Source organism: Pseudomonas sp. NA-150 (assembly GCF_044336365.1).
In the GTDB taxonomy this organism is placed as follows: domain Bacteria; phylum Pseudomonadota; class Gammaproteobacteria; order Pseudomonadales; family Pseudomonadaceae; genus Aquipseudomonas.
This window is the reverse complement of the sequence record NZ_CP172305.1, coordinates 978,442-1,093,784: the sequence shown is the minus strand read 5'-3', so window position 1 is coordinate 1,093,784 and position 115,343 is coordinate 978,442. Positions and strand designations below refer to the sequence as shown.

Annotated in this window: 105 protein-coding genes and 5 pseudogenes (2 of these 110 only partly in view); 65 read left to right on the top strand and 45 right to left on the bottom strand. The window is 58.1% G+C overall.

The features are described from left to right. Positions 1-1,194 carry the 3' portion of a putative bifunctional diguanylate cyclase/phosphodiesterase gene (locus ACF0H7_RS05275; protein ID WP_397451740.1) on the top strand. The gene continues 1,086 nt to the left of window position 1, outside the view, so 1,194 of the gene's 2,280 nt are visible here — the last part of the coding sequence; its start codon lies beyond the left edge, outside the window; its stop codon occupies positions 1,192-1,194. 230 nt (positions 1,195-1,424) lie between these two features. Further along, positions 1,425-3,596 carry a hypothetical protein gene (locus tag ACF0H7_RS05270; RefSeq protein WP_397451739.1) on the top strand — a complete coding sequence of 724 codons (2,172 nt, stop codon included), beginning with the start codon at positions 1,425-1,427 and terminating at the stop codon, positions 3,594-3,596. Between the two features lie 211 nt (positions 3,597-3,807). Here the strand turns inward: ACF0H7_RS05270 and ACF0H7_RS05265 are convergent. Then, positions 3,808-4,111 (bottom strand): annotated as a pseudogene (locus ACF0H7_RS05265) (DUF2288 domain-containing protein). A gap of 341 nt (positions 4,112-4,452) precedes the next feature. Here ACF0H7_RS05265 and ACF0H7_RS05260 point away from each other — a divergent pair. The 6 genes and pseudogenes from ACF0H7_RS05260 to ACF0H7_RS05235 all read left to right on the top strand — a co-directional run bounded on the left by ACF0H7_RS05260 (position 4,453) and on the right by ACF0H7_RS05235 (position 10,108). Next, entirely contained in the window at positions 4,453-5,580 is a 1,128-nt protein-coding gene (locus tag ACF0H7_RS05260) for a branched-chain amino acid ABC transporter substrate-binding protein (protein WP_397451738.1), read from the top strand. A gap of 227 nt (positions 5,581-5,807) precedes the next feature. Continuing rightward, a pseudogene (gene livH / locus ACF0H7_RS05255) lies at positions 5,808-6,738 on the top strand (high-affinity branched-chain amino acid ABC transporter permease LivH). Next, positions 6,735-8,000: a high-affinity branched-chain amino acid ABC transporter permease LivM gene (locus ACF0H7_RS05250; protein WP_397451737.1), complete on the top strand. Its 1,266-nt coding sequence runs from the start codon at positions 6,735-6,737 to the stop codon at positions 7,998-8,000. The pseudogene livH and the gene ACF0H7_RS05250 overlap by 4 nt, the downstream one beginning before the upstream one ends. After that, complete coding sequence (livG, locus tag ACF0H7_RS05245; protein ID WP_397451736.1) at positions 8,000-8,767, top strand: high-affinity branched-chain amino acid ABC transporter ATP-binding protein LivG; 768 nt, start codon at positions 8,000-8,002, stop codon at positions 8,765-8,767. Before ACF0H7_RS05250 ends, livG begins: the two co-directional genes overlap by 1 nt. Beyond that, on the top strand, positions 8,768-9,469 hold the full coding sequence (locus ACF0H7_RS05240; RefSeq protein ID WP_397451735.1) for an ABC transporter ATP-binding protein: 702 nt from the start codon (positions 8,768-8,770) through the stop codon (positions 9,467-9,469). A 135-nt stretch (positions 9,470-9,604) separates the two neighbouring features. Next, positions 9,605-10,108, top strand: a complete 504-nt coding sequence (locus tag ACF0H7_RS05235) for a DoxX family protein (protein WP_397451734.1) — start codon at positions 9,605-9,607, stop codon at positions 10,106-10,108. 6 nt (positions 10,109-10,114) lie between these two features. Here the strand turns inward: ACF0H7_RS05235 and ACF0H7_RS05230 are convergent, their stop codons facing one another. Next, the gene (locus tag ACF0H7_RS05230) at positions 10,115-11,023 is read right to left on the bottom strand and encodes a LysR family transcriptional regulator (protein WP_397451733.1); all 909 of its coding nucleotides are present in this window, start codon (positions 11,021-11,023) and stop codon (positions 10,115-10,117) included. Between the two features lie 105 nt (positions 11,024-11,128). Between ACF0H7_RS05230 and ACF0H7_RS05225 the strand changes: the two genes are divergently transcribed. The 3 genes from ACF0H7_RS05225 to ACF0H7_RS05215 all read left to right on the top strand — a co-directional run bounded on the left by ACF0H7_RS05225 (position 11,129) and on the right by ACF0H7_RS05215 (position 14,160). Further along, positions 11,129-11,728: a short chain dehydrogenase gene (locus ACF0H7_RS05225; RefSeq protein ID WP_397451732.1), complete on the top strand. Its 600-nt coding sequence runs from the start codon at positions 11,129-11,131 to the stop codon at positions 11,726-11,728. 64 nt (positions 11,729-11,792) lie between these two features. Continuing rightward, complete coding sequence (locus ACF0H7_RS05220) at positions 11,793-12,458, top strand: COG3650 family protein (RefSeq protein WP_397451731.1); 666 nt, start codon at positions 11,793-11,795, stop codon at positions 12,456-12,458. Positions 12,459-12,555: 97 nt separating this feature from the next. Beyond that, complete coding sequence (locus ACF0H7_RS05215) at positions 12,556-14,160, top strand: NAD(P)/FAD-dependent oxidoreductase (RefSeq protein ID WP_397451730.1); 1,605 nt, start codon at positions 12,556-12,558, stop codon at positions 14,158-14,160. Positions 14,161-14,261: 101 nt separating this feature from the next. Here ACF0H7_RS05215 and ACF0H7_RS05210 read toward each other — a convergent pair whose 3' ends face one another. Beyond that, positions 14,262-15,356, bottom strand: coding sequence for a PLP-dependent cysteine synthase family protein (locus ACF0H7_RS05210; protein WP_397451729.1), 1,095 nt, complete (start codon positions 15,354-15,356; stop codon positions 14,262-14,264). Positions 15,357-15,577: 221 nt separating this feature from the next. On the opposite strand from ACF0H7_RS05210, the gene nhaA reads away from it, so the two are divergent. Then, on the top strand, positions 15,578-16,759 hold the full coding sequence (gene nhaA / locus ACF0H7_RS05205) for a Na+/H+ antiporter NhaA (protein WP_397451728.1): 1,182 nt from the start codon (positions 15,578-15,580) through the stop codon (positions 16,757-16,759). A 70-nt stretch (positions 16,760-16,829) separates the two neighbouring features. Here the strand turns inward: nhaA and ACF0H7_RS05200 are convergent, their stop codons facing one another. From ACF0H7_RS05200 to dinG, 6 genes are all read right to left on the bottom strand, one after another. Further along, complete coding sequence (locus tag ACF0H7_RS05200; RefSeq protein ID WP_397451727.1) at positions 16,830-17,294, bottom strand: glycine zipper 2TM domain-containing protein; 465 nt, start codon at positions 17,292-17,294, stop codon at positions 16,830-16,832. A 238-nt stretch (positions 17,295-17,532) separates the two neighbouring features. Continuing rightward, the gene (gene pdxH / locus ACF0H7_RS05195; RefSeq protein ID WP_397451726.1) at positions 17,533-18,180 is read right to left on the bottom strand and encodes a pyridoxamine 5'-phosphate oxidase; all 648 of its coding nucleotides are present in this window, start codon (positions 18,178-18,180) and stop codon (positions 17,533-17,535) included. Positions 18,181-18,210: 30 nt separating this feature from the next. Then, entirely contained in the window at positions 18,211-19,305 is a 1,095-nt protein-coding gene (locus ACF0H7_RS05190; RefSeq protein ID WP_397451725.1) for an OmpA family protein, read from the bottom strand. A gap of 115 nt (positions 19,306-19,420) precedes the next feature. Continuing rightward, entirely contained in the window at positions 19,421-20,566 is a 1,146-nt protein-coding gene (locus ACF0H7_RS05185) for a serine hydrolase domain-containing protein (protein ID WP_397451724.1), read from the bottom strand. Between the two features lie 95 nt (positions 20,567-20,661). After that, on the bottom strand, positions 20,662-22,893 hold the full coding sequence (locus tag ACF0H7_RS05180) for a beta-galactosidase (RefSeq protein WP_397451723.1): 2,232 nt from the start codon (positions 22,891-22,893) through the stop codon (positions 20,662-20,664). Between the two features lie 127 nt (positions 22,894-23,020). Next, positions 23,021-25,165, bottom strand: a complete 2,145-nt coding sequence (dinG, locus tag ACF0H7_RS05175) for an ATP-dependent DNA helicase DinG (protein ID WP_397451722.1) — start codon at positions 25,163-25,165, stop codon at positions 23,021-23,023. 98 nt (positions 25,166-25,263) lie between these two features. Between dinG and ACF0H7_RS05170 the strand changes: the two genes are divergently transcribed. Continuing rightward, on the top strand, positions 25,264-25,728 hold the full coding sequence (locus tag ACF0H7_RS05170) for a CopD family protein (protein WP_397451721.1): 465 nt from the start codon (positions 25,264-25,266) through the stop codon (positions 25,726-25,728). Between the two features lie 140 nt (positions 25,729-25,868). On the opposite strand, the gene ACF0H7_RS05165 is transcribed toward ACF0H7_RS05170, so the two are convergent. The 4 genes from ACF0H7_RS05165 to ACF0H7_RS05150 form a co-directional block, all read right to left on the bottom strand. After that, positions 25,869-26,627, bottom strand: a complete 759-nt coding sequence (locus tag ACF0H7_RS05165; RefSeq protein ID WP_397451720.1) for a collagen-like protein — start codon at positions 26,625-26,627, stop codon at positions 25,869-25,871. Further along, positions 26,620-26,895, bottom strand: a complete 276-nt coding sequence (locus ACF0H7_RS05160; protein WP_397451719.1) for a DUF1145 domain-containing protein — start codon at positions 26,893-26,895, stop codon at positions 26,620-26,622. The genes ACF0H7_RS05165 and ACF0H7_RS05160 overlap by 8 nt, the downstream gene beginning before the upstream one ends. A gap of 161 nt (positions 26,896-27,056) precedes the next feature. Then, positions 27,057-27,785, bottom strand: coding sequence for an OmpA family protein (locus ACF0H7_RS05155; protein WP_397451718.1), 729 nt, complete (start codon positions 27,783-27,785; stop codon positions 27,057-27,059). A gap of 90 nt (positions 27,786-27,875) precedes the next feature. Beyond that, positions 27,876-28,580: an OmpA family protein gene (locus ACF0H7_RS05150; RefSeq protein ID WP_397451717.1), complete on the bottom strand. Its 705-nt coding sequence runs from the start codon at positions 28,578-28,580 to the stop codon at positions 27,876-27,878. A gap of 167 nt (positions 28,581-28,747) precedes the next feature. On the opposite strand from ACF0H7_RS05150, the gene ACF0H7_RS05145 reads away from it, so the two are divergent. Together ACF0H7_RS05145 and ACF0H7_RS05140 are read left to right on the top strand one after the other, a co-directional pair. Next, entirely contained in the window at positions 28,748-29,245 is a 498-nt protein-coding gene (locus ACF0H7_RS05145; RefSeq protein WP_397451716.1) for a DUF6231 family protein, read from the top strand. A gap of 3 nt (positions 29,246-29,248) precedes the next feature. After that, positions 29,249-29,723 (top strand): annotated as a pseudogene (locus ACF0H7_RS05140) (YchJ family protein). 2 nt (positions 29,724-29,725) lie between these two features. Here the strand turns inward: ACF0H7_RS05140 and ACF0H7_RS05135 are convergent. Then, positions 29,726-30,268, bottom strand: a complete 543-nt coding sequence (locus ACF0H7_RS05135; protein WP_397451715.1) for a hypothetical protein — start codon at positions 30,266-30,268, stop codon at positions 29,726-29,728. Between the two features lie 127 nt (positions 30,269-30,395). Here ACF0H7_RS05135 and ACF0H7_RS05130 point away from each other — a divergent pair, with 127 nt between their 5' ends. From ACF0H7_RS05130 to pdeM, 11 genes are all read left to right on the top strand, one after another. After that, positions 30,396-30,608 carry an SEC-C metal-binding domain-containing protein gene (locus ACF0H7_RS05130; protein ID WP_397451714.1) on the top strand — a complete coding sequence of 71 codons (213 nt, stop codon included), beginning with the start codon at positions 30,396-30,398 and terminating at the stop codon, positions 30,606-30,608. 261 nt (positions 30,609-30,869) lie between these two features. After that, the gene (locus ACF0H7_RS05125; RefSeq protein ID WP_397451713.1) at positions 30,870-33,344 is read left to right on the top strand and encodes a penicillin acylase family protein; all 2,475 of its coding nucleotides are present in this window, start codon (positions 30,870-30,872) and stop codon (positions 33,342-33,344) included. A gap of 172 nt (positions 33,345-33,516) precedes the next feature. Then, positions 33,517-34,548, top strand: a complete 1,032-nt coding sequence (locus ACF0H7_RS05120; protein WP_397451712.1) for a ligase-associated DNA damage response exonuclease — start codon at positions 33,517-33,519, stop codon at positions 34,546-34,548. After that, on the top strand, positions 34,545-36,203 hold the full coding sequence (locus ACF0H7_RS05115) for an ATP-dependent DNA ligase (protein WP_397451711.1): 1,659 nt from the start codon (positions 34,545-34,547) through the stop codon (positions 36,201-36,203). The genes ACF0H7_RS05120 and ACF0H7_RS05115 overlap by 4 nt, the downstream gene beginning before the upstream one ends. 326 nt (positions 36,204-36,529) lie before the next feature. Continuing rightward, the gene (locus ACF0H7_RS05110; protein WP_397451710.1) at positions 36,530-37,309 is read left to right on the top strand and encodes a transporter substrate-binding domain-containing protein; all 780 of its coding nucleotides are present in this window, start codon (positions 36,530-36,532) and stop codon (positions 37,307-37,309) included. Between the two features lie 79 nt (positions 37,310-37,388). Further along, a complete protein-coding gene (locus ACF0H7_RS05105; protein WP_397451709.1) occupies positions 37,389-38,117 on the top strand; it encodes an ABC transporter permease in 729 nt (242 codons plus the stop codon). Beyond that, the gene (locus tag ACF0H7_RS05100; protein ID WP_397451708.1) at positions 38,114-38,824 is read left to right on the top strand and encodes an ABC transporter permease; all 711 of its coding nucleotides are present in this window, start codon (positions 38,114-38,116) and stop codon (positions 38,822-38,824) included. The genes ACF0H7_RS05105 and ACF0H7_RS05100 overlap by 4 nt, the downstream gene beginning before the upstream one ends. A gap of 11 nt (positions 38,825-38,835) precedes the next feature. Then, entirely contained in the window at positions 38,836-39,954 is a 1,119-nt protein-coding gene (locus ACF0H7_RS05095; RefSeq protein ID WP_397451707.1) for a succinylglutamate desuccinylase/aspartoacylase family protein, read from the top strand. A 12-nt stretch (positions 39,955-39,966) separates the two neighbouring features. After that, the gene (locus ACF0H7_RS05090) at positions 39,967-40,731 is read left to right on the top strand and encodes an ABC transporter ATP-binding protein (RefSeq protein WP_397451706.1); all 765 of its coding nucleotides are present in this window, start codon (positions 39,967-39,969) and stop codon (positions 40,729-40,731) included. Between the two features lie 217 nt (positions 40,732-40,948). Next, on the top strand, positions 40,949-43,405 hold the full coding sequence (locus tag ACF0H7_RS05085; RefSeq protein ID WP_397451705.1) for a ligase-associated DNA damage response DEXH box helicase: 2,457 nt from the start codon (positions 40,949-40,951) through the stop codon (positions 43,403-43,405). Continuing rightward, positions 43,402-44,058 (top strand): ligase-associated DNA damage response endonuclease PdeM, encoded by a 657-nt coding sequence (gene pdeM / locus ACF0H7_RS05080; protein WP_397451704.1) that lies wholly within the window; start codon positions 43,402-43,404, stop codon positions 44,056-44,058. Before ACF0H7_RS05085 ends, pdeM begins: the two co-directional genes overlap by 4 nt. 12 nt (positions 44,059-44,070) lie before the next feature. On the opposite strand, the gene ACF0H7_RS05075 is transcribed toward pdeM, so the two are convergent. After that, a complete protein-coding gene (locus tag ACF0H7_RS05075; protein WP_397451703.1) occupies positions 44,071-44,280 on the bottom strand; it encodes a hypothetical protein in 210 nt (69 codons plus the stop codon). Positions 44,281-44,388: 108 nt separating this feature from the next. Further along, positions 44,389-44,955, bottom strand: coding sequence for a dCTP deaminase (gene dcd, locus ACF0H7_RS05070; RefSeq protein ID WP_397451702.1), 567 nt, complete (start codon positions 44,953-44,955; stop codon positions 44,389-44,391). A gap of 426 nt (positions 44,956-45,381) precedes the next feature. Between dcd and ACF0H7_RS05065 the strand changes: the two genes are divergently transcribed. After that, positions 45,382-45,591, top strand: coding sequence for a cold-shock protein (locus tag ACF0H7_RS05065; protein ID WP_002554837.1), 210 nt, complete (start codon positions 45,382-45,384; stop codon positions 45,589-45,591). Between the two features lie 173 nt (positions 45,592-45,764). Here the strand turns inward: ACF0H7_RS05065 and apbC are convergent, their stop codons facing one another. Then, positions 45,765-46,859, bottom strand: coding sequence for an iron-sulfur cluster carrier protein ApbC (gene apbC, locus ACF0H7_RS05060; RefSeq protein ID WP_397451701.1), 1,095 nt, complete (start codon positions 46,857-46,859; stop codon positions 45,765-45,767). Between the two features lie 342 nt (positions 46,860-47,201). Between apbC and metG the strand changes: the two genes are divergently transcribed. The 8 genes from metG to ACF0H7_RS05020 all read left to right on the top strand — a co-directional run bounded on the left by metG (position 47,202) and on the right by ACF0H7_RS05020 (position 53,993). Continuing rightward, a complete protein-coding gene (gene metG, locus ACF0H7_RS05055) occupies positions 47,202-49,244 on the top strand; it encodes a methionine--tRNA ligase (RefSeq protein ID WP_397451700.1) in 2,043 nt (680 codons plus the stop codon). A gap of 117 nt (positions 49,245-49,361) precedes the next feature. Further along, entirely contained in the window at positions 49,362-49,943 is a 582-nt protein-coding gene (locus ACF0H7_RS05050; RefSeq protein ID WP_397451699.1) for an Rnf-Nqr domain containing protein, read from the top strand. Beyond that, on the top strand, positions 49,940-50,806 hold the full coding sequence (gene rsxB, locus ACF0H7_RS05045) for an electron transport complex subunit RsxB (RefSeq protein ID WP_397451698.1): 867 nt from the start codon (positions 49,940-49,942) through the stop codon (positions 50,804-50,806). Before ACF0H7_RS05050 ends, rsxB begins: the two co-directional genes overlap by 4 nt. Then, entirely contained in the window at positions 50,787-51,800 is a 1,014-nt protein-coding gene (locus ACF0H7_RS05040; protein WP_397451697.1) for an RnfABCDGE type electron transport complex subunit D, read from the top strand. Before rsxB ends, ACF0H7_RS05040 begins: the two co-directional genes overlap by 20 nt. After that, complete coding sequence (locus ACF0H7_RS05035) at positions 51,797-52,426, top strand: RnfABCDGE type electron transport complex subunit G (RefSeq protein ID WP_397451696.1); 630 nt, start codon at positions 51,797-51,799, stop codon at positions 52,424-52,426. The genes ACF0H7_RS05040 and ACF0H7_RS05035 overlap by 4 nt, the downstream gene beginning before the upstream one ends. Then, positions 52,423-53,076, top strand: coding sequence for an Rnf-Nqr domain containing protein (locus ACF0H7_RS05030; protein ID WP_397451695.1), 654 nt, complete (start codon positions 52,423-52,425; stop codon positions 53,074-53,076). Before ACF0H7_RS05035 ends, ACF0H7_RS05030 begins: the two co-directional genes overlap by 4 nt. Continuing rightward, positions 53,073-53,711, top strand: a complete 639-nt coding sequence (nth, locus tag ACF0H7_RS05025; protein WP_397451694.1) for an endonuclease III — start codon at positions 53,073-53,075, stop codon at positions 53,709-53,711. Before ACF0H7_RS05030 ends, nth begins: the two co-directional genes overlap by 4 nt. A 105-nt stretch (positions 53,712-53,816) precedes the next feature. Beyond that, positions 53,817-53,993 carry a PA3496 family putative envelope integrity protein gene (locus ACF0H7_RS05020; RefSeq protein ID WP_397451693.1) on the top strand — a complete coding sequence of 59 codons (177 nt, stop codon included), beginning with the start codon at positions 53,817-53,819 and terminating at the stop codon, positions 53,991-53,993. A gap of 166 nt (positions 53,994-54,159) precedes the next feature. Here the strand turns inward: ACF0H7_RS05020 and ACF0H7_RS05015 are convergent, their stop codons facing one another. Then, complete coding sequence (locus ACF0H7_RS05015) at positions 54,160-54,786, bottom strand: response regulator (protein WP_397451692.1); 627 nt, start codon at positions 54,784-54,786, stop codon at positions 54,160-54,162. Between the two features lie 1,226 nt (positions 54,787-56,012). Here ACF0H7_RS05015 and ACF0H7_RS05010 point away from each other — a divergent pair. From ACF0H7_RS05010 to ACF0H7_RS05000, 3 genes are all read left to right on the top strand, one after another. Next, on the top strand, positions 56,013-56,555 hold the full coding sequence (locus ACF0H7_RS05010) for a hypothetical protein (protein WP_397451691.1): 543 nt from the start codon (positions 56,013-56,015) through the stop codon (positions 56,553-56,555). A 284-nt stretch (positions 56,556-56,839) separates the two neighbouring features. Beyond that, positions 56,840-57,451, top strand: coding sequence for a hypothetical protein (locus tag ACF0H7_RS05005; protein ID WP_397451690.1), 612 nt, complete (start codon positions 56,840-56,842; stop codon positions 57,449-57,451). Positions 57,452-57,662: 211 nt separating this feature from the next. After that, positions 57,663-58,004, top strand: a complete 342-nt coding sequence (locus tag ACF0H7_RS05000; RefSeq protein WP_397451689.1) for a hypothetical protein — start codon at positions 57,663-57,665, stop codon at positions 58,002-58,004. A 62-nt stretch (positions 58,005-58,066) separates the two neighbouring features. Here the strand turns inward: ACF0H7_RS05000 and ACF0H7_RS04995 are convergent, their stop codons facing one another. Both ACF0H7_RS04995 and ACF0H7_RS04990 read right to left on the bottom strand, forming a co-directional pair. Next, positions 58,067-59,284 (bottom strand): argininosuccinate synthase, encoded by a 1,218-nt coding sequence (locus tag ACF0H7_RS04995; protein ID WP_397451688.1) that lies wholly within the window; start codon positions 59,282-59,284, stop codon positions 58,067-58,069. Between the two features lie 129 nt (positions 59,285-59,413). Next, positions 59,414-60,322, bottom strand: a complete 909-nt coding sequence (locus ACF0H7_RS04990; protein WP_397451687.1) for an OmpA family protein — start codon at positions 60,320-60,322, stop codon at positions 59,414-59,416. 126 nt (positions 60,323-60,448) lie between these two features. Between ACF0H7_RS04990 and pyrC the strand changes: the two genes are divergently transcribed. The 4 genes from pyrC to bfr all read left to right on the top strand — a co-directional run bounded on the left by pyrC (position 60,449) and on the right by bfr (position 63,339). Then, positions 60,449-61,495, top strand: a complete 1,047-nt coding sequence (pyrC, locus tag ACF0H7_RS04985) for a dihydroorotase (RefSeq protein ID WP_397451686.1) — start codon at positions 60,449-60,451, stop codon at positions 61,493-61,495. Beyond that, positions 61,492-62,169 (top strand): ribonuclease T, encoded by a 678-nt coding sequence (rnt, locus tag ACF0H7_RS04980; protein WP_397451685.1) that lies wholly within the window; start codon positions 61,492-61,494, stop codon positions 62,167-62,169. Before pyrC ends, rnt begins: the two co-directional genes overlap by 4 nt. Positions 62,170-62,451: 282 nt before the next feature. Next, complete coding sequence (locus tag ACF0H7_RS04975) at positions 62,452-62,670, top strand: bacterioferritin-associated ferredoxin (RefSeq protein WP_397451684.1); 219 nt, start codon at positions 62,452-62,454, stop codon at positions 62,668-62,670. A 198-nt stretch (positions 62,671-62,868) separates the two neighbouring features. Next, entirely contained in the window at positions 62,869-63,339 is a 471-nt protein-coding gene (gene bfr, locus ACF0H7_RS04970; RefSeq protein WP_397451683.1) for a bacterioferritin, read from the top strand. Positions 63,340-63,428: 89 nt separating this feature from the next. On the opposite strand, the gene grxD is transcribed toward bfr, so the two are convergent. The 3 genes and pseudogenes from grxD to ACF0H7_RS04955 all read right to left on the bottom strand — a co-directional run bounded on the left by grxD (position 63,429) and on the right by ACF0H7_RS04955 (position 66,442). Next, a complete protein-coding gene (gene grxD, locus ACF0H7_RS04965) occupies positions 63,429-63,770 on the bottom strand; it encodes a Grx4 family monothiol glutaredoxin (protein WP_397451682.1) in 342 nt (113 codons plus the stop codon). 114 nt (positions 63,771-63,884) lie between these two features. Next, positions 63,885-65,991, bottom strand: a pseudogene (locus ACF0H7_RS04960) (molybdopterin oxidoreductase family protein). Between the two features lie 169 nt (positions 65,992-66,160). Continuing rightward, positions 66,161-66,442: a hypothetical protein gene (locus tag ACF0H7_RS04955; protein ID WP_397451681.1), complete on the bottom strand. Its 282-nt coding sequence runs from the start codon at positions 66,440-66,442 to the stop codon at positions 66,161-66,163. A gap of 344 nt (positions 66,443-66,786) precedes the next feature. Here ACF0H7_RS04955 and argF point away from each other — a divergent pair, with 344 nt between their 5' ends. Continuing rightward, positions 66,787-67,707: an ornithine carbamoyltransferase gene (argF, locus tag ACF0H7_RS04950; RefSeq protein WP_397451680.1), complete on the top strand. Its 921-nt coding sequence runs from the start codon at positions 66,787-66,789 to the stop codon at positions 67,705-67,707. Then, the gene (locus ACF0H7_RS04945) at positions 67,704-68,750 is read left to right on the top strand and encodes an ABC transporter ATP-binding protein (protein ID WP_397451679.1); all 1,047 of its coding nucleotides are present in this window, start codon (positions 67,704-67,706) and stop codon (positions 68,748-68,750) included. The genes argF and ACF0H7_RS04945 overlap by 4 nt, the downstream gene beginning before the upstream one ends. An 81-nt stretch (positions 68,751-68,831) precedes the next feature. Here the strand turns inward: ACF0H7_RS04945 and ACF0H7_RS04940 are convergent, their stop codons facing one another. Both ACF0H7_RS04940 and ybaK read right to left on the bottom strand, forming a co-directional pair. After that, positions 68,832-69,614: a PhzF family phenazine biosynthesis protein gene (locus tag ACF0H7_RS04940; protein ID WP_397451678.1), complete on the bottom strand. Its 783-nt coding sequence runs from the start codon at positions 69,612-69,614 to the stop codon at positions 68,832-68,834. Positions 69,615-69,720: 106 nt separating this feature from the next. Continuing rightward, positions 69,721-70,191 (bottom strand): Cys-tRNA(Pro) deacylase, encoded by a 471-nt coding sequence (gene ybaK / locus ACF0H7_RS04935; protein ID WP_397451677.1) that lies wholly within the window; start codon positions 70,189-70,191, stop codon positions 69,721-69,723. A 291-nt stretch (positions 70,192-70,482) separates the two neighbouring features. Here ybaK and glpK point away from each other — a divergent pair, with 291 nt between their 5' ends. The 12 genes from glpK to ACF0H7_RS04875 all read left to right on the top strand — a co-directional run bounded on the left by glpK (position 70,483) and on the right by ACF0H7_RS04875 (position 82,829). Continuing rightward, positions 70,483-71,988, top strand: coding sequence for a glycerol kinase GlpK (gene glpK, locus ACF0H7_RS04930; RefSeq protein ID WP_397451676.1), 1,506 nt, complete (start codon positions 70,483-70,485; stop codon positions 71,986-71,988). A gap of 122 nt (positions 71,989-72,110) precedes the next feature. Next, positions 72,111-72,866 (top strand): DeoR/GlpR family transcriptional regulator, encoded by a 756-nt coding sequence (locus ACF0H7_RS04925; RefSeq protein WP_397451675.1) that lies wholly within the window; start codon positions 72,111-72,113, stop codon positions 72,864-72,866. A 260-nt stretch (positions 72,867-73,126) separates the two neighbouring features. After that, positions 73,127-74,665: a glycerol-3-phosphate dehydrogenase gene (gene glpD / locus ACF0H7_RS04920; RefSeq protein WP_397451674.1), complete on the top strand. Its 1,539-nt coding sequence runs from the start codon at positions 73,127-73,129 to the stop codon at positions 74,663-74,665. Positions 74,666-75,051: 386 nt separating this feature from the next. Further along, positions 75,052-75,966: a glutamate/aspartate ABC transporter substrate-binding protein gene (locus ACF0H7_RS04915; RefSeq protein WP_397451673.1), complete on the top strand. Its 915-nt coding sequence runs from the start codon at positions 75,052-75,054 to the stop codon at positions 75,964-75,966. Between the two features lie 90 nt (positions 75,967-76,056). After that, entirely contained in the window at positions 76,057-76,803 is a 747-nt protein-coding gene (locus tag ACF0H7_RS04910) for an amino acid ABC transporter permease (protein WP_397451672.1), read from the top strand. Further along, positions 76,800-77,468 carry an amino acid ABC transporter permease gene (locus tag ACF0H7_RS04905; protein WP_397453832.1) on the top strand — a complete coding sequence of 223 codons (669 nt, stop codon included), beginning with the start codon at positions 76,800-76,802 and terminating at the stop codon, positions 77,466-77,468. Before ACF0H7_RS04910 ends, ACF0H7_RS04905 begins: the two co-directional genes overlap by 4 nt. After that, complete coding sequence (locus tag ACF0H7_RS04900; protein ID WP_397451671.1) at positions 77,465-78,199, top strand: amino acid ABC transporter ATP-binding protein; 735 nt, start codon at positions 77,465-77,467, stop codon at positions 78,197-78,199. The genes ACF0H7_RS04905 and ACF0H7_RS04900 overlap by 4 nt, the downstream gene beginning before the upstream one ends. A gap of 66 nt (positions 78,200-78,265) precedes the next feature. Continuing rightward, positions 78,266-80,176, top strand: coding sequence for an ATP-binding protein (locus ACF0H7_RS04895; RefSeq protein ID WP_397451670.1), 1,911 nt, complete (start codon positions 78,266-78,268; stop codon positions 80,174-80,176). Positions 80,177-80,190: 14 nt separating this feature from the next. Next, entirely contained in the window at positions 80,191-81,516 is a 1,326-nt protein-coding gene (locus tag ACF0H7_RS04890; protein WP_397451669.1) for a sigma-54-dependent transcriptional regulator, read from the top strand. A gap of 47 nt (positions 81,517-81,563) precedes the next feature. Continuing rightward, the gene (locus tag ACF0H7_RS04885) at positions 81,564-81,893 is read left to right on the top strand and encodes a GlpM family protein (protein WP_397453830.1); all 330 of its coding nucleotides are present in this window, start codon (positions 81,564-81,566) and stop codon (positions 81,891-81,893) included. Positions 81,894-82,051: 158 nt separating this feature from the next. Further along, complete coding sequence (locus ACF0H7_RS04880; RefSeq protein WP_397451668.1) at positions 82,052-82,426, top strand: EamA family transporter; 375 nt, start codon at positions 82,052-82,054, stop codon at positions 82,424-82,426. Positions 82,427-82,433: 7 nt separating this feature from the next. Continuing rightward, positions 82,434-82,829, top strand: a complete 396-nt coding sequence (locus ACF0H7_RS04875) for a transporter (RefSeq protein WP_397451667.1) — start codon at positions 82,434-82,436, stop codon at positions 82,827-82,829. A gap of 22 nt (positions 82,830-82,851) precedes the next feature. On the opposite strand, the gene ACF0H7_RS04870 is transcribed toward ACF0H7_RS04875, so the two are convergent. Continuing rightward, a complete protein-coding gene (locus tag ACF0H7_RS04870) occupies positions 82,852-83,652 on the bottom strand; it encodes a MipA/OmpV family protein (protein WP_397451666.1) in 801 nt (266 codons plus the stop codon). A gap of 242 nt (positions 83,653-83,894) precedes the next feature. Between ACF0H7_RS04870 and ACF0H7_RS04865 the strand changes: the two genes are divergently transcribed. From ACF0H7_RS04865 to ACF0H7_RS04845, 5 genes are all read left to right on the top strand, one after another. Continuing rightward, complete coding sequence (locus tag ACF0H7_RS04865; protein ID WP_397451665.1) at positions 83,895-84,593, top strand: haloacid dehalogenase-like hydrolase; 699 nt, start codon at positions 83,895-83,897, stop codon at positions 84,591-84,593. Further along, on the top strand, positions 84,586-85,980 hold the full coding sequence (locus ACF0H7_RS04860) for an aspartate aminotransferase family protein (protein ID WP_397451664.1): 1,395 nt from the start codon (positions 84,586-84,588) through the stop codon (positions 85,978-85,980). The genes ACF0H7_RS04865 and ACF0H7_RS04860 overlap by 8 nt, the downstream gene beginning before the upstream one ends. Further along, positions 85,977-86,852, top strand: coding sequence for an alpha/beta hydrolase (locus ACF0H7_RS04855; protein ID WP_397451663.1), 876 nt, complete (start codon positions 85,977-85,979; stop codon positions 86,850-86,852). The genes ACF0H7_RS04860 and ACF0H7_RS04855 overlap by 4 nt, the downstream gene beginning before the upstream one ends. A gap of 167 nt (positions 86,853-87,019) precedes the next feature. Continuing rightward, a complete protein-coding gene (locus ACF0H7_RS04850) occupies positions 87,020-88,771 on the top strand; it encodes an ATP-binding protein (protein ID WP_397451662.1) in 1,752 nt (583 codons plus the stop codon). Beyond that, a complete protein-coding gene (locus ACF0H7_RS04845; protein WP_397451661.1) occupies positions 88,768-90,165 on the top strand; it encodes a sigma-54-dependent transcriptional regulator in 1,398 nt (465 codons plus the stop codon). The genes ACF0H7_RS04850 and ACF0H7_RS04845 overlap by 4 nt, the downstream gene beginning before the upstream one ends. 117 nt (positions 90,166-90,282) lie before the next feature. On the opposite strand, the gene ACF0H7_RS04840 is transcribed toward ACF0H7_RS04845, so the two are convergent. From ACF0H7_RS04840 to metE, 7 genes and pseudogenes are all read right to left on the bottom strand, one after another. Beyond that, complete coding sequence (locus ACF0H7_RS04840) at positions 90,283-91,200, bottom strand: PfkB family carbohydrate kinase (protein ID WP_397451660.1); 918 nt, start codon at positions 91,198-91,200, stop codon at positions 90,283-90,285. Then, the gene (locus tag ACF0H7_RS04835) at positions 91,190-92,659 is read right to left on the bottom strand and encodes a purine-cytosine permease family protein (RefSeq protein WP_397451659.1); all 1,470 of its coding nucleotides are present in this window, start codon (positions 92,657-92,659) and stop codon (positions 91,190-91,192) included. Before ACF0H7_RS04835 ends, ACF0H7_RS04840 begins: the two co-directional genes overlap by 11 nt. Positions 92,660-92,804: 145 nt before the next feature. Continuing rightward, the gene (locus tag ACF0H7_RS04830) at positions 92,805-93,809 is read right to left on the bottom strand and encodes an ADP-ribosylglycohydrolase family protein (RefSeq protein ID WP_397451658.1); all 1,005 of its coding nucleotides are present in this window, start codon (positions 93,807-93,809) and stop codon (positions 92,805-92,807) included. Next, a pseudogene (locus tag ACF0H7_RS04825) lies at positions 93,806-94,520 on the bottom strand (GntR family transcriptional regulator). The gene ACF0H7_RS04830 and the pseudogene ACF0H7_RS04825 overlap by 4 nt, the downstream one beginning before the upstream one ends. Positions 94,521-94,660: 140 nt before the next feature. Further along, positions 94,661-95,314 carry a DsbA family oxidoreductase gene (locus ACF0H7_RS04820; protein ID WP_397451657.1) on the bottom strand — a complete coding sequence of 218 codons (654 nt, stop codon included), beginning with the start codon at positions 95,312-95,314 and terminating at the stop codon, positions 94,661-94,663. 70 nt (positions 95,315-95,384) lie between these two features. Beyond that, entirely contained in the window at positions 95,385-96,377 is a 993-nt protein-coding gene (locus tag ACF0H7_RS04815) for an alpha/beta fold hydrolase (protein WP_397451656.1), read from the bottom strand. A gap of 243 nt (positions 96,378-96,620) precedes the next feature. Further along, positions 96,621-98,939, bottom strand: a complete 2,319-nt coding sequence (gene metE / locus ACF0H7_RS04810) for a 5-methyltetrahydropteroyltriglutamate--homocysteine S-methyltransferase (RefSeq protein WP_397451655.1) — start codon at positions 98,937-98,939, stop codon at positions 96,621-96,623. A gap of 121 nt (positions 98,940-99,060) precedes the next feature. On the opposite strand from metE, the gene metR reads away from it, so the two are divergent. Next, positions 99,061-99,978, top strand: a complete 918-nt coding sequence (gene metR / locus ACF0H7_RS04805) for a transcriptional regulator MetR (RefSeq protein ID WP_397451654.1) — start codon at positions 99,061-99,063, stop codon at positions 99,976-99,978. 106 nt (positions 99,979-100,084) lie between these two features. Here the strand turns inward: metR and ddlA are convergent, their stop codons facing one another. The 3 genes from ddlA to ACF0H7_RS04790 all read right to left on the bottom strand — a co-directional run bounded on the left by ddlA (position 100,085) and on the right by ACF0H7_RS04790 (position 103,631). Beyond that, positions 100,085-101,173 (bottom strand): D-alanine--D-alanine ligase, encoded by a 1,089-nt coding sequence (gene ddlA / locus ACF0H7_RS04800; protein WP_397451653.1) that lies wholly within the window; start codon positions 101,171-101,173, stop codon positions 100,085-100,087. A 175-nt stretch (positions 101,174-101,348) separates the two neighbouring features. Then, positions 101,349-102,674 carry an APC family permease gene (locus tag ACF0H7_RS04795; protein ID WP_397451652.1) on the bottom strand — a complete coding sequence of 442 codons (1,326 nt, stop codon included), beginning with the start codon at positions 102,672-102,674 and terminating at the stop codon, positions 101,349-101,351. A 138-nt stretch (positions 102,675-102,812) separates the two neighbouring features. Further along, complete coding sequence (locus ACF0H7_RS04790; protein WP_397451651.1) at positions 102,813-103,631, bottom strand: carbon-nitrogen hydrolase family protein; 819 nt, start codon at positions 103,629-103,631, stop codon at positions 102,813-102,815. Between the two features lie 132 nt (positions 103,632-103,763). Here ACF0H7_RS04790 and ACF0H7_RS04785 point away from each other — a divergent pair, with 132 nt between their 5' ends. Both ACF0H7_RS04785 and ACF0H7_RS04780 read left to right on the top strand, forming a co-directional pair. After that, the gene (locus ACF0H7_RS04785) at positions 103,764-104,591 is read left to right on the top strand and encodes a response regulator transcription factor (protein WP_397451650.1); all 828 of its coding nucleotides are present in this window, start codon (positions 103,764-103,766) and stop codon (positions 104,589-104,591) included. Between the two features lie 97 nt (positions 104,592-104,688). Next, entirely contained in the window at positions 104,689-106,299 is a 1,611-nt protein-coding gene (locus ACF0H7_RS04780; protein WP_397451649.1) for an FMN-binding glutamate synthase family protein, read from the top strand. A gap of 200 nt (positions 106,300-106,499) precedes the next feature. Here ACF0H7_RS04780 and ACF0H7_RS04775 read toward each other — a convergent pair whose 3' ends face one another. The 9 genes from ACF0H7_RS04775 to ACF0H7_RS04735 form a co-directional block, all read right to left on the bottom strand. After that, on the bottom strand, positions 106,500-107,267 hold the full coding sequence (locus ACF0H7_RS04775; RefSeq protein WP_397451648.1) for an autoinducer binding domain-containing protein: 768 nt from the start codon (positions 107,265-107,267) through the stop codon (positions 106,500-106,502). An 85-nt stretch (positions 107,268-107,352) separates the two neighbouring features. Then, positions 107,353-107,946 carry an anthranilate synthase component II gene (locus ACF0H7_RS04770; RefSeq protein ID WP_397451647.1) on the bottom strand — a complete coding sequence of 198 codons (594 nt, stop codon included), beginning with the start codon at positions 107,944-107,946 and terminating at the stop codon, positions 107,353-107,355. Continuing rightward, a complete protein-coding gene (locus ACF0H7_RS04765) occupies positions 107,943-109,418 on the bottom strand; it encodes an anthranilate synthase component I family protein (RefSeq protein ID WP_397451646.1) in 1,476 nt (491 codons plus the stop codon). Before ACF0H7_RS04765 ends, ACF0H7_RS04770 begins: the two co-directional genes overlap by 4 nt. A 582-nt stretch (positions 109,419-110,000) precedes the next feature. Beyond that, on the bottom strand, positions 110,001-110,873 hold the full coding sequence (locus ACF0H7_RS04760; RefSeq protein WP_397451645.1) for an alpha/beta fold hydrolase: 873 nt from the start codon (positions 110,871-110,873) through the stop codon (positions 110,001-110,003). 32 nt (positions 110,874-110,905) lie between these two features. Beyond that, the gene (locus ACF0H7_RS04755; protein WP_397451644.1) at positions 110,906-111,790 is read right to left on the bottom strand and encodes a DMT family transporter; all 885 of its coding nucleotides are present in this window, start codon (positions 111,788-111,790) and stop codon (positions 110,906-110,908) included. Positions 111,791-111,797: 7 nt separating this feature from the next. Beyond that, positions 111,798-112,409: a flavodoxin family protein gene (locus tag ACF0H7_RS04750; RefSeq protein ID WP_397451643.1), complete on the bottom strand. Its 612-nt coding sequence runs from the start codon at positions 112,407-112,409 to the stop codon at positions 111,798-111,800. Between the two features lie 4 nt (positions 112,410-112,413). Next, a complete protein-coding gene (locus ACF0H7_RS04745) occupies positions 112,414-113,100 on the bottom strand; it encodes an iron-containing redox enzyme family protein (RefSeq protein ID WP_397451642.1) in 687 nt (228 codons plus the stop codon). Beyond that, positions 113,093-113,647, bottom strand: coding sequence for an acetyltransferase (locus tag ACF0H7_RS04740; RefSeq protein ID WP_397451641.1), 555 nt, complete (start codon positions 113,645-113,647; stop codon positions 113,093-113,095). Before ACF0H7_RS04740 ends, ACF0H7_RS04745 begins: the two co-directional genes overlap by 8 nt. A 13-nt stretch (positions 113,648-113,660) precedes the next feature. Beyond that, positions 113,661-115,016 (bottom strand): phenylacetate--CoA ligase family protein, encoded by a 1,356-nt coding sequence (locus tag ACF0H7_RS04735; protein WP_397451640.1) that lies wholly within the window; start codon positions 115,014-115,016, stop codon positions 113,661-113,663. Positions 115,017-115,285: 269 nt separating this feature from the next. Here ACF0H7_RS04735 and ACF0H7_RS04730 point away from each other — a divergent pair, with 269 nt between their 5' ends. Next, positions 115,286-115,343, top strand: partial view of a hypothetical protein gene (locus tag ACF0H7_RS04730; RefSeq protein ID WP_397451639.1) — the start only. Its footprint extends 227 nt past the window's final position; the window shows 58 of its 285 coding nt (coding positions 1-58); its start codon is at positions 115,286-115,288; its stop codon lies off the right edge, out of view.

Genomic DNA, 115,343 nt, shown 5'->3' with positions numbered 1-115,343 from the left:
GATGTCGTGGCACGCTTTGGCGGCGACGAGTTCTGTATTTTGATCTCCTTGAACAACCGCGAAGAGGCCCGCCACCTGGCGCAACGGGTCATGCACGCCATGAAAGAACCCATTGCACTGGGTGGCCGGCGCATGGTGATGACCACCAGTATCGGTATCAGCGTGTTCCCCGATGACGGTAAAACCTGCGAAGAACTGCTGAAAAACGCAGACCTGGCGCTGTATGAGTCCAAGGGCAGTGGCCGCAACGCCCTGTACTTTTTCAGCTCGAACCTGAAAACCAAGGCCACCCTTGAATTGCAACTTGAGGAGGAACTGCGAGGTGCACTGCGCGACGGAGAGGGATTATTACTTTACTACCAGCCTATCGTTGATCTGCAAACCGGGCATGTCGCCAAGCTCGAAGCGCTGGTGCGCTGGCAGCATCCACAGCACGGTCTGCTGACCCCGGAGCGCTTCATTGCGATTGCTGAAGCCAACGGTTTGATTGCCGAGCTGGATAACTGGGTGCTGAGACGTGCCTGCCGGGATTTGTCACTGCTGCACAAAGGTGGCTTCGAACGCCTCCTCATCGCGGTCAACTGTTCAGCATTGAACCTGGCCCGGGAGGAACTGGCCGAAGAAATCCGCTTCGCCCTGGAAGACGCCGGAGTCTCGCCAGACCGGCTTGAACTGGAGGTAACCGAAAACGCGCTGATGGGCAATATCAGCAACACCATCGAACTGCTGAAGCACATCCGCGCCCTGGGCGTATCGTTGTCCATCGATGACTTTGGCACGGGCTATTCGTCATTGGCCTATCTGCGACGGCTGCCGTTGAATACCCTGAAAATCGATCGATCGTTCATCGTGGACATCCCCAAATCGCAACAGGACATGGAAATCGTCCAGGCAATTATTATCATGGCCCACACCCTGCACCTCAAAGTGGTCACTGAGGGCGTGGAAACTCCGCAGCAACTGGACTTTCTCAGTCAATATGGCTGCGACTATGCGCAAGGCTACCTGTTCAGCAAGCCGGCGCCGCTGGAATTGCTGCTGCCGCTGATACAAGAACTCAATCAACGCAAACCGGCAAGCCTTTGGCCACCTGCGCTCCCCCCGCAATTCACCGGCCTGACCACCAGCGGAAACCTGTTCACCGACAGCTTGATCCCATACATTGGCGCCACTGTTGCCCATCCCGCAGGCTGATCGAACGCATCGCCCCCTCCTTTCTCGGTAAATCCTTGTCTCGTTGAATTAAAGAGCCGGCAATCTCGGCCGACAAATCAATAGCTTGAACAAGGGAACACCCTAGTCAGCACTAGGGTTAAACCCTATCGCTCAAGCTTATGACGCACTGTAAAGTCGTATTTTCTTCCCCCATGATGGCGCGATAACACTAAATCGAGCAGCCATCCACTCCAGGCATATGGCGCACGATGACTCAGAAAAACGACCCGGCCAGCGCGGTATCAGAACTCCTTATTACTGCCCCTCCTGTCCCTCGCAGTGTCTACAGTCCGCAGCCGATGCCCGCGCACCAGTATCTGTACTTCACCGAGACTGACACCGATCGCATCCTCGACAATCTGGATGGCCTGCGAGACATCGTGTTTCCACCTTCGTCCCTTATCGAAGACGAAAACGATATGCGTCGCGACCAGCAATTCCCGTCGGTATGCCTGATTGGTCTGGGTCGTTGCGGGTCGAACATTGCGCTGGACGTCGCCGAACTGGTGTACAACGCACGCAAGTTCTACCTCAATCAGTTCAGCAACGAAGACCGGCTGGTCGACGAAAAGGGCTACAGCCCAGCGCGCTGGATTCGCAATAACCTGCGCCTGGTGCATAACAAGGCCAGCAAACCGGTGTTCCTGGTGGAGCCACTGGTCATGTTGGGCGACCTGGACAAGGACATTGCCGGGCGCATCCGTTTCTCTCGCAAGGGCGAGAAAGGCGGCTTCATCAATGACTACAGCAAAATGAAAATCATGGACCTGTCCGAGGTCCACGCGGGTGGTGCCGGTAACGCACCGATCCTCGGTCAGTACCTGGCCAAGATCATCCTGAACAAGGACACCCAGAACTTTTCCAGCGCCGACTGGAAACTGGTTCACTCGTACCTGATCGACTCGTGCGGGATCAAAGCCAACCAATCGCGCTTGTACTTCTACATTTTCAGTGCGGGCGGCGGTACCGGTTCCGGCATGGCGTCGGAATTTGGTCTGGCGCAACAGTATTCGTACATGAACAAGACGTTCGACACCAAGCCTGCCAGCGAGAATGACAGCAAGCGCGGACGCTCCTTCGTCTTCGAGCCGATCTTCACCAGCGGCATCTGCATCCTGCCGAACATTTCTGACCATCGCAGCGAAATGTCTGAAGCACTGCACATCAACGCCGGACGCCTGCTTTGCAAGTACCTGGCTGAGGAGTGGGACTTCTCCTACAACTTCGCCAATGAAGACAGCAGCGAAGCCAGCGTCATGGGCCGGATTCGTCCCTGGAACGCGATGATGCTGATTTCCAACGACATCATGCGTTACGCCGAAGAAAGCGACGACGGCAACATCGAGAACATCGACGTGAACGCCATGGAGCGTCACGCCAACCAGTACATCTCGCAGCAGATTTTCAACATTCTGACAGCGCAGGCGGTTACCACCGACTACGACCAGAACTACTTCCGACGCGCCGGGATCGACATTGGCGAAACCATTCGCCTGGACGCCAACGACTTGTTCATGAGTCTGGCGGGGCCGGTAGCGATTGCCTACGCAGAATCGGTGGTACCGGAACAGCCGGCGCCCAACTCAGACAAATTCAAGGTGTTCGAAAAAGAACAGCCACGTCTGAACATCGATGACCTGTTCTTCCGCTCCATCGACCTGCCGCACTTCAACAAAGTCACCCAGGCCATCGAAGGCATCAGCTTGCTGCCGATCGAATCCACGCGTTATCGCGCGGCGCTGGAGCAGTACAAAGCATCCGGTTACGACGCAGCGGCGCTGCATGACCTGCACTTCTTCAAGAACTGCTCGTCGGTGGTATCGATCGTTTCGTTGCCCAAGGACTACAAGCTGTCCTACATGGACCTGAACCGGCTGAAAACCCACCTCAACAGCCTGTTCCCGAATACCACGCTCAAGCGTTATGCGTTGGTAATCGGCGCGTCTGCCAACTTGTCGCTGACCACCCTGATCGCGAAAAGCCCGTGCCTGTCGGACGACTTCCTGACGCTGATCGTGGCCTTCATCAAGCGCTGCTTCGCGCGTAACGAATACCGTTTCGACGACACCCTGGACAACGCCATTATCGACTTTATCGTCAGCGATGAGTTCGACGAAGGGCGTATCGACGACTTGCTCAACGAGTACGAAAACCCGGCGAAGATCCTCGACACCAACTGGTACGCGATCAAACCGATGTACGAGAAGAAGTACCGCGAACTGATCGACGACAAATCCAAGTTCGTCTCGATCAACGACATCCGTATTTCCCGGGACAGCGTGAAGAAAGCGGTCAAATACCTGCGTGAGATCTACCGTCACCGGATCGGCAAGACACGGGTTATTTCGCTTAATAACCACACGGGTAAAACTGCGCACTAACGCTTGTAGGAGCGGGCTTGCCCGCGATGGCGATCGGCCTGATGCACCGCATTGCGCCGATCGTGGGCAAGCCCGCTCCTACATAAGATATTCGGCGCTGTAATCCACGTATTCAGGTGGGATTTTTCGCTACGGCACTTCGCCATCTTTTGCCAGTTCGGTTACCGCCCTACTCATTCATCAAACAACCGCACCAACCACGAGCACCGGATCAGGCTTGCGCCCTGTCCTGGATCAGCACCCACGGTGCCACCACTACTGCCCATAACGGCGGGTCACGCTCAAGAAGATCCAGCGCCCTTGATTCAGCCACCTTGCTGATCTCTCCGGCTGCAAGCCACGCTGCGACTTTGTCTGCCTGGTTTTCAGCCACGGCCTGCGACCTCAATCAAATCCAGCGACGTCTCGACCCACAACAGGGCACCCTTCGCAAAGAACGGTTGCAATTCAGTCCAGGTAATTGAGGCGGTTTCGCCAAGCAGCTTGGCATAGAGGGTGCTAGGTTGTTGGGTCATGGGTTTCACCAAAAAGAAAATCGGCGCAATGATAGCGCCGCCGTTTCCGCAGACAAACCCAGATTTAAGTGGTTGATTGCATGGAGGGTTCAGAAACGTTTGGGGGTTCGACTCACTCATGAGACCTGTGAGAGGGGGAAAGTCGTAGCGATTCTGTATCTTTCTTACAATTAAGCGACATCATTCGGTTTTGCCCCCAGTAGCCAGCTTTTCAAGCGGCAAACCGGCGCTCTACACTGTACCGGTACAGTTGCCGGGGGGAAGATCGGGCGCTTTTTGAATCCGGTCCTGCAGCTTTTGGCCGCCAGGATATAAAAATTACAACACAAGAGTGGAGCATCATGACTAAGGGTACTAAGCAGATTTCCAAGCTGTTTGCCGCATTGGTTCTGGCCGGGGTTGCCAGCCATTCGTACGCAGCCGATACCATCAAGATCGGCATCGCCGGCCCTAAAACCGGCGCAGTAGCTCAGTACGGCGACATGCAGTTCAGCGGCGCGAAAATGGCTATCGCTGACATCAACGCCAAAGGCGGTGTCGACGGCAAGAAACTCGAAGCCGTTGAGTACGATGATGCGTGTGATCCGAAGCAAGCCGTTGCGATCGCCAACAAAGTCGTCAACGACGGCGTGAAATTCGTGGTCGGTCACCTATGCTCCAGCTCGACTCAGCCAGCTTCGGATATCTACGAAGACGAAGGCATCATCATGGTGACCCCGGCTGCTACCAGCCCGGACATCACCAACCGTGGCTATAAAATGGTCTTCCGTACCATCGGCCTGGACAGCGCTCAAGGCCCGGCAGCGGGTAACTATATCGCTGACGTGGTCAAACCGAAAATCGTTGCTGTCATCCACGACAAGCAGCAATACGGTGAAGGCATCGCGACCGCAGTGAAGAAAACCCTCGAAGGCAAAAACGTAAAAGTTGCCCTGTTCGAAGGTATCAACGCTGGCGACAAAGACTTCTCCTCGCTGATCGCGAAAATGAAACAAGCCAACGTCGACTTCGTTTACTACGGCGGCTACCACCCTGAGCTGGGTCTGATCCTGCGTCAGGCGCAAGAAAAAGGCTTGAAAGCACGCTTCATGGGTCCAGAAGGCGTGGGTAACGCATCGATCTCGCAGATCGCTCAAGACGCTTCCGAAGGCCTGTTGGTGACCCTGCCGAAGTCGTTCGACCAGGATCCAGCGAACAAGGCACTGGTAGCCGAGTTCACCGCGAAGAAAGAAGACCCGAGCGGTCCTTTCGTATTCCCGGCCTACGCGGCTGTTGAAGTGATTGCCGACGCGATCAAAACCGCTAAATCCGAAGACACCAAAAAAGTGTCTGACGCGATCCGTGCCGGTACCTTCAAGACCCCTACCGGCGACCTGAGCTTCGACGCCAAGGGCGACCTGAAAGACTTCAAATTCGTGGTCTACACCTGGCACAAAGACGGCACCAAAACCGAAGCTCCGATGAAATAACCGGCTAGCTTGTGACTCACCCAAAGCCCACTGCATCCACAGTGGGCTTTGTTTTACGAGGTAACGGGTCGAGCCTTGCGCCATAGCGACTCTTCCCCCCTGAAAATCTTGAAACCGTCACCAGTGATTCACTGGGCTCAATCGCCAAACGTGGACCCATACCATGAACAGCGAACGGGAAATGACTTCACCAGTGAAATACTCAGTAGGTTTTTAGGAGCGCGGTAATGCCTGATATAGACATCTATCACTTTTTCCAACAGCTGGTTAATGGTCTGACCATTGGCAGCACCTATGCATTGATTGCCATCGGCTACACAATGGTCTACGGCATCATTGGCATGATCAACTTCGCCCACGGCGAGGTTTACATGATTGGCTCGTACGTGGCGTTTATCGTCTTGGCTGGCCTGTCCATGCTCGGTCTGGACAACCTGCCCCTGCTGATCACCGCTGCCTTCGTGGCAAGCATCGTCGTTACCAGTGCCTACGGTTACGCCATCGAACGTGTTGCCTATCGCCCTCTGCGCGGCAGCAACCGCTTGATCCCGCTGATCTCGGCTATCGGTATGTCGATCTTTCTGCAGAACACTGTTCTGCTCGCCCAGGACTCGAAAGACAAATCGATTCCCAACCTGATTCCCGGCAATTTCGTGTTCGGCATCTCCAACTCGCAAGAGGTGGTGATTTCCTACATGCAAATTCTGATCTTCATCGTGACTCTGGTCGCCATGCTTGCGCTGACCTGGTTCATTTCCCGCTCTCGCCTGGGTCGCGCCTGCCGCGCCTGTGCTGAAGACATCAAGATGGCCAACCTGTTGGGCATCAATACCAACAACATCATCGCCCTGACCTTCGTGATCGGCGCGGCGCTGGCTGCGGTTGCTGCTGTCCTGCTGAGCATGCAATACGGCGTGATCAACCCTAACGCCGGCTTCCTCGTCGGGATCAAGGCGTTTACCGCTGGCGGTTCTGGGCGGTATCGGCAGTATCCCTGGCGCCATGCTGGGTGGTTTGGTGTTGGGCGTGGCCGAGGCTTTCGGCGCCGATATATTCGGCGACCAATACAAGGATGTAGTCGCGTTCGCTCTTCTCGTATTGGTGCTGTTGTTCCGGCCGACCGGTCTGCTGGGCCGCCCGGAGGTTGAAAAAGTATGACCAAGAATCTTAAACAGGCGTTCTTCAGCGCCTTGCTGGTATTGGCTGTTGCCTACCCGATCCTCGGCCTGAAGCTGGATATCGTCGGAGTTAATCTGGCGGTCGTCGGTGCCAGCAACGCGATGCTTACAGCCATTTTCGGCTGCGCCATTCTTATGTTTTTGCGGGTCCTGTTCCACGAACAGATCGTCACTGTATGGCGTTCGACACCCAACGCTCCGCGTATTCCGGGCAAAGCCACCAGCTTCCTGACCCTGCCCAGCACTCAGCGTTGGGGGGTTCTAGCGATCATTGTGGTTGCATTCGTCTGGCCGTTCTTCGGTTCTCGCGGCGCGGTGGATATCGCCACGTTGATCCTGATTTACGTAATGCTCGGCCTTGGCCTGAACATCGTGGTCGGCCTGGCCGGTCTGCTCGACCTGGGGTATGTCGGCTTCTATGCCGTCGGCGCGTATACCTATGCCTTGCTCTCGCACTACTTTGGGTTGAGTTTCTGGATCTGCCTGCCCCTCGCCGGGATGATGGCGGCGTTGTTCGGCTTCCTGCTGGGCTTCCCGGTGTTGCGTCTGCGTGGTGACTACCTGGCGATCGTGACCCTGGGCTTCGGTGAAATCATCCGTCTGCTGCTGCGTAACATGACCGACCTGACTGGCGGCCCGAACGGCATCAGCAATATTCCGAAACCAACGTTGTTCGGCCTGTCGTTCGAACGTACCGCAGCGGATGGCATGCGCACCTTCAGCGACTTTTTCGGGGTTGCCTACAACCCGGCGAGCAAGGTGGTTTTCCTCTACCTGATCGCGTTGCTGCTGGCCCTGTTCGCGTTGTTCGTCATCAATCGCTTGCTGCGCATGCCCATCGGCCGCGCCTGGGAAGCGCTGCGTGAAGACGAAATCGCTTGCCGCGCGCTGGGTCTGAACCCGACCTTGATCAAGCTCTCGGCCTTCACCCTCGGCGCTTGCTTTGCCGGCTTCGCGGGCAGTTTCTTCGCCGCACGCCAGGGGCTGGTAACGCCGGAATCCTTCACCTTCATTGAGTCCGCCACCATCCTTGCCATCGTCGTGCTGGGCGGTATGGGCTCGCAATTGGGCGTACTTCTCGCCGCTATCGTGATGATCCTGCTGCCAGAGCTGATGCGTGACTTCAGCGAATACCGCATGTTGATGTTCGGTGCCGTAATGGTGCTGATGATGATCTGGCGTCCACAAGGTCTGCTGCCAATGCAACGTCCTGAAATGAAACTGAAAGCGGAGACGCACTGATGAGCCGTCCGCTTCTGCAAGTCAGCGGCCTGAGCATGCGCTTTGGCGGCCTGTTGGCGGTCAACGGCGTAGGCCTGACCGTCAACGAGAAACAAGTGGTGTCGATGATCGGCCCGAACGGCGCCGGCAAGACCACCGTATTCAACTGCCTGACCGGATTCTACAAACCGACTGCCGGCAGCATCGTGCTGGACGGTGAAGAGATTCAGGGCCTCGCTGGTCACCAGATCGCCCGTAAAGGCGTGGTGCGCACTTTCCAGAACGTGCGCCTGTTCAAAGAGATGACGGCCGTTGAGAACCTGCTGGTCGCCCAGCATCGTCACCTCAACACCAACTTCTTCGCCGGCCTGTTCAAGACCCCTGCGTTTCGCAAGAGCGAACGCGAGGCCATGGACTACGCCGAGCATTGGCTGGAACAGGTCAACCTCAAGGAATTCGCCAATCGCACGGCCGGAACGCTGGCCTACGGTCAGCAACGCCGCCTGGAAATCGCTCGCTGCATGATGACGCGCCCGCGCATCCTCATGCTCGATGAACCGGCAGCCGGTCTGAACCCGCGTGAAACCGAAGACCTCAAGGCACTGATCGGCATGCTGCGTAACGACCACAACGCCACGGTGTTGCTGATCGAGCACGACATGAAACTGGTGATGAGCATCTCCGACCATATCGTGGTGATCAACCAGGGCACGCCACTGGCTGACGGCACGCCGGAACAGATCCGCGACAATCCTGACGTGATCAAAGCCTACCTGGGGGAAGCGTAAATGCTGCAATTCGAAAACGTTTCCACCTTCTACGGCAAGATCCAGGCGCTGCACTCGGTCAACGTCGAAATCCGCCAGGGCGAAATCGTCACCCTGATCGGCGCCAACGGCGCTGGTAAATCCACCCTGCTGATGACCCTCTGCGGCTCGCCACGCGCCCACAGCGGCAGTATCCGCTACATGGGCGAGGAACTGGTCGGCCAGGAATCGTCGCAGATCATGCGCAAAAGCATTGCCGTCGTGCCGGAAGGCCGCCGCGTGTTCGCCCGCCTGACCGTGGAAGAAAACCTGGCCATGGGCGGCTTCTTCACCGAAAAAGGCGATTATCAGGAGCAAATGGACAAAGTCCTGCACCTGTTCCCGCGCCTCAAGGAACGCTTCAACCAGCGCGGCGGCACCATGTCCGGCGGCGAACAGCAAATGCTCGCCATCGGGCGCGCGTTGATGAGCAAGCCGAAACTGTTGCTGCTCGACGAACCGTCGCTGGGCCTGGCACCGATCATCATTCAGCAGATTTTCGAGATCGTCGAACAATTGCGCCGTGATGGGGTGACCGTATTCCTGGTCGAACAAAACGCCAACCAGGCCCTGAAAATCGCCGACCGCGCTTATGTACTGGAGAACGGTCGCGTGGTGATGCAAGGGACCGGGGAAGAGTTGCTGGTCGATCCGAAAGTGCGGGATGCGTATTTGGGCGGTTGAGCACTCAGTGTTTGAAGAAACGGCCTTCGGGCCGTTTTTTATGGGCGAAGTTTTTTCACTCCACTGTAATTCCCACCCACCTACGCTCTCTACAGAAACAAGGAAGCACTCTCTGACCACAACAAAGGCGATGCCATGAACGCTCAAACAGACTCCCAAGGCGCTTTACCCACGCTGATCAACCGGATCATCGCGCTGTTCGAGAAAATACCTCACAGCTTTATTGCGTTCATGGGGCGCTTCGGCATCGCGGCGGTGTTCTGGCAGTCGGGGCAGACCAAGGTGCAGAACTTCGCTATCGACCTGTTTACCGGCACGTTCAACATCGGCATTCCACGGTTGGCGGATTCGACCATTCCGTTGTTCCAGACCGAGTACAAGCTGCCGTTGATTTCACCTGAAATTGGCGCGCATCTCGCGGCGTTTAACGAGCACTTCTTTGCCCTGCTGTTGCTGCTGGGACTGGCGACGCGCTTTTCAGCGTTGGCTCTGCTGGGCATGACGCTGGTGATCGAGATCTTCGTCTATCCCGACGCTTATCCGACTCACGCGACTTGGGCGGCGGTGATGTTGCTTCTGATCGCCAAAGGGCCGGGGGTGTTTTCGATCGACCATTTGATTGCGCGCCGCTTTCGCTGAGTTTTCCTATAAGCGCTCGAGGGCCTCGCTGCTGCGGGAGAACCAGCCGAGCAAGTAGTCCGCCAGCACCTGAGTACGCTTCGGCAATCCGCCTTCATAGGGATGCACCAGGAACAGCGGCAGGCTGCGGGTCTGGTAATCACGCAGCAACCAGCGCAAGCGCCCGTCGTTGATCTCGTTGTGCACCATATAGGAAGGCAAACGGGCGATGCCGGCGCCCACCAGCGCGGCCTTCTTCAGCAGGCTGTAGTGGTTGCTGGCAAAGGGTCCCGCCACGCGCACCCGCGACAGTTGATGCTCCTGATGGTAGAGCCACTCTTCGCGACCACTGTGGTGACTGTTGAGCAGGCAGCGGTGCTCGCTCAGCGCCATTGGATGGCTCGGTTCGCCGTAGCGCTCGAGATAAGCCGGGCTGGCGCAGGTCAGCTCTTGCATGGCCAGCAGCGGCTTGGCCACCAGACGCTCGTCACTGCCGATTCGAGTACGGATGGCCAGGTCGAAGCCGTCGCGGTGCAGGTCGTGGTAACCGTTGCTCAGTTCCAGCTCGATCTGCACCAGCGGATACTCTTTGGAAAACTCCATCAGCAGACCGTCAAAAAAAGTCTCGCCCAAGGACACCGGCACGGTCATGCGCACCGAGCCGGAGATTTCGTTATGCAACCGCGCCAGGGCCTGCTTGGCGCGTTCTGTCTGGGTGATCAAGGCGCGGGCATGGGGTAGCAGCGCCGCACCAGCGGCCGTCAGGCTCAAGCGACGGGTCGTACGGTGCAAAAGGACCACAGAAAAACGGGTTTCCAGAAGTTTGATGCGCTTGGACAACTGGCCTTTACTGCAGCCCAAACGTTGCGCCGCCTGGGTGAAGCTGCCCGCTTCGATCAAGATCGCAAAGGCGACCAGATCATCCATTTCACTCATGCATTGTTTCCTTTTGAAAACCAAAGGTTGCCCATTAGCACTCTTATCGACCGCAAAGCGCCACACTACACTGAGTGTTCTTTCAACCCGCTCAAGGACAGCTCAATGAAAATTCTATTGATTGGCGCTAATGGCACCGTAGGCTCCGCTGTTGCCAAAGAACTGGCGCAGCGTCATGAGGTGGTAGCCATCGGTCGAACCAGCGGCGAATTCCAGGTCGATATTAGTGACAGCGCTTCGATCCGGAAACTATTCGAACGGACAGGTAAGTTCGATGCACTGGTCTGCGCTGCGGGCAGTGTTACCTTCGCTGCGCTGGAGCAAATGACTGAGGAAAGCTTTGCTCTGGGTCTGCAAAACAAACTGATGGGCCAGGTCAATCTGCTGCTGATCGGCCGTGAATACGCCAATGACGGCGCATCGTTCACCTTCACCAGCGGCATTCTCAACCGCGACCCGATTCTGTCCGGCGCCTCGGCCGCCTTGGTCAACGGTGCTATCGACGCCTTCGTACGCGCAGCGGCAATCGAGCTGCCACGCGGTCTGCGCGTGAACTCGGTGAGCCCGACCGTGCTGGAAGAAGCAATGGACGTTTATGCGCCCTACTTCCGTGGGTTCAAACCGGTGTCTGGCGCCGACGTCGCACTGGCTTACGCGAAGAGCGTCGAAGGTTTGCAGACCGGTCAAACGTACATCGTAGGCTGAGGCCTCTTGTGATCGGGCAGCGGCCTGAGTAACGTGTCGGCACTTGTCTGGAGACCGACCGTCCATGTTTGCTGCCCGTTCGCTTTTGATGTTTGCCTTGCTGCCGATTTTCGCCGGCTGCCAGATGTTCAGTGCCAAGCCTGAGAACCCCAATCAAGGCTTGACCCGAATGCAGGGCCAACTGACCGCCGAGGGTGGTCAACTGTGGTTCCAGCCGTGTAATTCACAGCGCCGCTTCTCGATCATCGACAACGGCAACACCGGCGTCTTGCAAGAAGCCGGGGCGTTGGCTGCGCGCAAGGGTGCCCTGTTCGCGGATCTGCGTGGCGGCTTCGTTGCCGGCTCCGGGATGGATGGCCAGGTGAATATGCAACAGCTGTATCGTGTCGAACGCTCGGCCACCGCCTGTAACGACGCCAACTTCAAAAAACTGCTCGTGCATGCCAGCGGCACTGCCCCGGCGTGGGCGGCCAATGTCAACGAAAAGGGCATGGTGCTCAGCCGCGAAGGCAAAGACTCGGTTGCTTTTCCTTACGTCGAAGAACAACTGCCTGACGGCCGCCTCGACCTGAGCACCGAGGCCAACGGTCAGCGCATCGAGTTGTGGGTCGCGCCGCAACGTTGCGTCGATCCGGTGGACGGTTCCGTGCAGCATTTGACTGCCGAGTTGCGAGTCAATGGCCAGGTTCAGCGCGGCTGTGCTTACTACGGCGGCGCACGTAACGACTGATTCCGCCAGCCGGGCACCGATTAGCCTCACAGCAACGACGCGAAGCGGCCTATAATTGTCGGTTCGCTCAAAGCTGGCCCGGATAAAGGACCCCTTCATGTTACGAATCACCGAACTCAAGCTGCCCATCGATCACCCGGAAGAAGACCTGCGGCCTGCACTGCTGCGTCGCCTGGGGATCGACAGCGATGAACTGCTCGCCTTCACCCTGTTCAAGCGCAGCTATGACGCGCGGAAAAAATCCACAGAGCTGTGCTTCATCTACACCATCGATTTCGAGGTGCGTGATGAAGCCGCGCTGCTGCGCAAATTCCCGGAAGACCGTCACCTCGGCCCGGCACCCGATGTCAGCTACAAAGTCGTCGGGCACGCGCCTGAAGGCTTGAGCGAACGCCCGATCGTGGTCGGTTTCGGTCCCTGCGGCATTTTCGCCGGCCTGCTGTTGGCGCAGATGGGCTTCAAGCCGATCATTCTCGAGCGCGGCCCGGAAGTCCGTCAGCGCACCAAGGACACCTGGGGCCTGTGGCGCAAGAACGTGCTCAACCCTGAGTCCAACGTGCAGTTCGGTGAAGGTGGTGCCGGGACTTTTTCCGACGGCAAGCTGTACAGCCAGATCAAAGACCCGGCGTTCCACGGGCGCAAGGTGTTGCACGAGTTCGTCAAAGCCGGCGCACCGGAAGAAATTCTCTACGTCAGCAAACCGCACATCGGCACCTTCCGCCTGACCGGCGTGGTCGAAAACATGCGTCAGCAGATCGAAGCTCTGGGCGGTGAAGTACGCTTCCAGCAGCGGGTCACCGATGTGCTTATCGAGGACGGCCAACTGCAAGGCGTAGTGCTCGACGGCGGCGAACAGATTGCTTCGCGGCACGTGATCATCGCCCTCGGCCACAGCGCCCGCGATACCTTCCGCATGCTCCACGGTCGTGGCGTGTACATGGAAGCCAAGCCGTTCTCCGTGGGTTTTCGCATCGAACACCCGCAGTCGCTGATCGACCGCGCACGCCTGGGCAAATACGCCGGGCACCCGAAACTGGGCGCGGCAGACTACAAGCTGGTGCACCACGCCAAGAACGGTCGTTCCGTCTACAGCTTCTGCATGTGCCCGGGCGGTACGGTGGTGGCAGCGACTTCGGAGCCGAACCGCGTCGTCACCAATGGCATGAGCCAGTATTCGCGCAACGAACGCAATGCCAACTCGGGGATCGTGGTCGGTATTACACCGGAAGACTATCCGGGTGGCCCGCTAGCCGGGATCGAGTTGCAAGAACGACTGGAGTCCCACGCTTACATCATGGGTGGCAGCACCTACGAAGCGCCGGCGCAGTTGGTCGGTGATTTCATCGCTGGCAAAGCGTCTGCGGAGCTGGGCAGTGTCGAACCGTCCTACAAGCCTGGCGTGAAACTGGTGGACCTGGCCGACGCCCTGCCCGCCTACGCCATCGAAGCGATTCGTGAAGCACTGCCGGCGTTCGACAAGCAGATCAAAGGCTTCGCCCAGCACGATGCGATCCTCACCGGGATCGAGACGCGCACCTCATCGCCACTGCGTATCACCCGTGATGCCAGTCTGCAAAGCCTGAACGTCAAAGGCCTGTTCCCGGCCGGTGAAGGCGCGGGCTATGCCGGCGGTATCCTGTCCGCGGGCGTGGACGGGATTCGCGTGGCCGAGGCGCTGGTGCGGGAGATGCTGGGTATGTAGCAGCCAACTTGTTGGCGAGAGGCTGGATGCGGTGTATCAGGTACATCGCCTCGCGAACAAGTTCGCTCCTACAGGGGTGTTGCGTGTCGTCTGGTTTTGCGTCAGATCCCGGCGCGCAGCACGCCTTCCGGCAGCGCCTGGCCCTGCTCGACGCAGGCGGCAACGCTGTCGATCAAGCCCGACAATTCATACCCCTGAGCCTTCAGCCAATCCTGGTCATAGTAGGACGTCGCATAGCGCTCGCCGCTGTCGCACAGAATCGCCACGATTGACCCGGTCTCACCCGCTGCGACCATCTCTGCCGCCGCCACCAACGCACCGATCAGGTTAGTCCCGCTCGAGCCACCGACATGTCGGCCCAAACGCTTCGCCAGGTAGTGCATGGCGGCCAGCGACAACGCATCCGGCACTTTGACCATCGCATCGATCACCTTCGGCATGAACGACGCTTCAACCCGTGGCCGGCCAATGCCTTCAATGCGCGAACCGTGGTCCAGGCGCAAGCTGGCATCGCCACTCTGGTAGAAATCAAAAAACACCGAGCGTTCGGCGTCGGCGCACAACACCCGGGTATTGTGCTGGCGATAGCGCACGTAGCGGCCGAGGGTCGCGGTGGTGCCGCCGGTACCAGGGCTGGACACCAGCCAACTCGGCTCCGGGTGGCGCTCGAAGCGCAGTTGATGGAAGATCGACTCGGCGATGTTGTTGTTGGCGCGCCAGTCGGTCGCGCGCTCGGCATAGGTGAATTGATCCATGAAATGCCCGCCGCTCTCCCGCGCCAAGCGTTCCGACTCGGCGTAGATCTGCGTCGGGTCCTGCACCAGATGGCTCCTGCCGCCGTAAAACTCGATCTGCGCGATCTTCTCTTGAGAGGTCGTGGCCGGCATCACCGCAATGAACGGCAGGCCCAGCATCCGCGCAAAATAGGCCTCGGAGATCGCCGTCGAACCACTGGAAGCCTCAATCACCGGCGCGCCCGGCTTGAGCCAGCCATTGCACAACGCATACAGAAACAGCGAACGTGCCAGACGGTGCTTGAGACTGCCGGTCGGGTGGCTAGACTCGTCCTTGAAATACAATTCGACACCCGGCAAGCCCGGCAACTCCAGCGGGATCAAATGGGTATCGGCGCTGCGCTGGAAATCCGCTTCAATAATCCGGATGGCTTCACGGGACCACTGGTGGTTATCACTCATTGTAGGGTTCTCATTGGAGCGGAATTGACCTTCATAGTAGGTAAGATTCCAGCCCCGGAACAGGCACAGTGATGAAGCAATTAGTTACATAACTGCTTGGTTTTTCGAACTTTCTAATTCGCTACATCACATATAACAAAAAAGAATATAACTTTTGTTTTAACAACTATCGGCACAGGTTAGGGTGTCATTCCTTTCGAGCAAAATCATGGAGATCGACTTTGCCCTTTCGTAGCACCTTAACCCGTTTCCTGCAGATGGAAGCCGCCAGCGGTCTGATCCTGATCGCTGCGGCGGCGTTGGCCCTGGTCATCAATAACTCGCCCCTGGCATGGCTCTACAACGGCTTGCTCGACGTGCCCGTGGTGGCTCAGGTCGGCGCCTTGAAAATCGCCAAACCTTTGTTGCTCTGGATCAACGACGGCCTGATGGCGCTGTTCTTCCTGCTGATCGGCCTGGAAGTCAAACGCGAAGTCCTTGAAGGCCATTTGTCCAAACCCTCGCAAATCGTCTTGCCGGGCGCCGCGGCGATTGGCGGCATGGTGGTCCCCGCACTGATTTACTGGTTTTTCAACAAGGACTACCCGGGTGCCCTCGATGGCTGGGCGATTCCCATGGCCACCGACATCGCGTTCGCCCTCGGCGTGCTGGCCTTGTTGGGCAAGCGCGTGCCGGTATCGTTGAAACTGTTCCTGATGACCCTGGCGATTATCGACGACCTCGGGGCAATCATTGTTATCGCCATTTTCTACTCCACCGACTTGTCTGGGGTGTCGCTGCTGATGGCGGCGCTGTGCATCATTACCTTGATCGCGATGAACCGTCTGGGCGTGGTCAAGCTCGGCCCGTATTTGGTCATCGGACTGATCCTGTGGGTGTGCGTACTGAAAAGCGGCGTTCACGCCACACTGGCCGGCGTGGTCCTGGCGTTCTGCATTCCGTTGCGCACCAAAAATGCCGAAGCATCGCCGCTGCTCACGCTGGAGCACGGGTTACATCCGTGGGTCGCCTTCGGTATTTTGCCGCTGTTTGCCTTCGCCAATGCCGGCGTGCCGCTGACCGGGCTGACCCCGGAAAGCTTCACCCATCACGTACCGATGGGGATTGCCGCCGGCTTGCTGGTGGGTAAGACCATTGGTGTGTTTGGCCTGACTTGGCTAGCGGTGAAAACCAGCATGGCCGCCCTGCCGACCGGCGCGAATTGGTGGCAGGTGCTGGGGGTTTCGATTCTGTGCGGGATCGGCTTCACCATGAGCCTGTTTGTTGGATCGCTGGCCTTCGTTCCGGGTGTGAGCGAGTTTGCCGGGGAAGACCGCATGGGCATCCTCACCGGCTCCATTATCGCGGCACTGATCGGCTACGCCGTGACGGCCATAGCCAGCGGCAAAAACAAACCCGCCTGATTGCTAAACCGCAGGCATAAAAAAACCCGATCAGTGATCGGGTTTTTTATTGTTTCAGACGCTGTGAGGCTTAGTGAGCCACGCGGCTGGTGCCGTTAACGGTCATGATGCGGACACGTTCACCGACACGGAAAACCTCGTTTTCAGCAACGGCCTGAACGTAGGCGCGCATGGTGCCATCGTCTTCATGGACCGTGATTTCCACGCCCTGGGTACGCATCATTCCTTCTTCAGCGGCCGAACCCAGCAGACCGCCGGCAACCGCACCGATCACCGCAGTGATGATACTGCCTTTACCGCCACCCACTGCGCTACCGGCTACGCCACCCACCACAGCACCGGCACCTGCGCCGATGGGGGTCTTGGTGCCTTCGATTTTAACCGGGCGCAGCGATTCGATAGTACCCAAGCGTACGGTCTGCACTTGCCGAGCCTCATCACGGGAATACGAGTCGCCGGTCAGGCTTGAGGCACAGCCGCCCAGTGTCAATGCAATGGCAGTGAGCGAAGCAACCAACAGAACAGACTTACGCATGAGATCATCTCCAAAAAATACAGATAGCCATTAAACTCCGGGACATGAAGGCTGTCACGGGCCGGACTGACAAATTTAACTCTATTCAGCCCTCATACAGTCGCTGCCTCTGCTTACTTAACAGACTTTTGTGCCAGAAATTAATTCAAAGCATTTCTACTGAAGAAGGTGTTACGAACTATTTCATCATTGCTATAACCACCCTCGCAGGTTTGTATTTCCGCGAGTAGTTATAAGATCAGGGAGCCAATCGTTCACGGGACCATTGCTGACCCTGCAAACGATAGTTCAAGCGATCATGCAAGCGGCTCGGACGGCCCTGCCAGAACTCGACTCGCTCAGGCAACAGCCGATAACCGCCCCAATGCTCCGGGCAATGGGGTTGGCTGTCGCTGAAGCGCTGCTCGGTGCTCTTGAGCAGGTTTTCCAGTTCGGTGCGATCGGCGATGACCTCGCTTTGTGGCGACGCCCAGGCCCCCAGACGACTGCCCAAGGGGCGAACCTGATAGTAGGCGTCCGATTCCTCGGCGCTGACTTTGACCACCCGCCCTTCGATGCGCACCTGGCGTTCGAGGGTCGGCCAGAAAAAGGTCATGGCCGCGAAGGGCTGCGCGGCGATCTGCTGCCCCTTGGCACTCTCGTAGTTGGTGAAGAACGTGAAGCCCAACTCATCCAGGCCCTTGAGCAGCAAAATGCGGCAATGCGGGCGGCCGTCTGCATCGACGGTCGCCAGGGTCATGGCGTTGGCTTCGATCGGTGCCTGCTCGGTTATCACCGCTTCGTCGAACCAGCGACGGAACAAGGCAAAAGGCTCCACCGGGGCTTGCGCCTCAGTCAAACCGTCTCGGGCGTAATCACGGCGCATATCGGCCAACGCTTGGGTCATGACGTGCATCCTTCGCTTTTAGTGCCTGTATCAGTTGACTTTGGCTTGATCCGCCGGCACTGCCGGTGCAGCTGGATCGGTTTTTTTCGCAGGCGTCGCTTTTTTCACCGGGGCTTTTTTCGCGGCAGGCTTTTTCGCCGGGGCTTTTTTCGCAGCGGTCTTCTTCGTAGTCGCAGCAGGCTTGGCTACAGGTGCAGGCGTGACGGCCATCAGCGGAGTCGGAGCAGGCATCGCCGCAGGCGCAGGCATGTTGTACTTGCTCAGCAGGGCGACCATGGTCACTTGCGGCGTCATCAGGATTTCAATACGACGGTTCAGCTTGCGACCGGCCGGGCTGTCGTTCGCTGCACGCGGCATGACCGAACCCAGGCCACGCATGCCCAGACGGTTACGCTCCAGACCGCTCAAACGGAAAATTGCTGCCACGGAACCGGCACGGTCCTGGCTCAATTTCACGATCTCTTCTGTAACACCCCCAGAGTCGGCGTGGCCCAGGATCAGCACCGCGGTTTTTGGATCGGCTTCAACAATTTTCGCCAAACGGGTAATCGGTGCCAGGGTGACAGGCATCAGCATGGTCGGGCGATTCGGGTTGAAGGAACTGTCAATTGGCGCGGTGATCACCAATACGTTGTCACGACGCTCGAGTTCGAACGGGCTGTCCTTGATCGCGACGCGCAGGCGTGGTTCATAGTCGTCCAGCCAGGCTTGGGTGACTTTTGGATCAGGCATTGGCACCGGTTCGGCGCGCACGGCGAGCAACGGCTTGGCAGCGTCCTTTTGCTCTTTGCTGGCGGCGCTGCTCGGGAACGGCCACCACCAGTGGGTTTCCGAATCGTTGGCGGCGGGGGCCGGAGCAGCCGGTGTGGCAGCGGCGGTGGCCGTGGATTTGGCGTCAGCCTTGACGTCAGTCTTCGCGGCAACGACATCCGCTTTAACCGCAGGCGCAGCGGCTTTCACGTCAGTCTTGGCGGCTGCAGCCTGATCGGGAGCTTTTTCTGCGACCTTGTCGGCGCCAAAGGGCCACCAGCTAGAACTCCCTTGGGCAGAGCCGTCATGAGGGGTTTGAGCGCAACCGGTAACAACCAGGCACAGGGCGAACGCAAAGCTTTTGTTAGATGACATTGTTAATCCACACATAAATAAGCAGAAATAGCGCTTTAATAAGCACGTTTAAACAGACGCTTTGAAACCAAAACCGTCACTCAGTTCCCCAAGTACGGAACTAGAGGACCATTGGCTACAGCACCTCGGCCAATACTTGCGCCAACTTCTGAGCACGAGGGTCCATCAAAACATACGGCCCAAGCGTATTGGTGACAAAGCCAAACGCCACCTCACGCTCGGGGTCGGCAAAACCAATCGAACCACCCGCACCGGGGTGGCCAAAGGCTTTAGGTCCCAGACCGTAGGTAGCGTTAGGCACCTGCGGCTGGTCAAGCATGCAACCCAGTCCGAAACGGGTCTGGGTCAACAAGGTTTTATCCATTCCGAGACTGTGTTCCCGGGTCAGTTCGCCCAGTAACTCGGCTTCCAGTAAACGACCGTCCAACAGGCCGCTGTAGAAACCCGCGAGACTACGGGCATTGCCGTGGCCATTGGCCGCCGGTTGTTGCATCCGTCGCCACTCGGGCTTGTTGGTACTGGTCATCATCGACGGCGGATTGGTAAACGCTCGCGCGGTCATGGAAGTCGGTTCACGCATAGTGGCTTGCAGCAGGCGTTGCGCAGCTTCATCACCGACATTGCCTTTGCCGCGCGCGATATGTGCAACACGGTGAAACTCTTCATCGGCCAGACCAACATGGAAGTCGAGCCCCAGCGGACGCGACACCCGTGCCGCGATTGATTCGCCCGGCCCACGTCCGTCGGCACGCCGGATGAGTTCGCCCACCAGCCAGCCGTAAGTGATCGCGGCATAACCGTGGCCCTGACCTGGCGTCCACCAGGGCTCCTCTGCCGCCAGGGCGTCGGTCATGGCCTGCCAGTTGTACAGTGCTTCGGCAGGCAACAGGTGACGCAGCGCCGGTAGCCCCGCCTGATGGCAGAGCAACTGACGTACGGTGATTTTGCCTTTGCCGGCCTCGGCGAATTCCGGCCAGAGCCTGGCCACCGGTTCGTCCAGGCTCAGCTTGCCTTCGTCAACCAGCTGCAGCGCCGTCACCGCAGTGAAGGTCTTGGTGCAGGAGAACACATTGGCGATGGTGTCGCTGTGCCAAACCTCAGCCCCATCCTTGTCCGCCGTACCGCCCCACAGGTCGACCACGGTTTCCCCGCCGATCTGGATGCACAACGCGGCGCCGCGTTCGTGAGGATCATCGAAGAGTGCTGCAAAGGCTTCCCGCACTGCTTCAAACTTAAGCTCGAAATGACCCTGAATCTGCACGCGCGTGCTCCCTTGGGCGGCTTGATCTGAACGTTGGCGTGCATTGTTCCAGCGATTGAGCGCTTTGGGAACAGAGTCAGGCCCGACGGTGAAGATTAACGAGTACTGCGCGCACCTTTGTCTGCCGCCGGATTGCTTCGCGCCTGCTTACTCAGGGCCTCGATGGTCTGCAAATTACTCTTGCGCACCGCCTCGACGAAGCCCTGAAACGGTACGTCGGTAATGCCCACCAGCCCGATGTGACCGTTCTCGCCATCCAGCAAGCGGCCCGTCACCGGCTGATCGAGGTACTCGAACCAGTGCACGCCGACGATGGACGGTTCGGCCAATGCCTGCTTGAGAAAGTTGGCGTAAGCCGGACCACGGTCCTCTTCTTTGGGCACTTCCATCACCCCGCCCCAGAACGGACCGCGATCACGGGAGCCGAAGTGGAATTCTCCTACCAGTACCGGCTTGTCCAACTCACGTAGTTTGGCGAAGTCATAACCATCCTGCGGCGTGGGCGTGTAGAAGTTGAAGCTCAGCACATCGCAGTACTGGGCACAGGACTCGACGGCCTCTGGTGTGCTGACCGAGAAACGCCCGCCCAGTAGCAGATGGTTCGGCGCATGCCATTTCAAAGAGTCGGAGATCGTCTTGAAGTAGGTATCGGCGAACACCCGCTGGAAGTGTTTGAAATCAGCTTCGATTTCCGGGTGTTCCGCGTTCGGCATCGGTGGTTCAAAGCCCGGGTCTTCCAGCAACTCCCAGGCGGGCAAGTCGATGCCCCAGGCGTGCGACAACCCTTGCTGGTTGCGGTATTTATCGCGCAACTGCTTGAGGAACACCCGTTTGGCCGGCGCATCGGTGGTCTGTTTCAGCGTGCCGTAGGCCAGCGCATAGCGTGACTTGAGGTCATTTCCCGGACCGGCCCAGGCCAATTCGTTATCAGCGAAATACCCCACCAGCCATGGATCATCGCGATGGTCGCGGGCGGCAATCGCCACGGCGCGCTCGGTGGCCATGGCGAATTTCGGGTCGAACGGATCCGGCATGCCACCCCAGCGATCGGCACCCGTGCTGATGCTGTTGTAGTCGCCAATGATCGACAGCGGCAAGGTGTACGGCATGCGATCGTTACTGACCAGCGCCGGATCGCTCCAATTGCCGATGGTGTTGAAACCCCAGGCTTGCAGGCGATTGAGGGTGTGTTGAGTCCAGCGTTTGCCATCGAGCCTGGCGGAGTGGCCGGCGGAGTGGTCATAGGTACGTTGCAGGTTGGCGGCATAGAAATCGAACCAGCGCCCTTGATTGAAACCACGCACCCCATCGGCCCCGGCGTTATTACGATTGTCGTCATGACCGAAGAAGGCTGACAGCGGATCGTCACTGTCCGGCAGCGCGGCAAACATCGATTCACGCCCTTCCACGTAGGTCCGGCTATCCCCCGCCGTCACCGTGTTCACGCCCAGGGAATAGAACGGGTGCCCTTCCGGCGTCACCAGATACCAGCGACCGTCACGTTTCTCGGTGCGGAAAAACCCCATGGCCTCAAAGCGCGGGCCGTCGAGCCACCCGCCGAATTGATCGCGCTTGGGTAGATCCGCCAACCAGTTTTTGAGTTGTAGCTGCTCTTTGCTCGCCGACGTTTTCAATTGCTCATCGGTAAGGATCTTTTCCGGCCACTTGCCGCGAGTGGATTGGCCGTAGGCATCGACGAGATTGGCGTAAACGGCTGTTTGCAATGCGTCGCCCGCCTGCACGCCGAAGCGCTCGAGCAAGATGCTTTGCGCAACGTTTGGCTGGGTCATCGACAGCGTCACCGACGCCACTTTGCTGCGATCCAGTTCGCCAGATGAGCTGGCCAATATGACCCGCTGCCCCTCATAGACCCACGGCATAGGCGGGCCGGCGAACATGCCCTGAGTCAGCGGCGAACGGGCCTGCAACGGGATGAACAGGGTTTGCGCCGGGCCGGCGGGCAGGTCGACACGGCTGTTGAGGACTTTGCCGTCGGCACTCTGAACCTGCACATCGAGGGTCAGCGCCCAGTCCATCGCACTTTGCAGGCGCAGGGTCATGGCGCTGTCGTCGGACCAGTCCCAGGTTCCGCTTTGCGGGGTGAGACGCAAGCTCGGACGCGCGACGGGGCTGAACACCACACGGCGCAACACATCGCCTTCCGGCGTTTGCTCGGCATTGGCTTGCGGCAGGCTGGTGTCTTGGGTCGTCACCTGGACCACGTCGGCCGGGCGAACGAAGTTGAACAAGGTTTGTTGTCCCTCGGCGGCCAGTAACGGGCCAGACAGCAGAAACATGAAAACCGTGGACAGCGAACGGCGAATCATTTGATCAAGACCTCCCTGAAGATCGAATCGCTGTAGGAGCGGCCGCAGGCTGCGATGCGGTTCACATGACACACCGCTATCGCGGGCAAGCCCGCTCCTACAGGTTTAACTGCGAGCCGCGAAATGGTCAGGAAATCTCGCGGCGGAACGGCGGCAGTGCATTGAGAATAGCCTTGCCGTAGCGCTGGGTGACCACGCGGCGGTCGAGCAGCGTGATGGTGCCGCGATCCTCCTCGGTGCGCAGCAAGCGACCGCATGCCTGGATCAGGCGCAGCGAGGCGTCCGGCACCGCGATTTCCATGAACGGGTTGCCGCCGCGGGCTTCGATCCATTCCGCCAGGGCTGCTTCCACCGGATCATCCGGCACCGCGAACGGGATCTTGGCGATGACCACGTGCTCACAATAAGCACCCGGCAAGTCGACGCCTTCGGCAAAGCTGGCCAGCCCGAACAGCACGCTGGACTCCCCGCTGTCGACCCGCGCCTTGTGCTTGTTCAGGGTTTCCTGTTTGGACAGGTTGCCCTGAATGAACACCTGTTTGCGCCAGTCGCGCTCCAGGCCGTCGAACACTTCCTGCATCTGTTTGCGCGAAGAGAACAACACCAGCGTGCCGCGCGAGCCTTCGACAATGTTCGGCAGCTCACGAATGATCGCCGCCGTGTGGGCAGCGGCGTCGCGCGGGTCGGCCTTGAGGTCGGGCACGCGCAATACACCGGCATCGGCGTGGTGGAATGGGCTCGGCACCACCGCCGTGACCGCGCCTTTCGGCAGCCCCGAACGCATGCGGAAACGGTCGAACTTGCCCAACGCGGTCAAGGTGGCCGAGGTCACCAGCGCGCCGTAGGCCACGTTCCACAGGTTACGCCGCAGCATCTCCGCCGCCAGAATCGGACTGGCGTTGACTTCGATATCGAACAACGAGCCACTGTCGGCCAGGGTCAGCCAACGCGCCATCGGCGGGCTGTCTTCCGGATCTTCGACCGTGAAGGCCGTCCACAGCTCCCAGTTACCGTGAGCACGAGCCAGCAAGCTGCCAAACAGCGGGTACCACTCTTCGGCCTGATGGCTGGCGATACCAATATTGGTCTCGCCATCCATGCCGTCCTTGAGCAGTTCGGTCAGACGGGTGAACAGGTCATCCAGCCGGGCAAAGCCCTTCTTCAGCTCCGCACCCATTTCACGCATGTGCTCAGGCACCACACCGCCGACAAAGCGGTGACGTGGGCGCTCGCGGCCTTCCATGTCTTCGCCGGCCTTGAAATCAGCCAGTTGTTCGCAGGCGGCGAACATGAATTGCTGCTGGGTCTTGATCTCCCGCGCCAGCTCCGGCACTTGCTCGATCAACTTGCCCAGATCGCCCGGCAACGGGTGCTGGGCCAGCAGTTTGGTGAGGTTCTTCGCGGTTTGCTCCAACCAGTCCGAGGTCGAGCGCAGACGGGTGTAGTGGGCGAAGTGGCCGATGGCCTTGTCCGGCAGGTGATGACCTTCGTCGAACACGTAGAGGGTTTCTCGTGGATCGGGCAACACCGCCCCGCCACCCAGCGCCAGGTCAGCCAGCACCATGTCGTGGTTGGTGACGATGACATCGACTTTGCCCATGCCTTCGCGGGCTTTATAAAAAGCGCACTGCTGGAAGTTCGGGCAATGACGATTGGTGCATTGGCTGTGATCGGTGGTGACGCGCGCCCAGTCCTGATCTTCAAGAGCGGTCGGCCAGCTGTCGCGATCGCCGTCCCATTTGTTGCCGGCGAGCTTTTCGATCATGGCGGTGAACAGCTTCTGGCTGGCTTCATCGACCTCGATCTTGAAGCCTTCTTCTTCGAAAAGCTGGGCGGTAGCGGTTTGCGCGTTGCCTTCCTGCAGCAGCATGTCGAGTTTGGACAGGCACATGTAACGACCGCGCCCCTTGGCCAGGGCGAAAGTGAAGTTCAGGCCGCTGTTGCGCATCAGGTCCGGCAGGTCCTTGAACACGATCTGTTCTTGCAGGGCAACGGTCGCGGTGGCAATCACCAGTCGCTTGCCCGCCGCCTTGGCCGTCGGGATAGCCGCCAGCGCGTAGGCCACGGTTTTACCGGTACCGGTGCCCGCCTCGACCGCGACCACCGCCGGATCACCCGAACGCCGACCTTCTTCATCGGTGTCGATATCGCCCAGCACCTTGGCGATTTCAGCGATCATCAAACGCTGGCCATAGCGTGGCTTGAGGCTCTTGGCTTCGAGGAAACGCGTATAGGCGCCCTGAATCTGGGATTTGAGTTCGTTACTGATCATGGGTTTCAGGGCGCTACGAATGCTGGATAAATTTTCAGTGTTTCTGAGAGGTCGCTATCATACCCCGCTAAACCCCATTGCGCAGAACGGAGTACCGAATGACAGCTTTTGCCCTTGTCTACACCTTGCATGTGCTGGCCGCCCTGGTCTGGGTTGGTGGCATGTTCTTCGCCTGGATGGTATTGCGCCCGGCCGTGGGTGTCGCGCTGGAAGGGCCAATGCGCCTGAAATTGTGGGTCCAGGTGTTTCCACGATTCTTTAAATGGGTCTGGGCGGCGGTCGTGGTGTTGCCGATTACCGGTGTCGGCATTATCAACTTGCATTTCGTCAGTTTCGAGACCGCACCGCGCTATGTGCAGGTGATGATGGGGCTTTATGTGGTGATGGTGGCATTGTTCATCCGCATCCAGGGCTTGCAACTGCCAGAGCTGCGCCGCGCGGTGGAGCATGAACAATGGCAGGAAGGAGCGGCCGCGTTGGGCCGGATTCGCCGCTTGGTGGGGATCAATTTGCTGGTTGGGTTGGCGCTGGTGGCCGTCGCGGCTTCCAGACCGGGGTTTTAACGATTGACTCTGTAGGAGCTGTCGAAAGCCGCGATCGGCTGTGAAACAGTCGCAACGTCAGTGACGTCTGGAAGGCCCTTCGGACCTTATCGCAGCCTTCGGCATCTCCTACAAAGTTTAAAAGTGATGACCCGTTGCGATTACAACCGCTGCACCGTCAACGATCCATTGCTACCGGATGCGCCAACCTGGCCCGCTTGCCCTGGCTTGCCGGACTTGCCGCCATCAGCGCGATAAACCAGGCAGCCCTTGGACGCACCGCCCTTGCCCGCCTTGCCGCCTGCACCCGGCACGCCGCCAGCTCCACCGTTGACCTGCACCTTTACCCGCTCGCCCGGAAAGCTCTGGGGCAAGGCAAGACGCACCAACGCACCCGCCGCGCCATCACGACCGTTGCCACCGTTATCGCCGTCGAAACCCTTGCCGGCCGAGCCCCAGGTGCAACCCGGGTCTTCACCGTTGCCGCCATCGAGACCGACAAAACCTGGCGCGCCCGAACCACCTCGTGCATCGATCGACAACTCTGCAGCCGTCAGTGCTTCCACGCGCAGGGACAGGTTACGCCCCGGTAAAGCAGGCTTTTCGTAAGTGCCCGGCGCGCCACGTGCGGTGATCTGGCTGCCCGCTGCCAACTGACCACGTTTAATCACCAGGTTGAACGTCTGCTCGCCAGGCACGATTGCGATCCGCGCCTCGTGGCCCAACACCAATTCGCCAACTTTCATTTCCGCCAGTCCCGCCGGGATCAGCAAAGTGCCGTAGTCGGCGACCTCCAGACGATCCAGCTGCACGACACTGGTATTACCCGGCAAACGCATCAGCGAATGGGGTTCGACGGTGACCACTTGAGCCATGGCCACAGGGCTGCACAATGCAGCCAATAGAAACAGATTACGCATGAGCAACACCCGCTGACGGACCGGAGATAGATTGCAGGTGGAAAATTCCAAATACCAGAATCAGCCCACGATCAAGCCACGGACGCGGACGCCCGCGCACGCTGCCATTGAACAAAACCATTTCAAGCAAATGAGTCAACAGCACCAGGCTGCCGGCCAGACTGACCAGTAAATCAAAAGGATTCGGCAGTGCGCTGACCATATTGGCCACGACCACCAGCCAGAACCCCAGCGTCAACAGTTTCCCCAGCCCCCAAAAAACCTTCATACATGCCTCTGGTCATTATTCTTTGCCGCACAGTAACGGCTTCTGCGCGGAACTTTCCAGTGCACAGTGAAAAATGTTCGAGTGGTCCGATTAGAGGTGCTGTCCGGCGGGTTAAAAGGCTGGGCCGACGCGCAGGGTCGGCCCGATGCCACAAACGGCCATTAATGGTTGAGGTGCAGTTCGACGCGACGGTTCTTCGCGCGGCCCTCATCGGTGTTGTTATCCGCCACCGGCTGGGTTTCACCCATCCCTTGAGTACTGACTTTGCCGGCCGGCAAGCCTTGACTGATGAGGAAGGTGGCGACGCTGGCAGCCCTGCGTTCCGAGAGCTTCTGGTTGTAAGCATCCGTTCCTCGGCTGTCGGTATGACCGATGACCTTGATACTGACGATACTGGCATTCTTCAGACGATCCATCAGCGCCACTAACTGGTTGCGGGCTTCTGGTGTCAGGTCGGACTTGTTGAAGGCAAACAGCACCGCCCCCTGATCGTTGAGGGTGATGACTTCCTCGGCAGACGTGATGGTGGGTTCTGGTGGTTTGACCGCGACGGGGTATTGCGCAATCGGGCAACCGTTATTGTCGACCGGCGTGTTTTTAGGCGTATCCGGACAGGTATCCCGGCGATCAAATACACCATCGCCATCTTCGTCGCCATCCTGGGCATAGCAGATCAAGCCACCGGCCATCAGTCCTAATGCGGCACCGCCGCCGGCCCATGCACCACTCTCGATTGCACCCAGACCTCCCCCAACCAAACCCCCGATCAAGCTACAAATCGGCCAATTCTTTTGATTGAGCGGAGCACTGCCATCGCTGGTAGTCGCACAACCGGAAAGAACACTGCTGACCACAATAAGAGGAAGTACTGCCCTTGCAAGTACGCTCATAAGTGAATGCTCCTGAGTTACCGGCCAATACCGGTACCTCAGGAGTAAAGACGCACAAACAGTTCTGCACAAGCAACGGCCTGGCGGGCTTTAGCGGTTGATTTTGATCTCCACACGACGGTTGAGCGCACGCCCTTCTGCCGTTTTGTTATCCGCTACCGGACGAGATTCACCTTCCCCGACTACCGAGATGAAACTGCCACGTGGAACACCGGTGCTAACCAAATAGTTGGTGACCGATGTCGCGCGTTTTTGCGAGAGCGTTTTGTTGTACTTATCACTGCCGACACTGTCGGTATGACCGCTGACACGAAGTTGCGCACTCGGTGCTTCTTTTTTCAGGCGGGTACTGATCATGTCGAGTTTTTGTTTATCGGCAGCGGTCAGTTGCGCCGAATCAAACTTGAAGTACACGTCGTTGATAACAATGGTTTCTTCTTTAACTACCGGCGCCTCTACAACAGTCGGCTCTGCAACTGGCGGCGGTGGTGGTGGGCAACCATTTGCATCAACCTTGACCCCGTGAGGTGTGCCTGGACACTTGTCGCGGCTATCCGGTACACCGTCGCCGTCTTCATCGCCATCGCCGTGAACCCAGCAATAGGCTGCTGCTATGCCGCCGCCGAGTAATGCTCCGTAACCGGCCCAGGCGCCGCTCTCAGTGGCGCCTAACCCGGCGCCTGTTACACCGCCGACTGCGGCGCAAATCGGCCAATCGGTCTTTTGTAAGCCTGCGCAACCAGTCAACACACTGGTCAGCAGGATCAGAGGTAACGCCTTCCGAATCATGCTCATTGAGTTCATCTCCTATGGGATCGGTGTCAAACCGATGCATTGGGAGTAAAGACCTCACTTTCGTACTACGCCAATTCGCCACCACAAAAGGTGCAAACGCCATGATTGCGGGGGCTAGGCCATTGCGTCCGAGCAGGCTAGTCTTGCAGTTCAATAGAGGATTTTCGATGACCGAAGGCTTTTCTACCCGGACCCCGCAACAAGCGTTGGCCGCCCTGCTCGATCGTTACGCGCCAAAACGCCTGCTGCTGATTGGCGCCGGCAGCTTTCCCGCGCTCGAAGCCTTTCAGCAGGCGCATCCTGGCACCGAACTGTCTCACGCCGCGCCGGGCCCGCTGCCGGCAGACCTGGCCGCACAACGCTTCGACCTGGCGTTGGCCGTCGATTGCCTGGAACACTTGCCCAAACGCGCAGGCCTGGAACTGTTGGGTGGCGTGCGCAATCTCAACGCCAGCCGCATCGCCGTGCTGGCTGACCTGCAGGCCTGTGGCTGGCTGGACACCGATTTCTTTTCATTGGCACTGCAAGCCAGTGAACGCTTCGCCCGAGACGAGCAGGTCCTGACGCTGTACACCTACGACCTGCGCGAATACAAACAAGTCCCCGACTGGCTGAACGCGAAGTTCTGGGCCAATCCGGAGAATTTTGGCAAGTACTGGTGGTAACTCATGAGTCGTTCGATTTGCCCATGCGGCAGCGGAAATCTGTTGGATGCCTGCTGTGGCCATTATCACTCAGGCCTGGCCGCGCCTTGCGCCGAAGCCCTGATGCGCTCGCGCTATAGCGCGTATGTACTCGGACTGGTGGATTACCTGCTGGACACCACATTGCCCGCGCAGAAAGCCGAGCTGGATCGTCAGTCGATCAGCGACTGGAAGTGCGCAAAGCACCTGGCTGGGACTGGATGTCGAGCATGTCGAGGTGCTGGGCGGTAAACCCGAGCATTCATTCGTCACCTTCGTCGCCCGCTGGCATGACGGCAATGGCGAACACAGCCATCGCGAGCGCTCGGCCTTTGTACAGAATCAGGGTCGCTGGTATTTCATCGATCCGACAGTCCCGCTCAAAGCCGGTCGCAATGACGCCTGCCCATGCGGTAGCGAACAGAAATTCAAGAAATGCTGCGCCAGCTATGTGAAGTGAACTCAGCTCACCTTCAAATGTGAGGTGTCGGGGACCGGGCCGGTTTTCGGCCGCTCGATCTCGCCCATGTCACTGCCGACCGGCGCCAGGCTCATCTTCGACAGATCCACACGCGGCGCCTGGGCCGGGGCTTGCGGCTCCAGCATCAGGGCACCTGCGGCAGCAATCGAGAAGTCGGGAGCATCCACGTTGGCGAACGCGGCCATATAAGCGTCGCGCGGGACGACCTGTAGCCGGCGAGTTTGCGTGGCCGGTGGCGGGCGATAGAAACCCGGAGCATCCGGCGGCGGTGCCAGCTCTACTTCTTCCATGTCGAGGTGCATGTCTACCACCTCAGCCAACGCACCAGCCCGTTCCAGGGTCGCGCGGTATTTTTCTGCTGCGGCCTCGTCGAGGTTGTTTTTCAGCACCAGCCGACGACCGGAAAACAACAATGCAATGCGCTGCGCATCGGCCTGGAACAACTTCCCCAGATTCGCCTCGACCCGTTCGCGCTGCGCGCCGGGGACCAATTGGCCCGTAAATACGATTTCATAAAGGTTCATTGGGCGTGCTCCTGCGCAGCCTGTACTGCTCGTGTGGCGCAGTATGGCCGAAAATTCTGCGTTCATCGCGTGCACGGCAGACGCAATGGCGGGATAATTCGCGGCAAATCGACTCTGGAGTAACTTGATGAACCAGGAAAACCACGTTCATGGCCCTGATTGCAACCACGACCATGACCACGGCCATCAGCACCATGACCACGATCACGGTCATGTACACGGCCCGCACTGCAACCACACGCCCCAGGAACCGGTGCGTAATACGCTGAAGGACGTGGGCCGCAACGACCCTTGCCCGTGCGGCAGCGAGAAAAAATTCAAGAAGTGCCACGGCGCTTGATTTGATCGCAACACTTCTCTGTAGGAGCTTCCGCAGGCTGCGATAAGGTTGGTACAACCTTCTTATCTATCAAAACACGGCCGCACGCGGCCAATCGCAACCTTCGGCAGCGCCTACAAGATCGAGTCGTCTGCGCATTGAGCGACTTATCTGACCTCCAAAACGACAAAATCCTTACATTAGCCCCGTTGGCCGCTTGCGTGCCGCGTGCCTGCTCTCTAACGTAGCGCCTTTGAAAACGCACCCCGCAGGAGCTTTCCGATGGCCTCGCCAGCCCTTTCACATTTTCTACCCCGGTTCGGCGTTGCCGCAGCAGTGGCCAGTGCCCTGAGTCTGGCCGGTTGCCAGCTCAACGGTGCCGGCAGCGATACGCTCCCACCGACGACGGGCGTACTCCCGATCAAAGGGTTGGCGCAGAACGTTTCGGTACGCCGCAACAGCATGGGCATGCCGCTGATCGAAAGCAGTACCTTCCACGATGCGCTGTTCACCTTGGGTTATGTGCACGCCAGCGACCGCATCAGCCAGATGGTCAGCATGCGATTGCTGGCCCAGGGCCGCCTGTCCGAACTGGAAGGTCCGAGCGCGCTGGAACTCGACCGCCTGATGCGCTCGGTAAACCTGAAGAAAAGCGCCAGCGAGCTGTACAACAACGCCTCGCCGCGCCTCAAACGCTTCTACGAAGTGTATGCGCGTGGCGTCAACGCCTACCTGTTCCGCTACCGCGACAAACTGCCGAGTGACCTGGCATCGAAGGGCTATCACCCTGAATACTGGGCGCCACAGGATTCGGCGCTGATCTTCAGCCTGCTGAATTTCGGCATGTCGCAGAACCTGCAACAAGAGCTGTCGTCGCTGGTCCTGGCGCAAAAAGTCGGCGCAGAGAAGCTCGCCTGGCTGATCCCGACCTATCCCGACGAAGAGCTACCGACCGCCGAAGCCGAGAAACTCAAGGGTGTGACCCTGCAAGTGCCAGGGCTGGGCGATCTGAACAAGGCGGCGCTGCAGCTATCCGACTTGAACATGCTGGGTGTCGCGGCCTCGAACAACTGGGCGATCACGCCACAGCACAGTCGCAGCGGCAAAAGTCTGCTGGCCAACGATATGCACCTGCCGGCCACCTTGCCGTCGGGTTGGAGTTTCGTGCAAATCCGCGCCCCGAAATTCGAGGCGGCCGGGATGACCATCGCCGGCCTGCCGATCATCCTGTCGGGTTTCAACGGCAAACTGGCGTGGGGCATGAACAGCGCGATGGGCGACAATCAGGACCTGTTCCTGGAGAAGCTCAAGCGCGAGAACAACACGCTTTCCTACATGGTCGATGGCAAATGGCAGCCGGCCATCGTGCGCAACGAAACCTATTTCGTCAAAGGCGAGCGCCCGGTTCGCGAGGCAGTGTTCGAGACCCGCCACGGCCCGCTGCTGAACAGTGCCATGGGTGAGCGCAGCAGCCCGGAACAAGCAATCCAGCTAGGTAACGGCTTGGGTCTGGCCCTGCAAACCCCGGACTTCAAAGAAGACAAGAGCATGGACGCGCTGTTCAACCTGTCCCGCGCGCAGAACGTCGACAGGGCTTCCGACGCTGTTCGTGAAGTCCGCGCCATGGCGCTGAACATGGTGTTTGCCGATGCCCAACACGTCGGCTGGCAAGTCACCGGACGCTTCCCGAACCGCCGCGAAGGCCTCGGCTTGCTGCCATCGCCGGGCTGGGACAGCCGTTTCGACTGGGACGGTTACGCCGACCCGATGCTGCACCCGTATGACCAGGACCCGCAGCAAGGCTGGGTCGGCACCGCCAACCAGCGCACCCTGCAAAAAGGTTACGGCATGCAGTTGTCCAACTCCTGGAACTACCCGGAACGCGCTGAACGCATCGCCGAACTGGCGAACAGCGGCAAGCAGGACATCCGCAGCACCATCGCGATGCAGAACGACCAGACCACCACGTTCGCCGCCAAACTGAGAAAAATGTTTGAAGCGCCGGGCATGGCACAACCGTTGAAAAAAGCCATCGACGCGCTGCCAGAGGCTGATCGCGCCAAGGCGCACGAGGCACTGACCCGGATCATGGCATTCAACGGCCAACTGTCTGCCACCTCGGCCGACGCGGCGGTGTATGAGTTGTTCCTGCAAGAAAGCGCCAAGCAGATCTTCCTCGACGAGCTAGGCCCGGAAAGCAGCCCTGCGTGGAAAGCCCTGGTGGAGAACGCCAACTTTACCTACTCGGCGCAGGCTGACCACTTGCTCGGGCGCGAGGACAGCCCGTTCTGGGATGATATCCGCACACCCCAGAAAGAAGACAAGCCAACGATCCTCGCTCGCAGCCTTGCCGCCGCCATTACCGCCGGCGACAGCCAGTTGGGCAGCGATCGCAAGGCGTGGCAATGGGGCAAACTGCACCGCTACACCTGGTCAGCGCAGAACGGTGCGATGACCAACCGCAACCCGATTCCGGCCGGCGGCGACCACAGCACCCTCAACATGGCGGGTTACAACTGGGGGCAGAACTTCGACACAAGCCTGACGCCGGACCTGCGCATCATCGTCGACTTCGGCCAGCCGGAGCCATTGATGGGCCAGAACAGCGCCGGTGAGTCGGGTAATCCGGCCAGTCCACACTTTGCCGACGGCATCGATGCCGTGCTCAAGGCACAGTACCTGACGATTCCGATGCAACCGCAGAACCTGGAAAAAGCCTACGGCAAGGATCGGCTGACACTGACACCGGGCAAGTAGGCCATTTCTCACCCCTGTAGGAGCGGGCTTGCCCGCGATCCGCTTGACGCGATATGTCAGGCAGATTGAAATCGCGGGCAAGCCCGCTCCTACATGGACTTGAGCAAAACTCCACAGAACTTCCCCGCCCCCACCGCCTCATAACTAACAAGCCCATCCCTCTGGTCATCCCATGGACCTTGTTATCGCGCGGCCCGAAGGTTTGTACTGCCCGCCGGGTGATTTTTACATCGACCCGTGGCGCCCGGTGGAGCGCGCGGTCATCACTCATGGCCATGGCGATCACGCACGAATCGGCAATCGGCACTATCTGGCGGCGGCGCCTGGTGAGGGTATTCTGCGTGCACGTCTGGGCCGGGATATCGCCCTGCAATCGCTCAATTATGGCGAACGGATCAACCACCACGGCGTCACCCTGAGCCTGCACCCCGCCGGCCATGTGCTGGGATCAGCCCAAGTGCGTCTGGAATACGCAGGCCAAGTCTGGGTCGCGTCCGGGGATTACAAAGTCGAACCCGACGGCACCTGCGCCCCATTCGAGCCGGTGCCCTGCCACACCTTTATTACCGAGTCGACGTTTGGCCTGCCGATCTATCGCTGGCAAGCGCAAGCCGAGATCTTTGCAGACGTTAATCAATGGTGGCGCGCGAACATCGAGGCCGGCAAAGCCAGCGTGTTGTTCTGTTACGCATTCGGCAAAGCCCAACGCATCCTGCATGGCATTGACCCCACCATCGGGCCGATTCTGGTTCACGGCGCGGTCGAACCGTTGAATCGGGTGTACCGCGAGGCGGGAGTGCACTTGCCGGAAACCCACTACGCCGGGGATTTCAAGAAAACCGACCCTTTGTTACGTCAGGCGCTGATTCTGGCCCCGCCCTCCGCTGGCGGCAGCACCTGGATGCGACGTTTCGGCGACTTTAGCGACGCCTTTGCCAGCGGCTGGATGATGCTGCGCGGGACGCGACGGCGGCGCGGCGTGGACCGTGGCTTCGCACTCTCGGATCATGCTGACTGGCCGGGATTGCTTTGGGCGATTGAGCAAACCGGCGCCGAACGGGTGATGGTGACCCACGGTTCGGTGAATATCCTGGTGCGTTATCTGCGGGAAAAAGGCCTGGATGCCCAAGGGTTCAGCACTGAATACGGGGACGATGAAGACCTCGCCGCTGAGGCCCAAGAGCCCGGCGAGGTACCCGCATGAAAGCCTTCGCCGAACTCTACGCCACGCTCGACGCCACGACCTCGAGCAACGCCAAGCTGGCAGCGTTGGTCACTTACTTTTCTGCCGCGCCACCTGACGATGCTGCCTGGGCCGTGTACTTTCTGGCGGGCGGACGTCCTCGGCAACTGGTGCCGACACGCCTGCTCCGCGAGCAAGCCATGGCCTTGTCCGGGTTGCCCGAGTGGTTGTTCGAGGAAAGTTACCAGGCTGTCGGTGACCTGGCGGAAACCCTGTCACTGGTACTGCCCGAGGCCGATCACAGCTCCGACGCCGGTCTCGCCACCTGGATGGAACACAAACTACTGCCCCTGCGCGGACTACCGCCGGAAGAATTGAGCCAGCGCCTTGTGCCCTTGTGGTCACAACTGGATCGCGGCAGCCTGATGGTGTGCATCAAATTGATCACCGGCAGCTTTCGCGTCGGCGTGTCCAAGTTGCTGGTGACCCGCGCCCTCGCCGCCCTGGCCGATATCGACAGCAAACGCATCGCCCAGCGTCTGGTGGGCTACACCGACTTATCCCACCGCCCCAGCGCCGAGGATTACCTGAAACTGATCGCCGCCGAGTCGGACGACGAACACGCGCAACGCGGCGGCCAGCCTTATCCGTTCTTCCTCGCCCACGCCTTGCAGCAGCCAGTGGATCAGTTCGACACCCTGCTCGGACCACCCGAACACTGGCAGGTCGAGTGGAAATGGGACGGCATCCGCGCGCAACTGGTCAAGCGCGAGGGTCGCTTGTGGATCTGGTCCCGGGGTGAAGAGCTGGTCACCGATCGTTTTCCCGAATTGCACAGCCTCAGCCAATGCCTGGCAGATGGCACGGTCATCGATGGCGAAATCGTCGTCTGGAAAACCGCGGAACCGTCAGACCAACCTTCGGTGCAGCCTTTCGCCCTGCTGCAACAACGCATTGGCCGTAAAACCCTGGGCAAGAAAATCCTCGAAGATGTGCCGGTGGTGATGTTGGCCTACGACCTGCTGGAGTGGCAGGGCGAGGACTGGCGCAGCCGGGCGCAACATGAACGACGCAGCCAACTCGATGCCCTCCTCCTGCACTGCCAAAGCCCGGTGCTGCTGCCCTCTCCGGTCCTCAGTGGCCGTGATTGGCAGGACCTGGCTCGGCAGCGCGAAGCCTCGCGCAGCCTTGGCGTCGAAGGCATGATGCTCAAGGCTCGCGACTCGCTGTACGGCGTCGGCCGTACCAAGGACATGGGCGTGTGGTGGAAATGGAAGGTCGATCCATTCAGCGTCGACGCCGTGTTGATTTACGCCCAGCGCGGACATGGCCGCCGCGCCAGCCTGTACAGCGACTACACCTTCGCCGTGTGGGACGGCCCGCCCGAGGCCAGCGAACGCTCGCTGGTGCCGTTCGCCAAAGCCTATTCCGGCCTCACCGATGCAGAGATGCGCAAGGTCGACGCTATCGTACGCAAGACCACCGTGGAGAAATTCGGCCCGGTGCGCAGCGTCACGCCGAGTCTGGTGTTCGAACTGGGTTTTGAGGGCATCGCCCTGTCAAAGCGCCACAAAAGCGGAATTGCCGTGCGCTTTCCACGCATGCTGCGCTGGCGTCAGGACAAACCCGTCGCCGAGGCCGACAGCCTGGCCACGTTACAAGATTTGCTGAGCTGAGCATGACGCGCTATTTTAGTGCGCTTGTTTGGCGACGCACCTTTTTGGACACGGCCACAACATGCGGTAACAGACAGGTCTGAAAATGGGTCTGAATACCCCATTGGAGCGATGCCGCACGATCCTGAGTCTCGACTATTCTGAAGCGCGCTATAGGCTTGCAACGGACATTTGTGGCTCAAAGTCATCATTGCGACATGTCTGTACATTTAAAACGCACGTTCGTCTGTTTGGTTCAAATATTGCTATCTTCTTCGCGTCTGGCTCTCGCCGGTAGCAAGAGTTCGCGTGTTCCCAACGCTCATTTTGGTTTTAAGGACTGATCAATGAAAAAAGCATGGCTGACCCTTTCCGCATTGGCTATCGCCCTGGCCGCTGGTAATGCAATGGCCAAGGAATACAAGGAACTGCGTTTTGGCGTGGATCCTTCTTATGCACCTTTCGAATCGAAAGCGGCCGATGGCAGCCTGGTAGGCTTCGACATCGACCTGGGCAATGCGATTTGCGCCGAGCTGAAAGTAAAATGCACATGGGTTGAAAACGATTTCGACGGCATGATTCCTGGCTTGAACGCTGGCAAGTTCGACGGTGTGATCTCGTCGATGACCGTGACCGACGCTCGCGAGAAAGTCATCGACTTCTCTAGCGAACTGTTCTCCGGCCCAACCGCTCTGGTGTTCAAAAAAGGCTCGAACTTCTCGACACCTGAGTCGCTCAAGGGCAAAACCGTTGGCTATGAGCAAGGCACTATTCAAGAAGCCTACGCTAAAGCCGTTCTGGACAAAGCTGGCGTGACCACCAAGGCCTACGCCAACCAGGACCAGGTTTACGCTGACCTGACTTCCGGTCGTCTGGATGCTTCCGTACAAGACATGCTGCAAGCCGAACTGGGCTTCCTGAAATCGCCAGCCGGCGGTGGCTATGAAGTCAGCAAGCCAATCAACGATCCACTGCTGCCAGCTAAAACTGCAGTCGGTATCAAGAAAGGCAACAAAGACCTGAAAGCCCTGTTGGACAAAGGCATTGCTGCACTGCACAAAGACGGCAAATACGCCGAGATCCAGAAGAAAACGTTTGGTGATCTGAACCTGTACAGCGGTAAATAACATCCCGACGCCCATCGTTTCAGGTGAGAATCTGCACCCGTTTCGATGGGCGTTTTTTTGACCGCAAAAGGCTCTACCCATGCTCGACGATATGCTGCAATACGTTGGATTGTCCGCCCTCAGTTTGAAAGGCTTCGGCCCGATCTTGCTGCAAGGGACCTGGATGACCATCAAATTAGGGATTCTGTCGCTGTTGGTCGCCGTTGTGCTCGGCTTGATCGGCGCCAGTTCCAAACTCTCCAGTCTGCGCGTGCTGCGCATTCCGGCGCAGGTCTACACCACCTTGATCCGCGGCGTGCCCGATCTGGTGTTGATGCTGCTGATTTTCTATAGCCTGCAAACCTGGCTGTCGAACCTGACCGATGCCATGGACTGGGACTACATCGAGATTGACCCGTTCTCGTCCGGCGTCATTACCCTGGGCTTCATCTACGGTGCCTATTTCACCGAGACCTTCCGCGGCGCGATTCTGTCCGTGCCACGTGGTCAGGTCGAAGCGGCCACCGCGTATGGCCTGAGCCGTAGTCAGCGCTTTCGTTTCGTGGTGTTCCCGCAGATGATGCGTTTCGCCCTGCCGGGCATCGGCAACAACTGGATGGTGATGCTCAAGGCCACCGCCCTGGTGTCGATCATCGGCCTCGCCGACCTGGTCAAGGCCGCTCAGGATGCCGGTAAAAGCACCTATGAATTGTTCTACTTCCTGGTCGTGGCCGCGCTGATCTATCTGCTGATCACCAGCGCTTCGAATTTTGCCCTGCGCTGGGCAGAACGACGCTACGCCGCCGGTAGCCGGGAGGCTCAACGATGATCGAACTTCTGCAAGACTACTGGCGCCCCTTCCTTTATAGCGACGGCCAGCACATCACCGGTCTGGCCATGACCATGTGGCTGCTCAGTGCGTCGATCTTCATTGGCTTCATCGTATCGATTCCGCTGTCTATCGCCCGAGTATCCAGCAAGTTTTACGTGCGCTTGCCGGTGCAGTTCTACACCTACCTGTTTCGCGGTACGCCGCTGTATATCCAGTTGCTGATTTGCTACACCGGTATCTACAGCATCGCCGCCATCCGCGCTCAGCCAGTCCTCGATGCGTTCTTTCGCGATGCGATGAACTGCACCATCCTCGCGTTCGCCCTCAATACCTGCGCCTACACCACGGAGATTTTTGCCGGGGCGATTCGCAGCATGAACCACGGCGAAGTCGAAGCGGCCAAAGCCTACGGTCTGACCGGCTGGAAGTTGTACGCCTACGTGATCATGCCATCGGCACTGCGCCGCTCGCTGCCGTTCTACAGCAACGAAGTGATTTTGATGCTGCATTCGACTACCGTTGCGTTTACCGCGACCGTGCCGGACGTACTGAAGGTTGCACGGGACGCCAACTCGGCGACCTTCCTGACCTTCCAATCCTTCGGTATCGCCGCCCTGATTTACTTGACGGTCACCTTTGCTCTGGTCGGTCTGTTCCGTCTGGCTGAGCGCCGTTGGCTGGCCTTCCTCGGCCCGGCTCACTAGGACGTATTAGCATGCGCCACCATACGCACGATCTGCTCGCGCCCGTCCCTGGGACCGCGCGACAGATCCACAGCTTCCACTACGGCCCGGAAAACACCGGCCGCAAGATCTACATTCAGTCGTCCCTGCACGCCGATGAGTTGCCCGGCATGCTGGTGTCCTGGTACCTCAAACAGCGCCTGGCCGAACTGGAAGGTGCCGGCCGTTTGTTGAGCGAAATCGTCGTGGTCCCGGTGGCCAACCCGATTGGTCTCGAGCAAGTGGTGATGGACATCCCGCTGGGTCGCTATGAGCTGGAGAGCGGGCAGAACTTCAATCGCCAGTTCGTTGATTTAAGCCAGCAAGTCGGCGACGACATTGAAGCGCGCCTCAACGACGATCCGCAGCACAACCTCGAATTGATCCGCAGCAGCCTGCGCGCGGCCCTGGCGGCCAAAGTCGCCACGACCCAGCTGCAATCCCAGCGTCTGACCCTGCAAGCCCTGGCCTGCGACGCGGACATGGTGCTGGACCTGCATTGCGACTTCGAAGCCGTGGAACACCTGTACACCACGCCGGAAGCCTGGTCGCTGGTCGAGCCGCTGTCGCGCTTTATCGGCGCCCAGGCCAGTCTGCTGGCCACCGACTCGGGCGGTCAGTCGTTTGATGAATGCTTCACCCTGCTGTGGTGGCAATTGCAGCAACGCTTCGGCGAACGGTTTGCTGTGCCGATGGGCAGCTTCTCGGTCACTGTGGAATTGCGCGGCCAAGGCGACGTCAATCATGCGCTGGCCAGTCGCGACTGCCAGGCACTGATCAGCTTTTTGATGCACTTCGGCGCTATCGCCGGCGAGCCGATGCCGCTGCCGGAATTGCTGTACCCGGCCACGCCACTGGCGGCGGTCGAACCGGTCGAAACGCCCGTGGGCGGTCTGTTGGTGTATTGCGTTCAACCGGGCGAGTATCTGGAAGCCGGGCAACTCATCGCCGAGATCATCGACCCGATCAACGATCGGGTAACGCCGATCCACACCATCAATCCCGGCCTGTTGTATGCCCGCTCCTTGCGTCGCATGGCAACCGCCGGCATGGTCATCGCTCACGTGGCAGGCACCGAAGCCTACCGTAGCGGTTACCTGCTTTCTCCTTAAGGACTGCACGGCATGTACAAACTGACCATCGATAGCCTGCACAAATGCTATGGCGACAACGAAGTGCTCAAGGGCGTCTCGCTCAAGGCCAAGACCGGTGACGTGATCAGTCTGATCGGCGCCAGCGGTTCGGGTAAAAGCACCTTTTTGCGCTGCATCAACTTCCTTGAAACCCCGAACAGCGGCGCCATGAGCCTGGACGGCAAAGACGTGCGCATGGTCACCGACCGCCACGGCATGCACGTCGCCGACCCGGCTGAATTGCAGCGCATCCGCACGCGCCTCGCGATGGTGTTCCAGCACTTCAACCTGTGGAGCCACATGACCGTTCTGGAGAACGTGACCATGGCCCCGCGTCGCGTGCTGGGCATTTCGCATCAGGAAGCTGAACAACGCGCGCGCAAGTACCTGGACAAAGTCGGCTTGCCGGCCCGCGTGGCCGATCAGTACCCGGCGTTCCTTTCCGGTGGTCAGCAACAACGTGTAGCGATTGCCCGTGCGCTGGCGATGGAACCGGAAGTCATGCTGTTCGACGAGCCGACCTCAGCCCTCGACCCGGAACTGGTCGGTGAAGTGCTGAAGGTGATTCAGGGCCTGGCCGAAGAAGGCCGGACCATGATCATGGTGACCCACGAAATGAGCTTTGCGCGCAAGGTTTCCAATCAAGTGATGTTCCTGCACAAGGGCCTGGTGGAAGAGCAAGGTCACCCGGACGAAGTGCTGGGCAGCCCGAAAAGCGAGCGTTTGCAGCAGTTTTTGAGTGGCAACCTGAAGTAAGCTCTCTTGAATCTGACAAATATCCTGTAGGAGCTGCCGAAGGCTGCGACAGGTCCGTAGGACCTCAATCGCGAATATAGGCCTATCGCAGCCTTCGGCTCCTACATAGTGTTTGTGTCAGATAGCGCCGCGTACCTGCGCCCTGTCCTGCACCACAAAACTAATCCCTCGCCGCCGCTGTCTCTGAAATAAGGCCATTTCAGAGCATCAGCGCGGCATGAGCACACCCAGCGATTTCGCTCGACGATGGTTCTCCGCGCGCGGCTGGACACCTTTCGCGTTCCAGAAAGCCGTGTGGGCCGCCGTCAAACGGGGAGAGTCTGGCTTGCTGCACGCCAGCACCGGCGCGGGCAAGACTTACGCCGTCTGGTTTGCCGCGCTCAACCGCTTTGCCTCCGCCCCCTCTGCTGCACGCAAACCGCTTGCAGCCCCACTCAGCGTGTTGTGGATCACCCCGATGCGCGCCCTCGCCGCTGACACCGCGCGCGCGTTGCAAGCACCTTTATTGGATCTGCAGATTCCCTGGAGCGTCGGCCTGCGCACGGGCGACACCAGTAGCAGCGAGCGGGCCAAGCAGGGCCGGCGCCTGCCCAGCGCACTGATCACCACCCCGGAAAGCCTGACCCTGCTGCTGACCCGCGCAGACGCTCAAGCCACGTTCTCGACCTTGCGCATGGTGGTGGTCGATGAATGGCACGAGTTGATCGGCAACAAACGCGGCGTGCAACTGCAACTGGCGCTGGCCCGCTTAAGGCACTGGAACCCACAACTGATCGTGTGGGGCGTTTCTGCGACGCTGGGCAATCAGGCCCATGCACAGCAAGTGCTGCTGGGCGAGCACGGGGTGACGGTACAGGGCGCGGCCAACAAAGACTTACAGGTCGACACCTTGCTGCCCGAGGTCATCGAGCGCTTCCCTTGGGCCGGCCATATGGGCTTGCGCCTGCTGCCCCAGGTGTTGGCCGAGGTCGACAGCAGTGCCAGCTGCCTGTTGTTCACTAACACCCGGGCGCAGTCGGAAATCTGGTACCAGGCGCTGCTCGAAGCCCGGCCGGATTGGGCCGGGCTGATCGCCCTGCATCACGGCTCGCTGGCCCGCGAGGTCCGCGACTGGGTCGAAATGAGCCTCAAGGAAGGTCATCTGAAAGCCGTGGTCTGCACCTCTAGCCTGGATCTGGGTGTGGATTTTCTGCCCGTAGAACGGGTGCTGCAAATCGGCTCGGCCAAGGGCGTCGCCCGCTTGATGCAACGTGCCGGACGCTCGGGCCATGCGCCCGGTCGTCCTTCCCGCGTGACGCTGGTGCCGACCCATAGCCTGGAACTGGTGGAGGCCGCCGCAGCTCACGACGCCGTGGCCGCGCGGATGATCGAGCCCCGCGAGTCGCCGCACAATCCGCTGGATGTGCTGGTCCAGCATCTGGTCAGCATGGCGCTGGGTGGTGGCTTCCGGCCCGATGAATTGCTGGCTGAAGTACGCAGTGCCTGGGCCTACCGCGATTTGAGCGAGGCGCAATGGCAGTGGGCGCTGGCGTTCGTCAGACACGGTGGTCATTCACTGACGGCCTATCCGGATTACCGTCGAGTCGAGCCCGACGAAAATGGCATCTGGCGCGTTCCCGACGCACGTTTGGCGCGACGCCATCGCATGAGCATCGGCACCATTGTCAGCGACGCCAGCATCAACCTGAAGTACTGGAGCAAAGGCGGCGGCGGTCGGTCATTGGGCAGCGTCGAAGAGGCGTTCATCGCGCGCTTGAAGCCCGGTGATGGCTTCTTGTTCGGCGGTCGTCTGCTGGAATTGGTGCGGGTCGAAAACATGACCGCCTACGTGCGCCGCGCCACCGGCAAGAAAGCCGCCGTACCGCGCTGGAATGGCGGGCGCATGCCGCTGTCCAACGAATTGGCGCAAGCGGTGGTGGCGAAATTCGACGAGGGGGCGCGCGGCGAGTTCAAGCGCCCGGAAATGCAGGCCATCCGGCCGTTACTGGAGGTACAGCGGCAATGGTCCGGGTTGCCCCGGCTAACCACGGTACTGGCCGAAGTGCTGAAATCCAGGGAAGGCTGGCACCTGTTTTTCTACCCGTTCGCGGGCCGCCACGTGCATTTGGGGCTGGCAAGTTTGCTGGCCTGGCGCTTGAGCCGGGATCAGCCACTGACGTTTTCGATTGCCGTCAACGACTATGGTTTCGAACTGCTCAGCGCCACACCGATCGACTGGGCCGACGCATTGCGCCCGGAGCTGTTCAGTCCCGAACACTTGTTGGCCGATATTATCGCCAGTCTCAACGCTGGCGAGTTGGCCCTGCGGCGCTTTCGGGAAATCGCCCGAATTGCTGGTCTGGTGTTCTCCGGCTACCCCGGTGCGCCGAAAAGCGCTCGCCAGTTGCAGGCGTCCAGCGGCTTGTTTTACGAGGTGTTCAAACAGTACGACGCCGGCAACTTGCTGCTGACCCAGGCCCAAGAAGAAGTCTTGCGTCAGGAGCTGGATGTTCAGCGGCTCGAACATGCCTTGCAGCAAATTAACGGCCGCACGCTGGATCTGTACCTGATCAAACGCCCGACCCCGCTGGCCTTTCCGCTGCTGGTGGAGCGCTTTCGCGAGAGTTTGAGCAGCGAAAAGCTGGCGGATCGCATCGCCCGCATGGTCCGTGATCTGGAGCAAGCCGCCCAATGAGGACCTACTACCCCTTGGCCCTGGCGGGCGCCGAACTCTGGCTGCTGGCGGAAAAGGCAATTTACTACCCGGCCTGTCGGACGCTGCTGATTGCCGACGCCCACTTCGGCAAGGCCGCGGCCTATCGCAAACTCGGGCAACCGGTACCTCACGGCACCACGCGAAACAACTTACAACGTCTCGACATATTGCTCGCCGAGCATGTCTGCGAGCGCCTGGTTTTTCTCGGAGATTTCCTGCACGCGCCTGGGTCACGCAACGCCGCCACGTTTGCCGCTGTCGAGGAATGGCGATCCCGACACCCCACCCTGGCCATCACCCTGATACGCGGCAATCATGATCGACGCGCCGGGGACCCGCCGCAGGAATGGAGCTTCGCGGTGGTTTCAGAACCGTTGCTGCTGGGGCCCTTTGCTTTGCAACACGAGCCACAGCCCCACCCCACCCACCACGTACTGGCCGGGCATGTGCACCCCATGTATCGGTTGCAAGGCCGTGGCCGGCAAAACCTGCGACTACCCTGCTTCTACGTCGGAAAGCGAGCCACCCTGCTGCCGGCGTTCGGCGCCTTTACCGGAGGCATGAACATAACCCCGGACAGCGATGGCCGGGTATTCGTCGTAGGAGATGGCGCAGTGTGGGTTGCGTACTGAAACGCTACTAGCTCATACCACCGGAGCAGGAGGCGGCTCGTCGGGAAGCATGGGCTCGCCGGGCTCGGAGGGCTGCTCATTGGGCGTATCGGGATCCGGCTGACCCGGAATGCCACCCACCCTGTTCGACTGGGGGTGCGCAAGCAGCGACCAGGCCAGCAGTCCTACATGATTCCGTTCAGAATCTGCGGCGGGGACGATGCGTTTTTGGGTTGTCTTCATAGGGCGCTCCTGAGCATTGGTCCCCCTCACTTGTCGCGAGAGGGAGCCGTCAGTCAGTAGAGTCCCGAAACCAGCACTAATTCCCAGGCTGTCGGATCAACGGCCGAATCAGGTGCGTGGCAGGGTAACCCCGCGCTGCCCCTGATACTTGCCGCCACGGTCCTTGTAAGAGATTTCACACTCTTCGTCGGATTCCAGGAACAGCATCTGCGCCACGCCTTCGTTGGCGTAGATCTTCGCTGGCAGGGTGGTGGTGTTGGAGAACTCCAGGGTCACGTGCCCTTCCCACTCAGGCTCGAGCGGCGTCACGTTGACGATGATTCCGCAGCGGGCGTAGGTGCTCTTGCCCAGACAGATGGTCAATACGTTGCGCGGAATGCGGAAATATTCGACGGTGCGTGCCAGGGCGAAGGAGTTAGGCGGAATGATGCAAACGTCGCTGGTGACGTCGACGAAACTCTTCTCATCGAAGTTCTTCGGATCGACGGTCGCCGAGTTGATGTTGGTGAACACCTTGAATTCCGCAGCGCAGCGCACATCGTAGCCGTAGCTGGACACACCGTAGGAGATCAGACGGTTGGCGCCTTCACCGCGCATCTGGCGCTCTACGAAGGGCTCGATCATGCCGTGCTCTTGCGCCATGCGGCGAATCCACTTGTCCGATTTGATGCTCATGGCGATGTCCTGAATAACGAGGTGAAAAAGATGTCCGGCATCTTACCGGGCTGGGCCTTCGGGTTCAAAGCCCACGGAAAGACTCTGGGCAAGACTTTCATGTATTGAGGAAACGTCCTATACCGCCCGGCGGACAGATAATGAACAACTATCAGCACCGTGAATGCGTTCGGCCCGCTCTAGAGCGCTGTGTGGCTGGTCTGCGCAGCCGTTTTGTCGCGAAAATAAATAATCGTGAACAAGACCATTGGCACGTCCCTGAAAAAGGGTTAAGGTGGCGCCACTGTGTTGCTTGTGTCACTGAGAATCTCTACACGATGTTGAATTTCGATCCAACCATCTCCAAGAATTTTTCCTGCTCTTTGCACTCAGTCTCGGCCAGGGCTTTTCCTGAGTCGCAGTTAACTTTGTCCAAGGAGATACACCATGTCTAATCGCCAAACTGGTACCGTTAAGTGGTTCAACGATGAAAAAGGCTTCGGCTTCATCACTCCACAATCCGGTGACGACCTGTTCGTACACTTCAAAGCTATCCAATCCGACGGCTTCAAAAGCCTGAAAGAAGGCCAACAGGTTTCTTTCATCGCTACCCGCGGTCAGAAAGGCATGCAAGCTGAAGAAGTTCAAGTTATCTAACTTGTACTTATTCGCTTAAAAAGAGCCCCGCCCTCAAAAGCGGGGCTTTTTTGTGCCTGCGTGTTTTATGTGCGAACACCCGAATCGCTGTAGGAGCTGGCTTGCCAGCGATGCGCTTACCTCGGGACATCAGATAAACCGCTATCGCGGGCGAGCCCGCTCCTACAGGGGAATCAATCGTCGCTGACGGTGATATTCGGCATTGCTGGCGTTATAGCTTCCTGCAACACAATCCGCGCGCCCACGTGCCGCGCCAATTCCTGATACACCATCGCAATCGGGCTTTCAGGCTCGGCAATGGCTGTCGGCTTGCCGCCGTCCGCCTGTTCGCGAATCGACATCGACAACGGCAACGACGCCAGCAGTTCGACGTCATACTGCGAAGCCAGCTTCTCGCCACCGCCTTCACCGAACAGATGCTCGGCATGGCCGCAGTTGGAGCAGATGTGTACCGCCATGTTCTCGACCACACCCAGCACTGGAATGTTGACCTTGCGGAACATTTCCACGCCTTTCTTCGCATCCAGCAACGCCAGATCCTGCGGCGTGGTGACGATCACCGCGCCGGCCACCGGGACTTTCTGCGCCAGAGTCAGCTGGATATCACCGGTGCCTGGCGGCATGTCAATCACCAGATAATCCAGATCATTCCACGCCGTTTGGGTAATCAGTTGCAGCAATGCACCCGACACCATAGGCCCGCGCCAGACCATCGGCGTATTGTCGTCGGTGAGAAACGCCATCGACATCACTTCAATGCCATGCGCCTCAATCGGCACGAACCATTTCTGATCCTTGATCTTCGGCCGCGTGCCTTCCGCGATGCCGAACATCACGCCCTGACTCGGACCGTAGATATCGGCGTCGAGAATCCCGACCCGCGCGCCCTCACGGTGTAGTGCCAACGCCAGGTTGGCAGCCGTAGTGGACTTGCCCACTCCGCCTTTGCCGGAAGCCACAGCCACAATGTTCTTCACGTTGGCCATGCCCGGGATCTGCCCCTGAGCCTTGTGCGCGGCAATCACACTGCGAACTTCGACCTTGGCCGACGACACGCCGTCCAGACCTTCGATCGCCATTTGCAGCATTTGCGCCCAGCCGTTCTTGAACAAGGCTGCGGCATAACCCAGCTCCAGCTGCACGCTGACGCGGTCGCCCTGAACGTCGATGGCGCGAACGCAACCAGCGCTGACAGGGTCTTGGTTCAAATAAGGGTCGGTATATTGGCGAAGAACGGCTTCCACCGCTGCGCGATTAACGGCGCTCATGGCTACTCCCGATAGAAAGACTGACTAAAACAGGCGGCTATCCTACGCCTTCTGATGAGTGTAGGCATGAAAAAGCCTGCCACCGCTGGAGAACCCTCGTTGCCCAGCAAACACGGCCGTTGTAGGAGCTGGCTTGCTGGCGATCGACCGCGTAGCGGTCGTAAATCCGGATTATCGGATGTACCTGTCTCTCCGAGTTAACTGGTTTTTACTGCCGCTACGCGTCAGATCGCAGGCAAGCCAGCTCCTACAGGGAATTGTTGGGTATCGTCGCAAGGTGAAAAAAAACGCTCAGACCTTTATAGTGGCCGACCTCCGTTTCACTTCAAGTAGCCGAGCCCCATGTCCGAGCCACGCAAGATTCTCGTCACCAGCGCCCTGCCCTATGCCAATGGTTCAATCCATCTTGGCCATATGCTTGAGTACATCCAGACCGATATGTGGGTGCGCTTCCAGAAGCATCGCGGCAACCAATGCATTTATGTCTGCGCGGACGACGCCCACGGTTCGGCCATCATGCTGCGCGCTGAAAAAGAAGGGATCACCCCGGAACAACTGATCGCCAACGTCCAGGCTGAACACAGCGCCGACTTTGCCGACTTCCTGGTGGACTTCGACAACTTCCACTCGACGCACGCCGAAGAAAACCGCGAGCTGTCGAGCATGATCTACAAACGCCTGCGTGACGCCGGCCACATCGCAACGCGTTCGATCACCCAGTATTTCGACCCGGAAAAGAAAATGTTCCTGGCCGACCGCTTCATCAAGGGCACCTGCCCGAAGTGCGGCACTGAGGATCAGTACGGCGACAACTGCGAAAAGTGCGGCGCCACCTACGCTCCGACCGACCTGAAAGACCCGAAATCGGCGATTTCCGGCGCGACTCCGGTGCTCAAGGACTCGAAGCATTTCTTCTTCGATCTGCCTGCCTTCGACGCCATGCTGAAAAGCTGGACCCGCAGCGGCACCCTGCAAGACGCCGTGGCCAACAAAATCGCCGAGTGGCTGGATTCTGGCCTGCAGCAGTGGGACATCTCCCGCGACGCACCGTATTTCGGCTTCGAAATTCCCGACGAGCCAGGCAAGTATTTCTACGTCTGGCTGGACGCCCCCATCGGCTACATGGCCAGCTTCAAAAACCTCTGCGCACGTCGCCCGGAGCTGGACTTCGACGCGTTCTGGGCCAAGGATTCCACCGCCGAGCTGTACCACTTCATCGGCAAGGACATCGTCAACTTTCACGCCCTGTTCTGGCCAGCGATGCTCGAAGGCTCGGGTTTCCGCAAGCCAAGCGGGATCAACGTGCACGGCTACCTGACCGTCAATGGCCAGAAGATGTCGAAATCGCGCGGCACCTTCATCAAGGCCCGCACCTATCTCGACAACCTGCCGCCGGAATACCTGCGTTACTACTACGCGGCCAAGCTGAGCCGTGGCGTCGACGACCTCGACCTGAACCTCGAAGACTTCGTGCAGAAGGTCAACTCCGACCTGATCGGCAAAGTGGTGAACATTGCCAGCCGTTGCGCCGGCTTTATCCACAAAGGTAACGCCGGCGTGCTGGTGGCCGGCAATGCCGCACCGGAACTGACCGACGCCTTCCTGGCCGCCGCGCCAAGCATCGCCGATGCCTATGAAACGCGGGATTTTGCCCGTGCCATGCGTGAGATCATGGGCCTCGCCGACCGCGCCAACGCCTACATCGCAGATAAAGCGCCGTGGTCGCTGGCCAAGCTGGAAGGCAAACAAGACGAAGTCCAGGCCGTTTGCGCCCTGGGCGTCAACCTGTTCCGCCAGTTGGTGATTTTCCTCAAGCCGGTATTGCCGCTGCTGGCCGCCGATGCCGAGAAATTCCTCAACGTCGCACCGCTGACGTGGGATGACCACCTGACATTGCTGAGCAATCACCCACTCAACCCGTTCCAGGCGCTGATGACTCGCATCGATCCAGTGAAAGTCCAGGCCATGTCCGACGCATCAAAAGAAGACCTGACCGCCAGCCAGACCTCCGCCGCACCGCAAGGCAACGGCGAACTGGCAAAAGACCCACTGTCAGCCGAAATCGACTTCGATGCCTTCGCCGCCGTCGACCTGCGCGTCGCGCTGATCCTCAAGGCCGAGCACGTCGAAGGCGCAGACAAGCTGCTGCGTCTGACCCTGGATATCGGCGATGAGCAACGCAACGTGTTCTCCGGGATCAAGAGTGCCTACCCGAACCCGGCCGAACTGGAAGGTCGCCTGACCATGATGATCGCCAACCTCAAGCCCCGGAAAATGCGTTTTGGCATCTCCGAGGGCATGGTGATGGCAGCCGGCCCTGGCGGTGAAGAAATCTACCTGCTAAGCCCGGACAGCGGCGCCAAACCAGGTCAGCGGATCAAGTAACCGCTGGCCGAAGCCCACTGATTGCCTTTGTGCAGTCAGTGGGCTTTTGCGTGACTGGCACGTCTGCTTTCCCTGCCGGATACTATCTTTGTCACAGGCTCATTGGCCGGCACGATCATGACTGACTTCATCCCCACGCTCATCAGCGCCGCCCTGATCAACAACCTCGTGTTGCAGTTGCCGCTGAGCGTCGATCCTGTGCTCAAGACTGCGCGCGAGACTGATCGCTTGCAGGTTCATGCTTTGGGCATTGCCACGGCGTGGTTCATGCTGGTGAGCAGCGTGCTCAGTTACCTGCTGTATCACTTCCTGTTGCTACCGCTGGAACTGGGCTACCTGCGTCTTTTCGTGTTTCTGCCGGTCAGTGTGCTGGCGATCAAACCCTGCCTGTTGTTGCTCGGCCGGGCGTTACCGCGCCTGCCCCTCGAGGGTTTATGGCCGCTGCTGCTGAGTAACGCTGGTGTCCTCGGCGTGATGCTGCTGAGCACCCGGCCCGACAACGGCATCATTTCCATGTTGGCGCAGAGCCTGGGGGCCGGACTTGGCTTTTGGCTGGCACTAAGCCTGTTCCACGACCTTCGCCAACGCATTCAACTTCAGGACGTCCCGTTGCCTTTTCGCGGTTTACCCATTGAATTGATCGGCGCCGGCCTGATGGGCCTGGCGTTCCTCGGCCTCGGCGGGCTGGTACGCACATGAACCTGATCCAGAGCATCGACGCCCTGCTGCCGCAGACCCAATGCGGCAAGTGCGGCCACCCCGGTTGCAAGCCTTACGCCGAAGGCATTGCCAGCGGTGAGGCGATCAACAAATGTCCGCCCGGCGGCGACGAAACCATTGCCGCGCTGGCCCGGTTGTTGGAAGTGCCGGTGCTGCACCTGGACCTCGAACGCGGCACCGCGCCGGCTCAAGTCGCTTACATCCGCGAGGCCGAGTGCATAGGCTGCACCAAGTGCATTCAGGCGTGCCCGGTGGATGCCATTGTCGGTGCGGCAAAGTTGATGCACACCGTGATCATCGACGAATGCACCGGCTGTGACCTGTGCGTGGCACCGTGCCCGGTGGATTGCATCGATATGCACCCCTTGCCGCTGGCTGGCATCACCCCGGTGGTTGGCGGCCTGGCATTTAACGACGCACAACGACAGGCGCGCACCAGCAAGCGCAACCATGCCCGTCGACGCTTTGAATTGCGCAATGACCGCCTACGGCGCGAAGAGGAACACCGACAAGCTGAGCGCCTGGCTCGGGCCCAGCGCGCAACGCAGGTCAGCAGCGCCGCGAGCGAACCGCTGAATCCGGTGCAAGCCGCGCTGGAACGAATCCGCGCCCAGAAAGCCGAAGCCAATGATCAGGCGCTGAAGAAAGCCAAGATCACCCTGGCGATGAGTCGGGCGCAGTTGAACAAGTCGCTCAAAGCATTCGGCCATCCGCCGACCCGCGAGCAGCAGGCACAGTTGGTGGTCTTGCAGCAGGAGTTCGAAACCGCGGAACAGGCCTTGCAGGCACTCGAAGCCAAGGCGCAACCACTCGCCAGGGTCGATGCCCATGCCAAAGCCTGATGCAATCGATCTGAGCGAACGCCTGCAAAAAACCATGTCGCTGGTGCTCCTGGCCACAGTCCCCGGCGCCCTGACGCTGATGTGGTTTTATGGCTGGGGCGTGGTAATCAATTGGCTACTGTCCGCGAGCATGGCCCTGGCGGTTGAGGCTGTGGTGCTCAAACTACGCCAGCAACCGCTCCAATCCTCGCTGAGCGACGGCAGCGCGCTGGTCAGTGCGACTCTGCTGGCGTTGGCCCTGCCCCCGTATTCGCCGTGGTGGCTGACACTGGCGGCCAGCGGTTTCGCCTTGTTGTTCGGCAAACACCTGTTCGGTGGCGTCGGCAAGAACCCCTTCAACCCGGCGATGCTTGGCTATGCCATGGTGCTGGTGTCGTTTCCGCAGCACATGAACCACTGGCCCGCGCCCCACGGTCTGAATCTCGTGGGCGGTTTACAGGAAATTTTCGGTTTCAGTTTTTCCAGCGACGGCCAACCGGATGCCTGGGCGCAAGCGACTGCGCTGGATGCACTGCGGATCAACAAAAGCCTGACCATTGACGAACTGTTCGCGCGCAATCCGTCGTTTGGCACCTTTGGTGGGCGCGGGGCCGAATGGCTCAATCTGGCGTTCCTCGCCGGCGGTGTGTTTCTGCTGCAGCAACGGGTTTTCACCTGGCATGCGCCGGTGGGGATGTTGGGCAGCCTGTTCGTGATCAGCCTGTTGTGCTGGAACGGCTCCGGTTCGGATTCCAACGGTTCACCGCTGTTCCACCTGCTGACCGGCGCGAGCATGCTCGGTGCATTCTTTATCGCGACAGAGCCGGTGTCCGGCCCCAAGAGCCCGTTCGCTCGCCTGTTGTTCGGCATCGGCGTCGGCTTGATCACGTACCTGATCCGTACCTGGGGCGGTTACCCGGACGGCGTTGCCTTCGCCGTTTTACTGATGAACCTGGGCGTACCGGCGCTCGAACGTATCGAAAGCCTGAAGAGCCTCAGGGGGAAAGCCTCATGAACAAGCCCTCCGGAGCGCTGGGCATGCTGTCCATCGCGGCGCTGGCCTGTATCGGGGTCGCCCTCACCATCGCGTTGCATCGAAGCACGGCACCGCAAATCAGCGCAGCGCAAGAAGCGGCCCAGAGCCAGGCGCTGTTGTCGGTGTTGCCGGCGGACAGTTACGACAATCAACCGCTGAAACATCCGCTGACTCTTCCCCCACGGACACCCGACACACAAGCTGTAATCGCCGCTTACCTTGTCACCCGAGGCGAAAAACCCAGTGCCGTGTTGTTTCAAAGCCAGGCCGAAGGTTATGTGGGTCCCATCGAACTGCTGATCGCCGTCTCGTTCGACGGCCAGTTGATGGGCGTCAAAGTGCTGAAGCAGAATGAAACGGCTGGACTCGGCGACCGCATTGTCACCAAACCTGACTGGTTGGCGCGTTTTCTCGGCAAGTCGCTGAACAACCCCGATGAATCGGCCTGGGCGCTGAAGAAAGACAACGGCCAGTTCGACCAGATTGCCGGCGCGACAGTAACGTCCCGCGCGACAGTCGAAGCCATCCACCAAACCTTGCGCTTTTTCGACGCGTACCGGGCGCAACTGTTGTCGACCGCAAACACAGGCGGCAAGCAGCCATGAGCCAAATCAAACGGCCTGACATCCCCTCTGGCGCCTTGCTCAGCCCGCTGAGCCTGACACCCTTGCTGGGCGCGACAGACTCGCTGATACGGGCGCTGAGCTTGCTGGTACTGCTGTGGAGCGTCGGCGTACTGCACCACGCCCTGTGCCGCTTGCTACGCCCGTTATTCAGCACCGCGATGCACCGGATTGCCAGCACGCTGTTGGCAGCGCTGTTGGTCAGCGGTGTCGAGCTGATACTGCAGGCATACGCACTGGCGCTCTATCAGGGATTGGGGATTTATCTGGCGTTGATAGCCATACATTGCGTCGTGCGCGAGGAGACAGCCAATTCGCATGACAACGGCCCACACGCCTTGTTTCTATTCAGCGGGCTGATGCTGGCCTTAGGCGTGCTTCGGGAAATACTTGGCAGCGGCACCCTGTTTAGCCATGCCCAATGGCTGTTTGGTGCAACCGCGACCCATTGGGAAATCCACCTGCTTAACCAGGGCTGGCACCTTGCCTTGTCAGTACCGGGAGGGTTTATCCTGCTGGGATTGCTGCTCGTGGCAAGGAGCGCCTGGACGCTGCGTGCCGAATCAAAGCCATTGCCCATCGCCGATAACCCTGCTTCGTCTTCCGCCACCAAGGAAACGCTCCACCCATGAATGCCGCAAAACGCCTGGAAATATTCCGTCGTCTGCAAGAAGACAATCCGGACCCGAAGACAGAATTGGCCTACAGCTCACCGTTCGAGCTGTTGATCTCGGTGATTCTCTCGGCCCAGTCAACCGATGTCGGGGTCAACAAAGCCACCGCGCGCCTGTACCCCGTGGCCAATACCGCGCAGGCTATTTACGAGCTGGGGGTAGCCGGACTATCCGAATACATAAAGACCATCGGGCTGTACAACAGCAAGGCGAAAAACGTCATCGAGACTTGCCGGCTGCTGGTCGAGCGACACGGCGGCGAAGTTCCGCAAACTCGCGAAGCCCTGGAGGCGCTGCCAGGCGTGGGGCGTAAAACGGCTAACGTGGTGCTCAATACGGCGTTTCGGCAAATTGCGATGGCGGTCGATACGCATATTTTTCGCGTCAGCAATCGCACGGGCATTGCACCCGGCAAGAATGTGGTCGACGTGGAAAAGCAGTTGATGAAGTTTGTTCCCAAAGATTTCCTGCTGGATGCTCACCACTGGCTGATCCTTCACGGCCGTTATGTGTGTCAAGCGCGCAAGCCTCGCTGTGGCAGTTGCAGGATCGAAGACCTGTGCGAATACAAGCAAAAGACCTCGGACGATTGAGCGATAGTAGTTTCCGAGTGGAATCGATTGAAAAAATCTTTTTTACCCGCAGAAGGATTGCCGCTATAAGGTGCGCCAATGAGACCCTAAGTCTGGAGTCACTTTATGAGCACTGGCAAAGAGCAACTGGACGTAGAAGACGATTTCGTTGTGGCCGATGACGACGCACAAGCCCCCGTCGAACAGGCAAAGACCAACCTCAGCAAACGTCGCACCATCGATAACCTTCTGGAAGAGCGTCGCCTGCAGAAGCAGCTGGCGGACTACGATTTCGACCTGTAGCACCCGGTGTCACCCAGCCCGTGGCCGGACCACGGCATTTCTATAAAGCCTCTCACCCAGGAGAGGCTTTAGCGCTTGATGGTACTCACTGTGCTCCCGCGGCTCTGGAGCCTGCCCTCTTTATCCGATATTCCTGCGCCCCCTGAACGCGGGTGAAGGGCCTTTATCAGACCAAACCGTTACGTTGGGCAAGCTCGATCAGATCGACCAGCGAGTGCGCGTTGAGCTTGAGCAGCAGACGTGTTTTGTAGGTGCTGACGGTCTTGTTGCTGAGAAACATCCCGTCGGCAATTTCTTTATTGGTTTTTCCACGCGCCAGTTGTTGCAGCACCATCATCTCTCGCCCCGATAGTCGATCGACCATGTCGGCTTCACTGGCATTCCCCAGACTTGAGCGCACGGTGTGCAACGCCTGGTTGGGAAAATAGCTATAGCCCGACAGTACCGCCTTGATCGCACTCAACAACTCGGTGAGATCTTGTTGCTTGCAAACATACCCGGCGGCACCCGCCTGCATACAGCGCATGGAGAAATGTCCCGGGGCCTGAGACGTCAGAATCAACACCTTGAAGGGTAACGTCATGGCCGACAATCGAGCGATGACTTCCAGCCCGTCCAGCTTGGGAATACCGATATCAAGAATCACGATATCGGGTAAATGCTCACGAGCCAGTTGCAAGGCATCCACGCCATTATCCGTTTCCGCAATGACTTCATAGCCATGGCGCTCCATTAGCATGCGTACAGCAAGGCGAATGACGGGGTGATCATCCACGATCAGCACTTTATTCATGGGAAATTCCAATTTTCGCTGTTCGAATTTTTAGAGTCAGCACAATAGCGTAGTCGTTTAGTGCTGTGCATAGTGCCACCCCCTGTGTACCAACAGCCAAAGACCATTCCTACATCGACGCCAGATATTTCCTACAAAAGACGTCACCTTCAATGTAAATTTTGAGTTTTTTGACAACCGCATACCTTCGGAGGCAGACAACAAGGTTCCATTTTCATTTGCAGCTCTATTGCATCCCGATTCACGTAATCGAATTATCACCGTCAGGTCAAGCATTGGCCTAATACTCCTTCAGACTAATCGACCTGCGCCGCCATTCCGTTGGGGAACATACTCCCCGCAAAATTCGGCGCCGATCATCTTCCATACACATCCTTGATCCAGCAAAGCACAGTCACCTCGCTAAATGCTACTGATCTCTCCCGCTCAGAATATGTCGGATTGTCAGACATGCCAGCGAGCAAAGCTCAAGAAAATATTACCAACTCAACCGCAAGTATCACACTGCCACCCCATCTGTGCGCAGGTTGAAACTACACACTTACGAAGTATCCTTTATTACACCTACGCACATTAGGAAAGAGCCTACAAACTATTCAGACAACTCCTAGGCCGGTGGATTGTTGCTGCTTACGCGCTCAACCAGCTTCTCAGTCAAAGAGCACACTCAACTAGCGGCAACTAACAGTGCCAGCCAAATCCGTCAACACAAAAATGAACACCAAACGCACTTGACAAATTACTCATTCAGCACTTTTCATTTCAGAAAAGCCCAGTAATGAAAAACATAGCTCATCCGACAATGAGTTAATGCTATCCGTCTCATTTCGGCCATACCCGATTGGACATTAAGGAAACGTACTACGCAGCCCAAAGAAGACTGTTGATTTTTATGTAAGAAACTAACGGCTCGCACAACTGAATGAAGGGCCAGCTATTTTTTTACTTGCAAATTCTATTACCAGTCGTTACTTTTTATCAGCGAAGGCCTCATCAACCCCCTTACATAGTGCTCTTATGAACCATTGAGCACTTCATTTATTACATGTCGGCCCTGCGCCGACAGTGATTTCACACACCCCAGTTCATTGCGCCGAGTTAATTAAACCCGGTGACTTAAACCCGGCCATTCAGAGTTCTGCGTTCTCGGCAAACAGCGGGCTGCAGCAACGCATACTTTATGAAGTGGCCGTCTCCGTTGCTGCATTCAAAGAAGGTAGATGCCCATGAGCAATAAAGAATCCCACCCTGCGTCTAAATCAGCCAATGAGTTGGACCTGACCAGCGCCGTGGAACATTTCATTCAACAGGGAGGGGTTATTCATGTAGTCCCCGCAGGTGAATCCGGTGAATTAGTTAATGAGGCGCCAACCTCTCGACCGGACACGGAGTTAGAAGATGAAAGGCTGAAAAAACTGGAACAGTTTAAGAGCCTGGTCGCGAAAGGCGCGGGTGTCAGCGCGTTACAGTATTCATTGCGGATGAACAAACGTGACCTCCGACGCATGGCCGGGGAAAACGGGCTGAAAATATCCTACAGCCGACCCATACGCCGCAGCCGAAATGAAAAGGCACGCACGACCGAAACCGTCGACGATGAACTCGCCGGCCACGCCATGCATTATTCAAGTCTCGGCTTCTCGGCCCTGGAGATTGCTCAGAAACTGAACCTTAGCGTTCGCCAAGTATGGGAAATCGGTCGCGACTATCGCGTTGAATTCAAACATGCCGGTGAACAACATGAGTTCGATACACCCACTGAGGAATAACCGTCTTGCCCATTCGAACGATACCTCCGACACCCAGCAGTGATTAATGCAGCAGGACCCTCGCCGGTAGACGCGTGCTGACCGTATGCAGTTCAGCGTTCAACAACCACGTTGATACCGGCCGGACTTTAAGATCAAGGAGTCCTGCGCGGGGTCCCACAGGTTTTAAATGCCGTACCCGTGTCATAAACAACCCGCCGGTATCAGCGTCTATTGCAAAGGCGCCGACAATCCGCTTAAACAGCCATTCATCGTATCTACTGCCCACCCTACCGAGATCCCCCATGCTCAAAGAATCCCTCAATGCAATGAATCCCGTCACCGTGATCGCGTTGTTCGCCGCACTGTGCGAAGGCTCCGCCGCCACGGCATTACCCTTCCTCGCCGATGAAAACCAGGATATATATGTATGGTTTCTAATCAGTTTCCCTACCGCACTGACACTGCTTTTTTTTCTGACCCTGAACTTCAACCATAAAGTGCTCTATGCACCCTCAGATTTTTCCAACGAAAAAAACTTCCTAAAGGCATTCAAAAAATCCACTATTGAATTGAAATCGAACGCCCACGCTGACCCTTCTGATGCAGCGCAACTTGGCCATCTGCGCCCGCTGCCAAAATTATTATTACCCCCCGACAAAAAGATAGACGTTTTCTACGGCGGCTTTATTTCTTCCCGGCACGACATCGAGCACCTGATATCGATACTTGACCTGTGTGAGACTGCCGAAAAACCCACGAGCAAGCACAGAGCAAGGCTTATCTTGCTACTCAAGAAACAAAACAAACACGACGAGGAACTCATATCACCCCTCAGGCGGCGTTCGATAGAAACTGCTTACGCCGAAATATTCGCCATTCTCGCTACCGACTCCAGTGACGTAATCGTCTTGTAAACTCACAGACGGTTTTGCAACCTGCATTGCGTGTAGGAAAAAACCAAACTCGCTTACTTCATTATCAACATCGATGCGGGTTTATCCGTTTTTTAGTGTAGGTTTTAGCCTTACATCGTTGCAGCCTATTCGATTGCGAATGAATGACGAACCACAACAGCTTGAATCCACAAGGGTTTTAAAATTTTACGCCCTTGCATAAGTTTTCCTTATGCGTGATGACACCGACACTGCAGGTTCAGAAGCAGCTAAGGTGAAATGCAGGAATGTGCCATCCTCCATTCACCGAGGCGCACAGAAACGTCAGACGAATAATCGAGCAGGAACAATCATGGACAGATTAAAGTGGCTTCAGGACAGTGAGCACGAACTTGAGCGACAACTCCAGTTGCTCACGTTACTTGGATCAAATGCAGCCGACATCAAAGAGCAGGATGTTGAAATCCGGCTTAAAGCATTAATGAAGGGATATCGAATGACATTGGCCGATATTCTTAAACTTCTGGAGGCACCGGTGCCAGGCCGATGTCATAACGGTGACAGTCACCGCTAATACCGTAGCCCCTGATCCGTCTCACACGGTGAACCGGACAGGGGCTACATCTGCTCAAGGCATCAGAACAGCTTGCGGCCTTTATTGGCGGCGATGCGCATGCGCAACGCGTTCAACTTGATGAAGCCAGCAGCGTCCGCCTGATTGTAAGCACCGCCATCTTCTTCGAAGGTGGCGATATTGGCATCGAACAACGATTCGTCGGACTTGCGGCCGGTAACGATGACGTTGCCCTTGTACAGCTTCAGGCGAACCACGCCGTTGACGTGCGCCTGGGAAGCATCGATCATCTGTTGCAGCATCAGACGCTCAGGGCTCCACCAGTAGCCGGTGTAGATCAGGCTGGCGTATTTCGGCATCAACTCGTCTTTGAGGTGAGCGACTTCACGATCCAGGGTAATCGACTCGATGGCGCGGTGGGCACGCAGCATGATGGTGCCGCCAGGGGTCTCGTAGCAGCCACGGGACTTCATGCCGACATAACGGTTCTCGACAATGTCCAGACGGCCGATACCGTGTTCACCACCAATACGGTTCAGGGTCGCCAACACGGTAGCCGGGCTCATTTCGACGCCGTCCAGTGCTACGATATCGCCGTTGCGGTAGGTCAGTTCCAGGTACTGCGCCTTGTCAGGCGCGTTCTCCGGGGAGACGGTCCAACGCCACATGTCTTCTTCGTGCTCGGTCCAGGTGTCTTCCAGCACGCCGCCTTCATAGGAGATGTGCAGCAGGTTAGCATCCATGGAGTACGGCGACTTCTTCTTGCCGTGACGCTCGATCGGAATGTTGTGCTTCTCGGCGTAGTCCATCAGCTTTTCGCGTGACAGCAAATCCCACTCACGCCATGGAGCAATCACTTTCACGCCAGGCTTGAGGGCATAGGCGCCCAATTCGAAACGCACCTGATCGTTGCCTTTACCGGTAGCGCCGTGGGAAATGGCGTCAGCACCGGTTTCGTTGGCGATTTCGATAAGACGTTTGGCGATCAGCGGGCGAGCGATGGAAGTACCCAACAGGTACTCGCCTTCGTAGACGGTGTTGGCGCGGAACATCGGGAATACGAAATCACGCACGAATTCTTCGCGCAGATCGTCGATGTAGATTTCTTTAACGCCCATGGCCTGAGCCTTGGCGCGTGCAGGCTCGACTTCTTCGCCCTGACCGAGATCAGCGGTGAAGGTCACCACTTCACAGTTATAGGTGTCCTGCAGCCATTTCAGGATTACCGAAGTATCCAGGCCACCGGAATACGCGAGAACGACCTTATTTACGTCCGCCATGCCATCACTCCAACGGGTTGTACGGAAAGCGGACGATTCTACCGCTCAAACCCGAGGGTTTACAGGGGCGCGACAGCTTCTGACGAGTAAGCGACAGTTAATGTCGAGCGTACGACCCATTGCAGCTGATTATGATGTAGACGCAGCCGATCCCGCTGTCGCAACAGGCGTTGGCTTCTCGTCCGGCGCAACCCGTTCGAGGTGAATATTCACCCGACGATTAAGCGCACGGTTGGCGGCGTTGGTATTGGGCGCCAACGGGTAGCGCTCGCCATGGAAACGCATGGTGATTTGTTTTTCCGGGATCCCTTGCGCCTTAAAGTAGTCCATCACCGCCAGCGCGCGACGCCTTGAGGTTTCGCGGTTGGTCAAACGGTTACCGCCATTGTCGGAATGGCCATCGAGCTCAATGTGATTGACGGTGGGGTCTGCCTTGAGGAAGTCGACGATCATCTGGAGTTTGGTCCGCGCGTGTGGATCAAGCTCGTCGCCGCCACCGGGGAAACCGATTTGCGCTTGTTTGACCTGCTCGTAGTTCATTGGCAACAGCTTGGCCGTGCAGGCCTGATAATCGCTGTAGGCCTTGGTGAACTTGACTGGTAGCAGACGCACTTCCAGCACGCTGTCGCCGCCGAGGGAATGGTGGCGAATCACCGGGCTGCGACCTTCCAGCAAGCCGGCAATCAATCGCCCGGCCTGCCCTTGAGAGCTGTTGAACGGAATCTGGCTGTTATTCACCTTGACCGCGCCCAGGCTGACATCACCACGGCCTGGCTGCCATGGCGCCTCCGCCGCCAGCAAGGTCGCCGAGCCCGGTGCGAGCATGCCGCCATTGGCCTTGAGGCGGAACGTCGCCTGTTCGCCCGCACGACGGACGAATTCTCCTACACCGAAATCGGTGATGGGTTGGCTCAATCGACACTCGAACTGATCGCCGTCGACTTTCCATTCGATACTTTCCAGACGCGTCTGGAAGGTGATAGCCATTGCCGGCAGGCTGGCAAATACACTGAGCAAGGCTAGATAACGCTGGCGCACGGGAGGCTCCACAGGAATACGCATACGTCTGGCTATCGGTTAGTTGCTGGAAAACTTGATAGCGAGTGCCTGCAAGAGTCTTTTCCGGTAGCATTCCCAGCGAGTTTGACCCGCCTGGAATCCCCAATGTCCGACCGCCTGACCCTCCTGCGTCCCGACGACTGGCATATTCACCTCCGCGATGGAGCTGTTTTGCCTCACACCGTTGCTGACGTAGCGCGCACTTTTGGCCGCGCAATCATCATGCCTAACCTGGTGCCGCCTGTACGTAATGCACTGGAAGCTGACGCTTATCGCCAGCGAATCCTTGCTGCACGACCGGCTGGCAGTCGCTTCGAGCCACTGATGGTGCTGTACCTGACCGATCTGACACAGCCACAGGATATCCGCGACGCGAAAGCCAGCGGTTTCGTCCATGCGGCAAAACTGTATCCGGCCGGGGCAACCACCAACTCTGATTCCGGCGTTACCAGCATCGACAAGATTTTCCCGGCACTGGAAACCATGGCCGAGGTCGGCTTGCCGCTTCTGGTCCACGGTGAAGTGACCCGTGGCGAAATCGATGTCTTCGACCGTGAAAAGATGTTCATCGACGAGCATCTGCGTCGCGTGGTCGAGCGTTTCCCGACGCTAAAAGTGGTGTTCGAACACATCACCACCTCCGAGGCCGTGCAATTCGTCAATCAGGCATCAGCCAACGTGGGTGCGACGATCACCGCTCACCACTTGCTGTATAACCGCAACCACATGTTGGTTGGCGGTATTCGCCCGCACTTCTATTGCCTGCCGATCCTCAAGCGCAATACGCACCAGGAAGCCTTGCTCGACGCTGCCACCAGTGGCAGCACGAAGTTCTTCCTCGGCACCGATTCGGCCCCGCACGCCCAGCACGCCAAAGAAAATGCCTGTGGTTGTGCCGGCTGCTACACCGCGTATGCGGCGATCGAGCTGTACGCCGAAGCCTTCGAGAACCGCAACGCCTTGGACAAGCTGGAAGGTTTTGCCAGCCTGCACGGTCCTGCGTTCTACGGCCTGACACCGAACAGTGACACCATAACGCTGGTCCGTGATGAATGGACCGCACCTGCCAGCCTGCCCTTTGGCGAGTTGTCTGTAATCCCGCTGCGCGCCGGTGAAAAACTGCGCTGGCGTCTGCTGGAGGAACACGCGTGAGTGAAGACCATTTCGACGACGAACAGGACGGTCATAGCGGCGGTGGTGGCTCGCGTCACCCTATGGCTGCCCGCTTCCGCGGCTATCTGCCGGTCGTTATCGACGTAGAAACCGGTGGTTTCAACTGCGCCACCGATGCGTTGCTGGAAATTGCCGCGACCACCATCGGCATGGATGAGCGGGGTTTCGTGTTCCCTGAGCACACCTACTTCTTCCGCGTCGAACCGTTCGAAGGCGCCAACGTTGAAGCGGCAGCGCTGGAATTCACCGGCATCAAGCTCGACCATCCGCTGCGCATGGCGGTGAGTGAAGAAACCGCGCTGAATGACATCTTCCGTGGTGTGCGCAAGGCATTGAAAGCCAATGGCTGCAAGCGCGCGGTGCTGGTCGGGCACAACGCCAGTTTCGACCTCGGCTTCCTCAATGCCGCAGTCGCTCGCCTGGACATGAAACGCAACCCGTTTCACCCGTTCTCCAGCTTCGACACCGCGACCCTGGCCGGTCTGGCCTACGGTCAAACCGTGTTGGCCAAGGCCTGCTCGGCGGCGGGCATCGATTTTGACGGTCGTGAAGCCCACTCGGCACGCTATGACACCGAAAAGACCGCCGAGCTGTTCTGCGGCATCGTCAACCGCTGGAAAGAAATGGGCGGCTGGGAAGACTTCGACGATTGAAGCCTGCTTTAGCCCCTGCAAAACCGGCCCTTATGGCCGGTTTTTTTTCGCCTGCACATCACTGTAGGAGCCAACTTGTTGGCGAACGGCTTGACGCGACCTGTCTGACACATTGCCTCGCCAACAAGTTGGCTCCTACAGAGGGTTGCGGTTTTCAGCTCAATCGCCGTTCATCGCCTCCTCGCCTTTCACTTACGAATGCGACCAAAGTTGCTTTGACAAGCATTCTCATTAACATTAAGATCCCTCGCATCGAGCCACAACCCACGACGGTTCCTCTTTATGTATGTTTGCCTCTGCCAAGGTGTTACTGACGGACAAATCCGCGACGCGATCATGGAAGGTTGCTGCAGTTACCGTGACGTCCGACAGACCTTGGGCGTAGCCAGCAAATGCGGTAAATGCGCCTCGTTTGCCAAAGAAGTGGTTCGCGAAACCTTGACCGAGCTACAAAGCAGTCAAGTGGTGATGGCTTACCCCGCAGAATTTTCAGTCGCTTGAACCCAGCGATTTAAACAACCGGACCTAGTGTCCGGTTTTTTTATGCTCGTAATTCAATTGCTTAGCGCCAAGATGCGGAACACAAACATTCTTATTAGTATTTAAATGACTTATTATTCAACAACTTAGGTTTGACAGTAATAACAGTGCGGCCCAGACTATCGGCTTATCGACATAACTACTGAGCAGGACCTCGACATGAAAGGCGACATTACAGTCATCCAGCATCTCAACAAGATCCTCGGAAACGAGCTGGTCGCAATCAACCAATATTTCCTTCACGCCCGCATGTACGAAGATTGGGGCCTGAAAAAACTCGGTGAACACGAGTATCACGAGTCCATCGACGAGATGAAGCACGCCGACAAGCTGATCAAGCGCATCCTGTTCCTCGAGGGTCTGCCGAATCTGCAAGAGCTGGGCAAAATCCTGATCGGTGAACACACCAAGGAAATGCTTGAGTGCGACCTGAAGATCGAGCAAAAAGGCCATGCCGATCTGAAAGCAGCTATCGCTCACTTTGAAACCGTGGGTGACTTCGGCAGCCGCGAGCTGCTGGAAGATATCCTCGAGTCCGAAGAAGAGCACATCGACTGGCTGGAAACCCAACTGGGCCTGATCGATAAAGTCGGTATCGAGAACTACCTGCAATCGCAGATGGGCGACTGATACCCGCTTCAAGCCCAACAAAAAGCCCCGCTCCTCTTTCGAGGGCGGGGCTTTTTAATGCGCCGGACTTGATCCGGCGCGGGCGACCGTTACGCGTCAGCTTTGGCAGCTGCGGCTTTGACGGTGGCGTCCTTGACCTGCGTTTGCAACTCGCCACTGGCAAACAGCTCAGTGATGATGTCGCTGCCGCCGACCAACTCGCCGCCAACCCACAACTGCGGGAAGGTTGGCCAGTTAGCGTATTTCGGCAGGTTTGCACGAATTTCCGGGTTTTGCAGGATATCGACGTAAGCGAACTTCTCGCCGCACGCCATCAATGCCTGGGAAGCCTTGGCCGAAAAACCACACTGTGGCGCATTCGGCGAGCCTTTCATGTAAAGCAGAACGGTGTTGCTAGCAATCTGCTCTTTAATAGTTTCGATGATATCCATGGAGCACCTCGGCTGAACTTTCCGACTCAGATGTCGGCACGGTGCCGCATTGTAGCGGAAACCCGAGCGTGACGCTCGGGCTCTCCTTTTGCTATTCGACTATTGACTGAGTCTTTATGCCGCAGCCACCTGCACCGGCACTCCGTTCAGCGCTGGCGTTGCCTGAGAGCACGTCCAGCTGACGCTCATCGGTCAGGTCGTTGGCACTGACGCCCGGCTGATCGCTGGCGATGCCCATCTGCACACCGGGACGCGCATGCCCCCAGCCGTGAGGCAGGCTGACCACGCCCTGCATCATCTCGACGCTGCCCAGCACCTGCACCTCGACCATCCCGACCCGTGAACTGACCCGCACCCACTGCCCGTCCACCAACCCGCGACTGCTTAGGTCATCCGGGTGCATCAGCAACTGATGACGCGGCTTACCCTTCACCAAACGGTGGTAGTTGTGCATCCAGGAGTTGTTGCTGCGTACGTGCCGTCGGCCAATCAGCAGCAGTTCGCCGGTTGCCGGCTGCTCGGCATCGAAACGCGCCAGATCGGCCATGATCACGGGCGGTGCGGCCTGGATGCGTTGGTTGGCGGTCTTCAAGCGTGGCGCCAGATTCGGCTTGAGTGCGCCCAAATCGACCCCGTGTGGAAAGTCGCGCAGTCGCTCCACGGACAGTTGGTATTCACTGTTGTCGCCATACATGCCGGCGCGCAGACCGAGATCAATCATCTTCGCCGGAGAAATGGTCGGTTTCAGCTCGCGCTCGGCTTTGGCGGCGAACGCCTGGGCCAGGCCGACGAAGATTTCCCAGTCATGCAGCGCCCCTTCGGGCTTTGGCAGCATCGCGCGGTTGAATCGGGTGACGTTGCGCACCGCGAACATATTGAACGTGGTGTCGTAATGATCGTTTTCCAGGGCTGAGGTCGACGGCAGAATCAGATCGGCGTAGCGCGTGGTTTCATTGATGTACAAGTCGATACTGAGCATGAACTCGAGACCGTCCAGCGCGTGCTCCAGATTGCGCCCGTTCGGCGTCGACAGCACTGGATTGCCGGCCACGGTGATCAAGGCGCGCACCTGCCCTTCCCCTTCGCTCAGCATCTCTTCGGCCAGCGCCGAAACCGGCAACTCACCCGAATACTCAGGCAGACCGGAAACCCGACTCTGCCAACGATTGAAATGCCCGCCCGAGGTCGAACTGACCAGATCCAGCGCAGGCTCGGTGCACAACGCGCCACCCACCCGGTCCAGATTGCCGCTGACCAGATTGATCAACTGCACCAGCCAATGGCACAGGGTGCCGAACGACTGGGTGGAAATCCCCATGCGCCCGTAGCACACCGCTTTGTCGGCGCTGGCGAAGTCCCGCGCCAGTTGCCGGATCTGCTCGGCCGGTATGCCGCAACGCGGGCTCATGGCCTCTGCGTTCAAATGAGCAATGGCTTGCCGTACTTCATCCAGGCCATCCACCGGCAGATGGCTGGCGCGGGTCAGGTTTTCTTCGAACAGCGTGTTGAGCAGACCGAACAGCAACGCCGCATCACCACCCGGCCGCACGAACACATGTTGATCGGCGATCGCAGCGGTTTCACTGCGACGAGGATCGACCACCACCACTTTGCCGCCGCGCTTCTGAATGGCCTTGAGACGTTTCTCGACGTCCGGCACGGTCATGATGCTGCCGTTGGATGCCAGCGGATTACCGCCGAGGATCAGCATGAAGTCGGTGTGATCGATGTCCGGAATTGGCAACAGCAAGCCGTGGCCATACATCAAATGGCTGCTCAAGTGATGCGGCAGTTGGTCCACCGAGGTCGCGGAAAAACGATTACGGGATTTCAGCAGGCCCAGGAAATAGTTGCTGTGGGTCATCAACCCATAGTTATGCACACTGGGATTGCCCTGATAAATCGCCACGGCGTTCTGCCCATGACGTTGCTGAATCGCGAACAAGCGCTCAGCCACCAGGTCAAACGCGGCCTGCCACTCGATTGGCTGCCATTCGCTACCGACTCTGAGCATCGGTTGACGCAAGCGGTCAGGGTCGTTCTGGATATCTTGCAGCGCCACCGCTTTGGGACAGATATGGCCGCGACTGAAGGTGTCCTCGGCATCGCCCTTGATCGAGGTAATGCGAATGTCCTGGCCGTCTTCTTCAGTGGTTTCGATGGTCAGGCCGCAAATGGCCTCGCACAGATGGCAAGCACGGTGATGGAGAGTCTTGGTCATCGCCAGCCTCATTTTGTTATGGACGACCTTGCGGCCGCAGAAACAAAACTATGGTGCCAGATGGACAAGGAAGCCAGAGACGTTCGTCTTGTGAATCGAGGGGCATCAGGCGCGCCGATGCCACTTATTGAAAAAGCTTGGCGCCTGATCTGTCGGGTCAGTCAGCCGATCAGGTGATGGTCTTGCGCTGCATCTGCAGCTCGTGGACGGTTTCAATCTGTTCCTGCGCGACATGCACACCGGTCAGCTCGCCTATCAGGCGCCAGTGCTCATCCAGCCCGGCACTGATCGTTGCCATGCGGTCGATCATCCGCCGGCCAGCCGAACGCGTGATCTCGTCGTTACTGCGCAGCAATTCGAACGACATGGAGGTCACCGAAGCAGTGAGGTGCGTCAGCGTCCGAGCGGTGAGCCCGAGTAACTCCGTCAATTGCTGTTCTTTAGATTCCATTCCTTGAAGCCCTAGTGGTCAGCAGGCGCTATTTATACCGCAGCCGAGGGTTTTATGAAATGGTTGTACCGATGCTTACCCGGCTAGATACAGACTGGATACAGTGTGTAACGCGCTGTCACTATTACAAGAAGGGCATTAATTGCCAAAGCACGAAACCGCAGTGTACAAATGCCGCCTTCTTCGCTGAAGATAGCTCGCTATTGGCAATACGCGACATTTGCTTATACCATCGCGCCTTCCCTATTCGTCGCCACGTGCGGCTTTCGCCGCAGGTCTCGCCTGTTTTCCCGATAAAACCCGGCTTTGAGTATCTGCGGTCTGTTGCAAAAAGGTAGTTAATGATGAGCGCAAGGCACTTTCTCTCGATGATGGATTACACGCCAGAAGAGCTGGTTAGCGTGATTCGTCGCGGCGTAGAGCTGAAGGACCTGCGAAATCGCGGTGTACTCTTCGAGCCACTGAAAAACCGGGTTCTCGGAATGATCTTCGAGAAATCCTCGACTCGTACCCGTGTTTCCTTCGAAGCCGGCATCATCCAGCTCGGTGGCCAGGCGATCTTTTTATCGCCGCGTGACACTCAATTGGGTCGTGGCGAGCCGATTGCCGATGCCGCGCGCGTGATGTCGCGCATGGTCGATGCGGTGATGATTCGCACCTATGCGCACAGCAATCTGCTCGAATTTGCCGCTCACTCCAACGTACCTGTGATCAACGGCCTGTCCGATGATTTGCATCCGTGCCAGTTGCTGGCCGACATGCAAACCTTCCTCGAACATCGCGGTTCGATCAAAGGCAAGACCGTGGCCTGGATCGGCGATGGCAACAACATGTGCAACAGCTATATAGAAGCGGCGATCCAGTTCGACTTCCAACTGCGTGTCGCCTGCCCGCAGGGTTACGAGCCGAATCCTGAGTTCGTCGAGCTGGCCGGTGATCGCGTGGTCGTCGTGCGTGATCCGAAGCAAGCCGTTGCCGGCGCGCACCTGGTCAGTACTGACGTCTGGACCTCCATGGGTCAAGAAGAAGAAACCGCCAAACGCCTGGCCCTGTTCGCGCCTTATCAGGTGACCCGTGAGTTGCTTGATCTGGCGGTCGAGGACGTGCTGTTCATGCACTGCCTGCCGGCGCACCGTGGCGAAGAAATCAGCCTCGACTTACTCGACGATCCGCGCTCCGTCGCGTGGGATCAGGCCGAAAACCGCCTGCACGCGCAAAAAGCGCTGCTCGAATTCCTCGTCGCGCCAGCCTACCGTCCCGAATGACTCAGGCTCTACTGTTGAACCTGCGCAATCTGGCGTGCGGGTATCAGGATCAACGTGTGGTGCAGGACCTCAACCTGCACCTCAACGCGGGTGATATCGGCTGTCTGCTAGGCCCTTCCGGTTGCGGCAAAACCACCACATTGCGGGCCATCGCCGGTTTTGAGCCGGTGCATGAAGGCGATATCAGCCTCGCTGGCGAGGTGATTTCTCGCGCGGGTTTTACCCTCGCACCGGAGAAACGCCGAATCGGTATGGTGTTTCAGGATTACGCACTGTTCCCGCACCTGAGCGTCGCCGAGAACATCGCCTTCGGCATCCGCAATCACCCGCGACTACAGCAGGTGATCGACGAAATGCTGGAGTTGGTCAATCTCGGAGCCTTGGGCAAACGCTACCCCCACGAACTGTCCGGTGGTCAGCAGCAGCGCGTCGCATTGGCCCGTGCCTTGGCGCCCGAACCGCAACTGCTGCTGTTGGACGAACCTTTTTCCAACCTTGATGGCGAACTGCGTCGGCGCCTCAGCCACGAAGTGCGCGACATCCTCAAGGCCCGTGGCACCAGCGCCATTCTGGTTACTCACGACCAGGAAGAAGCCTTTGCCGTGAGTGATCAGGTGGGTGTGTTCAACCAGGGTCGGCTTGAGCAGTGGGATACGCCTTACAACCTGTATCACCAGCCGCTGACGCCTTTTGTCGCGAGCTTTATCGGGCAGGGCTATTTCATTCGTGGCCAACTCGCCAATGCGCAGTCAGCGCACACCGAGCTGGGCCTGTTGCACAGCCAGCAGCCGCACAGCGGAGCCAGCGGCAGCGCGGTGGACGTGCTGTTACGGCCTGACGATATCGTTTACGCGCAGGACAGTGCGCTGAAGATGAGAGTCAAAAGCCGAACCTTCCAGGGCGCCTCGACGCTTTACCGTCTGCAAACGCCCAGTGGCGGACAGCTTGAAGCGATCTTTCCGAGCCATGCCGAGCATTCAGCGGGCGACGAGGTGGGGATTAGGGTGAAAGCTGAGCATGTGGTGTTTTTTCAAACGCCATAGGCTGTAGGAGCGGGCTTGCCCGCGATGGCGGTGTCGCAGATATATCGCGATTGCGGGCAAGCCCGCTCCTACAGATCTTGTTCAACCGAGCAGCAACGTCCCCTTCGCCACCAGCTTCGCATACCCGCCGATCTTCACCCGGTCACCTTCCAGGCGACAAAACAACTCGCCACCCCGAGCCGAACACTGGTACGCGGTCATCCCTAGTTTGCCGAGACGATTCGACCAGTAGGGGATCAGGCTGCAATGGGTCGAGCCAGTGACTGGATCCTCGGGAATACCGATGCCCGGCGCAAAGTAGCGCGAGACGAAATCATGCTGATCGCCCTTGGCGGTGACGATCACCCCCGGCCAAGGCAAGCGCGCCAATGCCACCATGTCCGGCTTGCACTCACGAACCGCTTGCTCGGACTCAAGCAGCACCATCAATTCCGCTGAACCGAAGACATCGACAATATCGACACCCAGCGCCTGCTCCAACTCCACGGTCACGCCCACATTGGTTGGCACCATCGCCGGGAAGTCCAACAGCAAGCGACTATTTTCCCGGGTAACGCTCAAGGCACCCGTCTTGCCGATGAAATCAATGCGCTCGGAGGGTTCGCCGTAGACCTCAAACAACACGTGGGCGCTGGCCAGTGTGGCGTGGCCGCACAGCGGGACTTCAGTGGTCGGGGTGAACCAGCGGATGTGCCAGCCTTGGACCTCGCGCACCAGAAACGCGGTCTCCGCCAGGTTGTGCTCAGCCGCGATGCGTTGCATCAAATCGTCCGCCAACCAACTGTCGAGCCGATAAACCATGGCCGGATTACCACTGAACGGGCGATCACTGAAGGCGTCGACTTGGTGAAATTCAAGCTCCATAAGCGGGAAACCTTGTGGTGATTCGAGTAGAGGTTGATGCCCAGCATGCACGCCGAGTGAAGCCACCGCCAGTGACAGAGTCCGCAGTTATCAACAATACAGTGCGTTATGCGCGGCCGATTTCGGCAAAAATGCCCTGGGTGTGTTGCGCCAGTATCGCCGCCGACAGCTCGACTTCCAGGCCCCGGCGCCCGGCGCTGACGAAGACGGTGGCGAACGGCTGCGCAGACTCATCGATAAAGGTCCGCAGGCGCTTCTTCTGCCCCAGCGGACTGATGCCGCCGAGCAGATAGCCTGTGGCGCGCTGGGCGGCTGCCGGGTCGGCCATTTCGGTTTTCTTCGCACCCGCGGCATGCGCCAGTGCTTTCAGGTCCAACGTGCCCGCGACCGGCACCACCGCCACCAACAGCTCGCCCTTTTCCGTGGCCGCCAACAGGGTCTTGAACACTCTGGCAGGTTCCAGCCCGAGCTTTTCCGCCGCTTCCAGACCGTACGAAGCCGCCTTCGGATCGTGTTCATAGCTGTGGACATGGTGCTCGGCGCGAGCTTTTTTCAGTAAATCCAATGCGGGGGTCATGCAGCTCTCCAAAGGCGCTGGACGTTGAAAACGGTGTGCCCACTTTAAAACATCTGCTGCTAAAACACCCCATCGGCTGCGAAGCTCAGGCGATCTCCAGCTTATCCCATAAAACCCGCCTGGAATCGTACCTGTCGTTCGCTTTCGACCTTTGACAGTATTCCTTAATGTCTATATTTTTTCGATAACGAATATTTAGCACCCGAGAGGTGTTGCTGATCGCTGTTTACGCTGTACCCCGCGCGAGATTTCAGACCTAAACTAATGGCTCTTTAGTGCAAGGCAGTCGACATGACCGACACACAGAATAAGAATTACATCATTGCCCTTGACCAGGGTACGACCAGTTCCCGTGCGATCATTTTCGACCGCGATGCCAACGTGGTCAGTTCCGCACAGAGCGAGTTTGCCCAACACTATCCACAGCCTGGTTGGGTCGAACATGACCCGATGGAAATCTTCGCCACCCAGACTGCGTGCATGACCAAAGCACTGGCACAAGCCAACCTGAGCCACGCCCAAGTCGCGGCGATCGGCATAACTAACCAGCGCGAAACCACTGTTGTCTGGGAGAAAGACAGCGGCCGGCCGATCTACAACGCCGTAGTCTGGCAATGCCGCCGCAGCACCGAGATCTGCCAGCAGCTCAAGCGCGACGGCCACGAAGACTACATCCGCCAGACCACCGGCCTGGTCACTGACCCGTACTTTTCCGGCACCAAGCTCAAGTGGATCCTGGACCACGTCGAAGGCAGCCGCGAACGCGCACGCAAGGGCGAGCTGCTGTTCGGCACCATCGACAGCTGGCTGATCTGGAAATTCACCGGTGGCAAGGTGCACGTCACCGACTACACCAACGCCTCGCGCACCCTGCTCTTCAACATCCACACGCTGGAGTGGGACGCGAAGATGCTTGAGCTGCTGGATATTCCGCGGGAAATGCTGCCGCAAGTTCGCAGTTCTTCCGAGGTCTACGGCGAAAGCAAGAGCGGCATCCCCATCGCCGGTATCGCAGGCGACCAGCAATCCGCGCTGTTCGGCCAAATGTGCGTGGAAGCCGGCCAGGCTAAAAACACCTACGGCACCGGCTGCTTCCTGTTGATGAACACCGGTAAGAAGGCCGTGCAATCGACCCATGGCATGCTCACCACCATTGCCTGTGGCCCTCGGGGCGAAGTGGCTTACGCATTGGAAGGCGCAGTGTTCAACGGTGGCTCGACCATTCAGTGGCTGCGTGACGAACTGAAACTGGTCAACGATGCATTCGATACCGAATACTTCGCCAGCAAGGTCAAGAACAGCAACGGTGTCTACCTGGTGCCCGCGTTTACCGGTTTGGGCGCGCCGTACTGGGACCCCTATGCACGAGGCGCGTTGTTCGGTTTGACCCGTGGGGTCAAGGTCGACCACATCATTCGTGCCGCGCTGGAGTCCATCGCCTACCAGACCCGCGACGTGCTGGACGCCATGCAACAAGACGCCGGCGAGCGCCTGAAGTCCCTGCGGGTAGACGGCGGCGCGGTGGCCAACAACTTCCTGATGCAGTTCCAGGCCGACATCCTTGGCACCAAGGTCGAACGCCCGCAAATGCGTGAAACCACGGCCCTGGGCGCCGCCTACCTGGCCGGCCTGGCCATCGGTTTCTGGGGCAGCCTGGACGAATTGCGCAGCAAAGCGGTGATCGAGCGTGAGTTCCAGCCGCAATGCGACGATGCAGAAAAAGAGAAGATGTATGCCGGCTGGAAGAAAGCCGTGGACCGCACCCGCGACTGGGAGCCCCACGAAGAAAGTCACTGATTCGATGCCCGCATGCAGGTGCGGGAAGCAGGCGGGGGCACCATTCATTAGCTGACAGGTGCGACCGGCCTGCGGCATCATGGAGGCCATTTGCACGGCAGCCTGATAGGAAAATCAAAATAATGAATCTGCCTCCCCGTCAGCAGCAGATCCTCGAACTGGTGCGCGAACGTGGTTACGTCAGCATCGAAGAAATGGCTCAGTTGTTCGTCGTGACCCCGCAAACCATTCGCCGTGACATCAATCAATTGGCGGAAATGAACCTGCTGCGGCGCTACCACGGCGGCGCGGCCTATGACTCCAGCATTGAAAACACCGCTTACGCCATGCGTGCGGATCAGATGCGCGATGAAAAACAACGGATCGCCGAAGCCATTGCCGCGCAGATCCCTGATCACGCCTCGTTATTCATCAATATCGGCACCACGACCGAGTCCATCGCTCGTGCGCTGCTCAACCACAACCACCTGAAGATCATCACCAACAACCTGCACGTGGCCTCGATCCTCAGCGCCAAGGACGACTTCGAAGTCCTGCTGGCCGGCGGCAATGTGCGGCGTGACGGCGGCGTCGTGGGTCAAGCCAGCGTCGACTTCATCAATCAGTTCAAGGTTGACTTCGCCCTGGTGGGCATCAGCGGTATTGATGAGGACGGCAGCCTGCTGGACTTCGACTATCAGGAAGTACGCGTTTCCCAGGCGATCATCGCCAACGCGCGGCAAGTGATATTGGCCGCCGACTCCAGCAAATTCGGGCGCAATGCCATGGTGCGACTGGGGCCGATCAGCCTGATCGATTGCCTGGTGACCGACCATGCGCCGGTCCCGGCGCTGATGCACTTGCTGACCCAGCACAAGATTCGCCTCGAAGTGGTTTGATTTGCCCATCGCACATCCCTTGTAGGAGCTGCCGCAGGCTGCGATCCATCGGCCGGAAGGCCGTTCCGGTCTTATCGTCTCCTACAGGACTTCTGTACGCCCCTCGCTAAAAATGTTCGATTTTTTTCCTTTTATTATCAATACCCTCCAAATTTTCAATGATTGGCCGCTAGCGACCCCTTTCTTATTGCGCTACTATTTTCGATATTGAACATAAATGTTCGAATTCGCCATTCGAAGATATGCACAGAGGCCGTCAGATGTCCCAGTCAATCTTGCCCGCGCCACCGCTTTCCGAGGTCTATGACATTGCCGTCATTGGCGGTGGTATCAATGGCGTCGGTATTGCCGCGGACGCAGCCGGTCGCGGTTTGTCGGTGTTCCTGTGTGAAAAGGACGATCTGGCCAGCCATACCTCGTCGGCCAGCAGCAAGCTGATCCACGGCGGTTTGCGCTATCTCGAACATTACGAATTCCGTCTGGTGCGTGAAGCGCTGGCCGAGCGTGAAGTGCTATTGGCCAAAGCGCCACACATCGTCAAACCGATGCGCTTTGTTTTGCCGCACCGCCCGCACCTGCGTCCGGCCTGGATGATTCGTGCCGGCTTGTTCCTTTATGATCATTTGGGCAAACGCGAAAAGCTGCCGGCCTCGCGCAGCTTGAAATTCGGCAACGACAGCCCGCTGAAATCGACCATCACCCGCGGTTTCGAATACTCCGATTGCTGGGTCGACGACGCTCGCCTGGTGGTGCTCAACGCCATGTCGGCCCGGGAAAACGGTGCGCACATTCACACCCAGACCCGCTGCCTTAACGCCAAACGCAGCAAGGGCATGTGGCACCTGCACATGGAACGCGCCGACGGCGGCCTGTTTTCGATTCGGGCCAAAGCACTGGTCAACGCGGCCGGGCCTTGGGTGGCCAAGTTCATCCGGGATGACCTGAAACTCGATTCGCCATACGGCATCCGCCTGATTCAGGGCAGCCACCTGATCGTGCCGAAGCTGTATGAAGGCGAAAATGCGTTCATCCTGCAGAACGAAGATCAGCGCATCGTGTTTGCCATTCCATACCTCGAACACTTCACCATTATCGGCACCACAGACCGGGAATATCAGGGCGATCCAAGCCAGGTGGCGATTACCGAAGGCGAAACCGATTACCTGCTGAAAGTGGTCAACGAACACTTCAAGAAACAACTGAGCCGCAGCGATATCCTGCGCACCTATTCCGGCGTGCGTCCGCTGTGCAACGACGAATCGGATAACCCGTCAGCGATTACCCGCGACTACACGTTGTCGCTGTCGGGCGGCGCTGGCGAGGCACCGATTCTGTCGGTCTTCGGCGGCAAGCTGACCACCTATCGCAAGCTGGCTGAATCGGCCATGGCGCAACTGGCGCCGTTCTTCACTCAGATGAAACCGAGCTGGACCGCCACCGCCAGCCTGCCCGGTGGCGAGGACATGACCACGCCGCATGCGCTGGTCAATCAACTGAAAACCCGTTTCGACTGGCTGCCGATTGAAATCGCCCGGCGTTGGGCGCGGACTTACGGCAGCCGTAGCTGGCGCTTAATGGAAGGCGTGCAGACTCTCGCCGACATGGGCGATCCTTTGGGCGGCGGCCTGTACACCCGCGAGGTCGATTACCTGTGCAGCGAGGAATGGGCGACCCACGCCGATGACATTCTGTGGCGCCGCAGCAAGCTGGGGCTGTTCACCACGGCTGAAGAACAGGCGCGGGTGCAGGACTACCTGAACACCGTGGCCCGTCATAAAAGCACCATCGAAGCGGCCTGATCACGTGTGGCGGGGCGTCGGGAACGAAGCCTTCGCAGGCAAGCCTGCGAAGACTGTGTGACAGGCACGGAAGCATTACCTGACAACCGCGAATTACCTACCGGCGACTTCCCCCGCTCCGCCATTCGGAATCCCGAACGCGCAACAGCCATTAGTTCGGACAACCGGACGCGGCCAATTGCCATCTCGCTATATTTAAAAATAAAACCCTTAAAAATCAACATATTAGTCGGTTTCACGTGCTTGGCATGAGTCATGCTCTACACTTTCCGTCGAATGCGTCGACCGTAGCGTGCGCCTCAGGTTGAGCCGCCGTTGAGGTATTCGCAGATTTGAGAGGACCTTCTTTCCGGTCCCATAAAAAAAACAAATTCGAGGAAACACTGATGCGCATCGTTCCCCATCTTTTGGGCGCAGCAATCGCTGCCGCTCTGATCACCACTCCAGTTTTCGCTGCTGAACTCACCGGCACACTGAAGAAAATCAAAGAGTCCGGCACCATCACCCTCGGACATCGCGACAGCTCGATCCCGTTCTCTTACATCGCTGACGCGTCCGGCGTTCCGGTTGGCTACTCGCACGATATCCAACTGAAAATCGTCGAAGCCATCAAGAAAGACCTGGACATGCCTGACCTGAAGGTCAAGTACAACCTGGTCACTTCGCAGACCCGTATCCCGCTGGTACAGAACGGTACTGTCGACGTTGAGTGTGGCTCCACCACCAACAACGCCGAGCGCGGCCAGCAAGTCGACTTCTCGGTCGGTATCTTCGAAATCGGCACCCGTCTGCTGAGCAAGAAAGGCTCCGAGTACAAAGACTTCGCGGACCTGAAAGGCAAGAACGTCGTGACCACCGCTGGCACCACGTCCGAGCGCATCCTCAAATCGATGAATGCCGACAAGCAAATGGGCATGAACGTGATCTCGGCTAAAGACCACGGCGAGTCGTTCCAGATGCTGGAATCCGGCCGCGCGGTCGCGTTCATGATGGACGACGCCCTGCTCGCAGGCGAAATGGCCAAGGCTAAAGTGCCAACTGACTGGGCTGTGACCGGTACGCCACAATCCTACGAAATCTATGGCTGCATGGTTCGCAAGGACGACCCTGCGTTTAAGAAAGCCGTGGATGACGCCATCGTCGCGACCTACAAGTCTGGCGAAATCAACACTATCTACGCCAAGTGGTTCACTCAGCCGATCCCGCCGAAGGGTCTGAACCTGATGTTCCCGATGAGCGACCAGCTCAAAGCGTTGATCGCCAACCCGACCGACAAGCCGGCTCCTGACGTCAAGATTTAAAGCACTGGCTACTCTTCCACCTGAACGCGCCCACGCGCGGTCAAGTGGAAGAAGGTGCCTAAGAATCGATTCAACTGAGGGGAGACCCTGATGAACTACAACTGGGACTGGGGCGTATTCCTCAAGTCCACCGGCATCGGCAACGAAATCTATCTGGACTGGTACCTTACCGGCCTGGGCTGGACCATCGGTATCGCCGTCGTCGCCTGGATCATCGCATTGGCACTGGGCTCGGTGCTCGGGGTCATGCGGACTGTGCCAAACCGCTGGGTGTCTGGCATCGCCACGGTCTACGTGGAAATCTTCCGTAACGTTCCACTGCTGGTACAGCTGTTTATCTGGTACTTCCTGGTACCCGATCTGCTGCCCGCTGGCTTGCAGGAATGGTACAAGCAAGACCTTAACCCAACGACCTCAGCGTTTCTGAGCGTCGTGGTGTGCCTGGGTCTGTTCACCACCGCACGGGTGTGCGAACAGGTGCGAACCGGTATTCAAGCGTTGCCGCGCGGACAGGAGTCCGCTGCACGCGCCATGGGCTTCAAGCTGCCGCAGATCTACTGGAACGTACTGCTGCCTCAGGCTTACCGGGTGATCATTCCGCCGCTGACCTCGGAATTCCTCAACGTCTTCAAGAACACGTCCGTCGCCTCGCTGATCGGTCTGATGGAGCTGCTCGCGCAAACCAAGCAGACCGCCGAGTTCTCCGCCAACCTGTTCGAAGCCTTCACCTTGGCAACCCTGATTTATTTCACCTTGAACATGGGACTGATGCTGTTGATGCGCCTGATCGAGAAGAAAGTCGCGGTACCCGGCTTGATCTCTCTGGGGGGTAAATAATGGACTTCAGTGGAATTGTTCCCGCCCTGCCCGGCATGTGGAACGGCATGATCATGACCCTGCAATTGATGGCGCTGGGTGTCGTCGGCGGCATCGCACTCGGCACCGTTCTGGCGTTGATGCGTTTGTCGTCGAGTAAGTTGCTGGCCAACCTGGCCGGCGCTTACGTGAACTACTTTCGCTCGATCCCGTTGCTGCTGGTGATCACCTGGTTCTACCTGGCGGTGCCCTTTGTGCTGCGCTGGATCACTGGCCAGGACACCCCGATTGGCGCGTTCACCTCGTGCCTGATCGCGTTCATGATGTTCGAAGCCGCGTACTTCTGCGAAATCGTGCGGGCCGGTGTGCAGTCCATTTCCAAAGGCCAGATGGGCGCAGCCCAGGCCTTGGGCATGAGCTACGGGCAAATGATGCGGTTGATCATCCTGCCCCAGGCGTTTCGCAAGATGACCCCGCTGCTGTTGCAGCAAAGCATCATTTTGTTCCAGGACACCTCGCTGGTGTATGCCGTCGGCCTGGTGGACTTCCTCAATGCCTCGCGCTCCAGTGGCGACATCATCGGCCGGTCCAATGAGTTCCTGATCTTCGCCGGTCTGGTGTATTTCGTGATCAGCTTTGCCGCCTCGCAGCTGGTGAAGCGTCTGCAAAAAAGGTTTGCCGTATGATTTCCATCAAGAACATCAACAAGTGGTATGGCGACTTCCAGGTGCTGACCGATTGCAGCACCGAGGTCAAAAAAGGCGAAGTGGTGGTGGTTTGCGGCCCATCGGGTTCCGGCAAATCGACGCTGATCAAGTGCGTCAACGCGCTGGAACCCTTCCAGAAGGGTGACATCGTGGTCGACGGCACGTCGATCGGAGATCCCAAGACCAACCTGCCGAAACTGCGCTCACGCGTCGGCATGGTGTTCCAGCATTTCGAACTGTTCCCGCACCTGTCGATCGTTGAAAACCTGACCATCGCGCAGATCAAAGTGCTGGGTCGCAGCAAGGAAGAAGCCACCGACAAAGGTCTGAAGTTGCTGGAGCGTGTCGGCCTGTCCGCGCACGCCAACAAGCATCCGGGCCAGCTTTCCGGTGGTCAGCAACAACGTGTGGCGATTGCCCGTGCGCTGGCGATGGACCCGGTGGTCATGTTGTTCGACGAACCGACCTCGGCCCTTGACCCGGAAATGGTCAACGAAGTGCTCGACGTGATGGTGCAGCTGGCCCACGAAGGCATGACCATGATGTGCGTGACCCACGAAATGGGCTTCGCCCGTAAAGTGGCGAACCGGGTGATCTTCATGGATCAAGGCCACATCGTTGAAGATTGCGAAAAAGAAGAGTTTTTTGGTGATGTCACTGCACGCTCCGAGCGCGCTCAGCACTTCCTTGCCAAGATCCTGCAGCACTAAGTAAAACCGGCTGTCCGTGCCTGCCAAAAAGGGGCACGGACAACTGGTCGGTCCAGGACGACTGTGATGAAATGCGACACCAAAACCACCCGCGCCGCCCCGCCATCACTCGCCGTGAAACCCCGCCTGATACGCCACCTGTTTCTGCCCCCGTTGGTCATCCTGCTGATGGTCGCGCTGGGCTATGTCAGCTATCTGGTCAGTGAACACAACGGTATTCAGGCCCTGAGTGAAAATGGCCAGCGTCAGCTTGAGCTGCATGCGCGCACGGTTGAAAGCGAAATCAGCCGCTACACCTACCTGCCGAGCGTGCTCGAGCTCGAAGGCAATGTTTCTCGTCTGTTGAAAGATCCGACGCCTGAGCTGCGTCAGGACGTCAACGACTACCTCGAAGGCCTCAACCGCCGCAGCCGCAGTCGGGCGATCTATGTGCTCGACACCTCCGGCCGCGTGCTCGCCACCAGTAACTGGCGCGACGCCGACAGTTACCTCGGTGAAGACCTGTCGTTTCGCGCGTATTTCCAGGACGCCGTGCGCGGTCTGCCCGGACGTTTCTATGGCATCGGCAGCACCACCGGCGAAGCCGGCTACTACCTGGCCCACGGTCTGGAAGAACACGGCAAAATCATCGGCGTCGCTGTGATCAAAGTGCGTCTCGAAGCGCTTGAGGAACGCTGGCAGCGTGCGCGCCTTGAGGCCTACGTCACCGACGAAAACGGCATCATCATTCTGTCCAGCGACCCGACCCGCCGGCTTAAATCCGTTCGCCCGCTGACCCCGGAAATCAAAGAGCGTCTGGCCCGCAGCCTGCAGTATTACTGGTGGCCACTGATCGAACTGCAGCCGTTGGCCCGTGAAACACTGGCCGAAGGCGTCGAGAAGCTGACCTTCCCCGCCAACAGCAGCGTCGACCCAAGCCACAGTGAGGTCAGCTACCTGGCGCAGACCCGCCCGCTGAGCGATACACCCTGGCATTTGACGTTGCTCACGCCACTGGAAGAACTGCGCAGCGAAGCCGCCCGCCAAGGTATGTTGGTCGCGGTGGTCTGTGCGCTGGTGGCGTTTTTGCTGATCGCCTGGAACGAGCGACGCAAAGTGATCGCCACCCGACTGGCTGCCCGCGAAGCCTTGCAGGAAGCCAACGACGAACTCGAACGCAAGATTGCCGAGCGCACCGCCGATCTTCGCGCCAGCAACGAACGCCTCAAGGGCCAGATTCGTGAGCGACGTCAGGCCGAAGACACTTTGCGTCACGCCCAGGATGAACTGGTTCAGGCCGGCAAACTGGCCGCCATCGGCCAGATGTCCACCAGCATTGCCCATGAGCTGAATCAGCCACTGGCGGCGTTGCGCACCTTGTCCGGCAATACCGTGCGCTTCATCGAGCGCGGCGCCTTTGATACCGCCACCACCAACCTGCGCACCATCAACGACCTGGTGGATCGCATGGGCCGGATTACCGCCAGCCTGCGTGCCTTCGCCCGACGCGGTGACGACAAGGGCATGGCCTCGTTGCGCAAAGCCGTCGACGCCGCGCTGCAAGTGCTCAACGGTCGACTGGAAAACTTCCATCTCGATCTGCATGAGCAGTTTGACGACGTCGCACTGATGATTGACCAGACACGTCTGGAGCAGATTCTGGTCAACCTGATCGGCAACGCCCTGGACGCGATGCAATCGCAACCGCTGCCCGAGCTCTGGCTGGAGGGCGCTGTGGTCGATGGCCGCTATCGCCTCGACGTCCGCGACAATGGCCACGGCATTGACCTCGACGCGCGCAAGCACCTGTTCGAACCCTTCTTCACCACCAAGCCCGGCGAACAAGGCCTGGGGCTGGGGTTGACCCTTTCGGCCAGCCTCGCCGCCGCTGCTGGCGGTAAACTCAGTGCAGAACATCCGCCCGGTGGTGGCACCGTGTTTGTCCTGTGCCTGCCGCTGGTCAACGCCCCGCACTCCCGTGAAGCCGAGCCGATATGAATGAGCCGAGAAGCATGAACAGCGACCTGACCGTTCTGATCGTCGAGGATGATCCCCACGTGCTGCTGGGTTGCCAGCAAGCCCTGGCCCTGGAAGATATTCCCAGCGAAGGCGTCGGCAGTGCCGAAGAAGCGCTGGCGCGGATCGGCGATGATTTCGCCGGGATTGTCATCAGCGATATTCGCCTGCCGGGCATCGACGGACTGGAGCTGCTGACCCGCCTCAAGGCGCGTGATCGCAGCCTGCCGGTGGTGCTGATTACCGGCCACGGCGACATCTCCATGGCGGTCAATGCCATGCGTGACGGCGCCTACGACTTCATGGAAAAACCTTTCTCCCCGGAACGCCTGGTGGAGGTCGCGCGCCGCGCCCTCGAGCAACGCGGCCTGGCCCGTGAAGTGTGGTCGCTGCGCCGGCAACTGGCCGAACGCAACTCGCTGGAAGGCCGAATCATTGGCCGCTCGCCAGCAATGCAAAACCTGCGCGCGCTGATCGCCAACGTCGCCGACACCTCGGCCAATGTGCTGATCGAAGGCGAAACCGGTACTGGCAAGGAATTGGTTGCGCGCTGCCTGCATGACTTCAGCCGTCGTCATTCCCATCAATTCGTCGCGCTCAATTGCGGAGGCTTGCCAGAGAACCTATTCGAAAGCGAGATATTCGGCCACGAGGCCAACGCCTTCACCGGCGCGGGCAAACGGCGCATCGGTAAGATCGAACACGCGCACAACGGCACGTTGTTCCTCGATGAAGTGGAAAGCATGCCGATGAACCTGCAGATCAAGCTGTTGCGGGTATTGCAGGAGCGAACCCTGGAACGCCTGGGCTCCAACCAGAGCGTGGCCGTGGATTGCCGGGTGATTGCGGCCACCAAATCCGATCTGGACGAGTTGAGCAGAGCCTCGCAATTTCGCAGCGACCTGTATTACCGCCTCAACGTGGTGACCCTGGAGTTGCCGCCACTGCGCGAACGACGTGAAGACATCCTGCAGCTGTTCGAACACTTCTTGCAGCTATCGTCGTTGCGCTTTGACCGAGAAACGCCGGAGCTGGATCGCCAGACCCTGTCGAACCTGATGAGCCACGACTGGCCGGGCAACGTGCGTGAATTGCGTAACGTCGCCGAACGTTATGCCCTGGGCCTGCCGGCGTTCAAGAAATCCGGAACTGCTGCCGCGAGTAACAGCCTCGACTTCGCCGAAGCCGTGGAAGCCTTCGAACGCAACCTGCTCAGCGACGCCCTGCAACGCAGTGGCGGCAACCTGAGCCAGGCCAGTCAGGAACTGGGCATGGCCAAGACCACCCTGTTCGATAAAGTGAAGAAGTACGGGCTGGCCTGATCAGCGCACCTTCCATCAATTGCTGCCAAGAGATTCCCGTGGACCTGATCTTCAAAGCCCTGTTGGGCGCCGCTGTCGTCGTCATCCTGGCCGCACTGGCCAAGACCAAAAACTATTACATCGCCGGGCTGGTACCGCTGTTCCCGACCTTCGCCTTGATTGCGCATTACATCGTCGGCAAGAACCGATCGCTAGATGATCTGAAGACCACCATCCTGTTTGGTATGTGGTCGATCATTCCGTACTTCGTTTATCTGGCGACGTTGTATGTGCTGGTGGATCGGTTGCGTCTGGAGGCTTCCCTGGCCTTGGCGGCGGTGGCGTGGTTGTTCGCCGCGACGGTACTGGTGACGGTGTGGGTCAGGGTTCACGCCTGACTGACCGCTTCCCTGTAGGAGCCAACTTGTTGGCGAGAGGCATAGTGCGGTGTGTCAGGTATCACGCCTCGCGAACAAGTTCGCTCCTACAAGGACACCGTCCACCGAGTGGCCCGGTCTTTGCAGTACCCCGACCCACTTTGTCTGGAGCTGTTCCCTTGTCCCCATCCGTGATCCTGTTGATCGCACTGTGCATCGTTCTCGATGTCACCGGCCAGATAGCGTTCAAGCTTGGCCTGGACCGTTTGCCGGAACACGAAGGCGGTTTCAAGTTGCGCAATTTCTGGCGGCAAATCGCGGGTTCTCCGCTGCTGTGGTGCGGGGTGACCTGTTACGCGGTGTTATTCGTCGCCTGGCTGGAAGTGCTATCGCTGGCACCGCTGAGCCTGGTGTTTCCGGCGATCAGCTTGAGCTATTGCGGCGTGGTGCTGGGCGGGCGTCTGGTGCTGGGCGAAACCGTCAGCCGTCGGCGCTGGCTGGGTACTCTTGTGATTACCGCCGGCGTCATGCTGGTTTGCGCTACGGGCGCATGAGGCTGTTATGAAGAACAATTGGATTGAAGGCCCGGTGGCCAATATTGCGTTGTGGGTGTTGCTGATCGCCTTCGAAAGCGGCGCGCAGATTTCGTTGAAAGTCGGGGGCGATGGGCTGTCAGCGATTGCCTTCGGTGCCGACTGGCTGCTGGCAGCGGTGAGTAGTGTCGCGGTGATGATCGCCGTGGGCTGCTACATCGGCTCGTTTCTGACCTGGATGCTGATCCTGCGCACCAGCAAGCTGTCGTTGGCGTTTCCGCTGAGTTCGCTGGTGTTCGTGGTGGTGTTGCTCAGCTCATGGCTGGGCCTGGGGGAAAGCATCCGCCCGCTGCATTGGCTGGGCGTGTGCGTGATTATCTTCGGCATTGTGTTGCTGGCTGACGGCAAAGACGCGACCGCTTGAGTTCAGCGGCCGCTGTCGATATTCAAAGCCCTTTGAAGTGGTAGGCCACGGCGACATTCACTTCGCCCTGGTTGTTGTCACCCACCTGTTTGACAATCGAGCTGTCGGCCGCCGAGTTGGTGAGGCGGGTCCAGGTGGCGCTGGTGACCAGCAGCCAGCCATCGGCCAAAGGAAACTGCGCGCTTTGCGTCAGGGCGACTTTCTGCAGGCCACCGCTGGCGTTGTACGGGCGGATACCCGAAGCCTGGGACTCCTCTTGGCTGACGCCGAAGAACGTTTGTGCTTGTCGGCCGTCTGCAAAGTGCGCGGTGATCTCGGTGTCGCCGATGATACCCAGACCCAGTGGATAACCCAGCTCGCCGCCGACGCGACCCAACACACCGCCTTGTCCCGAGGCAGCACCATAGGCACGGCCCATCTCAGCAAACACACGCCAAAAGTCAGCCGGCGCATATTGCACGAAGCCACCGACTTCAAGCGTGTCGGACACGTCACGCAGGCCGCGCAACGAACGGTCAGAGGTGCGACCAGGCAGGTAATTGGCAAAAGGCCCGACGCTCCAGCCATCGGCCTTGAACGCTCGCCAGGTCAGCCCGTCGTCCGAGCTTAGGCTGACATCGCCCCAGTCCAGATCCATATACGGAAAAGGCTGGAATTCGTAGCGGCTGCCGCTGGGATCGTGGGGCTTGTAGCCGAAGCCAGCGCCGAGGTCGCCGGTAATTCCTTCGGCGTGCGCAACCGCACTGAAGCTCAGCGCGCAGGCCAGTCCGGCGAAGCCTTTAAGGAAAGAGCGCACAGAACGGTTGAGCCGAATTGAAGGCATGAAATATCTCGAACTGATCGAACCTGAGCGAATCCACCCCTTGAGGAAGTCCCATCACGCAAGCACTTATGTTGTTTGTAGCAAGCTACAAAAATTGTAGCTTGATGTGTACCGCTAACTCTGTCCCCGTCGCCAACCCGCTCTAGAACAGGCCTCGCGCCGACTACTGCCGTATTGGCACAGTCTATGCTAGGACTAGGTGCAAGCGCAAAGTGCGCTCTTACTTAAATAGGCACCTGCAGATGATGCACTGGCATATTGTGTGTGATTTCGATGGGACCGTCACCCGGACCGACGCGGTGGATAATATCCTGGAGCGTTTCGCCGACCCAAGCTGGGAAGCCATCGAAGACGAGTGGCTCTCTGGCAAGATTGGTTCGCGAGAGTGCTTGAGCCGTCAGCTGGCGATGGTAAAAGCCACGCCGAGCGAACTCCTGGGTTATTTCGACACCGTTGATATCGACCCGGCGTTTCCCGACTTTGTCGAACATGTGTTGAACTTGGGCGCCACGCTGGACATCGTCAGCGACGGCATCGAACAGGGTATCGCCCGCGTTCTGTCGCGCAACAATAGCCCGTTGCTGCACATCATCGCAAACCGCTTGCGTCAGGTTGGCCCTGATAGCTGGCGCATCGAGTTCCCCTATTCCAGTGACGCCTGCCGGGCCGCCTCTGGTAACTGCAAATGTAAGGCTGCCCCCGCAGGCAAACGTGTACTGGTGATCGGCGACGGTCAATCGGACATGTGCGTCGCCGGAACCGCCGACTTCGTATTCGCTAAAGATCGCTTGGCCGAACACTGCGAACGTAACGGCATCCCTTATGCCCGTTTCGATTCTTTCGCCGATTTACCGGCGCTGCTCGCCCGCTTGCCTCACAGCGAACCGGCCGTTGCAATCAGCCTCCCTCTCGAACAGCAGGAACTTTTCCACCATGTCTGATATCCGTATTGCCACCCCTGAAGACCAGATTCTTCTGGAAAAAGAAGCTAAGTACTGCTCCTTTGGCGACACCGTTCACTACATCGATCCACCACGTATCTTCAATCGTTGCGAAGGTTCGTACGTTTTCGACACCAGTGACCAGGCGTACCTCGACCTGCAAATGTGGTACTCGGCCGTTAACTTCGGCTACGGCAACAAGCGTTTGAACGATGCCCTGCACGCTCAGATCGACTCCATGCCACAAATCGCCAGCCAGTACCTGCACAAAGGCAAGATCGAGCTGTCGGAAATGATCGCTGTCGACGCCAAGAAGAAGTTCGGTCTTGATGGTCGCGTTCACTTCAACGTGGGCGGTTCGCAGTCCATCGAAGACTCCCTGAAAGTGGTTCGTAACGCCAGCAACGGCAAGAGCCTGATGTTCGCCTTCGAAGGCGGCTACCACGGTCGCACCCTGGGTGCATCGTCGATCACTTCCAGCTACCGCTACCGTCGCCGCTACGGTCACTTCGGTGAGCGTGCGCAGTTCATTCCTTTCCCATACCACTTCCGTGGCCCGAAAGGCATGACCAAAGAAGAATACGGCAGCTACTGCGTTCAGCAGTTCGCCCGCCTGTTCGAAACCGAATACAACGGTGTTTGGGATCCGAAGACCAACCAGTGCGAATACGCAGCGTTCTACGTCGAGCCAATCCAGGGCACCGGCGGCTACGTCATCCCACCGATGAACTTCTACAAAGAATTGAAGCAAGTGCTGGATCAGCACGGCATCTTGATGGTCTGCGACGAAATCCAGATGGGTTTCTACCGTACCGGCAAGCTGTGGTCGATCGAACACTTCGGCGTCCAGCCAGACGTCATCGTTTTCGGTAAGGCACTGACCAACGGTCTGAACCCACTGGGCGGTATCTGGGCTCGTGAAGAACTGATCAACCCGGGTATCTTCCCACCAGGTTCGACCCACTCCACCTTCGCCTCCAACCCACTGGGTACGGCTGTCGGTCTGGAAATGTTCAAAATGACCTCCGAAGTCGATTACGGCGCGATGGTCATGGAAAAGGGCAAATACTTCCTGGCTGGCCTGCAAGAGCTGCAAAAGCGCTACCCGATCATCGGCGACGTCGACGGCCTGGGTCTAGCTCTGCGTGCAGAAATCTGCCAGGCAGACGGCTTCACTCCAGACAAAGCCACCCTCGACTTCATGGTTGATGAAGGCATGAAGGGCGATATCGAAATCGACGGCAAGCGTCTGGGTCTGATTCTGGACGTGGGCGGCTACTACAAAAACGTTATCACCCTGGCTCCGTCGCTGGAAATCAGCTACCCGGAAATCGACCTGGGCCTGGCCCTGCTCGACCGCCTGCTGCATCGGGCAATGAAGCGGTGAACCTGCCAGAGATCGATATGGGCGAAGGTGACGCCGGTTTCGTTCTCGGCAGTGGTCCGGTCGCGGTGTTGTTGATCCACGGCCTGACCGGCACCCCGACGGAACTCCGTCGGGTTGCCCAAGGCTTGGCCAAGCGCGGGCACACGGTTTACGTGCCCACGCTTGCCGGGCACTGCGGTGACAACTCCGACCTTCAAGCCACCGGCTGGAAAGACTGGTACGAAAGTGCCCGCCGGACCTTTGTCGGCATCCGTCAGCGTCACGAAAAAGTGATCGTCGGCGGCCTGTCGATGGGAGCAGTCATGTCTATGCACATGGCAGCTCAACATCCAGGTGAAGTGGCTGGATTGCTGCTGTATTCGACCACCCTGCGCTACGACGGCTGGAACATGCCAAAAGCAGCAGTGTTGACGCCTTTTCTGATGATGATTCCGTTTGGCGTGCATATCTGCCGCTTCAACGAAACCTCACCGTACGGCATCAAGGATGTGCGTTTGCGCGCCATCGTTGAACGTCAGATGAAGGCCGGCGAAAGCAGCAGTGCCGGGCTGTTGACCATGTCAGGTACCAGCGTGCGCGAACTGCATCGCCTGGTGGCGGTCGTGAAACGAGGCATGCCTTCGGTCAAGACCCCTGCCCTGGTGCTGCATTCGAGCGAAGATGACATCACCAGTCGTTGGAACGCCGATTACGTCGAGAAGCATCTTGGCGGGCCGGTGACCAAGATTCTGCTGGACGATTGCTACCACATGATCACGGTCGACCTACAATATCGGTCAGTGATTTCACACAGCGCAGACTTTATCGATCAGCTGGTCGAGAAAGAATCGCTTGAAGCGGCCACGTTGAGCGATCATCGACAACTGGCCTGATTTGACATGCTCACCGCCTCTGTCCTTTCACGCTTGCGAATCAGCCGTTGCAGTTTCTGCAACGGCTGTTTTTCTGAGGCGACAAACAACGGGCACAAGGCTCGGTACATTCGCGATTCAGCGGAACGAATAATCCCAGGCATGGCTGCTACGAAAAGCGAACGTTGATGACTGAAGACACCAGCGACACCAAGCAAGCCTTCTCTCTTTCCCGCTGGAGCTTGCAGCGCAAGTTGGTACTGGCCTTCTGGCTGGTCAGCGTCATTCCGACCATGATCGCCGCCGAACTGGCCGCGACCACGCTGTCGCAGATTTTTGAAAGTAACGTACGCGTCTGGTTGCAAGAGTCGACCAGGATCGTCCAGGACCAAATCGCCGAAATCCAAAGCGACAACGCCAGGGTTTCACAACTGTTGCTGCAGAACACTCGTCCATTCGAGCCCTCTTCGAGCCGACACAACAAATTGACCATCGAACTGGCCAATGCCATGGGCATCGACGTGGTCGCGTTGATCCGGACCAGTGACCACAAAGTGGTGTTTTCCACGGTATCCGACACCATCATTGACCAAATCAGTCTCGCTCCCAATGCGGTACTGCAAACCATCCACAACGGCAGTGTTTTCGCGGGGGTTGTGGTCTCGACCTTTCAATCCATACAGGATAACGTCGACTATGAATTGCTGATCGGGACCTACTTGGACAGCAGTTTCCTGAACAGTGTGGCCGACGTGCACTCCCTCGACCTGCGCCTATACATGAATGATTCAGGCGGTTTCAGCGAGATTTTCTCGACCCAACGTTTCATGAACCATCCGGCTGTCGTCCCCCGGGAAATCGAAAACACCCTGCGCCTGACCAAAGAGCCCAGCGAGCAATCCACCAGCGTGTACGCGGGGCTGTACACGCCGATCTTTAATGACACTGGCGAGCTACAGGGCATTATTTTCAGCGGCCTGCTGCGACACACGACACTGGTCGGGCTGGTGAACCAGACCAACTTGTTCGTCGCCATTCTACTGCTCGGGTCCGCTCTGTCGCTGAGCGTGGGCTGGTTGATTTCCCGACGCCTGACCCTGCCGCTTCGCCGCTTGTCCGAAGGTGTCCGCGCCGTAACCGAAGGCGACTATCGCCAGCGTGTCGAGGTCATCGGCAGCGATGAAATCGCTGAATTGAGCACCACCTTCAACCACATGACTGAACGCCTGAAAGAGCTTCAGCATCTGGAGGCGCAACTGCGTCGTCGTGACCGCCTGCACGCGCTGGGTGAAGTGGCCATGGGCCTGGCCCACGAAATCCGCAACCCGTTGGGCATCATCAAGACTGCCACTCAGCTGCTGCACCGTCGCGCGCTGTTGCCGGAAACCGATATGCGTCACCTGGAGTATGTGATTTCCGAGGTCACCCGGATCAACGACCTGATCACCGAGTTCCTCGACTTCGCCAAGCCAAGCCCACCACTGCGCTCCACACAGCTGGCACGGCCACTGTTAGAGGACTTGCTGGGCTTCTGCGCCCCTGAATTGGCAACTCACAATATCGACGCCGAGATTATCGAGCACGACGCCAATTCGACGATTTACGCCGACGCTCGACAGTTGACCCAGGCCTGCCTGAACCTGGTGCTGAATGCGATCGACGCAATGCCCACTGGCGGGATGCTGACGATCGACATATCGTCAGATCAAGACACTACGATTATCAGCATCGCCGACTCCGGCCAAGGCGTCGAGCCCGGCATGATTGAACGTATCTTCAACCCCTTTGTCACTACCAAGGCATCCGGCACCGGATTGGGCCTGGCCAAGGTTTTCTCGATCATGGAAAACCATGACGGGCGGGTGGAGTGCATCAGCCAAATTGGCTCCGGGGCGACGTTCAACCTGTATCTGCCGGCCCATGAGGGGTATCTGCCATGAGCCATAACGTGCTGGTGGTCGACGACGAACCGAAACTCTGCGATTTGTTGGCTTCGGCCTTGAGCCAGGGCGATCTTCAAGTATTTACTGCGGGCAACGGCCTGCATGCACTGACCGTGCTCGAACGCGAAGAAATCGACCTGGTGATCAGCGATTGGCGCATGCCGGGCATGGACGGGCCGGCGCTGCTGGCCGAGATCAAGACCCGCTACCCGACTCTGCCCGTGATCGTAATGACCGCCTACAGCACGGTGAAAAATGCAGTGCAGTCGATGCGCAACGGCGCCTTCGACTACATCAGCAAGCCGTTCGACATTGACGAGTTGGACATCACCGTCAACAAGGCGCTGCAGTTTCGCGACATCCTGCGCGACAACGCCCGACTGCGCGCTGAGCTTGATGAGCATCAACAGTTCGACAGTCTGGTCGGCGAAAGTCCGTCCTTTCGTCGCGTGCTGCAGGCCGTGGATTCAGTCCGCGACAGCACCGCCACTATCTTGCTGACCGGCGAAAGCGGCACCGGCAAGGAAATGGTCGCACGGGCGATCCACAAACACGGCAACCGCGCGGACAAACCTTTCGTCGCGGTCAACTGTGCGGCGATTCCGGAAGGTCTGCTGGAAAGCGAGATGTTCGGCCATCGCAAAGGCGCGTTTACCGGCGCGGTGGCGGATCGGGTCGGGCGATTCATGCAGGCGGATAAGGGCACTCTGTTTCTGGATGAAGTCGGTGATATGCCGCTGGCGCTGCAAGCAAAGATTTTGCGCGCGCTACAGGAGCGAATCATCGAGCCGGTGGGCGACCCCCGTGAGCGCAAGGTCGACGTCCGGGTCATTGCTGCGACCAACAAGGACTTGCTGGAGGCCGTGTCCAACAAGGAGTTCCGTGAAGACCTGTATTACCGCCTGAACGTGTTTCCGATTCCGCTGCCGCCCTTGCGCGAGCGCCCGGAAGACATCGCCCCACTGGCCCGACACTTTGCCCATGTACTGGGCGCCACGGCCGGCAAACGCATCACCGGCTTCAGCCCGGAAGCCTTGCAGACCATGGTCAACTACCCGTGGCCGGGCAATATTCGCGAACTGCAAAACTGTGTCGAACGCGCCACCATCGTTGCGTCCGGCAGCCTCATCGAAGAGAGCGACTTGCCAGCCTACCTGTTCGGTTCACGGCCGTTGAATGGCAGCACCACCAGCCTCGCGCTGGAAAACCCGGGGGTCCCGGAAAACCTCGATGCAGCCTTGGCCGACGTGGAAAAAAGCTACATCCTGGCGGCATTGCAGGAAACCAACGGCGTCCAGGCCGCAGCGGCACAGTTGATGGGAATCTCGGAACGCAGCCTGTGGTATCGCCTGAAAAAGCTGGCGATTCATGTGGACAAGATTGTTCGATAGCAACACACATCTCCTGTAGGCGCTGCCGAAGGCTGCAATCTAACGGCCGGAAGGCTGTTCCGGCCTTCGCAGCCTTCGGCAGCGCCTACAGAAATATTGCGTCAATCCACACGCTGATTACTTGATCAGTGCATCCACTTCAGCAGCCGTCGGTGAGGTGGCAGGCCCCCAGCGGGTCACCGCCACCGCCGCGGCAGCATTCGCCCGCAACGCCGCCTGTTCAGGCGTACACCCCGCCGCCAACGCTGCCAACAACACTCCCGCATGGGCATCGCCGGCGCCGTTGGTATCAATCGCCTGCACTGGAAATCCTTTTACATGCCGGGTCTCGCCATGCTGACTGATCCAGCAACCTTGCGGCCCGTCACGTACAACGATCAACGCGTTATCCGGCATTAACCCCGTCAGCGTCGATAACGCCTCACCAATGCTCTGCACCTGGGTAAACCGCAACGCTTCTTCGCAGTTGCTGGTCCACAGATTGACCCGTGGCAGCAAGCGCGCAACGGCCGGCGCATCCGGTGAGTTCACCAGCGGCCCCGGATCGAACACCACGGTCACGGCCGCCGCCAGCGAGTCCAGCCAATCCAGCAAGCACTGCACCTTGCCGTCATGCAGCAAGCTGTAACCGCTGACGTAGACATAATCCTCATCGCGCACGTCAACCAGCGCCAGGTCCTGCGCCGACAAACCACCTTCGGCGCCGACGTAGGAAATGAACGAGCGCTCCGCCGATGGTTCGATCAACGCGACTGACAGCCCGGTGTCCTGCTCGGTGGAAGCCGGGGTCGACACCTCAATGCCTTCAACCGCCATGGCATACCGCGCCAGGTCGCCGAACTGGCCTTTGCCGTGTCGCCCCAGGTACACCACCGGCATGCCGTTGCGGGCAGCGGCGGCCATCACGTTAAAGCCGCCCCCGGTTTCGAACTGCGCCGAACGAGCCAACACGTCGCCACCCGAGCGCGGCAGGTTATCCAGGGCCATGACCAGGTCAACAACGACCTGGCCGGTGTGCAGCAATCTAGCCGACATGAGACATCTCTTTCATCGCTACACGACGATCACGGGCGCCACCCAATGCGGCGTAAATCCCGCCCGCCACGAGGAAGGTCACAATCCAGCCGAGGCCATTTTGACCCAGCCACGAGTCTGACAGCGGGCCGGCGAACAATACGTTATCGGCGGTGGTCGCTACTTTGGTGAAGCTGAAACCCAGCACGATGGCGACCGCCCAGGCACCCAACGCCCGCCATTCGACGCCGCCGCGATACCAGTAGGCACTGCTTGACGACACGTTCATCAGGTCTTTCGCCGAGTAGTAATGGCGATGCATCAAGTCGACCACGAAGATCCCGACCCATGCCGTGATCGGTACGGCCAGCAGGCAGATAAAGGTAATGAACGGGCCGTAGAAGCTGTCGGCGATCAACATGAAATAAATCGAACCGGCGAAAATCGCCACGATGTCGACGATCACCGCGTGCACTCGCTTGACCTTCAAGCCCAGGGTCAAGGTGGTCAGGCCCGCCGAGTACACCGACAGGTTGTTCGACAGCAGCAGGCCACCGAACGCCGTGATCAGGTAAGGCACGGCCATCCAGGTCGGCAGCAGTTCGCGGATCGCGATGATCGGGTCCGTCGCCGACGCCAGGTGATCGTTGCCCACCGACAGCAGGCCGCCGAGGGTGATCAACAACACCAGCGGAATCCCGGCGCCGAACGCAGCGGACGCCACCAGTCGACCGGCTCGGACACTGCCATGCTGATAGCGCGACATGTCGGCCCCGGCATTCGCCCAGCCAATCCCGGTACCGGCGGCCATAGTGCCGATGCCGATAATCATTGCGCTCATCGGTGCGGGCGTGGCGTTGAACACCGCTGTCCAATCGATGTTAGCGATCAGAAAACCACCGACGATCAGGTTCAGCGCGCCGAAAATGTACGTTGCCCATCGTTGAATCACCAGCAGGGTCGCGTGGCCCAGACCCGATACACACAAGGTCATCAGCACGAAAATCGCGATGAACACCAGGGTCATGGCGGGTGCGCTCTTGGCCTCGACCGGGGTGTGGAACAGGATCGAACACAACGACAGCAGCACAAACGCGGCGGTGGTGGTGTTGACCGTTTCCCAGCCCAGGCGCGACATCAGCGAGACGATGGTCGGGCCGATATTGCCACGAACCCCGAAGATCGCACGGGACAGCGTCAGGCTCGGCGCGCGGCCGCGACGCCCGGCAATCGAGATGATCCCGACCACGGCAAACGAGCCGCCAGCGCCAAGAATCGCCACGATGATCGCCTGCCAGATCGACAGGCCACGAAAGGCAACCAGGGTCGCGCCCAGCGGCAGACCGAGAATGCTGATGTTGGCGGCGAACCAGACCCAAAAGAGTTGCAACGGGTGACCGTTGCATTCGTTTTCCGGCACCGGTTCGATGCCGCGGGTTTCCAGTTGTCCCGCGCCTTGTGTGACGTTGGATGAAGTCATATTTCGGCTCCTGATGTGCCAATTGTTTTGGTTGTGGGCAGTACGGAATCCAGTCGACATCCTGTCTTGCGCAGCAATCCGGGCAGCAGACGCCTCTTGTCGCGTCGAAAATCGACGCAACCGGTGCGTTCTAAACAAAACTGTCCTAGGAAGCGCGCAACACCAGCAACCCCTCGACCAGCGACGCCAGGTCGAGTCGGTTGACGGTTTTTAGTTGTTCGATCATTGCTGCGGGCCAGACACTCAGACCCAGACAAGCACCCAGCATCGCCCCGAGCACGGCAGCGATGGTGTCCGTGTCGCCGCCCAGGCTCGCCGCCATGCACAGCGCGTCGAAGGCCGACAGGCGCTCCGCTGCCACCTGTTGCGCGAGGGCGAACGCCGCGACCACCGATTCTTGCGACGCCACCGAGGTCCCGATTACGTCGTACAGAAGATCGGGCAAGGCCGCGTTTTCACAGTCAGCGCACAGGCTCTGCGCCCATTGGATACGTGCAGCAATACGCCCACCCGCAACCCAATGTCCATGACGTTCACCCAACTGCGCGGCCATCACGCCGGCAGCCAGGGCCTGTTTCAATGTCGACCCGTTGATCCCGGCCGAGACCACTCCCGCCACCGCCGCGGCACTGGAAATCCCCAGCGTGGTGTTGTGGGTGACCTGACACGCCTGAACCACCGACTCAATGAAACGCTTGGGGTTGGCGATATCCGCCGCAATCCCTACCGGGGTGATGCGCATTGCCGCACCATTAGTGGTGCCGAAACGACCGGCCTCCTCCGGACTGTGACCGGCGAGAATCATCTCGATGGCGCGCTTGGTGGACGGGCCGAGCAAGTCCTGCGAGCCCTTGGCCTGCATCACCGCTTCCCAGTCGATCAGGCGCTGCGCCAACGTCGACGGCTCGATGCGCCCACCGCTTTCGATCAGCAATTCACCGACCAGAATCGCCTGTTCGGTGTCGTCAGTGATCGAGCCGGCGGGCATGTTTGGCGCGATGGGTTGATCAGGGCCGGCGTCCAGCAGACGGTTGACCCGACCAAAGCGGGCCTTGATCTGCTCACGGCTCAGGGATTGGGTCGGCATGCCCAGTGCATCGCCGAGGGCCAGGCCATAAAACGCGCCCAAGGCATGATCGGCGCGGCTCATGACAAGCTGCCAAAGGCCAGGTGCAGACGAAAATGAACCGGGTCGAGCAAGCTTTCCACGTGTTCCATGAAGCGCTCATGGCGATCGTAAGTGGTGCGCAAGGCCTTGAGGAAGACGCTGCCGGGCTCGCGCAGCATCAACAACGCGTCAGAGGCGTCCAGCGGTTCGGCGCCGATCCACTGATCACCGCGATCACCGACGTAACCGTGGGCCGCCAGGGTGATGGTCAAGGAGTCTTCAATCAAACCGGTCGCGGGCAGGTTTTCCAGGCCGTCGCGTGCCGGAATCAGGGCGCGTTCAAGGGAGACCACACTGCCATCGTTGGCGCGCCGCCGACGGTCGAGGGCGATGAAGTGTCGGGTGCCGAAGCGCAGCTCGAAGTCCGGGCGTTCGACTTCGACCAGTCGCAGGATCTCGGTACTGATCCCGGAACCGGAATCCGCCAGCGCCTGCGCCCAACCGCTGGCGTTGATCCAGCGAGATCCCGTCGTAGGTCACAATCGAACCGACACCGGATTGGGTCGCAATGTAATTGCGCCGTTTCAGCTCGGACAGGGCTTCACGTAGCGTGCCGCGGCTGACATCGAATTCAACGGCGAGCTGGTGTTCCCCCGGCAATAGATTACCGGCACCCAGTTGGCCACTTTCGATGCGTCGTGCGAGCTCGTCGACTACGCGTTGTTTCTTATCAAATCGGACATGTCTAATCATGTACAAATTGATAACCGAAACGGGTTGCATGGCGCAAGAGTTTTTTTGTGGGTCTGTAGGAGCGGGCTTGCCCGCGATGGCGGCTTATCTGGCATATCGCGTCGCCAAAATCGCGGGCAAGCCCGCTCCTACAGGGGTTGTCAGTGTTTGCTGTTCTCAGCAATGATCTGACGAATGGCCCCTTCAAAGGCTTCCACCGGCTGACCACCTGACACCATGTATTGGTCGTTGAACACGATGGCCGGTACCGAGTTGATGCCACGCGACAACCACAGTTTTTCCAGTTCACGCACTTCAGCGGTGTATTCATCCGACGCCAGAATGGCTTCGGCACGCGAACGATCCAGACCGACCTGCCCAGCCACAGCCGCCAGCAGTTCATGGTTCGACACATCGGAGTGGTCAGTGAAATAGGCCGCGAACAGCGCTTCTTTCAGCGCCAGTTGCTTGCCTTCCAGCTCAGCCCAATGCAGCAGACGATGCGCGTCGAAGGTGTTGTAGATACGGCGGTCACCGAGGTTGAAGTCAAACCCCAGCTCGGCGCAACGATCATGAAGCCCCTGACGAGCGGCTCTCGATTGCTCAGGCTTCTGGCCGTATTTCTCGAAGATGTGCTCGTTCATGTCCTGACCTTCCTTGGCCATCTTCGGGTTGAGTTCGAACGGCTGGAAATGGATCTGGGCCGTCACTTCAGGACCCAGATTTTCCAGTGCCTGGTTCAAGGCACGCAGCCCCACCAGACACCAAGGGCAGGAAACATCGGAGACGAAATCAATCTTCAGGGCAGTGCTCATGGAACCCTCGCTCAAGTACGCATTGGGAAAACCAGAACTTTACTCCTTCACCCCTGCCCTTTCACTGCGACTAAAGCTGTGCCACATGCGCGACATCGTGCTGATGGGCCTTCAAATACGGCAATACCGCGGCCAACAACGGCGCCTTGAACGCCTCCTGAAAACGATGGGCCAGGCCTGGAATCAAGCGCAGCTCACTGCCCTGGATATGCGCCGCGACATGAATGCCGTGCATCACCGGCAACAGCGGATCGGCCGTGCCGTGCACCACCAACGTCGGCACCCGCAAGTGGTCGAGCAAGGCCACCCGACTCGGTTCGGCGAGGATTGCCAGAATCTGCCGCTTCACGCCGTCAGGATTGAACGCACGATCGTAGGAAATCGCAGCTTGCTGCAGCAACTTGTTGCGATCATCCACCACCTGCGGACTGCCCAGTGCCGCCAGCAAATCGGCCTGTTGTTCAATCGCCGTCTCGCGATTCGGCGCGCTGCGACGGGCCAGCAATTGCAACAAGGCCGGATTGGGCATCGGCAGACCGGCAGCGCCGGAACTGGTCATGATCAGCGTCAGGCTTTCCACACGGTCCGGCACCATGGCGGCCATATGCTGCGCAATCATCCCGCCCATGCTGGCGCCCAACACGTGGAATTGCCTTACGTGCAGTGCGTCCATCAGCTCGATGGCGTCATTGGCCATGTCGGTCAGGGAGTAAGGCGACGAGACCGGCAACCCCAGTTTGTAGCGCAGCACTTCATAGGTGAGATTCGGGCTGGCCGGGGCCTGTACCCAGGTCGACAGGCCCACGTCGCGGTTGTCATACCGGATCACCCGAAAACCTTGCTGACACAGGGCAACCACGACTTCATCGGGCCAGTGAATCAACTGCCCACCCAGGCCCATGACCAGAATCAGCGCCGGATCGGAATCGCGCCCGATGCTCTGATAAGCCAGGTGAACCTCGCTGAGGTCTGCCACTTGCGTGGGAACGTTGACGTCACATCGAGAAGCCGCAAAAGACGGCAGGCTGCACAGCAAGGCAGCCAGAAAAATGAACAACCGCATGAAAAACACCAAGTCGCAAATCCCCAGTAGGTGCGGAGTTTGATGATGTTTTTCAAAGCGCGCTGCCACAGTTGCGTGACATTTTGATGAACAGGGCTGAGCGGTCGTCGTGAATCCGAACTCAACCCCCCTGTAGGAGCTGCCACAGGCTGCGATCTGTCGCGAAGCGGCAGCATTTGTTAAGGCATAAAGGCCATTCTGGCCTTATCGCAGCCTGCGGCAGCTCCTACACAGATTGGCGGTTTACGCCAGCTGTCGGCGCAATTGGCGCGCCGCCGCCACCATGTTGACCAACGCCGCTTCGGTCTCGGCCCAGCCACGGGTTTTCAGGCCGCAGTCCGGGTTGACCCACAAGCGCTCGGCCGGGATACGTTTCACCGCTTTGGCCATCAACTTGACCATCTCGGTCGTGTCAGGCACCCGTGGCGAGTGGATGTCGTAGACCCCTGGGCCGATGTCGTTCGGGTAGTCGAACACTTTGAAAGCCTCCAGCAATTCCATGTCCGAGCGCGAGGTTTCGATGGTGATCACGTCGGCGTCCATCGCAGCGATGGCACCGATCACGTCGTTGAATTCGCTGTAGCACATGTGGGTGTGGATCTGCGTTTCGTCGCCCACGCCCGAGGCGCACAAACGGAACGCTTGCACCGCCCAGTCGAGGTATTCCTGCCACTGCGCGCGACGTAACGGCAAGCCCTCACGGAACGCGGCTTCATCGATCTGCACAATCTTGATCCCGGCTTTTTCCAGGTCCACCACTTCATCACGAATCGCCAGCGCCAGTTGTTGCGCCTGGACCTTGCGCGATATGTCCTCGCGCGGGAACGACCACATCAGCATGGTCACCGGGCCGGTCAGCATGCCTTTCATGACCTTGTCGGTCAGGCTTTGCGCGTACTGAATCCACGCCACGGTCATCGCTTGCGGACGGCTCAAGTCGCCGAAGATCACCGCCGGTTTCACACAACGCGAGCCATAGCTCTGCACCCAGCCGAAGCGGGTGAACAGGTAGCCATCGAGCTGCTCGGCGAAGTATTCGACCATGTCATTGCGCTCGGCCTCGCCATGCACCAATACATCCAGACCCAGTCGCTCCTGAATCTCCACCGCATGACGGATTTCGCTGTGCATGGCGTCGGTGTAATCGTTGGTCGACAACGTGCCCAGCTTGTACGACTGACGCGCCAGACGAATCGAGGCCGTCTGTGGGAACGAGCCGATGGTGGTCGTCGGAAATGCCGGCAGTTGCAGTCTCGCCTGTTGCAACGCGATGCGCTTGGAGAACGGCGATTGACGTTGGCTGTCAGCGTCAGTGATTGCCGCCAGACGCGCCTGGACCCGTGGCTTGTGAATCCGCGAAGACTGCTGACGGCTGGTCTGCACCGCACGGCTTGCGGCCAACGCAGCTTCTACCGACGGCGCCTGAGGGTTATTCAACGCTGCGCTGAGCACGGCGATTTCTTCGCACTTCTGCACCGCGAAAGCCAGCCAGCTTTTCAGCTCGGTATCCAGTTGATCTTCACGCTCCAGGTTCACCGGGCTGTGTAACAACGAGGACGAACCGGCGACCCACAGATTATTGCCAAAGCGGGTGTGCGCTTCTTTGAGCTGAGCCAATGCCTGATCCAGATCGCAGCGCCAGACGTTACGGCCATTGACCACACCCAACGACAACACTTTGTAGGTCGGCAAGCGATCCAGCACCCATGCCAGTTGTTCCGGCGCACGCACCAGATCGACGTGCAAACCGTCCACCGGCAGCGACACCGCCAGCCCGAGGTTGTCCTCCAGGCCACCGAAGTAAGTCGCGATCATTTTTTTCAACGGCGAATATTGCAGGCTGTGGTAAGCGCGTTCGAAGGCGTTTTTCCAGTCTTGCGGCAGGTCCAGGGTCAGGATCGGTTCGTCGATCTGCACCCATTCCACGCCCTGCGCGGCGAGGCGGCCGAGGATTTCGCCGTAGATCGGCAGCAGGCGGTCCAGCAGGTCGAGCTTGTCGAAGCTGTTGCCCTTGGCTTTACCCAGCCATAGGTAGGTCAGCGGGCCGATCAGCACCGGCTTGACCACATGGCCAAGGGCCTTGGCTTCGTCGACTTCTTCGAACAACTGCTCCCAGCTCAGTTGGAAGCGTTGGTCTTCGGTGAACTCCGGGACCAGGTAGTGATAGTTGGTGTCGAACCACTTGGTCAGCTCTTGAGCATATTGAGTCTTGGCGTGACCGTGGGTGCCACCGCAGCAGTTGGCTGTGGCGCCACGGGCCATGGCGAACAGGGTATCGAGGGTCGGCAGGCCCTTGTCATCGGTGGCGCTGGCGAAGCGCTCGGGAATCACACCGAAGGTCAACGAGTGAGTCAGCACCTGGTCGTACCAGGCAAAGTCGCCGACCGGCAGCAGTTCGATGCCGGCGTCTTTCTGCAACTGCCAATGGTTGGCGCGCAGCTCGCGACCAACGGCCTTCAGACCGGCCTGGTCGAGATCGCCCTTCCAATACGCTTCCAGGGCTTTTTTCAGTTCACGATCTGCGCCAATGCGCGGAAATCCAAGGTTGTGGGCCAGGGCCATGACAATGTTCCTTTAATCTGAAGGTGGCGATAAAACATGGCGCTATTGTCGACAGCCAAGGCAACATGAGACAAACTCATTGTTTTCGTGTTGATCACAAAATTAATTCATGGAGCGCGCCGTGCTGGAAATTCGTCACCTGAAAACCCTGCACGCCTTGCGCGAGGCCGACAGCCTTGTGGAAGCCGCCGAGCGCCTGCACCTGACTCAGTCAGCGCTCTCCCACCAGTTCAAGGAACTGGAAGAACGCATGGGCATGACGCTGTTCGTGCGCAAGACCAAACCGGTGCGGTTCACCAGCGCCGGCCTGCGTCTACTGCAATTGGCAGATGCGGTGTTGCCGCAATTGCGCGGCGCTGAACGGGATATCGCACGCCTGGCGGGCGGCACCGCAGGGCGACTGCACATGGCCATCGAATGCCACAGTTGCTTCCAGTGGTTGATGCCGACCATCGACCAATTCCGCGACGCCTGGCCGGAAGTCGAACTGGACCTGGCCTCAGGCTTCGCCTTTGCCCCGCTGCCGGCGTTGGCCCGTGGCGATCTTGACCTGGTGGTGACCTCCGACCCGCTGGAGTTGGTCGGCATCACTTACGTGCCGCTATTCACCTACGAAGCAATGCTGGCGGTGGCCAATCAGCATCCGCTGGCGAGCAAGCCGTACATCGTGCCGGATGATCTACTCAAGGAAACCTTGATCACCTACCCCGTGGAACGCGACCGCCTGGACATCTTCACCCGCTTCCTCGAACCGGCTGACATCGAACCCGCGCAGGTGCGCACGTCGGAACTGACGGTGATGATGATGCAGCTGGTGGCCAGCGGCCGTGGCGTGTGTGGCATGCCGCATTGGGCGCTGCATGAATACAGCTCACGGGGTTATGTGAAGGCCAAGCGCCTGGGTGAAAAAGGGCTGTTCGCGACGCTGTATGCGGCGGTCCGCGCAGACATGCTGGACACGCCGTACATGAAGGATTTTCTGCTAACGGCGAAGGACACGTCGTTTTCGACGCTGGATGGGGTGAGTGCGGTTCGATAGGACGGAGCGCGGTATTTGTAGGAGCGAACTTATTCGCAAGGCGGTGTGTCAGGCAAACCGCGTCAAGCCGCTCGCCAACAAGTTGGCTCCTACAGATTTTGGCCCTTCAGAACGCCTCGGTCTTGAGCAGTTGCGCCTCGGCCCCGCGCTCCAGCGCCAACACGATCAAGCGATCGATCAACTGTGGATAGGTCAACCCGCTCGCTTGCCACAGCTTCGGGTACATGCTGATCGAGGTGAAACCAGGAATGGTGTTGACCTCGTTGATGATGATCGCGTTCGCTGCGGTGACGAAAAAATCGACCCGCGCCATGCCCGCGCACTCCAGCACGCTGTAAGCACGCAACGCCACGGCACGCACCTGGTCACTGACACCTGAAGGCAAGTCCGCCGGGATCGCAACGCGGGCCTGACCGTCGTTCAGGTACTTGGTGTCGTAGGCATAGAACTCGTCGTTGGCGATCACTTCACCCACGACACTGGCTTGCGGATCACGATTGCCCAGCACCGCGCACTCGACTTCACGGCCGACCATGCCTTGTTCAATCAGCACTTTGTGGTCGTACTCGAACGCTAGCGCCAAGGCCTTGCTGAACCCGGCCTCGTTGGTGACTTTACTGACGCCGACCGACGAACCCTGGCTCGCCGGTTTGACGAACAGCGGCAGACCCAACTGGCTGACTACCGTGCTGAATTCAATCGATTGATTGCGCGTCAGAACCACGAAAGGCGCCACGGCAATCCCGGCGTCGCGCAACAGACGCTTGGTCACGTCCTTGTCCATGCACGCCGCAGAGCCCAGCACGTCCGGGCCGACGAACGGGATGTTCATCATCCGCAGCAGACCCTGGATCGAGCCGTCTTCGCCGTAGGTGCCGTGGATCAGGGGGAATACCACGTCGATGTGCGGCAGCGTCACGCCACTCTCGACCGCGACGAACTGCGCACCCACGCTGCCTGGCAGCAACGACACCAGTTTGCCCGACGCACTGAGTTTGATCTTCGCCGGATCGGTGGGGTTCAGCAGGTAGTCCTGCTCATCGAAATGCAGCCAGCGGCCTGATTTGTCAACGCCGATCAGGATCACGTCGTAGCTGGCGCGATCGATCGCATTGACCACATTCCGGGCTGATTGCAGCGAGACTTCGTGTTCGCTGGAGTGCCCACCAAAGACGATGGCGACTGTTTTTTTCAAAGCGGCGATTCCTTGTGTTCAAGCCGCGAAGATAAAAGCAATTTTCAGCGTTCGTCCAGTGGTAAAGGGCATAACACGGTCTTTGTGGGAGCTGGCTCGCCTGCGATTTGCCTGACGCGGTGTGTCAGGTGAGACGCCATCGCGGGCAAGCCCGCTCCTACAAGGTTCTACGACATTAGGTCGCTTCCTGGAAATCCATTTCCGGTGGTTGACGACGGAAGCCGCTAGTCAGCCAAGCCAGATAAACCACGCCCACCGCCAACCAGCTCAAGCCGAGGATGATCGCCAGTTTGTCGAGGCTGATCATCAGCCACAGGTCAGCCGCCAGGCCGATCAGCGGGAACACCAGGAACAGCACCAGCTCACGCAGGCCACGGTTTTTGCCGCCGATCCAGTAGTGGAAGATCACCGACAGGTTGACCAGGCTAAACGCCAGGAATGCACCGAAGTTGATGAACGAGGTCGAGGTGGTGACGTCGAGCTTCAGCGCCAACAGAGCAACGACGCCACACAACACGATGCTGTTGACCGGAGTACCGAAACGCTCGCTGACTGAACCGAAGAACGAGTTGGACAGCACGCCGTCACGGCCCATCGCATAGAGCAGACGCGAACCGCTGGCCTGAGCTGCCAGGCCCGACGCAAATTGGCCGACGATCAAGCCGATCAGGAAGATCGAGACGAACAGGTCGCCGCCGATGTTCTTGGCGATTTCGTAAGCGGCCGAATCCGCGTTCTCGAACACGAACGATGGGTGCGCCAACTGCACGAAGTACGACACGCCGACGAAGATCAAACCGCCGATCAGGGTAATCAACATGATCGCCCGTGGAATGGTGCGCACCGGGTCCTTGGTTTCTTCGGTCAAGGTGCTGACCGCGTCGAAGCCAAGGAACGAATAGCAGGCAATCGCTGCACCGCTCATGATCAGCGGCATCTGCATATCGCCGGTGAAGAACGGCGCCAGGGTCCACAGCGGCTTGGTCGCATCACCGCCGATGTAGTGGATGCTCAGCGCGACGAACGCGATCAGCACCAGCGCCTGAATCACCATCAGCAAGGCGTTGACGGTGTTGGCCAGCTTCAACCCGATGATGTTGATGAAGCTGGTGATCACGATGAACGCCAGCACCCAGACCGGCTGTGGCACCGACGGAAACGCCGAACCCAGGTACGCCGCGCCAATCAGCCAAATGGCCATGGGCAGGAACAGGTAATCCAGCAGTACGGCCCAACCGGCGAGGAAGCCGAGTTTCGGGCTGATCGCCTTGCGCACGTAGCTATAAGCAGAACCCGCGACCGGGAACGCAGCGGCCATGCGACCGTAGCTCAGTGCGGTGAAGAACATCGCCACCAGTGCCGCCAGGTACGCAGCCGGCACCATGCCGTTGGTGGACTGCGCGAGGATCCCGAAAGTACCGAGCACGATGATTGGTGTCATGTAAGCGATGCCAAACAGCACCACCGACCCTAGTGAAAGGGTGCGTTGCAAACGAGCCATGGGCGAATTACTCCGGATTATTGGTTTTATGGCAGAGAAAAGTTCGGCAGAACAACTATGTTTTTCTTATATAGAGCGTTTATGTAGAGCGTTTTTTGCGGCGAACACCGGGGCATCCGTGCTCGCCGTTTGGGGTGCTTATCGGGGAATCAACAACTCACGCCGACCGTCAGCGTGTTCGATGACTTCACCTGGCAAACGCAGGCGTTGGTCATTCAAATAGCGGTAATCGCGGCGCGCTTTGGCCAGTTGGCTGAAGTCCAGCTCGACGGTCACTTGGCCCTCTTCGCGGCCGGATTCGTGGAGCAAGGTGCCAAACGGATCGACCAACGCACTGCCACCCGCGAACAAAAGGTCGCCGTCACCAGACCCGACGCGATTGACCATCACCGCAAACGCCTGGTTTTCCTGGGCGCGGGCCATGATCGCGGTGCGGTGCGTCGGGCCGTATGGGTCCATGTTGCCGTTGGTGACGATGATCAGGTCAGCGCCCAACTGCGCCACGGCACGGGCGGTTTCCGGGAATTCGATGTCGTAGCAGATCAGCAGGCCGACGCGGACACCGTTCCATTCGCAGGTGGCAAACCGGTCGCCCGGGGTGAACACGCCGCGATCCGACGCCCACAGGTGGGTCTTGCGGTATTTCAGGGCGATGCCTTCAGGGGTGATCAACAGCGTGGTGTTGTAGAATTTGCCGTTATCGTTTTCGGCAACGCCAATCGCCACCGCGATATTGTGTTCGCGAGCGGCCTGTTGCACGGCCTGCACGGTCGGGCCATCCAGCGGCTCGGCGACCTGGGCCACGGTTTCAGCCGAGGGAAAGCCCATCAGATGAGTTTCCGGGAATACGATCAACTGGGTATCAGCGGCGCAAGCGGCAATCGCTGCCAGGGCACGCTGCAGGTTGTAGGCGGTGCCGTTATCCTGACCTGCCAGTTGCGCGAGTTCGACCTTCATGGGTTCTCCTTGTTAACGTGGGCCGACCCGGCACAATAAATGCTGGCTGGTCATCGGCTCTGCGGGCAGTATGCGCATCAGCAAGGGGTGCGGGAAATTACGCAGCTGTGGTAACCCAATAGGGGTAGAGGCATGACAATCGCACTACAGGACATCGCCTGGCATCGCTCGGTCGCGCAATTGATCGAAGCGTTGGACAAGCCGAATTTCTGGGCGCAATTGGTGCGCCTGCTCAATCAGTACGTCAGCTTCGATAGTTGGGTGGCGCTGCAATTCAGCTCTCGACAACGACCGTTGGTCTTTGCGGAGTGTCCGGCCGAAGACGGTGCGCCCGACCAACTGTTCCAGGACTACCTCAAGGGTCTGTACCTGCTCGACCCCTTCTATATCGCCAGTCGCGAGCATTCGCAGACCGGATTATTTCGCCTGGCGGAGGTCGCGCCCGAGCATTTCGAGCTGACCGAATACTATCAACGCTACTTCCGTCTAAATGTCGTCGCCGACGAAATCCAGTTCAATTGCCAGCTCGATGCCGACCGCACTCTGTGCCTGTCACTGGGTTCCACCCAACGCTTTGGCGCCGAACAGATCGCCCTGTTGTCGATGATTCAGCCGTGGGTCGTCGCATTGTTGCGACAACGTCTACCCTTCGAGTTGCTGGAAACCGAAGCGCTGACCGAGGCCTCGACCGAAATACAGGCGCTGCCCCTGCAACCCGGCAATGACTGGCGCAGCCAACTGGAAGCGTCGGTGCAGCAGAGCCGGGGCGCACAACTGACCGCCCGCGAGCTGGATGTCGGCCGTTTGATGCTCAGCGGCTGCTCCGGCAAGGAAATCGCCCGCAAACTGGAGATCTCGGTGGAAACCGTGCGGGTCCACAAGAAGCACATGTACAGCAAGCTCGGCATCAAGTCGCAGTCCGAGCTGTTTTCGATTTTTCTTCAGGCACAGAGTGCCTAATCCAAGGGAAAGGTTTCACGTCATGTGAGACCACAGACTGATAGGCGCGATACAGCGTCAGCGTTTTTCACTAACCGTCATTGCCCAGGATCCCCTTATGAGCTTGTCTTTACTCAGTCGTTACGCCTTTTTTGTCCTTTGCGTGTTGTTCACGCTTGTCAGCATTCCCTTCTGGCAACACGAATGGCTGTGGCCCTTCACCCTGGTGACTGGCGTCCTCAGCCTGATCGGCATCGGCGACCTGATACAACAACCGCATGCGGTGCGTCGTAATTACCCGATCCTCGGCAATATCCGTTACCTGGTGGAGAAGATCCGCCCGGAGATCCGCCAGTACCTGCTGGAATCCGACAGCGATGCCCTGCCCTTTTCCCGCGCCCAGCGCTCGCTGGTGTATTCCCGCGCGAAGAACGAATCGGCCGACAAACCGTTCGGCACCTTGATCGACGTCTACCAGACCGGCTTTGAATTCATCGGCCACTCGATGCGCCCTGCGCCGCTGAGCGATCCAAAATCCTTCCGGGTGGAAGTCGGCGGCCCGCAGTGCACCCAGCCTTACTCGGCCTCGGTGTTCAACATTTCGGCGATGAGCTTCGGCTCGCTGAGCGCCAACGCGATTCGCGCGCTGAACCAAGGGGCGAAGCTCGGTAATTTCGCCCACGACACCGGCGAAGGCAGCATCAGCCCCTACCACCGGGAAAACGGCGGCGACCTGACCTGGGAGCTGGGCAGCGGCTATTTCGGCTGCCGCACCTCGGACGGCCGCTTCGATCCGCAAAAATTCGCCGCACAAGCCACCACCCCGCAAGTGCGGATGATCGAAATCAAGATGAGCCAGGGCGCCAAACCCGGCCACGGCGGGATCCTGCCCAAGGGCAAGGTGACCAAGGAAATCGCTGAAACCCGCGGCATCATGATGGGCGAAGACTGCATTTCGCCGTCGCGGCACAGCGCGTTTTCCACCCCGTGCGAAATGATGCATTTCGTCCAGCAATTGCGTGAACTGTCAGGCGGCAAACCGGTGGGCTTCAAGTTCTGCCTGGGCCACCCGTGGGAGTTCATGGGCATTGCCAAAGCCATGCTGGAAACCGGCATCCTGCCTGACTTCATCGTGGTCGACGGCAAGGAAGGCGGCACCGGCGCCGCGCCCGTAGAGTTCACCGACCACATCGGCGTCCCCATGCGCGAAGGCCTGTTGTTCGTCCACAACACCCTGGTTGGCCTGAACCTGCGGGACAAAATCAAGATCGGCGCCAGCGGCAAGATCGTCAGCGCGTTCGACATCGCCAGCGTGCTGGCCATCGGCGCCGACTGGGCTAACGCCGCGCGCGGCTTCATGTTCGCCATCGGCTGCATCCAGTCACAAAGCTGCCACACCAATAAATGCCCGACCGGCGTCGCCACCCAAGACCCACTGCGCCAACGCGCGCTGGTGGTGCCGGACAAAGCGCAGCGGGTGTTCAACTTCCACCGCAGCACCCTCCACGCACTGGCCGAAATGCTCGCCGCTGCCGGCCTGGAGCACCCGTCGCAACTCGAAGCCAAGCACCTGGTACGCCGGATGTCGGCGACCGAGATCAAACTGTTCTCGCAATCCCACGTGTTCCTCAAGCCCGGCCAACTGCTGACCGGGCCGGCGGATGGCAGTTTCTACTCGAACATGTGGCAGATGGCACGGGCGGATAGTTTTGAGCCGAATGTGATTTAGGTTCTGTGCGAACTGGTTGATTGGTACAAATAAGTAACGTCGCTGCCATCAGAGGCAGTAATCCCTGATGGAGGGGAGATGCGATGCGAACAAGAAAATGCAACCGAAAAATGATTGCCTAGTGAAGGAACTCAACCACGCGCCCGTCGATTCAAAGAAGCCGCCTATCCTAATGTTCGTGAGGCGGCTATTTTCTCTTGCTACAGTGAAATCAATCCCTGCGCTAACGCGGTACTTACTGCTTGCCGACGACTGAAAGAGCCTAACTTACGACTCGCATTGGCTATATGAAAATTAATGGTGCGCTCCGAGCAACCCAGAATGCGGCTCATTTCCCAGGTCGTCTTACCGACCCCGGACCATCTCAGCACTTCGGATTCTCGCACCGTCAAGCTGCACTGCAGCTCGCCTGGTTTGCTCAAGTGCTTCTGCAATCCTTCCAAAATAAAAGGAGTAAGCATAAATAACTTGCTTAGCGGACCATTCGGATCATCGTCGAATTCGTGAACAGGGTTTATATATCGAGAGACATTGAGTGATCCGTCCATCTCACTACAGCGGAGGGGGATACTGACCCCCTGTAAAAGACCGTATCTCTCGCGGGCCTTCCAGAACTCCGTGGATTTGCCCCGAGCACGCCTACGCGCCCGCCCCCAAAAAAGCGGTACAAAGTGTTGACGACAATGTCTTAATATTGGATCTACCTTGATAAAATTTTCCTCCTTGTATCGCCTGAGCCATTCAGAAGGGTAATTGGTCATGATTCTATTGAACGGGTCACTCGTAGTGGAGGAGCCCAAACTCACCAGATAACTGTCGTAACCAATTCGACGTAGTACCTTGCGTAAATTACATTCCCAGTCGCGCCTGTGTGACTCCTTGGTAAGCACAGAGAAATCATCTAATACCTCTTCGACGCTACTCTTAAAAAATATATCTTCATTTTTATTGCCGTGTATATCACCCACGATAAACTCCTGTCGCCCATAGAAGCATTCCCGTTATCTGATACTGAAAATATGGCTGCAGCTCAAGCAGTCCGCTGCCCACCCCTTAGATCACTGACTTGCGACAGTGCTGTTCTATAAAACTTCTGAATATCCCAATCCCGCCCTCCGTCAAAATACTCTCAGGATGAAACTGAACACCCTCTATCGAATATGTACGGTGTCTGACACCCATAATATATCCGTCATCACTTGAGGTCGACGTCAATACGAGACCCTCAGGGAAATCACTATTATCAATAATTAGCGAATGGTAACGTGTCGCCTTGATTGGCTTACCTTTGGTATATGAGTACACACCTTGCCCGTCATTATTTATCGTACTTATCTTTCCATGCCTTACATGGGAGGCTCGAATGACCGAGCCGCCAAATGCGAGGCCAATGGCTTGATGTCCAAGGCACACACCCAACATGGGCAGTCGCCCCTTAAAGTGTTGGAGCACCTCGATATACTTGGCATCTCGCGGATGACCCGGCCCCGGTCCCAGTACGCAAAAATCTGGAGCATACTCTTCAATTCTCCGAATCAAGTCTGGAACATCGTTTCGTTCTACGCGAGTTTCCAGCCCCAATTGTTCAAGGTACTGGCTAATAACGAATACAAAACTGTCATAGGCATCAATCAAGAAAACTTTCACTGAAACATCTCCTTTCCGGTAACGGCGCGATAAATGGAGGCCATTTTGTAGAATGTTTCAGTCCACTCTTTATCCGGGATCGAATCCGAGACGACACCCGCGGAGGCACGCAAGTAATAAGTACCCTCTTTATGAACCGCCGAACGAATGCACAATGCGGTATTGACGCTACCGTCAAACCCAATCAAGCCGACCGCCCCTGCATATATCCCACGACGATTGACCTCCATGCTTTCGATAATCTGCATCGCTCGAATTTTCGGAGCGCCCGTCATCGTTCCCGCAGGGAAGGACGCTTTGATGACGTCAAAGGCGTCAAATCCTTTTCGCAACAAACCGCGCACGTTTGACACCATGTGATAGAGGTGGGAGTACTCCTCCACCAGCATCAACTCGTCGACCTCAAGTGACCCAGGCTGGCAGATGCGACCGATATCGTTTCTGCACAAATCAACCAGCATCAAATGCTCAGCTCGTTCCTTTTCAGACCTCGTCATACTCAAAATCAATTTACTGGACGGTACGCCGGGTGATTTCCCCACCGTTCCGGCGATGGGCCTCATCTCGATCAGGTTGTCTTTGATGCGTACAAACAACTCAGGGCTGGCGCCAATCAGGTCTACGCCTCCCAGATTTGCCAGATACATGTAAGGAGAAGGGTTGTTTTTACGAAGCGCTCGATAGACGTCAAAGGGTTTGACCCGCGTATCGACCTGTACTTCGTGGCCCAACTGAATTTGATAGATGTCGCCCTGGCGAATGTGCTCCAGAGCTTTATCCACCCAACCAAGAAACTGCTCTTTATTCACGGTATCGCGAGCGACTGTGATCTGCGGGTAATGAATCGGTGCCTCGAAGGGCTGTGTGCCCGCGACATCTGCCATCAGAGCAACACAGTCGGCGGTACTGCGGGTACTCCATAGAGGACAATTGTTGACCATCACCTCCACGGTTCCTCCGGCATGGAAGTACAGCAGCGTCTGGAATACGGTCAATGCGATGATCGGGTAGTTATTGGTGCGTTCGGTTAGATCAGGAATGTCTTCCACGAACCTGACGCTGTCGTAAGAGAGGTAACCAAAAAATGCGAGACTTGGGTTGGGATGCCGTGGAACATCAAACGGCGCTTGCAGCGCTCGTAACAGGTCCCAAACGGTGTCATTCGAAGCAATGTCGATGCGTCTACGGTCATCGAGAACAAATCCGCGCGCCGACAGCGCACTTCTTAAATGCGCGATCAGCAGGTCTGCGCCTTCAAGCGTCGCATATCCTTCATAGACTTTTACGGCCAGCAATGGCTCCATTCCAATGATAGTCGCCTTGCGATCACGGCTGGGTCCCGACAAAGATTCAAGGATAAAGGTCTTATCAGAACCTAACACTTTTAAGGCCGCTTCATATACGGCCAGCGGATCACATTTCAAACGTTCAGTGTGGATCTGGACACTGACTTGTGCTGCTTTCACGTTCATGACGCAACTCCTTTATTATTACCAACCATTAACGAAGATAAGAATCGAACACACAGACCGATAACTCAAACTCGTAAAAACAGTTTAATCAGCAAATTACTTATTCAAAGGACTCATTGGCCAGACTGACGCACAAACTCACGCAAAGAGACATCTCGAAAAGAGACAGTGCTTTCCGCACCGTTCGTGTATTTCGATTTTCGTACGAACAGGCACGATCAATCGAATAACAGCACTCAACTATTCAAGGAATCACTATTTTTTCGCGAGGGTGTACTGAAACAGACAGCAATACACCGGCGGTTGCTGTGTTAACTACGCCAGATATTGCTTTTGAAGATCGAGAGATAGACAGTGCTGGACTCGGATGGGGATCCGATGGAATTCTTCAGCAGCAATATTTGGTAATACATTTAGACTTCCTTTGTCTTGGGAGATATTACAGGAGCGATTCCTCAGTCCCAATCGGATACTACCATAGGTTTAATAAGGGTCAACCTACAATTACTCATGTTCAATAGTAATCCTATGCCAGCGTAGCAACCCGCTGCGAAGTCGTCTCTTCGCATTCGGCGCACTCTATCAAGCAAGGAATCGCTGAATGACGTCGAGTGTTTGATCCGCGCATTCCAGATACGGAACATGCCCCGCTTCTTCGATAATGCAGACATTTGCCTCAGGCAGGAGCCTGCTGACCTCATCCAGGCAGGAGATATCAAACACCCGGTCGTTACTCTCCCATATGATCAAGGTCCGGGCTTGAACATCCGATAGCTGCACTTGAAGCGGATACAGCCCGCCGCCCTTAAAGTCTTCCAGTATTTTTCCAACCCGTGCATAGCGCAGCCCTCCCTTGATCGCCAGCGCGGTTGCCAAAAATGCTGGCACCTTGGGAGGCCGAGTAAAGGCAATGCTCCAAAGATCCTGCATCTCGCTCACGCATCGGTAGCCAAAAGGATGCTTACCCGACGCAAGAAACTGGCTCATCGCCGGACTAAGCCTTGAGGCTGGCAGGCCGGCGGGTGCCATTGCGATCAAACGGGAGACCTGATCCGGATAGGTGGCGGCATACAGACAGGCGATGCATCCGCCAATGGAACTGCCAATCAGTACGACATCCTTGATTGCCAGAGCATCGAGAAAAGCCTTCAGCCGCTCCACTTGAGACACTGGACTGTAACTTTGCGTGCCGTCAAACGACGACTCTCCTTCACCGGGAAGGTCCAGGAAAAGGCACCTGTGAGCATCGACTAACGAATAAATCTGCGGCCCCCACTGGTCCTTGCCTGCGCCTAACCCGTGCAGGAACACCAAGGTGCTTCCAGTATTGCGGCCGCTCGATTGTAAATACGCGATCTCATCAGTGGCAGCCCTCCAGCGCTTGGCTTTAAGCCTGAAACAAAACCGATTTCGCTGGCGCAATACGAGCAATAGCAACAGACCTACCCACTTCATTGAACATGATCCTCCCATCTTGTTTTCGCCGGTCAGTCGGCCGGGTTATTGCTTGCGGATGCCTGTCGGGGTTGCAGGCGTACCTGGCACAGTCCAACGCCGATCAAGACGGCCATACCGCCGATGACAAGGCTAAGCGATACCCCCTCCTTCAGAAAAATCTGACTGAGCGCGACCGCAAACACCGGCACTAGTAACAGGAAAGGAGCCAGTCGCTGGACAGGGTGTCTGCCCAAAAGCCAATACCACAGTCCAAACCCAATCAGCCCGCCACTGACCGCCGTATACAACACCGCGGCCCACGCGGTCGCACTGGCAGTCATTACCGATCCCCAAGCGTGCCCCTCTACCACAGCCGATACGATCAGCAACTCCGGTGTCGCAATCAATGCCGTCCACGCACTTATGGCGACCGGATTGAACGGCCCCCACCGCTTGGTCAGGATAGTGCCCACGGCAAAAACAAAAGCCGCCGCGATCACTAGCAACACTCCCGGCAGAGCGCCGCCTTTACCTACTCCTCCCAGCACCGTCAACACGCCGAGCAACGCGAGAACAATGCCCCCGATGACGTGCAATGCAATGCGCTCCCCCAGTACCGCGAAGGCCAGCAAAAGAGTGAAGGGTGTGGCCAGTTGATAGGCGACAGCAGATGTCGACGCGTCCACTCGTGAGATGCCGCAATACAGTAGTCCGAAATGGAGTGCACCAGTCAACGACGCAATCCAGAACACTTGGGGGAGTTCGCTACGTTTCGGAATCCCGCAGAACGGCACCAATACAACGGCCATCAAGGCGAAACGAATCGCCACCATGAGGATAGACGGAAGCTCTTGACCTCCAATTTTCACCGCCGTCACTTGGGCCCCCCAAAGGAATGCCACCAGTATTGCTATCAATGAATCTCGAATAGGCATTAAACAATCATCCCGTTTGAAATTGGACTTGCTTTAGCAGGCGCAGGCGCTCGACACCATGAGGCGGCCGTTCGTGCAACTTGTGATAGTGCTCAATGAGGCGATCCAGCGTTTCCTGCAATGCCTGTTCCGCTTCCGGGTCCTGAATAAGCTGCGTATTGAATGTGGCCGGAAACCCTGAGCCAACCAATACCATTTTGTTCAACAGAACATTGAGCACCACTTGACCAAATACCGCCGTATGGCCATATCGACGTCCAACCACTGCCACGGCCGCAAGCTTGTCTCGTAGCGGGCGTTCGCGGGGGCGCATGAAGCCATAACCCACGCGCTCCAGAAACGCCTGAAACCGACTGTTAGTTCCATAGGCGTGCATCACCGGCAGGTACAGAATGGCGTCCGACTTAACCATTTCATCGACAATCGCAGCGACATCGTCCTGAATTGCACAATCAGTTTCTGAACACGCATTATCTGCATCGCAGTAATCTATGCGGTAGTCCCGAAGCCAGAGTTCCTCAATCGAGGCGCGGCCTTCTAGGTGGCGTCGAATAAACGACACCACACGACTGCTGACCCCGTGTGCCCGGCTTGACCCGACAATGATGATCAGTTTCATGCGTTCAAGAAGCCTTCGCCAATAGCGCGCCAGCGAGCCGCTCGTACTCCAGCAGAGACTCTTCAAGCAATTGACCGGTGAGGTACAACGTTACCCTCGCAACTTCCTTGATCAGCGCCCGCTCTGCATCCGTCTTCACCGCACGTTGCATGGCCAGGCGAACTTCTTCGGAATGCTTTTCGTCAATGCTCGAATGTGCAACGAAGAAAGTCATTTGTTCGTCTTTTAGACCCAGGTCTGTCCGGAATTTGTTCAGTATGGGTTGGATGTGGTCATAAACCTCTTCCGCCCAGTAGCTATAACCCAGACGAGCAATCGGCCCCAAGCGAATAGCCACGTCGTTCAAATAAGCAATCAGCGCCTGAGTCGGAGGAAGAGGTGCGGGTAGCGATGCGGGCAAGGCACCGATGGATTCCAAGTCACGAATGACCATTTTTTCATGGCCTAACTCTTCAAGTGCATGCTTGTAAACGAACCGCAGCAGTGTTGTCTGCCCCGGATCGGCACTGAAAGCACACGCCGCCTGATTGACGGAGTTGAACCGCGTGTAATGGTAGATCTGGAGCATGACCTGTTGATAAAGCTCTACCGTAATAGGCTTTTCAAGGCTGCGACTCCAATAGCGACCTTTTTTGATTTTGTCCCAACCACTGATGACAATTGCGTCCAGCTCACTGAAAAAATTATCCATGAGTTACTTTACCTTTTATAGTGTTAAAGACTGTTTCCAGTTCCAGATATACCAAACTGTAACGGCGGGATGAATGAAGAGTCCTCCACGTTATATCATCGCTCAGAATACGCCCGCCGATATCGACATACAGGGCAGCTAACCGTCCTCTGCACAACGCCGAGATATGTCGAAACTGCGTATTACCTTTCAACCAGATCGCTGTTTGCAGAAGGAAAAACCTCAGGTGCAAACCGCCCCTGTACTTTTCATCCAAAACCAGCCGATTGGCATCAAACGAATCGATCGGATTGGCGAAGTAAGGGGTGACATCAACGACCTGTTCGACAAAGCTCATGCCGTGCCCCATGGGTGTTATCCGAATAGCACCGACAACTTCTTCGCCATCCAGATAAGCCATGTGATAAGAGCAGGTATCGCGTAACCTCTCGGCATCGGAAAAATATTCTTCACTGGCTGGGTTATCACCGATGTAACGCAACCTTAAAGCGCAGACTTTTTTAAACAGTTCACTTTTTGCCGATACAGTTTGCACGGACATGCTCATACGATGCCCCCAACTATCCGATGCGCTGATCGACAATCCGTGCTTCTTTCCAACTGAACCAACTCCCCAGGTTCACATGGTCATCAAGGTCATCGACAATCATGATCGTCGCCTCGACACCTAAGCGCTCGCGTACCCGCTCACGAATCAATAGAGTCAGTTGACTGCGGTCACCGTTGTAAAACTTGGACATCTCCATCTTGGCTATCATCGTATCCCTGCCGTTAACGCAGTTGATGACGATTTGATAACCTAGGCACTGCTCAACACCTTCCAATAGCGCTTGTTCAATATGGCCGGCAGTTAACGCCTTGCCGTTGAGTGTCATAGCGTCTTTGACACGCCCGGCTACTTTCATCACTTGTGCGGTGGCGATAGGGTTTCCGGGGAATTTTTGAACTGAAACAAGATCACCCGTACGATAGCGGATCAGCGGTTTAACTCCATCGATAAGCATCGTTACGCACAGTTCGCCTTCACCGCTGTCACCAAGACTTTCTCCCGTTTGCGGGTTCAACACCTCGATGATGTAGTTCAGCCGATGGGGCATCAGCTGATCGTTGGTGTTTGTGGCCGCAATGATCATCGCCTCCTGCGAGCCATAAAGACTGTTGTAAGCTTCACTTCCCCAAAGGCTATAGAGGTTGTTCTTCAAGGCCGGAGTACAGAGTTCGCCGCTCATCATGAACGCACGCAAGTGGAAATCCTCACGTGGATTGAAGCCCAGGCGTTCGGCTTCCTTGGCTAATGCCAGTAGTAGGCCCGGCGCCGAAGCCACTACTCCAATACGCAGATTCTGCATCAACTGGAGAGTTTTGGGATAACCGATGACCGGGGAATGCGGCCATAGTTTCGCGTTACAAACGCCCAACTGATAGCATACGTCACCCAAGGTGTCGCCAAAGGAATGCACCTCGGTCGGCCCCATGACACCCACAACGGTTTTCTCATCGGGAAAGTGTTTATCGAGAACAGCCTGATAAGCCATTGCGAGTTGTTTGTTACTCGCATAGCTTTCTTTCTTATCTCGCGGACAAGGTGTCGCCGGCCCGGTTGTGCCTGTTGTTTCATAATAATAAATGCTGTCTTCAAGTGCACCCGATAAAACATCCAGCATTGACACTCTTAAATCGTCCTTTGTGGTAAAAGGCAACGAAGAAAGATTGGCCAGTGTCACGACTTCAACATCAATACCCTTAAGATGCTTACCATAGAAAGCAGATTTGCTCTTAACGTGTTTCAAGACTTGTTTCAGCCTGTCTTCATGCCAGCTCTTCAGTGCCTCCTCACTTAGGGCGTTGGTCCAATACGCCTTATGAATATCGTCATACTTCACTTTGAACTCATCAAATATCTTGCGTGTACCCACAATCTGCCCCCTTGTCGACGTTTATGTTGTTCGCTATTACGGCTACCATCTGTGGTTGCGAACACTAACAAACGCCGAAAAATTACGTACCTGTCAACTGAGACAGTTGTTTGCGTACGAAGAACATGCTAGGAACCGTCCTCAGACGGCCTCCCAAATCCTGTGGAATGGCGAATTGCTTGCGTTTCCCAACGAATATAGATGGCTTTTTGCTAAGTTCTGTACGAAAACCGCGAATATCCAATTAAAAAATCCCCGCAATCAAAGGCATGAGCCTTGATGGCGATGCGATTCAAAATAAGGAAAGAAGGGGGAAAGAATTCGCCT

Bases quoted from the DNA above. Each gene is read 5' to 3' on its own strand.
- ACF0H7_RS04900 (WP_397451671.1), top strand. From the start codon at position 77,465: ATGATTTCCATCAAGAACATCAACAAGTGGTATGGCGACTTCCAGGTG.
- ACF0H7_RS04915 (WP_397451673.1), top strand. From the start codon at position 75,052: ATGCGCATCGTTCCCCATCTTTTGGGCGCAGCAATCGCTGCCGCTCTG.
- ACF0H7_RS04740 (WP_397451641.1), bottom strand. From the start codon at position 113,647: ATGAGCATGTCCGTGCAAACTGTATCGGCAAAAAGTGAACTGTTTAAA.
- ACF0H7_RS05220 (WP_397451731.1), top strand. From the start codon at position 11,793: ATGTTTGCTGCCCGTTCGCTTTTGATGTTTGCCTTGCTGCCGATTTTC.
- ACF0H7_RS04845 (WP_397451661.1), top strand. From the start codon at position 88,768: ATGAGCCATAACGTGCTGGTGGTCGACGACGAACCGAAACTCTGCGAT.
- ACF0H7_RS05000 (WP_397451689.1), top strand. From the start codon at position 57,663: ATGCGTGATGACACCGACACTGCAGGTTCAGAAGCAGCTAAGGTGAAA.
- ACF0H7_RS05165 (WP_397451720.1), bottom strand. From the start codon at position 26,627: ATGCGTAATCTGTTTCTATTGGCTGCATTGTGCAGCCCTGTGGCCATG.
- ACF0H7_RS04765 (WP_397451646.1), bottom strand. From the start codon at position 109,418: ATGAACGTGAAAGCAGCACAAGTCAGTGTCCAGATCCACACTGAACGT.
- ACF0H7_RS05215 (WP_397451730.1), top strand. From the start codon at position 12,556: ATGTTACGAATCACCGAACTCAAGCTGCCCATCGATCACCCGGAAGAA.
- ACF0H7_RS05120 (WP_397451712.1), top strand. From the start codon at position 33,517: ATGGACCTTGTTATCGCGCGGCCCGAAGGTTTGTACTGCCCGCCGGGT.
- ACF0H7_RS05210 (WP_397451729.1), bottom strand. From the start codon at position 15,356: ATGAGTGATAACCACCAGTGGTCCCGTGAAGCCATCCGGATTATTGAA.
- ACF0H7_RS05155 (WP_397451718.1), bottom strand. From the start codon at position 27,785: ATGAGCGTACTTGCAAGGGCAGTACTTCCTCTTATTGTGGTCAGCAGT.
- ACF0H7_RS05100 (WP_397451708.1), top strand. From the start codon at position 38,114: ATGATCGAACTTCTGCAAGACTACTGGCGCCCCTTCCTTTATAGCGAC.
- livG (WP_397451736.1), top strand. From the start codon at position 8,000: ATGAGCCGTCCGCTTCTGCAAGTCAGCGGCCTGAGCATGCGCTTTGGC.
- ACF0H7_RS05110 (WP_397451710.1), top strand. From the start codon at position 36,530: ATGAAAAAAGCATGGCTGACCCTTTCCGCATTGGCTATCGCCCTGGCC.
- ACF0H7_RS04875 (WP_397451667.1), top strand. From the start codon at position 82,434: ATGAAGAACAATTGGATTGAAGGCCCGGTGGCCAATATTGCGTTGTGG.
- ACF0H7_RS05015 (WP_397451692.1), bottom strand. From the start codon at position 54,786: ATGAATAAAGTGCTGATCGTGGATGATCACCCCGTCATTCGCCTTGCT.
- metG (WP_397451700.1), top strand. From the start codon at position 47,202: ATGTCCGAGCCACGCAAGATTCTCGTCACCAGCGCCCTGCCCTATGCC.
- ACF0H7_RS05090 (WP_397451706.1), top strand. From the start codon at position 39,967: ATGTACAAACTGACCATCGATAGCCTGCACAAATGCTATGGCGACAAC.
- ACF0H7_RS05150 (WP_397451717.1), bottom strand. From the start codon at position 28,580: ATGAGCATGATTCGGAAGGCGTTACCTCTGATCCTGCTGACCAGTGTG.
- ACF0H7_RS04790 (WP_397451651.1), bottom strand. From the start codon at position 103,631: ATGAAGGTCGAACTCGCGCAACTGGCAGGTCAGGATAACGGCACCGCC.
- ACF0H7_RS05270 (WP_397451739.1), top strand. From the start codon at position 1,425: ATGACTCAGAAAAACGACCCGGCCAGCGCGGTATCAGAACTCCTTATT.
- ybaK (WP_397451677.1), bottom strand. From the start codon at position 70,191: ATGACCCCCGCATTGGATTTACTGAAAAAAGCTCGCGCCGAGCACCAT.
- ACF0H7_RS04895 (WP_397451670.1), top strand. From the start codon at position 78,266: ATGAAATGCGACACCAAAACCACCCGCGCCGCCCCGCCATCACTCGCC.
- ACF0H7_RS04850 (WP_397451662.1), top strand. From the start codon at position 87,020: ATGACTGAAGACACCAGCGACACCAAGCAAGCCTTCTCTCTTTCCCGC.
- ACF0H7_RS04860 (WP_397451664.1), top strand. From the start codon at position 84,586: ATGTCTGATATCCGTATTGCCACCCCTGAAGACCAGATTCTTCTGGAA.
- ACF0H7_RS04995 (WP_397451688.1), bottom strand. From the start codon at position 59,284: ATGGCGGACGTAAATAAGGTCGTTCTCGCGTATTCCGGTGGCCTGGAT.
- ACF0H7_RS04755 (WP_397451644.1), bottom strand. From the start codon at position 111,790: ATGCCTATTCGAGATTCATTGATAGCAATACTGGTGGCATTCCTTTGG.
- dinG (WP_397451722.1), bottom strand. From the start codon at position 25,165: ATGATCAGTAACGAACTCAAATCCCAGATTCAGGGCGCCTATACGCGT.
- ACF0H7_RS04760 (WP_397451645.1), bottom strand. From the start codon at position 110,873: ATGAAGTGGGTAGGTCTGTTGCTATTGCTCGTATTGCGCCAGCGAAAT.
- ACF0H7_RS04750 (WP_397451643.1), bottom strand. From the start codon at position 112,409: ATGAAACTGATCATCATTGTCGGGTCAAGCCGGGCACACGGGGTCAGC.
- glpK (WP_397451676.1), top strand. From the start codon at position 70,483: ATGACCGACACACAGAATAAGAATTACATCATTGCCCTTGACCAGGGT.
- ACF0H7_RS05260 (WP_397451738.1), top strand. From the start codon at position 4,453: ATGACTAAGGGTACTAAGCAGATTTCCAAGCTGTTTGCCGCATTGGTT.
- ACF0H7_RS04785 (WP_397451650.1), top strand. From the start codon at position 103,764: ATGACAATCGCACTACAGGACATCGCCTGGCATCGCTCGGTCGCGCAA.
- ACF0H7_RS05020 (WP_397451693.1), top strand. From the start codon at position 53,817: ATGAGCACTGGCAAAGAGCAACTGGACGTAGAAGACGATTTCGTTGTG.
- ACF0H7_RS05130 (WP_397451714.1), top strand. From the start codon at position 30,396: ATGAACCAGGAAAACCACGTTCATGGCCCTGATTGCAACCACGACCAT.
- ACF0H7_RS05170 (WP_397451721.1), top strand. From the start codon at position 25,264: ATGACAGCTTTTGCCCTTGTCTACACCTTGCATGTGCTGGCCGCCCTG.
- ACF0H7_RS04795 (WP_397451652.1), bottom strand. From the start codon at position 102,674: ATGGCTCGTTTGCAACGCACCCTTTCACTAGGGTCGGTGGTGCTGTTT.
- ACF0H7_RS05005 (WP_397451690.1), top strand. From the start codon at position 56,840: ATGCTCAAAGAATCCCTCAATGCAATGAATCCCGTCACCGTGATCGCG.
- ACF0H7_RS05180 (WP_397451723.1), bottom strand. From the start codon at position 22,893: ATGATTCGCCGTTCGCTGTCCACGGTTTTCATGTTTCTGCTGTCTGGC.
- ACF0H7_RS05075 (WP_397451703.1), bottom strand. From the start codon at position 44,280: ATGAAGACAACCCAAAAACGCATCGTCCCCGCCGCAGATTCTGAACGG.
- ACF0H7_RS05050 (WP_397451699.1), top strand. From the start codon at position 49,362: ATGACTGACTTCATCCCCACGCTCATCAGCGCCGCCCTGATCAACAAC.
- ACF0H7_RS04820 (WP_397451657.1), bottom strand. From the start codon at position 95,314: ATGAGCACTGCCCTGAAGATTGATTTCGTCTCCGATGTTTCCTGCCCT.
- ACF0H7_RS05250 (WP_397451737.1), top strand. From the start codon at position 6,735: ATGACCAAGAATCTTAAACAGGCGTTCTTCAGCGCCTTGCTGGTATTG.
- ACF0H7_RS05085 (WP_397451705.1), top strand. From the start codon at position 40,949: ATGAGCACACCCAGCGATTTCGCTCGACGATGGTTCTCCGCGCGCGGC.
- ACF0H7_RS05115 (WP_397451711.1), top strand. From the start codon at position 34,545: ATGAAAGCCTTCGCCGAACTCTACGCCACGCTCGACGCCACGACCTCG.
- bfr (WP_397451683.1), top strand. From the start codon at position 62,869: ATGAAAGGCGACATTACAGTCATCCAGCATCTCAACAAGATCCTCGGA.
- ACF0H7_RS04945 (WP_397451679.1), top strand. From the start codon at position 67,704: ATGACTCAGGCTCTACTGTTGAACCTGCGCAATCTGGCGTGCGGGTAT.
- ACF0H7_RS04955 (WP_397451681.1), bottom strand. From the start codon at position 66,442: ATGGAATCTAAAGAACAGCAATTGACGGAGTTACTCGGGCTCACCGCT.
- ACF0H7_RS04745 (WP_397451642.1), bottom strand. From the start codon at position 113,100: ATGGATAATTTTTTCAGTGAGCTGGACGCAATTGTCATCAGTGGTTGG.
- ACF0H7_RS05030 (WP_397451695.1), top strand. From the start codon at position 52,423: ATGAGCCAAATCAAACGGCCTGACATCCCCTCTGGCGCCTTGCTCAGC.
- ACF0H7_RS05160 (WP_397451719.1), bottom strand. From the start codon at position 26,895: ATGAAGGTTTTTTGGGGGCTGGGGAAACTGTTGACGCTGGGGTTCTGG.
- ACF0H7_RS05235 (WP_397451734.1), top strand. From the start codon at position 9,605: ATGAACGCTCAAACAGACTCCCAAGGCGCTTTACCCACGCTGATCAAC.
- ACF0H7_RS05225 (WP_397451732.1), top strand. From the start codon at position 11,129: ATGAAAATTCTATTGATTGGCGCTAATGGCACCGTAGGCTCCGCTGTT.
- metE (WP_397451655.1), bottom strand. From the start codon at position 98,939: ATGGCCCTGGCCCACAACCTTGGATTTCCGCGCATTGGCGCAGATCGT.
- ACF0H7_RS04910 (WP_397451672.1), top strand. From the start codon at position 76,057: ATGAACTACAACTGGGACTGGGGCGTATTCCTCAAGTCCACCGGCATC.
- argF (WP_397451680.1), top strand. From the start codon at position 66,787: ATGAGCGCAAGGCACTTTCTCTCGATGATGGATTACACGCCAGAAGAG.
- ACF0H7_RS04865 (WP_397451665.1), top strand. From the start codon at position 83,895: ATGATGCACTGGCATATTGTGTGTGATTTCGATGGGACCGTCACCCGG.
- ACF0H7_RS04975 (WP_397451684.1), top strand. From the start codon at position 62,452: ATGTATGTTTGCCTCTGCCAAGGTGTTACTGACGGACAAATCCGCGAC.
- ACF0H7_RS05200 (WP_397451727.1), bottom strand. From the start codon at position 17,294: ATGCGTAAGTCTGTTCTGTTGGTTGCTTCGCTCACTGCCATTGCATTG.
- ACF0H7_RS04890 (WP_397451669.1), top strand. From the start codon at position 80,191: ATGAACAGCGACCTGACCGTTCTGATCGTCGAGGATGATCCCCACGTG.
- ACF0H7_RS04835 (WP_397451659.1), bottom strand. From the start codon at position 92,659: ATGACTTCATCCAACGTCACACAAGGCGCGGGACAACTGGAAACCCGC.
- ACF0H7_RS05105 (WP_397451709.1), top strand. From the start codon at position 37,389: ATGCTCGACGATATGCTGCAATACGTTGGATTGTCCGCCCTCAGTTTG.
- ACF0H7_RS05010 (WP_397451691.1), top strand. From the start codon at position 56,013: ATGAGCAATAAAGAATCCCACCCTGCGTCTAAATCAGCCAATGAGTTG.
- ACF0H7_RS04870 (WP_397451666.1), bottom strand. From the start codon at position 83,652: ATGCCTTCAATTCGGCTCAACCGTTCTGTGCGCTCTTTCCTTAAAGGC.
- ACF0H7_RS04815 (WP_397451656.1), bottom strand. From the start codon at position 96,377: ATGCGGTTGTTCATTTTTCTGGCTGCCTTGCTGTGCAGCCTGCCGTCT.
- ACF0H7_RS05040 (WP_397451697.1), top strand. From the start codon at position 50,787: ATGCCCATGCCAAAGCCTGATGCAATCGATCTGAGCGAACGCCTGCAA.
- ACF0H7_RS05190 (WP_397451725.1), bottom strand. From the start codon at position 19,305: ATGTCATCTAACAAAAGCTTTGCGTTCGCCCTGTGCCTGGTTGTTACC.
- nth (WP_397451694.1), top strand. From the start codon at position 53,073: ATGAATGCCGCAAAACGCCTGGAAATATTCCGTCGTCTGCAAGAAGAC.
- ACF0H7_RS05145 (WP_397451716.1), top strand. From the start codon at position 28,748: ATGACCGAAGGCTTTTCTACCCGGACCCCGCAACAAGCGTTGGCCGCC.
- ACF0H7_RS05095 (WP_397451707.1), top strand. From the start codon at position 38,836: ATGCGCCACCATACGCACGATCTGCTCGCGCCCGTCCCTGGGACCGCG.
- pdxH (WP_397451726.1), bottom strand. From the start codon at position 18,180: ATGACCCAAGCGTTGGCCGATATGCGCCGTGATTACGCCCGAGACGGT.
- ACF0H7_RS04830 (WP_397451658.1), bottom strand. From the start codon at position 93,809: ATGAGCCGCGCCGATCATGCCTTGGGCGCGTTTTATGGCCTGGCCCTC.
- dcd (WP_397451702.1), bottom strand. From the start codon at position 44,955: ATGAGCATCAAATCGGACAAGTGGATTCGCCGCATGGCGCAAGAGCAC.
- pyrC (WP_397451686.1), top strand. From the start codon at position 60,449: ATGTCCGACCGCCTGACCCTCCTGCGTCCCGACGACTGGCATATTCAC.
- ACF0H7_RS05240 (WP_397451735.1), top strand. From the start codon at position 8,768: ATGCTGCAATTCGAAAACGTTTCCACCTTCTACGGCAAGATCCAGGCG.
- ACF0H7_RS05125 (WP_397451713.1), top strand. From the start codon at position 30,870: ATGGCCTCGCCAGCCCTTTCACATTTTCTACCCCGGTTCGGCGTTGCC.
- pdeM (WP_397451704.1), top strand. From the start codon at position 43,402: ATGAGGACCTACTACCCCTTGGCCCTGGCGGGCGCCGAACTCTGGCTG.
- ACF0H7_RS05230 (WP_397451733.1), bottom strand. From the start codon at position 11,023: ATGAGTGAAATGGATGATCTGGTCGCCTTTGCGATCTTGATCGAAGCG.
- glpD (WP_397451674.1), top strand. From the start codon at position 73,127: ATGTCCCAGTCAATCTTGCCCGCGCCACCGCTTTCCGAGGTCTATGAC.
- ACF0H7_RS04925 (WP_397451675.1), top strand. From the start codon at position 72,111: ATGAATCTGCCTCCCCGTCAGCAGCAGATCCTCGAACTGGTGCGCGAA.
- ACF0H7_RS04780 (WP_397451649.1), top strand. From the start codon at position 104,689: ATGAGCTTGTCTTTACTCAGTCGTTACGCCTTTTTTGTCCTTTGCGTG.
- rsxB (WP_397451698.1), top strand. From the start codon at position 49,940: ATGAACCTGATCCAGAGCATCGACGCCCTGCTGCCGCAGACCCAATGC.
- ACF0H7_RS04840 (WP_397451660.1), bottom strand. From the start codon at position 91,200: ATGTCGGCTAGATTGCTGCACACCGGCCAGGTCGTTGTTGACCTGGTC.
- ACF0H7_RS04940 (WP_397451678.1), bottom strand. From the start codon at position 69,614: ATGGAGCTTGAATTTCACCAAGTCGACGCCTTCAGTGATCGCCCGTTC.
- ACF0H7_RS05035 (WP_397451696.1), top strand. From the start codon at position 51,797: ATGAACAAGCCCTCCGGAGCGCTGGGCATGCTGTCCATCGCGGCGCTG.
- apbC (WP_397451701.1), bottom strand. From the start codon at position 46,859: ATGAGCGCCGTTAATCGCGCAGCGGTGGAAGCCGTTCTTCGCCAATAT.
- ACF0H7_RS05135 (WP_397451715.1), bottom strand. From the start codon at position 30,268: ATGAACCTTTATGAAATCGTATTTACGGGCCAATTGGTCCCCGGCGCG.
- grxD (WP_397451682.1), bottom strand. From the start codon at position 63,770: ATGGATATCATCGAAACTATTAAAGAGCAGATTGCTAGCAACACCGTT.
- ACF0H7_RS05065 (WP_002554837.1), top strand. From the start codon at position 45,382: ATGTCTAATCGCCAAACTGGTACCGTTAAGTGGTTCAACGATGAAAAA.